The sequence below is a fragment of the Flammeovirga sp. SJP92 genome (genome assembly GCF_001583495.1).
Taxonomy (GTDB): domain Bacteria; phylum Bacteroidota; class Bacteroidia; order Cytophagales; family Flammeovirgaceae; genus Flammeovirga.
Map to the genome: position 1 here is coordinate 57672 of NZ_LQAQ01000098.1, position 115343 is coordinate 173014.

A 115343-nucleotide genomic window follows, 5' to 3' on the forward strand; every position below is an offset into this window, starting at 1 on the left:
AAACCTTATTTGGTCAAAAAAAAACGTATCTCTATTTTTTCCTTTGTTTTATTATTTCTCAATTCAGTTGGGGACAAAGTAAAACAGATGAGAAGTTAAACTTAGCCCAGGAATATTATAAAACGGAAGAGTTTGATAAAGCCCTTGAACTGTATAGGGACTTAATTAAAAACAAAGAACTGATAAGTCAGATCCACGAAAACTATCTTTCGGTTCTTTTAAAAAAAGAAGAACTCAAGGAAGCTGAGAAGTATTTAAAAAAGGTGGTGAAGAATAATCCTGATAATTCAATGTATAATGTGGATTATGCAAGGGTGAAGTTGATAGAGAAGGATACGCTTTCTGGTGACAAGATCATGGAGACGTATATTAAGCAAGTTGCAAACAATACTACAAAGCTGAGATATGCTGCTTTGTATTGTATTGATCTTGGGTTGTTCAATTATGCGGAACAATGCTACAGAACCGGAGAGAAGAATCAGGGAGAGACTTTCTTTTATGAACTGGCAGATCTTTATTCCAATTGGGGAAAGTATGAGCAGATGATTGATGAGTATATGAAATTGCTGTTCATAAAACCTGATCAGCTTGAATATGTGGAGATGGCTTTGCAGGATCGGTTGACAACTGAAGAGAAATTTGAGCTTATCGAACCACAGTTACTCACAATGGTGCAGAAGAACGCTGGTATGACGGTCTTCAATGAACTGATCGTTTGGTACTACTTACAGCAGAAGAAGTTCTACGCGGCATTTATACAGGCTAGAGCGTTGGATAAGCGTCTTAGGCTGGAAGGTTACAAGATTCTTGAGATAGGGCGTCTAGCGAAGAATAACAAGGACTATAAGAACGCCTCTAAGATATTCCAGTACTTGGTGGATAGGTACAAAGAGTATGCAGTGTATCCGATGTCTAGAAAGTTGTTGATAGAAACGAAGGAGGAGATTATCAAAAGTACCTACCCTATCGACAGAGATCAGATTAATTCGCTGGTAAAAGATTATCAACAGATCATTGATGAAATTGGTGTAAATGGACAGACAGGTGATGCTTTGAGGAATATGGCATTGCTTCAAGCTTTCTATTTAGATGAAAAAGATAAGGCAATTGTGGAATTAAAGGAACTTATCAACAATCGTTCAATTCCAAAGTCATTAGTTTCACAAGCTAAGCTGGATCTTGGGGATATCTATTTGCTTCAGGACAATCCTTGGGAAGCTTCACTACTTTATTCACAAGTAGCTAACAGTAATCGTGAAATGACGATTGGTCATATGGCAAAACTCAAGAATGCAAAGCTTTATTACTATACGGGTGATTTTCTGTTGGCACAATCACAATTAGATATCTTAAAGCTCGCTACATCTAGAACGATCAGTAACGATGCTATGGCTTTATCTTTGTTGATAAGTGATAATCTTAACCTTGATACCACTTCTTTAGCCATGGAACAGTATGCGGCTATTGATTTGTTGGTATTTCAAGGAAAATATGTGGAAGCGATAGAGAGTTACGAACAAATGTTAGTAAAATTCAAAGGACACCGTTTATCTGATGAAATTCTTTGGGAAAAAGCACATTTGTTGATAAAATTGGGGAATTATGAACAAGCCACTGAACCTTTGAAGGAAATTGTGGAGTTTTATGGTTATGATATTCTAGCTGACGATGCACATTATCTCTTGGGGACTATTTATCAAGATCATCTGAATGATAAAGAATCGGCTATGAATTACTTCAAGGATATTCTGATCAAGTTTAAAGGTTCAAGCTATGAAGTGGATGCCCGTAAGCGTTTCAGGGCACTTAGAGGCGATAATGTGAACAAGTCGTAGGTAAAAGTGTATAAGACTTCGATTTTTAATGAAATATTGTTTTTATAAAGCATTTATCAAGTTCTTATCCACAATGCGTTTATAATTTGTCCAAAACAGATAAAAAATCAGGAATTTATTCAGAAACTGTGAGTAATTGATTGAAAAAAGGTGTTTGTAACCCAGTTTTCACAATTCACAGCATAAAATATAGAGAATAAGCAGTTTATTCAGTAAAAAGAGAAAGTTATTCACAGTTATGTAGGCTAATTGTGAATAACTTTCTCTTTTTTGTGTATAAAATCAATAGAAAATCGTCTGAAATTAGAATCTTATCAACAAAAAAGGGATACTCCGTGAAGAATATCCCTTTTTTTATGTCTTGAAATCGTAAAATTGATGTGATTAACTTTTCTGAACCACGAAAATCATACGGTCTGATGTCTCTTTATCGAAAGAATTCAGCTTATAATCCCCAAAAATGTTGATAACTTTCAGATTTACCTGCTCAAATAGGTTTAAGAATGCTGTTTTTCTTAATGCTTCTACCCTTTCTGTGAATATATAATGCTTTCCTTTGTCTGTAAATTCAATTTGCTTCATTACATGACGGTTATTTAAAAACTTATGCACATTAAAAGAAAGTTCAGGACGCTCAATCACCGTTTTTTCAGGCAGACTGCTCAATACTTTATAGGTATTGAAATAATCTAACACTAAAACGCCATTTTCCTTTAAACTGTGGGCAATCATCTTTAAAGCGGCTAAATCTTCTTCTTCAGTCTCGAAATAACCGAAACTTGTGAATAAGTTGAGCACAAAATTGTATTCCTGCTCTTTATAAAGTTCACGCATGTCATGTACATTGAATTTCAATCTTTCATTTTCAAATTCACGGGCATGTTGAATACTTTCTGTAGAAAGGTCGATTCCCTCCACATCAAAGCCTTGTTTGTTTAAGAAAATAGAGTGTCTTCCTTTTCCGCAAGCTAGATCGAGTACTTTGTCGTTTTTTGAGATACCTAAATGATCAGAAAGTGCACACATAAACTGTTCTGCTTCATTAAAGTCTCTGTTCTGATATAGAATGTGATAATATGGCGTATTAAACCATTGATCAAACCATTCTTCTCCCTTTTGCATTTTATTCACTAGTTTATATTTTTCAGAGGTAGATCTTAAGAGCATGTTTTAAACATGCTCTAAGTCAAAATAAAAACTCATCTTTTTTCTCATTGTTTTATAAATACTCCCTTAAATGCATTCTTTAATGTCGTACTCACAAAAAATTAATAAGAACGAATGATAAACTTATTTTGGCTTAGTACTAAAACAACTATTACCTTTGTGCTGTTTTGAGAAAATTATACCCCGAAAGTATAATTTTCATTTTTAGGGATCAAACCAATTTTGATTACTGTTCATAAGTTTTTGAAAATTCCCCTTTTTTTATTGAAAATTCACGATTTTCGTTAAGTTATCAACAATTTGAAGCTCGGAGTGTGAATAACTTTGATTTCCAATGCTGAAATCATCTGTAAATCAGTATTAATAGGTGGTGAATAACAATTTCAAAATGTTTATCTTTGCAACGGCTTATCGTCAGTAAGAAATTGACCGCCTAGTCATCTTAAAAGCATAGAAATTTAAAGACAATCCATGTCAAAACATTACAATAGATATACCGTAACTGCGGCATTGCCGTATGCAAACGGACCTTTACACATTGGACATATCGCGGGTGCTTATTTACCTGCTGATATTTATGTAAGATCATTACGTCAGAAGGGAAAAGATGTAGCGTTTATTTGTGGTAGTGATGAGCACGGTGCAGCGATTACTATTCGTGCACAGAAAGAGGGAATTACGCCTCAAGACATCATTGAAAAATACAATAAACAAATTGGTGATACATTTAAGAAGTTTGGAATTGCTTTTGATTTGTTCCACAGAACTTCTGCTCCTGTTCACCATGAAACAGCTCAGGATTTCTTCAAGACCTTAAATGATAATGGTGAGTTTGAATTGAGAGAGTCTTCTCAGTATTATGATGAGGAAGCAAAACAATTCTTAGCTGACAGATATATTGTTGGTACTTGTCCTAAATGTGGTCATGATGCGGCTTATGGTGATCAGTGTGAAAAATGTGGATCTTCTTTAAGTCCAACAGATTTGATCGACCCTAAATCTCAGATTACGGGTAACACTCCTGTTCTTAAAACAACTCGTCACTGGTACTTGCCAATGAACAAGCACGAGGATTGGTTGCGTGAGTGGATCAATGAAGGTACTTTAGAAGGTAGAGAACATCATACGCCTTCGGAGTGGAAAAATTCTGTTTTGGGTCAATGTAGATCATGGTTGGACCAAGGTTTACAACCTAGAGCGATGACTAGGGATCTAGATTGGGGTGTAAAAGTGCCAGTGGAAGGTGCAGACGGAAAAGTTTTATATGTGTGGTTGGATGCTCCTATTGGATACATTTCAGCAACAAAAGATTGGGCGGCTTCTCAAGGTAAAAACTGGGAGGACTATTGGAAAAAAGCAGATACGAAATTAGTTCACTTTATTGGTAAGGATAACATCGTATTCCACTGTTTGATTTTCCCTATCTTATTGAAATCTCATGGTGAATTCATTTTACCGGACAACGTTCCTGCCAATGAATTCTTGAACCTTGAAGGTGCAAAGTTATCAACATCTCGTAACTGGGCTGTTTGGTTGCATGAATATTTAGAGGATCTTCCAAATCGTGAGGATGAATTACGTTATGTATTGACATCAATTGCTCCTGAAAATAAGGATTCTGAGTTTACTTGGAAAGATTATCAAGAGCGTGTGAATAACGAGCTAGTTGCTATTTTAGGTAACTTTATCAACAGAGCGGTTGTACTTACTCACAAATATTTCAAAGGAGAAGTGCCTGTAGCAGGTGAGTTCACTCCAATGGAAGAAGGTATTGTGGCAGAAATGAAAGCCATTCCTCTTCGTGTTGAAAAATTAATCGAGCAGTACAAATTCAAAGAGGCTTTAATTGAAGCAATGAAATTGGCTCGTTTAGGTAATAAATATTTAGCAGATACAGAACCTTGGAAATTGTTCAAGCAAGATCCAGAGTTGGTGAAGACTATTTTGAATATGTCTTTACAGATTGCTGCCAACTTGGCCATTACTATTGATCCTTTCTTACCGAATACGGCGAAGAAAATCCAAAACATGTTGGGTATGGAATCATTGGATTGGAACCAAGTAGGAAACCCTGAGTTGATTACTGCTTATGATCGTTTAGCTCCAGCTGAGTTATTGTTCAGTAAAGTGGAAGATAAAGTGATTGAGGCTCAAATTGAGAAATTAGAGAAAACTAAAATCTCTCAGGCTCCTGTGGAACCTCAAAAAGACGAAACTACTTTTGACGATTTCCAGAAAATGGATATTCGTGTAGGTACTATCGTTGAAGCAGAAAAAATGAAGAAGGCGAAAAAGCTTTTGAAATTAACTGTAGATACGGGTATTGACAAGAGAACAGTAGTAAGTGGTATTGCGGAGTTCTTTGCTCCAGAAGATATCATCGGAAAGCAGGTTTCTATTTTAGTGAATTTAGCTCCAAGAAAAATCAGAGGTATTGAATCTCAAGGAATGATCTTGATGGCTGAAGATAAAGACGGAACATTATCGTTTGTTTCTCCTACCTCGCAAATTGCGGAAGGAGGTATCATTCGTTAATTATAAATACACTGAAAGCCCACGATTTCACCTAGTCGTGGGCTTTTTACACAATTAACTACTAAACTTTATGAGCAAAGGATTCGGAAACATCGTCAATATCATTTTCGCTATTACATCAGTCTCTCTATTTATTCTTGCCTATTATGCCTATGATAGAGGTGAAGAATATATGGAAAACCTTCAATTGGCAGGTTTAACGACATTACTTTTAGTATTAAGAGTATTTATGTCAAAACAAGCCGCTAAAAGAGATCGTAATAGAAAAAACGGTAAATTCGGAAAATAAGCTTTATGTATTCAGTTCGTGAAATCTATACTTTAAGAGAAGAGGGAAAATATCAGGAGGCTTTTCTAACTGCTAGAGGTCTTTTGGAATTATCTCCTAATGATGAAGAGATTCATGCCGCTATGGCCTGGGTGCTTTATGATATGCTTAAAGTGGCTCATCAAGAGAAAGAACACGAACAGTTTTTAGAGCTTTATGCTACTTTTGTAGAATACATTCCAGAAGAAGCTGATCGATTACAATACTGTGCTTGCTTGTCATTTTATGATGAGTTAAGATTATTGTTAGAGCAGGAAAAATATGAATTGGCAGATCAGCTTTTACTTTTATTTGCTCCCCTCACCTTTCATCCACAGAAAGAAAAACCAAAACCTTTCTATCAGATATTGGAACTCGTAATGCATTTCAACCAATATCTTCCCAATTTTTTATCCTTTATCCGCAGTTGGAGACTGACCAACCTCCTCCCGCAGCACTATCAGACGAATGGACAGAATATGTCGATTGCTGAAAGAGTGCATTGGCTAGTAGGACAACATCTTTATGAAAGAAATAGATCTAACCATGATCTTATTCAAGCATATGTAAAGCAATTAGACTTGCTTTTAGATAGATGTCCACAATTCCATCACGTCAAAAAAATCAGAGAAAAACTTCTAGATCTATAAGTAACACTGTATGAAATGGTTACATAATATCTGTTAACTACTTAAATGGTAACACTGTTTCTTAAGTGTCGTATATTTGTATCATACAAACGGAAGGAAAATAAAGATAGTAGTAGTTGAGCAAACAAGTGATTACAATGATTCTTTACCCAATTTTTTTAATTAAGGCAAGTTTAAGAGCATGCTTCATACATGCTATAATACAGCACTTATTTATTTGAACGAATCAATTAGCAGTTTACAAGCTAAATAATCTTGCAAGCTATTGATCTATACGGCTCTCGCGAATAGAATATTTGTGAGAGCTTTTTATATATAAAGAAAAAAGTGGATTTTAAATAGATTAGATAATGTAAATCAATTAGTTAAGTTGTTCATAATCATCTAAAATACATTTGATAACTACTAATTTGAAACAAACTAATCTTATAAAACTAATGCTACTTTACTCCAGTAATTTTTTACAAGTCTATTACGAACAACAATATGAAAGGTGTGTTTTGCATTGGATCAAATCTCCAAATACAGTTGAACTCTTTAAAGAAGATATAAAAAGATACACCGAAATAGTCATAACCTTTAAAAGTAAACAAGCACTTTGGCTACAGCAGAACCTCAATATTTACATGGATAATGATCTTATTTTGTGGTTGGAAGAAAATATGAACAGACCCATCATAAGTAGTTTATTAGAAGATAATTTTTATCCATTAGATGATAATAATAACTATCCTGTAGCACTAGTTTTAGGCCGGAAAGAGTTCAATTTATTACAAATTTCAAAATTAACAGATGGTAGTTCTAATAGAACATCGGTTACTGAAAAAGTACCTAGATTTTTTTGTGAGGAAAAAGAGGCTAGAGCATGGCTGGACCAGTGGAAATCATCTCAAGAGTTAGATAAAGGAAATCCCCGTCCGAAAGTAAAACCTTCCCCATATCAGGGAATTCGAATGTTGACCAAAAGAGAAAGAGAAATAGTGGATTGTAAACTTCATGGAAAAACACCCAGAGAGATTGCAGAAACATTAAATATCTCTGTCAATACAGTGAGAACTCATTGGAAAAACATTAAGAAAAAAATCTCTGTAAGAGCAACTATTGATCTAACTCTTGATTGATATCTACCCAAAATTGGGTATTTCTTTTTTCTATTTATTCCTTCATTTTTATTTTTATAAACAATAAAAAGTAATGATGAAAGACTTTAAAATCCCCTATTTTCTTTACCTGCTTGTCATTTTATTTTTATTGGGATGTGAAGATGAAGAAGTAACTCCTAATGACCTGGAAAAATACAATGGTGAGTATTTTGGGCAAACTTACAATAGTTCAATGGCGCACATCGGCGATTGGTATATTAAAGTTGAAAATGGAAAAGTATTTGGAAAATTTCATGCATCACATGAGTATGAAGAATACGATGGAAGTGTGGATCAAAATGGAATTTTAACCGCTGTAGCTACTTTTGATGAATCTAGAATGCGACAATTAGAAATACTTGTTGTTACCATGAAAGGAACTATTTCATTAGAGGACAAAACATTATCAGGACATTGGATTAATCATAAAGAAGAAACAGGAACGTTTGAAGGTGAGAAAATAAAATAATTGAACGCTTTAAAAGGTGAATTGGAACTTTTAAAATATACCCGATTATTTCTTTTTAAAAATGGACATCTCTAATTACCGGAGATTGTCCATTTTTTATGAATTCTTTCTCTTAAAGAAGGTAACATAGTACAAATTGGTTACATAATATCTGTTAACTATTAAAGAGTAACAATGTTTTACGTGCTACGTTTATTTTTCTATATCTCATTTAATCTAACATTTAAAACCATACTAAAGATGAAAAATATATTATTCTCTATTGTACTTTTTACTTTATCTTTTATCTCATTTGCTGAAGAAAAAGAACCTAAAAATGTAAATTTAAATGATGGAAGAGTGGAAGCTTATTTGGATAAAATGGGCATTCTTTCAAAAATTGATCCTGACCTTTCTTTTAGTGATCAATATCAAAATAAAACAAGATATGTATTGGTACAGTATTGTGGAGCTGTAGCTGTATTTGATTTATACAATTCAGGATCTTTAAATATCATTCATAAGAATGATTGTATTTCAGCTGAAGAACAAGCTAAAATCTTCACTAAAGAAATGAATGATAAACCTAAAGAGACATTTGCAAGAACAAAATTCTTAAAATAGGATTTTATGGTGAAAATTAGCTTTTGATAAAAGAGTGAAAAATTAATGTTTATGTTATAGATGATAAAGGTTCAATACGACCTTTATCCTGTTAGCCACCCTAGCGTTTATTACAAATGCTAGGGTATTTTTTTATTGTAATAATCTACATCATCAACAATTTTTAGTGTATTTTTTACCTTTGAAGGAATAGCAATTTTACTATACTACTACAATTTTTATGGAAACTATAACAACCAACCGAGCCACCTCTACTTCAAGGATAGATGTGGTGGATGTGTTACGTGGGTATGCGGTGGCCGCCATTATGCTGATTCACAATATTGAGCATTTCAACTATTACCATTATCCTGACAAAGCATTAAATCCTGATTGGTTAAATACTTTGAACACAAATGTATTTGACCTCACTTTTTTTCTTTTTGGAGGAAAGACGTATTCCATCTTCGCCATTTTATTTGGGTTCACCTTCTTTTTAATGAATGACAAACAGAATAAAAAAGGAAAAGACTTTGGTCGTAGGTATATATGGCGTCTTATGACATTGTCTTTATTTGCACTGATTAATGCAGCCTTTTTCCCCGGAGAAGTATTAATGCTCTATGCAATTACAGGAGCTGTTTTGTTTTATGTAAGAAAATGGAATAATACAGCACTATTCTTAGGAGCTATCTTTTTCTTATTACAACCTACTGATTTATGGCATTATGTTTATGTTCTTTATAACCCAGAATACATTCCTGAAGCAAGAGCGTTTGTACTTCCCTGGAAAGCAACAATGGATATTATAAAAGAAGGAAACTTCTTGGCTACTTTAAAGGGAAATCTCACCTATGGACAACAGTTCTCTTTATTATGGGCCATTGAATGTGGCAGGGCGGTTCAGACTATGGGCTTGTTTATTTTTGGTTTCTGGTTGGGAAAAGTGGGTGCTTTCAAACCGGAATATTATAATAGATGGAAGAACGTATTGGTAGTATCATTTGCGGTGATGATTCCATTGTATTTCTTGAAAACACATTTTCTAGGTGCTGAACAAACAGAAGCAATTAAAAGATCTATTGGAACTGTTTTCGATATGTGGTGGAAATTCAGTTTTACATTGATATGGATTTCTTTGATTATTCTTCTCTATAAATTTGACAGAATGAAAAAACTCTGCCGTCCGTTACAGACCTATGGCAAGATGAGTATGACCAACTATATAGTGCAGTCAATCATTGGAGGTATTTTATATTTTGGATACGGTTTCCACTTGGCTGATACCTGTGGTGTGGCTTTTAGCCTATTGATTGGTTTTGTCTTTTTATTTGCTCAGATATGGATGTGCAAGCTTTGGCTGAAGTACAATAAACAAGGGCCATTTGAAATGATGTGGCATAAATTGACTTGGATCTTTTCGAAAGCATAAGGACTTTATATCAGGCGCTGCATTTTTTTAGATTATGTAGCGTTTTGATTTTCTAATTGAAAGAAAATATGGAATGGGTACAGATAATTTGTATTTAATTTTTTGATGATACTTTTTCTGTGATTTTCCACAGTGTACTTACTGATATTTAAAATAACGCTTATTTCATTGTTGGTTTTTCCCTCACAAATAAGCTCTAGAATATCACTTTCCCTTTTCGATAAAGCATTAAACTTCTTGATATTCTCTTCAATAAAATATTGGTCTTGTATTGTTTTAGATATGAATTTAGAGAAGGAATTATCAATCAATAAGCATTTGAATTGAATATATTCCTCTATTTTCAGTAGATGAAACAAGAATGTTTTTTTATCAGATTTATTGATTTCAATCTCAATAATATAAGAATAATGTTCTTTATCAGATGTTATAAAGTCGATGACTTTAGCTTCCGTGGAAGCAATTTGCAAACTGTTATTTTGATAATCTTCAATTATATCAGAAATGCATTGTTCTGTAATTTCTATTAACTTCTGAGAGTCTAAACGTTTGTTCCTATTCCATAAAAAAGTTGAAAATTTTGTTTGCATGATAATTCAGTCATTACGGTAAGCCATTGCTAAAAATCTTAAAAAAATATTTAACAAGTCACATGTATTTAATCCTTTTTTTGAAAAGCAAAAAAGTGAATATTGTTATTGATTTTTTTTAGTATTTATACACCTGTTTGTTTAAACAAAACTGACCATATTTCATTGTAATATCAATGACTACAACTAGTCATTTTTATGACTTAATCAATCAAGATATGTTTTTTCTTACTAGAAGTTGTACTGTTTTGATCGGTTATAAAAGGTATTATTCTTTTTTCCATTTACCGCCGGCTTCTTGACAATCCTTTTTGGCCATACTGATTTGTTTGTTATTGGCTGCGTTATCACAAATGGACTCTGCAGAAGTAGCTATTATTCTTGAGGTAGACGCTGTGTCAATTTCGCATTTGTAACAAGATGATTCACAGCTTGTAGCTATGATTATAATCATTGATGCAATAAGGGGTTGTATTATAGTTTTCATAGGTTTTGAGATATAGTGTGGTTTCTAGTAGTAGCTATACTGGTTGAGCTAAAATCATTTATATGAAATTACAATTTACAATAAAGTCACAATATTTTATATAAGAATTAAATGTTTTGAGATAAATAATTTGATTTAAATGGCTGATAAACAATTTTTTGTATAAAAAAAGCACCATCAATATTAAATAAGAATAGTGATGATGCAATTTGAAAAGGGCTACCATAATTGTATTATGATAGCTCACCTCTTAAAATGAAATTAGTTGCAATAAAGTAATTTCATAGCCTCTTCTCCTTGTAGGATCAAATCAATATCACTTTCAGAGAGTGCGCCATTTGAGCTTTCAATAACACAGCTTTTGTTTTCCTTCAAGAAAGAATAGTACTCTGTATACACTGTACAAAGATCCTCATCTTGAGCAAGTTTCTTTACAAATTCTGTGTAGTTGGTGAAGCAGTTTGCTTCTGGAGTCACATCGTCATCATCAGAACATCCTGTGAATGCAAAAAGTGATACAATCAGTAAGCTAATAGATAAAAGAAAATTTTTCATCGTTTAAAAAAAATATAAAATAATACAAAAAATTAGTTTGCGTTAAAGGACGTAATATTAAAAAATATTTTAAATATTAACAATATACAACTTTAAGTTAGATCTAGTCTAATTAAAAATATTTAACATTCAAAAAATCAGTATGGTAATAGCGATTGAAAAGCTGTTTTTATGTAACAAAGTACATTTTTTGAATATTCATTTTGGACTATTGAAAATGACTACAAGTGGTCATTTTCAGTATATTGTAAATCACCTAACTTTGCATTATATACATGTATTTTTTTATCTGACTAAAGTGAATTAGCTAATCACTATTAACTACAATTTTTTTATAATGAAGAAAATAATTTTTTTAGCGTTATCAATCTTTACCATTCATCAAGCTTCAGCTAAAATTTGGCGAGTAAACAACTTTGAAGAGTTGAAAGCTGACTTTACCGATGCTCAAGCCGCAATTGATGCCGCTTCGATAGGAGATACAATTCTTTTTGAGCAATCTCCTATCTCTTATGGGAGTATTACTATAGAGAAACAACTTGTATTGTTGGGGGCAGGATACTTTTTGAGTGATAATTACCCTAAAGGCAATTCTTTTACTGCTCAACTAGATTATATTAATGTGGGTAATATATATAAGCCAGCAACAGGTGGAGTGTCTACCGTTAGGAATGTATTTTATATGGTTAATTTCTGATGAAGGAGAATTGAGTATTCATAAGCTTCAAATTCAATAACCAATTCCTAATTGGTAAGAAAAATGAGTCATCCTGTTCTTATTGAAAAGGATGACTCATTTTTTAAAAATACTTTACAATAAAGTTGATTAATTTATTGGCCAAATTACCATATGGTGGGTAAATAGGTTTGATTCCTGTCATCCCCACTCTATTTTTTAGTACGGCACGCAGGTTAGAGAAACCATCAAAACCGTATTTTCCATGAGATTTTCCAATACCGCTGTTATTGACGCCTCCAAAAGGAAGTTCAGGGTTGTTGATATGTAAAATAGTATCATTAATACACGTGCCCCCTGCCGTTGTGTTATTCAACACCTTTTTGATCAGCTTTTTCTTCTTTCCAAAAATATAAAGAGCTAATGGTTTTTCTTTTTCTTCAATAACACTAAATGCTTCTTCTAAAGCATTATATTCCATCACGGGCAGAATTGGCCCGAAGATTTCCTCCTGCATAATTCTCATGTCATTGGTGACATTGGTGACAATGGTTGGAGGAATAAATTTAGTGTTTTCATCCATTTCACCATTCATAATAATAGTGGCTCCCTTATCAGCGGCATCTTCAATAATGCTCTTCAAACGGTTAAAATGATTGTGATTGATGATTCTACAAAAGTCTTCTGACACACTTACCACTTCTCCGTTGGGAGAGTAAAACTCATTGATGGTATTAGACATTTGTTCCACAAATTCATTTTTTCTTTTTTCTGGAACTAATATATAATCAGGGGCGATACATGTTTGTCCGGCATTGATAAATTTTCCCCAAGTAAGCTTATCTGTTGCATCTTTCAGGTCAGCATCTTCACAGATTACAGCAGGAGATTTACCTCCAAGTTCTAAAGTAACAGACGTAAGGTTTTCTACCGCTGCTCTCATTACTATTTTTCCTACTTGTGGACTTCCAGTAAAGAAAATATGATTGAATTTCAGTTTTAAAAGAGCCGTTGATACCTCTACACCACCTTGTACCACTTTTACCTCATTGGCAGGGAAAAGTTCTTCTATCATGGACTGGATAAATGCTGAAGTATTACTAGAAATCTCACTAGGTTTCATCGCTACTGTATTTCCAGCGGCAATAGCATAAATCAGTGGTCCCATAGCCAAGTAGAAAGGGTAATTCCAAGGAGCAATAATCAAACAGACACCTTTAGGTTCAGGAAGAACATAAGAAGAGGTGCCCAGCATACTCAATGGTGTTCCTACTTTACGAATTTTCATCCATTTCTTTAAGTTTCTCCTAGCATGACGCAACAAACCTAATGTACTCAATATCTCAGTGGTATCAGTCTCAGTAGGATTCTTTTTGAAATCAGCATAAATAGCTTTCTGAATTCCATCGCGGTGATTGAGGATATATTGCTCTAATTTTTCAAGCTTCTGGATACGTGGTTTAGCACTTGTATCCTTTATATTTTTAGTATTATTTTTAAGTTGAATGAATATATCTTCAATTTTCAATTCCGAAGGAGAAAGGTCTATTATAGTGTCCATGATAAGGTATGATAAGATTTTGATGAAAATTTAATAGCCAAACACTATTTTTAAATGTGAGAATTACGTTAATTACACTAATATCTTTATAACATGCAAATTAAATAAGTGTTTGAAGAAATTAAACTCAAATCATATTTGTCATGTACTAACCAAATAATAAACACAATAAACTATGGCTATTGATCATACTAATGATCCTTCGATAAAATCATGGGTAAATGTACCCAACAACTCTCAGTTTCCGATTCAAAACTTACCTTATGGCATTTTCAGTACTTCAACCAAAAGTAAAAGAGCTGGGATTGCAATAGGAGAACAGATTTTGGATTTGGTAGAAGTTGCCCAGTTAGGACACTTTGATGCTTTTATAGATGAAGCAGTCACACTTTTTTCAAATGCTATTTTGAATCCATTTATGAGTTTAGGAAAAGAGGTACATAAAAAAGTACGTTCTACTGTATTTGAATTACTGAAAGAAGGAAATACCTCTTTAGAAGGGAAAAATGTATTAGTGGCTCAAAATGAAGCTTCATTGCACTTGCCTGTTCAAATTGGTGATTACACCGACTTCTATTCTTCAGAAGAACATGCAGTGAATGTAGGAACAATGTTCCGTGGAAAAGACAATGCATTAATGCCAAATTGGAAACACCTTCCGGTAGGTTATCACGGACGTTCTTCTTCTATAGTAGTTTCTGGAACACCCATCATCAGACCTAATGGACAGAAAATGCCTCCGGGAGCTGAAGCTCCTGTTTTTGGAAAATCCAACCGAATGGACATTGAATTGGAGATGGGTTTTGTGGTAGGAAAATCAACTGCATTAGGAGAAAGTGTACCTGTAGACAAAGCAGAGGATTATATTTTTGGCTTAATGCTTTTCAATGATTGGTCAGCCCGTGACATTCAGAAATGGGAATATGTTCCATTAGGTCCTTTCTTGGGAAAAAACTTTGGGTCTACCGTTTCTCCATGGATTGTGACATTGGATGCTCTAGAGCCTTTCCGTACCAAAGGACCGGATCAGTTTCCTACGCCATTACCATATCTTCAATCGGACAAATCTTCTACTTTTGATATTCAATTGGAAGTACATCTGAAAACAGAGAACGGAAATGAAGCTAAAATTGCTACTTCCAATTTCAAGTATTTGTATTGGAGTATGGCACAACAACTGGCCCATCAGACGGTCAATGGTTGTAATTTGAATGTAGGTGATATGTGTGCTTCAGGTACCATCTCTGGTCCTACAAAAGATTCTTTCGGCTCATTATTGGAGCTTACTTGGAATGGAAAAGAACCCCTTCAAATTGGTGAAGAAACACGTACTTTCCTCGAAGACAATGATACCATTACCTTAAAAGGTTTTTGTGATAATGGTGAATTGAGAATAGGCTTCGGTGAAGCAGTAGGAAAAATCCTGAAATAATAATTGAAGTGATGGAGAGTCAAAATGAAGTTTTTGGCTCTTCATTATTTTATCAAATGCATTAGATATTGTACTTTGCGAAAAAGTCAAATTAGTCAAATATGCTAAACAAACTAACCTTACTTCTTCTTTTCACTTTCATCTCATCACTAAGTAGAGCCTCTTCTTCAGATACCTTACAAGTGAAAGAAAATACATCCCAGTTGAAAGAGGTAATTCAGAGATTAGACGCTGAAAGCTTACAAGATTCTATTCATTTAATACAACTAAACGATAAAAAATATACAATAATTGAAGGTGATACCTCTTTTCAGGTTTTTCGTTTTGAGATGTATGAAATACTGAGTGTAGTGATCATTGGAATTGCCTTAATTGGCACTTTTATTTATCTCCTTCTTTTTTGGAAAAAACAACAACAACAGCATCAATCTAAAATAGAACTTTTATCAGAAAGAGAACTCTTGGTTGCTCAATTGATTCAATCAGGAAAAATGAATAAAGAGATTGCTGATGAGCTCAATATTTCCATTAGTACAGTAAAAACACATATCAATAATCTGTATAAAAAATTAGAATTAACAGATCGGACTCAACTCAAAAAGCTTGATTTAGATATCCTCAGAGGGGTATGAGTCTAAAATCCACCCCATTCTCCACCCCTTTTCAACCTTACATTTCATAGAGAAACATTGTTTGTCTTCTACTTTTGATTTATCACATCAAAAACAAAAAAACAGATGAAGAATGTATTAAAACTCTTATGGATTTCTCTTTTATTAGAAAGTGTAACACTTCAAGTTTATGCTCAAGAACAGGAGAAATGCAAACTATTTTCGGAGCAGTTAGTGACCGCTATTAATCAAAAAAATGTAGAAAATTTGACAGAATGGTTGTCGGATGATTTTACTATTTTAAACCAAAAAGGAGTGATTGCCCAGAAAGTATTGGACATGTTGATTACGCAAAGTATCAATGATACCGTTTTGAATTATTCAGAAAAGGATGCTCAAAAAAATGGAAACACTTTGACCTTGAAATATGATTTTGAATACGAACAGAAAGGAAATCAAGAAATAACCATTGTGTTTGATGCATCAAATAAGGTGAGCAGTTTATCACTGATCAAGGCTGAAGTGAAAGTGATGATGGCCGAAGATAAAATGCAGGTGAAAAATAATTCATCAGAAAGTTATCAACAGATTCCTTTTGAGCTTAAGGGTAATCTGATCATAGTAAATGCTGTTGTGAATAATGAAAAGCAACAGTTTATTTTTGACAGTGGTTCTTCAAGGACAATATTAAACTCAGCCTATCAAAACAGTAAAGTCAATTCTGTTTCCAGTGCAAAAGGCATCAATTCTAATATCAACAATCAAGACATTATTGAGATACCTAAAATTGAATTTGGAAAATTGTTGGTTGAAAATGAAAGAGTGTTAGTTTCGGACCTTTCTCATTTGGAAAAAGAAACAAAAACTAAAATCTATGGTATTATAGGTACTGATTTCATCAATCAGTTGGATATAATGTATGATTATGCTCAAAAGCAATTGATGCTAATAACTCCAGACCAATTTGAGACTCTTCAAACTACTCACTTATCTGAAACGGAATTTCAAACTTTTCCTATGACCACTTTACTGGGACATTTACCAATTGTGACCTTATCCATCAATGGTCGAAAATATAATGTTGCCATAGACAGTGGTGCAGGTGCCAATGCGTTTTCGACTTCTCTCTTTGAAGAATTGAAACCAGTTCTGAGGGGTGTCAAAACAACAGAATTGCAAGGTCTATCAGGAAAGGTAAAAGAGGTGCAGAAGGGTAAAATGAAAAAGTGTATGCTTGGTGATGTCATGTATAAATCCACCCCCACTGTTTTTACAGATCTTGGACATTTAGATGCTTTTAAAGAAGTCAATATAAGCGGTATTATAGGTTATGAAATTTTATCTAAACAGAAGTTCATTATTTCTTACCAGCGAAAAGAGATTCTTATAGAACAGCAAAATCTATAGATGTTCTTTCTGCAACAAAATGTGACAGCAGTACTGAAGATATCATTATTTTCAGTGCTCATTTTTCATTCAAGAAATTTCCATTTAAATTGAGCAAATTAAATCAAAAGTTACTCTTTATTCATTTTTTATTGACACTATGTTATGATACGTAGTTTTTGGATATTTCTACTACAAACACTTCTTCTCTTCTCCCCTTTATATGCTTTTGAAGTGAAAGTAAGTCAATCAGAGTTTTGTATTGATAACAAACCTAACACCCTGATTTTTACTTTGACACATAGCAAGGAGGAGGAATTCCAAAATATAGATGGAATTGAGAACCTAGGTGTATTGACCAATACTATCGAATCTTCAGAAACTGAAACCATTTTAGTTGTAGCAATTGATAACAATGCTATCAGAGCAGATTTACATCAGGTGAAAATAGAGATGATAAATACTTCTACTACTTCAGTGACTTCTCAGACATTGGTTATTGATGTTTTTGATAAACTTCAACGTACTGTTAATTTCAACAGATTTTCGGATTTAGTATATCATTGTGATTATGTATCTATCAATTTTACTACAGAAGGAGATACGTTGACAGACGAATTAGTATTAGTGTATATCAATGATCGTTTTTACAAAGAACAGAAACTTACTGTTGATGGAAAAGTAGGAAAACTAGAAGACTTGAGAATTGAAAGACCTTTGGAAGACTCTTTGCAAATTGAGATTTTTTTGGAGTCATCAAGAGATAATCAATGCTTGAATAGGGTACAAATTCAAGAAGAAGGGTTGGAATTTATTGCTCCAGTATCACAAGGTATCATTAATGAAAACTACACTGTTTCTACTACTGATTACGGCGTGACCACCTTTGCATCTAATTCACTCAATAGCGATAGACAGCGATGGGAAGTATATGAAAATGGCAATTTGATTGGGGTTAATATGCTTTTTGATAATGAGGATTTTGTATATATTTTTCCTACTTCAAATTTTGAGAAGAATGCTCAAACACCTTTTAAGCAATATGATGTTATCATTATTGCCACTGATGCATCAGGAGCAGGAGGATGTCTTGAAGGTATCAATAGAGATACTTTAAAGAATGTTGAAATTCCTTATTTTCCAAGAGTAAAAGTACCCACGGCTGTTTCTAAAAGAAGTAGTTTTAATGAAGATGGAAGCTATCGATTATTGATCAGAAATCAAGTTGATATTCAATCTTTTGAGATTGAGATTTTTGATGCCTCCAATTATCTAGTATTTCAATCAGAGGATTATAACTTTGTTTTCGGTGATGATGAAACTTTCAATTCTTCCCTTTACAATGCTAAGATATTGATCCATTATTCCGATGGTTTAATTGAGCGTTTAAATACCTCCTTTATTGTTACTCCATAACTATCAAAAAAATGCTACGAAAAATATTCATTCTTTTCATCTCTCTTTTACCAATATATACTTTCGGTCAAGATATTATCACTGCTAATCCACTTTGGCTACCTTCCTCTCATAACCCAGCATTGGCAGGTTCAACCTTCAATAAAAACAATGTAGGATTGAGGTATGCTTCTCAAAAAGAAGGAATGGAATATGTAAGTGCAGGAGGTAGTTTGGGTATTTATAGAAAATCAAGAATGCGTAATGGTTTTGGAATTGGAGCACTATTTCAGCAGATACATACACCGATCAAAGACGGAGATACAGAAATCACAACTTTAAATGCTCAGACGTTCAGTATACCACTTTCTATGTCTTACAGAGATAGAGATAAGACGTTTAGTTTCGGAATTTCACTGGGATTTTTGATGTATTCCTTCGGTGAAAGCCCAGGTGTGTATTATAGTCAACTGGATCCCAATTCTGATTTTATAGGAGGTACTCCTTCCTATGCATTATCCAAACGTCAAGAAGGTTCTGTAGATATTGGTGGTGGAATAAGTTTTTATACGCATGAAAACTTATTTTTGAGCCTCTCAGCAAAGCACCTTCAAAGCTTTATGTCGTTCAATAATGATGAGGTAAGTTTATTCCAAGACTTATCACCACGCTTTGAGTTGATGGGAAGATATATTTTTTTCAACCCAATGAATTACACAGGTATTGAAACCACTTTCGGTTATTTCAACCAAGGTGATAACAACGAACTATATCTATCAGCAGAAGCAAGAATATCAGTCATCAAAATTGGTGGTGGATGGATTCCTTCGATCAATAATTTTTCCAATTCCTCCTTAGTATTTATTACTTCATCTGTAAAAATTCCTTTCGGAGAAAAAGCCAACTATTCTAAAATAGGACGAATTAATAAAGAAAGTGATCATATTGAACTAAGAGTTTCTTATTATCCTGAAATCTCAAGTACAGCTTTTTTACAGCCCTCTATTGAATTCACCTTATCGGCAGGGTTTTCTAGTGATAAATATAAAGAGCAGATGAAGCGTTTGAGTACATTGCCGGTGTTGTAAAAATCATTTAGGCGAAAGGAATGGAATTTAGCTTTTGACTTCAAAGCCTAGATTTTTCACTTCATTTTTCATCAATGGAAGAAAGCTGACCGTACGCTAGCTATTTACTTTTCATCAGCGACAAAAATTCCTCACTTCCCTGCATTTTTGCATGATCAATGGCAGACATTCCTCTAGCATCTTTTAAATGAGGATCCGCTTTCCATTGCATTAAAATTTGAATGGTTTCTTTGGTACCGAAAGTGGAAGCAAATGTAAGTGCAGTGGCTCCATTGTAATTTTGAAGATTCACATCAGCTCCCTTTTCTAAAAGTAATTCCATTAAAGGGATATATCTTTTGAAAGTAGCCCCTATTAAAGCAGTATTTCCAGAGTTGTCTTGAAGGTCAATTTCTGCACCTTTTTCAATTAAAAACATTACCGTTTCGGGTTGATTATTATATACAGCCAAGATCAATCCGGTGTAACCTTTATAGTCTTTTGAATTGAGTAATGATGGGTCAGACTTCAATAACTCTTGGATGATTTTGTTGTCACCATTTCTACATGCTTGAAAAAAGTGTTCTTGTGCAAAAGAGAATGTGGAGAAGAAGAATAGTAAGGTCGTGATAAGTATTTTCATTGTATTAAAAATTAAAAGAGTACAGACCTCTTTAAGATCTGTACTCAGTGAGAGATAATAATGGGAAAATTGATTAAAAAATAAAGTCGGTCATACCAAAGCCTAAAGCTTTTGCTACATCCATTCCGAATTGCTTATCGGCTCTATAAAAGTATTTGATCATGGTTTTTTGTGTTTCCTTGTCACGTACTTGACCAAGATCACCGACCAGATTAGAGACTAAATGTTCCTTGTCTTTTTTAGATAAAGATCTATAGAACTCTCCTGCTTGAGCATAGTCGTTGGTTTTTGAAATCTTCTGTTGAGTAGTGCTTACGCCATCTAATTTTGCTCTGGAATACGTGTACTTTGCATCATCTTTTACCGCTACTCTTGCACTTGGCTGATAGTTGACATCAGCATTTCCATAATCTGAATTTCTTGTGCTTGCGTAGCTATCAGAATTATAATTGACTACTTTATTTTTTGGCTGATTTACTTTTACCTGAAGATAATTTGGTCCCAAACGGTGTCTGTGTGTATCGAAATAAGAAAACAATCTTCCTTGTAACAAACGGTCTTCAGAAGGTTCAACACCAGGAATTAACGATCCCGGAGAGAAAGCTATAGATTCCACTTCTTCAAAGTAATTGACAGGGTTTCTATTCAATGTCATCGTACCAATTTTTATCTTTTCGATTTTATCTTCAGGCCAGTCTTTTGTAGCATCCAAAGGCCAAAAATCAAAAGAGTGCATATCTTCTACTTTGATCAATTGAACATATAAATCCCACTGTGGAAAATTTTTCTCTTCGATAGCATTTCGTAACGACACCGTAGCATGTTGCCAGTCCATACCTTGTTGTTTCATGGCTTCATCTACTGTTAAGTTCTTTTCCCCTTGTTTAGAAACCCAGCTGTATTTTACATAGATCACTTCTCCTTTGCTATTTACCCATTTGAAACCGTGTACAGAACTTCCATTCATATATTGATATCCTTTCGGAATACCCAAATCTGTATATAGACGAGTCAGCATATGTGTAGCTTCAGGCACATGAGAAAAGAAATCAAAGAAGCGGTTGGGATCTTGTTTGTTCGTTTCAGGAGATGGTTTTAAAGAATGAACCATATCAGGAAATTTGATAGCATCTCTGATAAAGAAAACCGGAAGGTTGTTGCCTACTATATCATAATTTCCTTGTTCAGTATAGAATTTTACAGCAAATCCCCTTGGATCTCTTGCCGTCTCAGGTGATCCTTTACCGTGAATTACTGTTGAAAAACGAACGGCAACTTCTGTTTTTTTGCCTACAGTTTGGAATGGTGCTACCATAGTAAATTCACTCATTTCTTTTGAGGCCTCAAAATAACCAAATGCCCCCTGCTCCTCTTGCATGTACTACTCTTTCAGGAATTCTTTCCCGATCAAACGCGGCAAGTTTTTCTATTAAGTGAATGTCCTCTAAAAGTACAGGACCGTATTCTCCTGCTGTTTTTGAATTTTGATTGTCTCCAATCGGTGCTCCAAAATTCGTAGTCATTTGCTGCCCGAAAATGATTCCACTGAATAGGAACTGTATAATAAAAAAGGTAAGTTTTTTCATCTTGTGATTTGTTTTGGTATGTCACAAAGATGAGTGGAATAGTCAGGGTAAATCAAATAGATAATATGGTGGAGTATATTCATAAAATCTATAAGTCCTTAATTATAGATTCAACTTATCGAAGCATAGAAATAATAGATTGTACAACGAAAACAATTTTCAATACTTTTGATGGAGAACTATCCTGAGAAATAGAATGACCATCCAACAATTAAATTACGTTGTCGCTCTAGACATTCATAGACATTTTGTGAAAGCAGCCGAAAGTTGTGCTGTTTCCCAACCTACATTAACCAACCAAGTCAAGAAATTAGAAGATCAAATTAACCTTACTCTTTTTGATCGAAAAACACAGCCTTTGAAACCTACTCCAATGGGTGAGGTATTCATTGCGAAAGCAAGGAAAATACTAAGAGAAATAGATCAGCTCAAAGCACTTGTCAATGAAGAACAGTCACAAGTGAAAGGAAAATTTAAACTCGGAATCATACCTTCTTTGTCACAATATATACTGCCGAAGTTTTTACACCATTTTTCAAAGGCATATCCTAATACTCATTTAGAGATAAAAGAATGGCGAAGTGAACAGATCATGAAAGGATTGGATAATGGGGATTTAAATGTAGGATTGATGGTAACACCTTTGTATGAAAATACGTTGAGGGAGATTCCTATTTTCTATGAGCCATTTCTGTTATATGCTCAAGAAGGTCATACCTTATTAAAGAAGGAACAGATTATTGCTGATGAATTGAAATCAAAAGACCTATGGTTGTTGGAAGAAGGGCACTGTTTTAGAAATCAGATTTTGAATTTTTGTCAGTTTAAAAAAGAAAAAGAGCAGGATAAAAATATTGTCTTTGAAAGTGCATCTATAGAAACTTTGAAACTGATGATACAGCAAACTGGAGGTTATACTTTGATTCCAGAATTAGCTTACAATCAATTTATAGATCAAGATAAAACGAAAAGATTTTCAACACCAGAACCTGTAAGAGAAGTGAGTTTGGTAGTGCATAAATCATTTACAAAAGAATTACTGCTAACTCACCTTCATGAAAGCATTCAAAAAAATATACCAATGTCATTTCGTAAAAAAGGAAGAAATATAATGGTGGATTGGAGATGATGATAAATATAAAAAACTGAATTTATCTTAAAATACTTTAATTTTATTTGGTTTATTAACTTAATGTAAATTTTATATTTCGTTTGTTGCGTTGTTTATGAAATAGTAATTTTAAATAAATTAAGATAAGTGTCAAAACTACTGTTAATCAATGCAAATTATATTCTATTCCTTGTTAAGTTGGTTAAATCGTTAATGTTCCCACATATATAATCGTACCTTAAAATTACCGAAGAGGCCTCTTCTTTAATCTATCTGTTCATAAGGCTATAGTGTAACAACTATGCCTGAGAGTAACTGTGATTGTCCGTTTTTAACGCTTAAAGCCAGACTTTTAGTGCTGAGACTGTATTGTCATGCCTGCTCTAAAAATTAGTATAACTATGATTGATATTTTAAAATTTATGGGTCCTGAAGGACTTTTCATCTCCTTTTTAGTCGTATTAGTAGCTATTGTCCAACTCTTCAGAGTTATTATCAGCAAACAAAGCAACCCTTCTCCATTAACACAAAGCAATCCTCTTGTCAAAAAGTATGATGATGTAAACCTAGACAAATACACTAATTTCTTTCGAATGCTGGGACTGAGCATTGGATTGACAATTGTCTTGGCGGCATTTGAATACCCGACTCCTGCGAATGTATTGATGACGCTCACCGATACTAATCTTTACATTGATGAGGAACTTGATTCAGCAGTTGTGTTACCTAAACCAAAATTGCCTCAGCCAAAGAAAGTTCCTGTGGTAAAAATCATCGAAGTCACTGAAGATAAAGATGTCACCAAAGACATTGAAATTGACATTCCAGAGTTTATTGATCCTGATGAGGTCATAGAAGAGTATATTCCTGATGATGAACCAGATGATGAGGTAATCGAAAATGAGGTCCATATTATTGTTGAAAAAACAGCCGCTTTTAAAGGTGGAATGGGTAAGTTTTATAGATGGCTGGGTAAAAAACTCAAATATCCTTCACATGCGAAACGCTTAGGTGTAGAGGGGAAAGTATTTGTAGAATTTGTCATTGAAAAAGATGGTTCACTAAGTAACTTGAAAGTAGTAAGAGGTATTGGTGCTGGATGTGATGAAGAAGCCATCAGAATTTTAAAAATGTGTCCAAAATGGTCCCCTGGAGAACAAAGAGGGAGGCCTGTCAGACAAAAAATGGTATTACCAATCTCTTTTCGTCTACAAAATTAATCTGATGTTTAATGCAGTAACGAAGCATCACTTAAAATGATCACCTTCGTCTGTCACAGAAAACTATCATAATCGTAATCAAGACCTACAATAGTAAAGCTATTTTACTGTTGTAGGTTTATCATTTTTAATCTTATACCATTTTATTCGAATAGTGATATCAGTGGCATTATCAGAAACAGTTAATTCTCCTTCATCTTTATTATCGGGATTATTGATTGTAAAAGAATAATTTTTTGAGTATTCATCTGATTCAATAATTTTTTCTGGCGTATAATTACAAGGGCAATTATCGCATATTTGCCATACACCATTAACAAATTCCCAGTTTCCACCTTGTAGGTTTTGTTGATTGATTGATACTGATGAGTTTATCTGTTGTAGGTTTGAATTGCTAGTTTGAATATATTTACTAGGTAAACTTCCAACATGCCTTATTCTTAAACAACTGCTTCCTTCTTTATGACTAAAACTGATAACTTTGATATAGTAATTTCCATTTTTCAGCGTATACTGAGCAAAGCTATTGTTTGATAAAAAAAATATGAAAATTGAAAAGAATAAATAAAATAGGTTCTTCATAAGGTACAGACTTAAGCATAGATTTAACCTTTCAAAGGTAACTTTTTTTGATTTTACATTCCAATTTTTACCATTATTCTCCTCTTTTTCACCTTTAGAACCTGTTAAAAAATAAAGTCCTTTGTAGTGTTAAAAATATAAACGCTATGAAAACATTATTCGATATTCTTGCTATTGCTTTCGGTCTTCTCATTGGTTTTGCAATACATAGTCACGCTCAAGTAAGAGCAATACAAGATCTCAGATACAATGACGACTTTACTTATCTGTTGTCCGATTCGGTTCAGAAGAAAGGAACGGATCATTTGAAATTTATGCCGATTGGTAAAAGTGGAAAATCAAATTTATCGCTCGGAGGAGAAATCAGACAATGGTACGAGTACCGTGAAAATTCGAACTTTGGCGACTTGCCTCCGGGAACCATCACAGATTATAATGGTAGTTTACAACACCGCCTGATGGTACATGCTGATCTACAAATCAATTCAAGAATAAGAGTTTTCGGACAACTGAATAATACATTGGAGTTTGGTAATCCAAACCCGTCCGTACCTGAAATAATCGTAGATGGACTTGGCATACATCAATTGTTTGTGGATTTGAATGTAGGCAAGAAAGGAAGTGAAAAAGCACAAATTATTCGATTAGGTCGTCAGGAATTTGATTTTGGAAATGGTCTATTGATTTCATCAAGAGAAGGTCCCAATAATAGACAAGCATTTGATGGTATTTCTTATATTACTAAAAATAAAAACTTCGACCTTCATACCCTTTTTGCTACTCCTGTAATTATCAATCCTGATGTATTTGATAACTCACACATCAATGAATATATATGGGGTGCGTATGCGAATTTCAGAAAATCTAAAGCACTTAAATTGGACCTCTACTATTTTGGGTTTCATACAGAGCGAAGACAGTTCAACTACGTTCCCGGTAAGCAAACAAGACATACCCTTGGTGGTAGATTATGGCAAAGAGGAAGAAGACTTTGGGTGGATATGGACATGATGTATCAAACGGGAAAATTCAATGATTTAACTGTCAATGCAGTGAACGCAACAGCAGAGGTACATTATTTCTTTCCTGATGTATTTCTAAAGCCCATGGTTGGAATGGGAGCTAGTTATGTTTCCGGTGATTATGATCCGAACGATAAGCAACTGAATACTTTTGACCCCTTGTATCCAAAACCTGTTTATGGATTGGCAATGGCACAAGGTCCAAGTAATATTGCTCATATCAAACCTACTTTTGGTTTACAGCCTTTGGAAAGACTATACATAAATTTCAGCTGGTATTATTTAGCAAGAGCGAGTAATAAAGATGGTTCTTATGCACCAAGTATGGTACAAGTACGTCCTTCTTCAGAAACAGAAAGCGAAAAATATGGTGTGGGTGTTCAATACGGCTTAGATATATTTTATATCATCAATCAGCATTTTACATTGATGTCTTTCAATTCTTATGTGACCCCGGGAGATTATGTCAAAGAAACTGGAGCAGGGAAAGCGATTACTTTTTCGGCGGTGGCATTGCAGTATAAGTTTTGATTTTTGTGTTATAAAAAATATTGAATGCTTAAATTGGTATTTTAAATTTTAAGTACTAAGTCAAAATTAGATAATTTTAAATTTGTACTTACTAAAGCTAACTTCAATTTAATCATGCAATACTTCAAAGTGAACGATATAACATCACTTGATAAAAGTGTAAGTATATTCTTAATAATCAAATCTATTTTTCTGTTCTCTTTGATCTCATTACTATATGGAATTGTTGACTATTTATTTATTCATTCATCAAGTGATATTGTATTATATTCTGAGATGTCTTATTGGGAAAAACTACTTCTAGGTTCTCTATGGGCTCCTATTGTTGAGGAATTTGCTTATAGGTACTTTTTAGATTTTAAGGTAAGATCTACAAAAATATCAATCAGTCTTCTGTTATCCTTTTTACTGATCCACACCGTAGGTTTCTTTTTCTCCTTCGGAAATTACAATTATCTATTATTTGTAGGTTATTTTTTATGTATATTTTTAATAGTTGATAAACTGATCAAACAGTCGTTTGTAGATAAGTGGAAAGATCTTTTCATTTATATTTCTGTTTTCGGATTTGGAATATCACATATCACAAACTTTAGTCTGGATCAACTATCTATTGATAAGATTCCCTATGTGACTTGTTATGTTTTGACTATTTCAATTATTGGTTATATCATGACTGTAATAAGACTAAAGTTTGGGATGAGGTATAATATTGCATTGCATTTTGTATTGAACTTTTTATTGTTTGTCTGATAGTTCTTTCTAGTTTCTTATCACGGTTTAATTTGTTGTTTATGAAATTTGACTCTCAAATTATTTATTTCTGTAGTAACTAACATCAACCAATGTCGAATTTCGTCAGCTCTTATTTTAGGCCTAAAAATCAGATTTTGAATATTCCATAATTACTTTTCACGTTACTGTTTTTGAGTGTGTATTATGTTAAATGAATATAGTAATGGTATTTAAAAATATTAACTAATCCAACTTTGATCAGAAACCTTGAAACAATCATATTGTACTGAAAATAAACTTAAAGCCTAACTGTATGCTCTAAAAAATGACTACAGTTAGATAAAACCAATGAAGGGTACTTTTCTGTACTCTCACTTTTTTAACTTTATTCATCTACAATTTTTTTAGTAATGAAAAAACTAATTGCAAGCATTTTTCTGGCAGGCACTATCATGGGGTGTTCTGACAAAGTAGAAAATGATTTAACTCCCGCAGACAATTCTGGCTTTTACCAATGGAGTACTTCTTTTAATACAAACTTGATTGAAGGAGAAGACACAACAGCAGTTTCAACTGGTACTATCCCAACTGCTGAATTAAATGTTTCAGCACAAGGCGATGTTGAGTTTAAAACATACAAATATGAATTGAAAGCTGATGCTGAAGGTGGCTTAGTGATCGTGGACGGTCAAGTTCAATATGATCTTTTCGTTGTTGAAACTAAAACTGGAACTATTGCTCAGTCTTTAGCAGGAGAATTCTCAATTAATTATTCTACGTCATGCTTAGAAGGTAAAGATATCGTTCAAACTCCTTCTATTAAGACCTATTTCATAAAGAACTATGCTCCAGCTAAGCAAGAAGAGGGAGGTTTCACAAAGGATGTTTGTTCTGAAGAAATCCCTTAAATACTTTTGTCTTAGTACTTAATAAGATATTTTATAACAAAAAGGTCAAACTGTCCTTTTTCTATAAGTAAGATTCTCCTTAAAACTCAATTGAAATGGATGAGCTTTGGAGAATCTTTTTCGTATTAGATTATTTCTCATATTTCATTCCTCTAATTATCATTAAAAAGGACGATTAGAATTTGTGAAATTTTCGGGGTGTATTTATCCAAGAATCTTACAAATTGCTATAATAAAAATATCTCCCTCAGAAACCGCCTATTTATTACCATAATGTGAGGGGGCATTTTGTTATCATGCGTTCATACTGAAATGAATTGAATGAACATGAAACGAAGAGAATTTTTAAACATAGGAAGTAAAGCCGCTTTAATGCTTTTAGCTTCTAATGAAATTTTAGCAAACTCAACTTTAGTCAAAAAACTAGACGGTGATTTCTTATTTATTGAAGCCGAACAATTTTCAGATTTAGGTGGATGGGAAGTGGATCAGCAATCCATGGATCAAATGGGATCTTCCTACCTATTAGCACACGGTTTGGGTATTCCTGTAAAAGATGCGAGTACGCAAGTGACATTTCCCAAAAAAGGAAAATACAGAGTTTGGGTAAGAACTAGAGATTGGGTGGCACCTTGGAAAGTGGATGGAGCACCAGGTAAATTTCAATTACTTATCAATGATGCACCAGTAAAGGAGACGTTCGGAACCAAAGGTGCTGAATGGCATTGGCACGATGGAGGAATGGTAGAAGTCTCTAAAAAGACAAAGCTGACTTTGCATGATTTAACGGGCTTTGAAGGAAGATGTGATGCTATTTTGTTCTGTAAAGACAAAGATTTTACCCCGACAGATGATGTAAAAGCACTGACAAAATTCAGAAGAAAGTTATTGGGTTTTCCAGAAAAACCTGAAAATGGAGGAAGTTATGATTTGGTAGTTGCTGGTGGTGGTTTTGCAGGAACCTGTGCGGCAATTTCTGCTGCGCGTAAAGGATTAAAAGTAGCTTTGATTCAAGATCGACCTGTTTTGGGAGGCAATGGAAGTTCAGAAGTACGGGTTTGGCCTGAAGGTCATACTTCACAGCTACCTTATCCTCATGTGGGTGGAATTGTCAATGAGATTTCTCCAGATGTGATTGATAGAGGAAGATATGGAACGAGAAATGCTCGATTGGGAACTTCTTATGATGATCAAAGAAAAACGGAAGTGGTCAGTAAAGAAGAGAATATTACACTGTTTTTAGAGGAAAGAGTAATTGGAGTAGAACATGAAAACCAATCAATTTCAGCCGTCATTTCACAGCATACTAAAACGGGCGTTCAGAAAAAGATAGAAGGAAAATTCTTTGCGGACTGTACAGGTGATGCCACTGTAGGTTACTTGGCTGGAGCTGATTATAAAATGTCTGAATCCACTTTTATGGGTTCTTCTAACATGTGGAGTGTATTAGATGCCGCCAATAAAGAGGAAGTACTAAAATGTGAGTGTAAAGATAAAGCGGCTTTAACCATCTCCTGTGATATTGGTGAGGTAGAACAGCCTTTCCCGAAGTGTTCTTGGGCATTGGATTTATCTGATAAACCATTCCCTGGAAGGGAAAACTATAAAGGGCAATGGGGAGCAAAAGATCCCTTGGGTAATCTTGGAGGGTGGTTCTGGGAAAGTGGCTTTGATAAGAATCCTATTACAGATGTGGAAAAAATTAGAGATCTCAACTTCAGAGCAATGTATGGCGCATGGGATGCTCTGAAGAATGTAGATAAACTTTACCCCAATCACCGTTTAGGTTGGTCTGCGTTTATTTCCGGAAAGAGGGAATCAAGACGTTTGGTAGGTGATATTAAATTGACGGCAGATCACTTTAGAGATAATGTAGAATTTGAAGATGGTGCTTACCCTTGTTCATGGGGAATCGATGTGCACAGTGCTCATCAGGAGTTTGATAAAGGATTAGAAGGAGAAGAATTTATCTCTTTTGCAACTACCGGAAAAGGCTATGATTATGAAGGTCCTTACTGGGCTCCGTATCGTACATTATACAGTAAAAACATTAAGAATTTATTTATGGCAGGGCGAAATATCAGTGTCAGCAGAGATGGACTAGGCCCAGTAAGAGTGATGAAAACCTGTGGTATGATGGGTGAAATTGTAGGATTAGCTGCATCAATTTGTATTAAAGAAAAAGTAACCCCTAGAGGTGTTTATCAGCAACATTTAGGACAGCTGAAAAAACTAATGCAACAACCTTCTACTCAACGTTCTTAATTATTCATCATTATGCAGAAGTTATCAAAACTGATATTGAAGTTAATTTTAGCCTCTTTATTCTTCATTATTTTTTTACAATTAAAACAAAAGAAAGATCCAGCAAATTATCACTTGAAACTAGGTGAAGCAGTCCCTCATTCTAAGTTTGAAGATAAAACGTGGAGTCATTGGGGAGGCTCTATTGTGAAGGACAAAGAAGGTATGTATCACTTGTTTTATTCCCGATGGAAGAAAGAATTAGGCTGGGCTTGGGTAACACATTCTGAAATTGCTCATGCGGTTGCAGATTCTCCTTACGGTCCTTTTGAGTTTAAAGATGTCACACTGGGCGTAAGAGGAGAAAACTATTGGGATGGATTATGTACACACAATCCCACTGTACATGAATTTGATGGAAAATATTACCTCTATTATATGGGCAATACAGGAGACGGAAAAGTGATGGGTACACCTGAAAAAATCGTCTTGAACCCTGTTCACCGTAACAATCAAAGAATAGGCGTTGCAGTAGCTGATCACCCCAACGGGCCTTGGAAACGTTTGGATACACCCTTAATAGATATTTCACCTGAGAAAGAAGCTTTAGATGCCTTGATGGTGAGCAATCCAAGTATCACCCAAAATGATAAAGGACAATTTCTGATGGTGTATAAAGCTGTAGGTAAAAAAAGAAAAGGAATTTGGGGTGGTCCGGTAGTGCATTGTGTAGCCACTTCAGATTCACCAACAGGTCCCTTTAAAAAACACCCTGATCCCATTTTTCAGGCAAAAGGATATGATTTCCCTGCCGAAGATCCTTTTATATGGTTTCAGGACGGACATTATTATGCGATTGTAAAAGATATGCATGGTGCTTTTACAGAACATGGTCGCTCATTGGTATTATTTCATTCTTATGATGGATTGGATTGGCAACTTTCAAAAAATCCTTTGGTGAGTAAATTAGAAATCAAATGGAAAAATGGATCAACTCAATCTGTTTCCCATTTAGAGCGTCCTCAGTTGTATTTAGAAGATGGTAAACCTGTAGTTTTAGCGTGTGCTGCAGATATTGAAGATGAAAACGGGGTACTTCATTCTTTTAATGTACAACTGCCAATTGTGTCTTTTGATGATTTATAAATCCTTTTGAATAACTTGTGCACATCTTCTGTCTTGAAAATTATGTTTTCGAATATTTATAGGATTTAGAAATCAGGAGATTTCTGCTGATTTGTAGGACACGAATGATGCTAACGCTTAACATTCGCGCCAGTGGACTTTCTACTTTTTTAGTTTGGTAGTGTTTCACCGGCCTTGAAGGGAAAAGCGTTAAGAATTTCATGGAGAGAGCCGTTAAAAATGATTTTGTTGTTTGAGCTTTAGCGAGTTTAAAATCATTTAGGCGAGAGGAATGGAATTTAGCTTTTGACTTCAAAGCCTTGACTTTTTTGCTTCGTTTTTGTGTTAAGACAAAAATGAAGAAGAAGGAAGCTTGAAAGCAACGCATAGAAAACGTGTAGAAATGTCAATTGAAAGTTGACGATAATTTAGTTTACAACGTAATGGATCACCAAAACATCTCTTATCATCAAAATAAAAAAATAGGAAAAGGGTTGCCTTTCGCAATAGTCCCTTCCTCTATCCTTTTGGAAGGAACAGATATTTTCTCTCCTTCCAAAAGGGATTTTCATGTATTGTTTTGGTTCAAAAAAGGTTCAGGCACCTACTATATCGATTTTCAGAAATATACTTTTCAACCCAATACCTTAATGCTCTTATCTAAAGATCAGATCAGTTATTTTGATGCTTTAGACCCCAAAGAAGTAGAAATTCAAAGCATTGTATTCACTCCAGAGTTTTTGTATCGCAATGATCATGACTTGCAACATATGTTTCAGTTTTCTTTAGCTTCTCATATTGAAGGAATGCAGTATTTATCCCTGTCGGAAAAAGAAAGCACCTTTTTTAAAATGCTCAGTGATCAAATGTTTGAGGTATATGATCATTGGGAATTGCCACAGCAAGAACATGCCTTTTACCATTGGCTGAGTTTGTTTTTAATTCAAGTGGAAAGAATACAGCAACAGCATCAATCCATAAAAAAAATATCCCCTTCAGATCAATTACACTTGAAGTTTCAACAGTTGCTAGAAGAAAATTTCAAGAAGGAATACAAAGTAGAATTCTATCTCAATACCTTGAACATAAATATCAAAGCATTGAGTAAAATACTAAAAGAAAAATATGACCTGTCTCCCAAAGCAGTCATTGACGAACGAAGAGTTTTAGAAATAAAGCGTCTACTGAAAGGAACATCAATCCCCATTAAAGAAATCGCTTATGAAATGGGATTTGATGAACCAACGAATATGGTGAAGTATTTTAAGAAGAGGACTTCTTTTACGCCCAATTCATTCCGAAAATATTAAAGAAATAGGATGAATTGATAAAACATGTTCTTCTTTCTTTCACATTTTAATCCCTCATCACCAATTCATACTTCTTCTTAATAAACTGACGTGATTGATGTGTGGCCACCTCGTTGTCCAATGCTTTCTGATAATACGTTGCAGCTTTTTTACTTTGATGTGCTTTGATGAAATAATCACCTATTATTTCATACACATTGTAGCCTTTAGGATTGAGTGCTATGAACTCATCAATAGCTTTCTGTGAAATTGGAGGCAGTTGATCATTCCAGTTTTTGAATTGAAAAGCCATTCCTTTGAACTGTTTATAATTGTGGTAATCATCCCAATGATCAGGACCCGCTTCTGAAATTTGTTTTGAACTTGAGGCTAAAGTAGCTGGTGGTGGGTAATTCTGAGAGTTTGAGAATACAGAATCCAGATTATAACAGATAAACTCTTCCATACCATGATGGCTTGTAGACAACCACATTTCTCTTGTTTCTGGTTTGAAAATTATAGAATGATGTAAATGGAGAGAGTTAATAGTTTTTGCATTGCCAAGACCGATAGGTTGATCTTCAAAACCATCCGTATCTCTTAAAACCGTGGCAATATCCTGCACCGTAAATTCATCATTTTGATTGATGAGTTCTTGTATTCTGATGGCTCTATAATAAGAAGCATAAGAAGGGTCATAGGCCATGGGTTTTCTAAGTTCATCGGTTTGTAGGTGCGAAGTACAAACCAATTCATTGTTTCTCATTTGAATGGAATCAATACCATGAGGTGTTTTTTCAATAATGATTGCTGTATTATCAAAAGCTGAAGAAACAAGAATGGATTCATTGACATAGGCTTCTTTGGTAAATGCAATATTGAAGGCCTCGTCAACAGTTTGTGCATATTGTAGAATCTCTCTTGAAATTAAAGACATTGGCATAGTGGCAGCCAATGGAATTTGTGATTCTGCAGTGTTTATGGTTACTGTTAAGCCTGTTTCGTTCATTCCAGAAACTGCACCAACAAACCCTGCCCAGCTTACGGAGGCAAACTTAAATCCTTCATAAGGTTTTACGAAATGTACAATTTTATCTGTACGGTGCTGGTCATGTAAAAAGAAGTCAAAATTTCTTCCCACTAATACATCGTGGTCCTTGGTTTTAGGTCCGTTGATTGCGAAAGCGGAATTGACCTTGACATCCATTTTTTCAAAAGAATGCTGTGTATCATAAATACCATGATAGTTAAGGATTCTTTGGTAAGCTGATCCCATATTATCAAACTTAGGATTCATGTGGAATGATACCCCATACATCTCTTCACAATATTCTGGAAGAATCCGGTTGTCCATATGCCTGTTGTAATAGGCACTCAGAAGTCGGGCTAGATCAGGGTATTTTCCTGGTGCATGTTCCACCATTCTGTAAGCAAAAATAGCTTCTTGTTCTTGTAAGAAACTTTTGCTTAAGGCACCTGTACTATAACCGATTTCAAAAGGTGTACCTTCTGTATAAAGCTCCCAAATTTTATCTTGTTTTTTGATGATAAAATTATTTTTGATCATGTAACGGTTATGGCCTAATGTATCAACTTTTTCATGGATAATTGAAGTGTTGTCAACTTTTGGAGTGGGGATAAATATCCAAGATTGTATCCATGTGATAGTGATCAGTAACAATAAAAAAAGAGCAAAACTGAGTTTTCTAGCTAAAGAATTCATAGTAAGTAATGAGACGGATAAAGCGTTAATGAGTAATTGAATACCTTTTTGACCTCAAATAATGAGGTGGGAAACATACTCATAAATTCTGTTTTCAATCCTAAAACAAAAATTTCACAAAATAAGTTACATAATTTTTTTTTGATCTTTTTTTTCAAATGTGAAGCGCTTCACACTTTGTGGAAAAAAACAGATGTAAAATTGTAGAAACAAATAACGAAAAGGATACTCTAAAAAGTTCTTTTCGGCTTCTAAACTAAATTTAGTCGCTCACTCAAAAAACTCTAGAATTTAACCTATCAACAAAATGAAAAACTCAATTTTAGCATTTACTTTTTTATCTGCGCTGGCATTTACAAGTTGTTCTGATGATGAAAACAATAATGATCCAGTAGTATTACCAGAAACTAGTTTTACAGTTACCATTGAAAACGCTTTCCAGCCTAAAGATTACTTTGCATATGGAGCCACTGAAGGTTTAATTACTCCAGGTAATTCACAAGATTTTAGCTTCAATGCAGGAAAAGGACATTATTTAAGTTTTGCAACAATGTTTGTGCAGTCCAATGACTTGTTCTATGCTCCAATGGAAGGAGGAATAGCACTGTATGATGATGAGGGAAATGCTCTGACAGGAGATATTACGTCTCAGTTTTACCTTTGGGATGCAGGTACAGAGGTAAATGAAGAACCGGGTGTAGGTGCCAACCAAGCTCCTCGCCAATCAGGTCCCAACACAGGAACTGCTGAAAACGGTGTGGTAAAATTAATCTCTGATGTAAATGATGGTTATACGTATCCTGCCACAAGTGATGTGATCAATGTGAGCATCAAACATGATGGAGGTACAATGTTTACAGTAACTGTAGCAAACGTATCAGAAAATGCTTCAGTACCAACTCCATTTGCTCCGGGTAATTGGGTGGTACATTCGAAAGGACAATATCCATTATTCCAAGAAGATAAAATAGCTTCAGAAGGATTAGAAGATTTAGCTGAAGATGGAGGAACAGATGTTTTATCTACTGCAATTGCATCAATGACAGGTTTAGTGTCCCCTTTTGCTCCTGGTGCATATTCAGTAGGTAATGCCAATACAATTTTTACACTTGGCGCAGCTCCAACATCAGAATTTGAATCTTTGACAGAAGACGGAGATCCTTCAGGTTTTGCTAATCACTTTAATACACCTCAAGGTGCTAGTGCTCCAGCTCCTATTTTCCCAGGTGAAAAATACTCATTTACATTTACTGCAATGGACGGTGATATGCTGTCAATGGCCACTATGTTGGTACAGTCAAATGATTGGGTATTAGGTTTTGATAATATCAAACTTTTCAACAACGGAACACCAATCAGCGGAGATATTTCAAGTCAGCTGATTTTAATAGACGGCGGATCTGAAGTAGATGAATACGCAGGAGCAGGTTCTTATCAAGCACCTCGTCAGCCAGGACCAAACTCTGGTATGGCAGAAGATGGAACAATTGAAGTAGAAGGCACTCCAAGTTCAAACCTATTGGCCAACTCGGAGATGTTGAAAGTTACAATTACTTCCTCTCAACAATAATAATAGTAGTAATAGATAATAATAATAGATTAACATTAGCCCACTATCACGGATAAACCAACAGTCTTTAAAACACTGTAGAAAAGCAAGATTCATTGCTAATTGATTGAATAGAGAATACAATAAGCCTTTCGCTTTTAGCGGAAGGCTTTTCTTTTAGGTAAAAGTTGAGATCCTTTCTTTAAAATTTTATGTTTGTGATACATTTTAAGCAGACTTCTGTTTTCTATCAGAAGATTTGAACCAGATTAAACGACACAAATAATATAAATGAATAAAAACATCATCTTCACTTGGCTCAAAAGAGTTTTCCTGATTATTTTTTTAGGTGTATTGTGCTTTCTAGGATATTATCATCAAGAAACTATTTATGGTATCAGGCAGGGCCTAGGACAGATGAATATTTTATTGAATACCCAGCCAGTAGAACAATGTTTAACTGATACTTCATTTACCGAAAAGCAAAAAGCAAAAATCAGATTGATTCAGGAGATACGTCAGTTTACAGTGGATTCATTGGGACTGGATGAATCTGGAAGTTATACCCAGCTTTTTGATCAGAAAGGGAAACCTATTTTATGGATCGTAACAGGAAGTGAGCCTTTTGACTTAAAAGCCAAGAAATGGACTTTCCCCATTGCAGGTGCTTTTTCGTATAAAGGATTTTTTGTGAAAGAACTAGTAGAAGAAGAGAAAGAGAAACTAGTACAAGAAGGATGGGACGCCTCTATTGGTGAAGTATCAGCATGGTCTACTTTAGGTTTTCTCAACGACCCTATACTTTCGAGCATGCTAGAAAGAAACGAAGGAAGTCTAGCACATCTTATTATTCATGAATTGACACACGGTACTATCTACCTAAAGAATAGTGTTTCTTATAATGAAAACTTAGCCGATTTTGTAGGTGATGAAGGAGCTAAACGTTTTTTGATTTATAAATACGGAAAGCACTCTTCAGAATACGTCAAGTATATGTCACGAAAGCAAGACCGTAAAACCTTTTCTGAATATCTGCTTCAAAGTGCTAAATCTCTGGATTCACTCTATAAATCTTTTCCTGAGGAAATGACTTTAGAAGAAAAAACACTTTTGAAGGCTCAAAAAATCAAAGAAATCACAGACGGTATACAGCATCTCTCCTTTGCCAACAGCGGTTATTGCCGTTATTTTGATGATTTCACTCCCAACAACACCTTCTTTATGGGATATATCCGCTACAGAGGCAAACAAAACGAGTTTAAAGCCGAGTTTGAAAACGATTTCAACAGTAATTTTCATGCTTACTTTTCATACTTAAAACAAAAAGAACAATCTTTATTACATATTATTAAAAAAATAATAAACTGATAATCAATGTTTTAATATTTCAAAGGATAAAAATTATTTATAATTTGTTTGAACAACTATTTCCTGTACATATATTTGTATCAACAAAAAAACAGAAAACAAGAGTTGTTTAAAAAACATACTCATAAAGCATTTAAACTCTTAATTTAAAATATTATGAAAAGCATTACTTTAACACTAGTAGCAGTTTTATTCTCATTAGTTTCATTCGGACAAAAAATCTCTGCTGACAACTCAAAAGTAGAGTGGACAGGTCACAAAGTAGTAGGTTCTACACACACAGGTACTGTAGCAGTAAAAGGTGGTGAGTTGAAAATCAAAAAAGGTGCTTTGAAAGGTGGTGAAATCGAAATCGACTTGACATCATTAAGCTCAACTGATTTAGAGGGTGAGTGGAAGCAAAAGCTTGATGGTCACTTAAAATCTGGAGATTTCTTTGATGTTGAAAAATATCCTACTGCAAAATTCGTTTTAAAATCAGCTACTAAAGATGGCGATAAGTTAAAACTAACTGGTGATATGACAATCAAAGGAGTATCTCAAGAAGTAGCTTTTGATGCGTCATTAAAAGAAGAAGGTAAAAAGTATGTTTTAGAAGGAGCAATCGAAATCGACAGAACTAAATTCGGTTTAAAATACGGTTCTGATTCTTTCTTTGACAACTTAGGTGACAAAGCGATTTCAAATAACTTTGATATCAACTTCAAAGTAACAACGCTTTAAGAAATTGATTTAGAAGAACTAAGATTGAGAAGCAAAACGGCATTAGTTTTTCTCTTAGTTGACTAAATATACAGGGAGTCGAGTATTGATACTTGACTCCCTTTTATTTGTAAAAGGCCCGTTCTGATTAACGTACACAATCTTATTAGAAATCAGGAGATTTCTAGTGATCATTAGGCACGGATGACGCTATCGCTTAACATCCGCACCAGTGGTTCTGATTCTGTCTACCTAGCGCTAATGTTAAGCGACAGCGTCATTTGTGCTTGAAAGATCGTAAGAAGTCTCCGACTTCTAGTTTATACACTAAATGTGTTAGTATCAGCTAAAGACTTGAACCAGTTGTAGAATATCTATAGTTTTTTAAATGGAATAAAAGCCTTCCTGTCTAAAGAGACATAATAAATTCTTTGTTTTCGATGTACCAAAAATGCTTTGGTCACCCCACCTTCATTTACCGTAACGCTGTCTTTATCCATTACCAGTTTTGCATTGACTTCACTGGTCAAATTAGAATAAAGAAAGGTTAGAAAAATAGAGTCTTCTTCGATTCTCACCTTGCCACTCGTATGTTCAGGAATGACATCTGTTTTGAGTATTTCAATAAATCTTACGGAATCTAGAATATAATTCCCTTGTAATTGCTCAAAGGTTTTTGGAGTTGAATTTTTTTTCTTTGTCTTCGTAGAAATTTCACATGAAAATAATAGTACAGCCATAATGATCATGTAAGCAATTTGTTTTTTCATCTGTATACCTTTTGGTTGGTGGTATAACAGTTAGATCTAATAGTTGTTTGCTACATCCTGTTTACTAATAATATTTTTAATAACCTTATGCTTTTTCATTGTTCCAAAATAAGCCTTTAAAATTTCCCCATACTTTGTTTCAAGGATCAATACATCGTCTGTTTTTTCATCAAAATAAAACATCAACCTCATTTCTTCTGTATGCATCATGTTGGAAGACATTTCAAACTTAGTGACATTTCTGAGTCTCGAAAGCTGAAATGTTTTGGAATCGTAATGCACCTTGTATAGTACTCTATAACCAATAGTTGTGTGATCGATTTCATTGATGATGAAAAGCTCATTTAACTCATCATTGGCTACAAAAAACATGATATTCTGGTTGCCATCATTACTTGTGATATTACGGTAACTGATACCGCTTTCCTCTTCGTACTGAACTGCTTTTAATACTTCAAAATTGGATGCATCGTAATCAAAAAAATCTCCTTCCTTCAATTGATATATAGATTGACTCAGTACATCCTGATTAAAATCTCTCATATGCAGGGGCAATTGAGAAAAATTGGGGAGAACTTCTTTTTGTTTAATAGTCACCTTAGGGGGCTTTATCTTCGGTTTTACCTTTTTGAGTTCAATTGAAATCTCAAGTTCTTTTTGGATTTCATAAAGTGCATTCTCAGAAAAACCAGTGCCCAGTGCTTCTGTATTGTTATAGGAACTGAGTAATGGAATGTGTTTGTGATAATGATCGATATACACTAAGTCATATAACATTTTTTCGGTTTCATATTTTTCTTCGATAATCAACTTACGTATGTTATTGATATCAATATTTTCATTACTATAAAATGAAGAAAACGGAGAGGTATGGATACTAATACTATTCCCCTTCACCTGAATGATCATTTCAGTATTGTTGGTGATATGAAGCGTGAAAAATAGCCAAACAATACCCCAGAATGCAAAACTGAAAATAAGTATAGAAAGGTTATAACTTTGAATAAGAAGAGTAAGGATTAACAATACAGTTATGATAACATTACCGAAATGATAAATGATTTTTTTTGCTTTATCATATTTAATATTGATGGATAAATCACTAGTACTGTGATGCTGAAATTGAGGTTCTTTCATTGTTATATAGCCATGAAGTTATTGAATGATGAAATGTTTTCTTTTTCAAGTAAAAAAGCCTGAACTACGTCGCTGTCAAAAACTTCTACTCTTAATAAATAATCATTGTCTTTGGATTGGAAATAAAACAACTGTACATCTTTCACAGGAGAAATGTTATTGTTCTCATAATGCTTTTTGACGGTCATTCGCTCCTTGTAGAAAAGTTCCTGGCCTTCTATTTCCACTGGTCTTTCTATATTATAAATAGCATTGATAGCCAAGTATAAATTAATTTCTTTGGCGATATATACTTCATCTTCAGCATTATTGTATACACAAACAATAAGGTTCTCATTGACCATAGACCTACAGTGTATTTGTTTGACAGCTGTAGATTTATTTTTCTGAAAAACGGCCAATCTTGTAATCAGGAAACTATGAGTTCCATAATTGAAAAAATTACCTGCATTCAATTCAAATAGAGAATTATTAATACTGTGTGTTTTATAGTTGCCCCCTTTATGATGGTCAACGTGAAAAGGCTTGTTTGTTGCTATCTTCTCATAGGATTTGAACTCATATTCTCCTGGTACTTTTTGATCAATAATACCCAGAAAATCCTCAATGACACTTTCCATTTGTTCCAGAATTTTATACGGAATGTTATGCCTTTTACTGACTAGAATTCGTTTTTTCAACTTCTCATCTATAAAGTAAAGCTGATATCTATTGCCCAACTTCTGTATGTATAACTGTTTAATACTAGATACGCTGATCGTATAATCATGCAAATTTATTTTAAAAGGAAAGTTGAAATATGAGTGGCATTTCATTTCATAATGATTGATGATAATATCTTTATGAGGAGCCTTTCGGACATAATTATACCACAAAATAGTAAGGATTATATTAGGTGGTATGAGTACAGCGTACAGGTTAAATTCACCTAGAACTACAGAAGATATAAAGATGAATAATATGATACCGCAAGCTTCCCAAAGAATGCCTAGGAAAAGTAATGCGAATGGATTGGAATAATCCGCTTTACAGGAATAGGCTATTTCATCTTTTTCTTCATAAAACTGAACTTGTGGATGGAGAGACAAGTATGGAATATCTTGTTTAGTCTTCATTATAATAATTGATGCTTTAAGTAAGAGCTTATGTTTAGTTTTGGAGCAAATTAACCACTCGAAGTTATAAATATATACGATATTATATAGAATAACAGTTTCTGTTTTTAGCTCTTTTTATGATTCTGAATAAAATGAAGAGGAGGTAATCTTGAAAGTAGTACCTAAAAAGGTAATAAAATATTTATCTATAATTGAACTAAAATAAAAAAGGGATGAGAAGTAATTCGAAAACTACTCCCCACCCTTAAGTAAAAAATCTAAACCAGTTGTCTTTTTAGATCATGTTTAAAACATGCTCTAAGAAAAGTAAATCCTATTGCTTCACTCGAATCACTTCCCTGCTTTTCTTATCAATACCCCAAAGGTTTCCTTCAGGATCAATAGCAATCCCTTGCCCTCTTACAGGTGAAGGAGTTGTTGTTTCCCAAATTAAAGTTGAACCCATTGTTGGGAATTTTAAGGTATACAATTCATTGAAGTGATGATGTGTACAAAGGATCGTATTATCTTCCAGAAGTACGCCTCCTGAAATGCTGTAAGGAGATACTTTTTCAATTAATGCTTTCGGCAGTACCCATGCTTCTTTTCTGTTCCAGTTCAAATCATATTTGATAAGCTGTGACCAAGAAACATCACGGTTTTTCTGCATTTTTCCTTCATTGGCATAATGTACAAACATCACGTACCAGTGGTTTTTCTGCTGCACAATCCATGTGCAAGATCCGATATCAATACCGAAACTGTGGTTCCCGATATGTTCCAATGTATTGATATCCCACATTTCAATAGAAGAATGCATCGGGATTTCAGGGTAATTGGAATGGGCACAGAAAAGTGTATCATTTTGGATATAAGCACTGTTCAAATGCTTCAGACGATCATCCTGCCACCTTTTCACCTCTTCTCCATCAGAAATATTTCTTTTGACAATGGTATTATTATCTACCACAAAGAAGAATTCCTCCGTAGCAGCCACTGCTTGACGGGCATGTGGTGCTTTATATCTTTTTACTTCTTCTTGTGCTTTGACACTCAAGTAGGCAATGCACAAGAAGAAAAATATATAATATCTTTTCATTATAGCTCAAACTTTAAACCTACTGTAACAGTCGGACCATATTGTTCTGTTTGATGCAACAAGTGATCATTGGCAGGGTTGCCGTAGGTTTCAATTTCCATTTGATTCGTTAAGTTGTTCATCTGCGTGAAAACGCTGAACTGATTGTTTACTTTATAACTTGCTGAAATGTCTAAATGGAACTGAGAAGTGAAGTAAACATCTCTATCTTGTCTGTCTGCCACATCAATTAATAATGGACCTCTGTAGTTACCCGCAACCGCAATCATAAGACCGTTTTTAGGGTTGTCGTAAGTCAAAATAAAGTTGGCCATATCTCTAGGGCTGTTACCCATTACTACTTTTCTACCGTCTTCTAATTCTTGCTCAGACAATGTATAAGTATAGTTGGCCATTAAGTTGATCCATTTCAACATAGGTACATTCAAGTCTCTTAAGTTTTTGCTGTACGCTACCTCGAAACCATATAAATGTGAGCTTTCACCGTTTTCAGGTCTTGTGATTTCCCAAATCTGACCGTTTTCTTCCACAAAGTTTTTAGAAGTATAAATCTGATTTTCTAAGAATTTTGCAAATACACCAAACGTAAAGTATCCCATATTGTCAGTGTATCTTTCAAAAATCAAATCAAAGTTGGTAGAGATGGCTGGCTGAAGATCAGGGTTTGATAAACGCTTTGTGAAGTTTTCATCATCAATCACTTCTCTTGGAATAAGTGCTGTAAAAGAAGGTCTACTTAAGCCTTGTGCTACCGCCGCTTTCAGCATGTTTTTCTCATTGAATCGATACACCGCATTGATGGATGGCAATACATTGATATAAGAAGAATTGTCAGAAAGTGTTCTTACATAATCACCCGTATTTTCGTCATATTCATGGAATTTATAACTGTTTCTTGTGGCTTCAATACGAGCTCCAATTAGTGTATTGAATTTCGAAGTCCATTGAATATCGCCCATCAAGTAACCAGAGTTGATAATCTCATCAGCTTGGTAGTTTTGATTTTTCACTTCATAATTTTCTTTAGGACTGCCAAGCGGTAAATCACCAAATTCAGCATCCGTAAAACGAAGATCTCTTCTGTAGAATTGCCCAGGAGCAAGATAGATCGGTTCAAGGTTGTCCATCGTCGCTCTTCTTGCATTATTGACTTTGTCTTTATGCCATAATTTGTAGCCTGCAGAAATGGTAGAAGTTTCTCCTAAGAAACGGAAAGGCTGTGAAGCATTGATTGTAAAAGAGTGATCCAATTCTGTGTTTTCTTTCGTATCAATACGCACTGGCTTATTCATTTCCAACATATTGTCAGGTTCCAGAGCCATTGTTCCATCTAAATCCCAAGGACTCATATTGTCAAAGTGATGCGTTCCTAATGTTCTACTGAAGTAATACTGCGTTCCGTCAGGCTCATCAATAACAGTTTTGATTCTAGTCGCTTTATAATCTAATTTCAAACCGCTTTTAAAACGGTGCTCACCACCTACACCAAACATATCTGTCATTGTTCTTTTGGCTCTAGTTTGTGTTTCTCTGTCTTCTGTAAAAGAAGCTACTGGAGCATCTGGAGTTTCTAGATCATATTTGTAGTTGAAGTTCGTTCTACCTCTTCTTCTGTCATCATTAAAGAAGTTGGAGTTGTAAGAAGCTCTGATAATGTTGTTGTCATCAAATTTATAATCCATACCCACGTTGTATCCATAACGTTCACGTCTCACATCATAATCATTCCATCTTTTTCTTGTCAGTTGATCATCGTCGTTCAGTGTGTATTCTTGTAAAACTGTACCTCTGTTGGTCAAGTAATAACTACCTGTAGCATACACACCAAGTTTGTCTTTGAAGAAACGGTTACCTACATATAAACTGTGGTTTTGCTGTCCTAATCCCCAACCATCATTAAATGGATCTGCATGGAAGTTTTTACCGCCTGAAGTAATTGCTCTTAATGTAAATTCAGAAGGAGCATCTTTCAAAGTAAAGTTGACTGCACCACCAATAGCACCGCCGTCCATATCTGGTGTTAATGTTTTCTTGATTTCAATAGATTCCATGATGTCAGCCGACATAAAATCAAGTGCAGCACCACGGCTATCTTCACCACCCGGCATTGGTGTGCCGTTCATTTGTACTTGGTTGTACTCAGAAGCCATACCACGGATTTGAATATTCTGACCTTCACCTCTGTTTCTTACAATGGAGATACCTGGAATACGCTGTAATGCTTCTGCACCATTTCTATCCGGCATTGTCGAGAACTGTTCTGAAGAAACGATATTTTTAATACTCACAGCATTCTTCTGCTCGTTCAACGATTTCGCTTGTCCTTTCGTAAATTCACCATAAACCGTCACACCATCCAACTCTGTCACATCAGCATTCATGGTGATATTTAATTTGAAAGGCTCATCTCCCTCAAGCGTTATATTGATTACATCAGCATTGTATCCAAGGTAAGTAGCACTGATTTCATATTTTCCTGAAGGAATATTATTGATATGGAAATTACCATCCATATCTGTAATGCTGGCAAAAGTGGTTTCCAATACGTTTACTTGAGCATAGGGAAGGGGATCGCCCGAAGGGCCTAAAATTTTTCCGTACAGGTCTGAAGTTTGACCCATACTATTTGATGAGAATAAGGAAATACATATCCCAGTTAAAATAAGGTAGAGATAATGTTTCATTCTGGTTTTAGTTATGATAATACTAATTGAAAGTTATGGGGGCAAAAGTAGGTTTTCGAATATTACTAGGCTGTGAATAATTAGGAGGACCTTATATTACAGAAATGTTACTTATTGGATATTTGAAACTAGTCTATTATTGGAGAATGAATGTCTATTCTTTTTTCATGCCCATAACAAAAAACCGAATGATTCACTTCGGTTGATTTTATATTTCCTAAACAAAGACATTCTATTACTACATTATGAAACCAATGTGAACGATCTTGTAACATCGTTTTTAGCAATTTGAAGAGTATACTTTGTTGTTTGTAATTGTTAAGAGTCTGCTTTTATATTTCTTGTGATCGATGTTAAGTGTAGATAAGTAATGAGAACAAAAGGGAAGGGATTTTTTAGAAAAAAGAGTGAAAAGATACCTCTAATACCTCTTCACTCTTCCATCATATGTCTTACTTCAAAAAGTTTATGAATCAGCTCTTTTATATGATTCCGAAGGTTTTAATAAACTTCTCCTAAATAAACAGTACTTGTCCCCTGCTCTTCATGAGCTCGAATACTATGTGCTGTTACATATCCAGAAACTGTAAAGTCTTCATCATAAACCATCACGGCACAATAAGCAGAGGTGATATTACTGCTTAAATATGAGAAACTACCATATCCGTCAATAGTCTTACTGTCAGCAGGTATATTCTCGATTATTATTTCATCATCATTCATTTTATCAGAAATAACCACAGCGTGATTGATAAAATTAGTCATATAATCTTTAGTCGTAGCATCACTAGGAAGGGTTGGAGTCTCTTCCACTATCACAGCAGCATATAGTTTTTTATTGGAATAATTTCCCTGTACAAAAAGTTTTAATGACCCAACTTGATCTTGTGGAGACAGCGTAACAGCAATATTTTTTTGTTCATTGATTTCAATAATATTAATATCACCGTACTTAGTGCCTTCAATATCAACTATTACTGATATCTGATAGGTACCATTCTCAGGAAGGTCGATCACTCCATCCTCCTTAAGCCAATTGCTTTCAGCTTCTAAAAAGAAGTGTCGATCATTGTCGACTTTTATAAAATTTAAATTTAGAATCTCACCTTCTTCAACAGTAAGATTCAATGTGGGGTGTTCTTCTATTTCTTCAGTATTATTACATGAAAAAAATAAGAAAAGAGACGTCAATATTAGACAAAGAGAAGTTTTCATAAGTTCAGCTCAAGTTTGCTTTCTGTTTATAATTCACTTATCAAAATTATGGAAAAAGAGATAAAAAAGAAAGAGTGAAAAGACACTTTTCAGTACCTCTTCACTCTTCCATCAAACCTCTTACATCAGAAAGTTTTATCCCTTTCCTTTATCAGTAGCAGTTTGCTGTCTCAAGTGATTCAAGACATCAATCTTTGTGATCAGACCTACAAACTTGCCTTCATTGACTAAGATCGCCACCATGCCATCTCTGAAGATTTCCATTAATCTGTCAATGCTGTCAGAAGACTCAATCACCACAAGATTACTTGTCATGTATTCAGCTACGAAACGCTCAAAAGCAGATTCATCATCATAAACACTAAATAATATATCTGACTCGTCAATGATACCCAATATCTCGTCTCCGTCCATGATTGGAAGCTGAGAGATATCGTACATTTTCATCTTTTTATAAGCATCTAATAAAGTATCTTCAATGCTTGCAGTGACTACCTCACCTTTCTCATAATAATTAGAGATCAAGTCACGAAGGTCACCGAAGGTTTCTTTTTCAATAAATCCTTTCTCTTTCATCCAATTATCATTGAATAACTTAGAGAAGTATTTGTTACCGCTGTCGCAAACGAATGTCACTACACGTTTAGGTTCCGTTTGCTCACGGCAGTATTCCAAAGCAGCCGCAATCAATGTACCTGATGAAGAACCTGCCAAAATACCTTCTTTCAGTAATACCTCACGAGCCGTATTGAAGCTGTCTTTATCAGAAATAGAATAGGCCTTCTTTGTTAAAGAGAAGTCAGCAATTTCAGGAATAAAATCCTCTCCGATTCCTTCTACATACCAAGAACCCGCTTCACCGTATTCACCTTTATCAATGTAATCCTTCAAGATAGACCCTTCAGGATCGGCTAATACTAGCTCTGTAGATGGATTCGCTTTTTTGAAGTAAGCCGCCATACCAGAAATTGTCCCCGAAGAACCAACACCTGCTACTACAGCGTCTACATCGCCGTTCATTTGTGATAAAATCTCAGGACCAGTTGTCAGCTCATGGGCCAACGAGTTGTCAGGATTTGAGAATTGATCTATATAATAGTATCCCTTTTCTTCTGATAGGCGTTTTGCCATATCTTGGTAGTATTCAGGATGACCTTTACCAACATCTGATCTAGTTTGAAGTACCTCTACTCCCATTGCCTTCAAATGAGCTACTTTTTCTTTACTCATTTTGTCAGGCATCACCAATATCAATTTATATCCTTTAAGAATAGCGATCAAAGCTAAACCTAAACCTGTATTTCCAGCTGTTGCTTCAATTAAGGTATCACCCGGCTTGATTTTTCCTGCTTTTTCAGCATTCTCAATCATACTCAAAGCAATTCTGTCTTTGATTGATCCACCAGGATTTTGGTTTTCTAATTTTAAATAAAGCTCACAGTTGCCTGTATCTATATTTCTAACCTTTACGAGAGGCGTATTTCCAATAAGAGAAATAAGGTCATTTTGTGTCTTACTCATGTGTGTATCTGCCTTTTTAAGTACTAGGATTAAAAAGAAAAGGTAAAAACTCCGATTGCATTTACCTTGGTACTTGTGCTGTACAATGCTACAAATTTCTTCAAAGTTACATAAGTGCCTGTTTGAAACAATTATTTATTCCACAAATCCGCTGATTTAGAACGTGATTTTTTAAAATTTATCATTATGGTCAATCTTTCTTCATTGCAAACAAATTCTACGTCTGTTTTTATGTTCCCTGTTTCCTTTTATAAATGAAAAATAGTAGGGCAAAAAGTACTTATTAGATTAATTCTTAATCATTACCACTTATATTTTGCTAATATTTAAATCATTGATTAATTAAATGTCAATTTATTGGTAATATATTGATCTTTAATAGTTTTTATAAAATCTAAATTTTATATTTGTTTAAATATTTATCTATAATAGTTTCAAAAATAAAACATTTGATGAATATTGAAGAAAATGTTGAAAAAAACTGACATTTTTTAGAAGTACGTATTTATGTTACGTTCTTACCCCCTAGATTTGTAGTATCAATAAGGAGAAAAGGTTTCTACTGTTGATCATTGAAAAGAACTTACACACTTAAATTATAATCATCATGGCTGCGGATAAAGGTCAAAACACAGAAAAATTAAAAGCACTAGAAACTACTATTGCTAAGTTGGAAAAGCAGTTCGGTAAAGGAGCTGTAATGAAAATGACAGATGACAATGTTGTAGATGTACCGGTTATCTCTACAGGTTCATTAGGTCTTGACTTGGCATTGGGTGTAGGTGGTGTACCAAAAGGTCGTATCATTGAGATTTATGGTCCTGAATCTTCTGGTAAAACAACACTTACATTACACATCATTGCAGAAGCTCAAAAGCAAGGTGGTATGGCGGCCTTTATCGATGCGGAACATGCTTTCGATAAAATCTATGCTGAGAAATTAGGCATTGACATGGAGCGTCTTCTTGTAGCACAGCCTGACCATGGTGAACAAGCATTAGAAATTGCAGAACAATTAGTACGTTCAGGTGCTATTGATGTAATGGTAGTCGATTCAGTTGCAGCCTTAGTACCAAAAGCGGAATTAGAAGGTGATATGGGTGACAGTAAAATGGGTCTTCACGCTCGTTTGATGTCTCAAGCACTTCGTAAAATCACTGGTGCTATCAGTAAAACAAACTGTTCGGCCATCTTCATTAACCAATTGCGTGAAAAAATTGGTGTAATGTTCGGTAACCCTGAAACAACTACAGGTGGTAACGCCTTGAAATATTATGCTTCTGTACGTTTGGATATCCGTCGTATCGGTGCGATCAAAGAATCTGCTGACAACGTAACAGGTAACCGTACAAGAGTGAAAGTACAAAAGAACAAAGTAGCGCCTCCTTTCAAACAAACTGAGTTTGATATCCTTTATGGTGAAGGTATCTCTCGTGCAGGTGAGGTATTAGATATGGCTGTTGAGTTTGAAATCGTGAACAAAGCAGGTTCTTGGTTCTCATACAGCGGTTCTAAATTAGGTCAAGGTAGAGAAACTGTAAAAGAGTTGATCAAAAATAATCCTGAACTAATGGAAGAATTAGAAGAGAAGATCAAAGTACAAGTATTTGGTCAAGCTCCTGCAGAAGAAGAGGCAGCTCCAGCTCCTGCGGCAGAAGAGAAAAAATAGTGCTTTTAAAGAGATAGAAAATTTCTCTTTTCTAACCTAACTTTTTGATATATACCCTATGTAAATCAGTTACATAGGGTATTTTTTTTATAAAAAATATGATTAGAAAATGAAAAATTAATTTAGATAGATCCCTTTTAAGAAAAATTAAAGAATACGCTCTTTTTTTTGTTACTTCACAAGGAAGTAATCTAAAAACTCAAATACTTTATTTCTTATGAGAAAAAATCTAATCTATTTTTTAGCCCTACTATTCTTAGGGTTTATGACCTCATGTTCAGATGATGAAGATCCGGCTGCAAGTACACCAACTATTGATGTATCTGGGGTTCCTACAGGCGATATCGTAATTGGCCAATTTACAGACTCATTGATTATGAATGTAAATGCAGAGGAAAAAATTGAGTCACTGTTATTAACTCTACCATGGGATGATGGTCAGTTGACAACAGACTTGGCAATGGATCCTGAAGAGCAAGGTAAGCCAGATAATACTCAGGATCATATTGATGTTCATCAGTTTATCTTTGCTAGTTCTGATGCAGATGATTACAAAGACGTAGAAAATGAGAAGCAAGTGAGATTGATCTTAACTCCAGCAATCTTAAACTTGATTGATGAAGCAGGCGTATTGACAATTACTTTAAAAGTGACAGACAAGAAAGAGATGTCAACTACGGGTTCAGCAACTATTACAATCATTGAGCAGGCAGTAACAGTAGGATTTTCTTTAGGTAATGGTATAATCACTGAAGATACACTTACTACAGATTATGGTACTGTACTGACAATTAACCCTACTTCAAATGCAGGAACTGCAATTGAAACAGTTACTGTCAATGGTACAGAAGTGACAGCTACAGATGGTAATTATAATTACACTCTTGTCAATTCTGATACATTAAAAGTTGTGGCTACTGATGCTAACGGCGTTGCAAGTGAAGAAACGATGCTTGCTGTAAGCTTGAACTTAAAAGCTGCTGAAGCATTTACTTGGCAAAGAGTAGGAAGTGCTGATGGAACAGGTTTGGATAAATATGGTCTGACTTGGACAAGCAACTCAGCTACTAATGCAATTGTAAAATCTGCATCAACGACCAAGCTAGTTCAGTTGGCAGAAGCTGATTGGACAGGTATTACTACTCAATCTCAATTAGCTGCGGCAGTAATGGCTGCTACAGAAATTGATCAGTACGAAGGTGTATCTGTAACTGCATCTGGAACATACAACGATGTGCTTGCTACTGAAGTAACTGCAGACGGTGGTGCAAAAACATATTACTTGATTAATGTTACAAATGGTACTGTTACTACAAGTGAGCAAACAGGAACTACAGTAACAATTATGGGTGAATCAAGAGATGACCTTTACGCTACAATATCTGAAGAAGCAAAATAATCTGTAAATCAGAGTTATAATTTTAGGGCTGACCTTTATTAAAATAAGTCAGCCCTATTTTTATGTTCAATTTGTTTTGTGTTATGAGCATTAGAATAAAATTATAATCATTTTGCTCTTTAAAAATTCACCCAAAATAAGGGTGAGTTTTATTGATAATCGACCTCTAAAGTATTAGATTCAATTTTTAATAATTTCAATTTTTAACTCGAGAATAAGTATTTTATTCTCATTTTTTATACTTAGTTAATTATGAAAAAAGTCTTAGTATACTTATTAGCACTTCTATTGGTTGGCTCTTTCTCTTCATGTTCTTCATCAGATGAAGTAGAAGATCTATTATCAGATATAGGTTTAGATAATCCGCCATCGATTGCTGTATCAGGTGTTGCAGATGGTGTATTGACAGCTTCTACTGTTTCAATTAATGTAACGGCTCTTAAGAAAATTAAAAGCTTCAAAGTAACAATTCCTGAACTTGGTGAAATGGATTTTGCACAAGCTCCAACAGCCGAACAACTTCCTGTATATCTTGCATTGGGTATAGATTATGAAGAAGTTTATGGAGCTGAAAGTTATGCAGTAAGAATAGGTTCTGCTCTTTTAGATAATTTATCGGCAGGTGAACATTCTATTCCTATTATGGTAACAGATATGTTGGATCAGAGTATTGATACGACTGTAACATTTACAAAAGAGTAATCTTTGATGTAAGCAAACTACCTTTAAGGTAAATCAGAAAGTGTTGCCCTATTGATCAAATAAGGCAACACTTTTTTCTTGTCTAAGAATACAATTACAGATCCCTTAAAATCTCAGATGGGTTTGTATTCACAACCTTCCAGCAGATAGACGTAATTGTAATTACAGAAATCAAACAAACTCCTACACCAAGTAGTAACCAATCGATAAATTGAATCTGTATTCTATTCGGGAAACTGGAAAGCCATTCAACGCTATAATAATGAGCCAAAGGCATAGCGATAAAGAAGGAGATAAATATCCATAGCAAGTAATCTTTATTGAATAAGAATAATACTTGTTGCACAGATGCTCCATTCACTCTGCGGATACTGATCTCTTTCGTTCTTTGTAAAACGGAATAACGTGTGATTCCCCAGAGTCCACTCACCGCGATAAATAAAGTGATTGCACCAAAGAATAAACTAGCTTGATTTTGCCCTTCCGTTTCTTTATAAACACGATGAATACTTTGATCATAGAACATTGCATCCGTCAGAAAATAATCAGGGTTATCTTCTAACCATCTGTTCCTTACTTTTTGAGCTAATTCCAATGGGTTTGAGGTAGAGTATTTCACATAGATATAAGAGAACTCCAACATTCTTGTTGTAATGATCATTAAAGGTTCATTGGGCTGAGTTAATCCTCTGATGGCAAGGTTGTCTATAATACCTATTACCTTATAATTCGTGTCATTATATTTTACAATTGACCCTACTTGCGTCTCATTGTTTTTCTTAACGAACTCTTTATTCACAATACATTCAGTACTACGGAGTTTTTGATTAGCATCAAAGTCTTTTCCTTCAGTTAAGTGAATATCGAAGAAAGACATATAATTATCAGCAACATGTAAAGTAGAAACCATATGCCATTTATCGGAACCTTCCAATTGAACACTTTCAATACTAATATTACTACCAATACCTATAAACTCACGAGAAGAAGTCACTTCCTTTACTCCCACCATTTTTTTAATTTCTTCCTTATAGGTATCTCTTTTTTCAAAACTAGAATAGATAGGGAGAATGAAAATATTTTCATAGCTGAATCCATGATCTGCTTTGAGTAGATGTTGGTATTGCTGATGAACAATGAACCCGACTGAGAGCAAGATAAACACGGTAGAGAATTGTAATACCAAAAGTATTTTGTCTCCGTATCGATAAGACGAAAATAATTGTGTTTGCCCACTTAAACTTTCTGCAAGAGAAAAGGATTTTACACCTCTCAATGATAGATAACTTAATACTAATATGAGTATTGATCCTATGCTTAGGTAAAAGAATAGTACTTCTAAAGGATAGTCTTTTAGATAAACTACTGAGTTTAATTTTTCATTGATAAAAGAAAGTACAAAGTGAAAAGGCAATAATGAAAAACCAATAGAAATTAAAATCAAAAGCCCTATTTCAATACAGGTCGAAATAAGAATTTCTTTGTGATGTGCCCCATAGATTTTCATTAAAGATAGCGTTTGAATTTCCTCATCTTTCTGAGCGGTATAAAGTACCACAAAGTTGACTAGAGATAATATTAAGATGATGACACCAGTAGAAATAATAACCAAGAAGCTTTCATAAGATCTTAGTTTAGGCATATCATAAAGAAGGTGATGCGAATGGAAATGTATATCTTTTATAGGTTGTAAAGTAACGGACATTCCAACCCCAAAAGGAGCATACTCTTTTTCAAAAAGGCTATTTATTTTCTCTAGATTATTAGGGATTTCGTCCTTGTTTTTTACGGTGAGATAAAGAAAGAATGGATTTGAGCCTAACCACTTGTAAAGGTTTTGGTCATTGGCTTTATAGCGTTCCATCGAACATAAAATATCATACTGCAGGCTACTATTACTGGGAAGATTTTTAAATACGCCCTTAATTTTTCGAGTAGAACCAGGAATCTCAATTTCTTTATTCAAAGGGCTTTCATCTTTAAAGAATGTGTTGGCGAACGATTCAGAAATTAAGACATCATCTTGATCATTAAGTGCTGTTTCTTTATCCCCAAGAATCAGTTCTACATCAAAAAAGTCAAGGAAGTGATTTTCAACAGCACTGATACTATACTCTCCTACTGATTGTTTATTGATCAATATGTCATTTCGATAAGGGACTTCGATAAAAGTATAATCATCCACATTATCAATCTTCTCTTTTATAGTTTGTCCATGAATATAGAATGCTCTTGCCATATTTAGGTCTCCATTTGGCGTTGACAACTTGTAGTTTGTTCTATAAATGTCCTTATCATAGAAGTTGTCATAACCGCTTTCCGAAAGAAAAAATAGAAAAATAAATAAAGCACTGCTTAGACCCAAAGTGAGTCCAAGCAGGTTGATTGTAGTATTTTGATAGTTTTTCAGTAAGTTCTGAAAAGCTAATTTGAAATAGATTTTATACATACTTATAAGTCTCTTAAAATCTTAGATGGATTGATGTTAATTACTTTCCAACAAATCATAGTAATAGTGGAAATGGACATCAATAGAATTCCAAATGCAAGTGTGCCCCATATCCCAAAATTAATTTCAATTCTATTTGGGAAATTCATTAACCAAAGGGAGCAGAAATGATGCGATATGGGTAGTGAAATAATAAAAGCAAGAAGGATCCATTGTAAATAATCTTTATTGAATAGCATCAGGATATCTAGTCTTGAAGCACCATTTACTTTCCTGATACTCATCTCCTGTTTTCTTTGAAGAACAGAAAAACGAGTAATTCCCCAAAGCCCACTAATGGCAATGAGTAGGGAAATTATTCCGAAAAAACTACCTGCTTTTTGTTGTCCTTGTACGGCAGTATAGTTTCGTTGAAGTTCAAGATCATAAAACAAAATTTCAGAGTGTGTTTCAGGAAAAGATTGATCCCATATGTTTTTCACTTTGTCAATTATTTCAATTGGATTTTGAGAATTGTACTTGATATTCAAAAAGTTTCTATCCCAACCATTTTCAGCATTAGTAGCTAATAAAATAGGTCCTGTTTCTTCAATCAAACCATTAATAGATAATGATTGAATAATACCCACTACTTCAAGTTTTTCATCACCTAGTTCTACTATACTACCAATTCCTTCCCATCCATCAAACCTTTTAAAATCATCGTTGACAATACATTGCTTTTTTGCTTTGTGATTATTTTCGTCAAAAGTATTACCCTCTTTGAGTTTGATATCCAAGAAGTCCAAATAGTTGTCATCAGCATGTAAAATATAGGCTAATTCATCTTTCTCTGACTCACCCACTTTTACCATAATTAAACTCGAACCATTTTTCCCTTTTCCTTTCCCAATCATTTCATTAGAAAGCATGATATCTTCTACTCCAGTGATCTTATTGATATCCTCTTTCAGTAGTTCTAACTTTTGATGAGGTATCTGTTTCTTAGTATTCAGTTTTAAAACCAATGTATTATTATAATCAAATCCATAATCTGATATCAATAGATACTGATATTGTTGGTAGATGGTAACACCAATTGAAACAATAGAAAAAACTATTAAAAACTGGATAAGAAGTAACCCTTTCTCAGTTTTATTTTTAGATGAAAAAAGTTGTGTTTGACCGCTTAAACTCTTGGCGAGTGAAACAGTGTTTACCCTTCTCAATGAAAGAAAGCTAAGTAGTATACTCAATGTGGCTCCTATGATTAAATAAAAGAAAACAATTGAATAAATATAGTCACCAATGTGAACCACTGCATTTAATTGTTCATTGAGAAAAGGGAGTATGAAATAAAGAAAAATGAAAGAAACACCTGTAGCTACCATGATCATCAAACTTACTTCCAAGCAAGTAGATTTTATGATATCATTTTGATGAGCACCAAAAATTTTCATTAAAGTTAAAGAGGTAATTTCATTGTCTTTCTGAACACTGTAAAGGACTATAAAATTAAAAAGTGCTAGCGAAAGAATAATGATACCTACTGTAATAACAATCAGGAAACTCTCATAAGAACGGGTATTGACAAAATCATGACTCAAGTCTTTTGAATTAAAATGAATAGCACTGATATGTTGCAGTGATGCTTCATTTGTAATTCTAAAAGGGGAGAATTTCTCCACTAATAAATCGTTGATTTTTTCTAATGTAGAAGGAATTTCATGATCATGTTTGAACTTCAAATAGAGGTTGAAAATATTGGCTCCTTCCCATAAGTCAAAAGTATTATATCTTGGTCGAAGATATTCGACAGAATAAATAATATCATATTGTATATGACTGTTGGAAGGCAAATCTTTAAAAACTCCATTGATGATAAATGTATCATTTTTAAACTCTACCCTTTTCCCTATTGGATTCTCTTTTTGAAAATACTTTTTCGAAAATGATTCAGAAATGAGAATATCATCTTTATTCTTCAATACCTTTTTTTTGTCTCCTTTTACTAATGGAATATCAAAAAAATGGAGATAATTATTTTCAGCTGCAATTGCCTTTACACCTTCAATACTTTCTTTCTGAAGAGAAAGGTATGGAATTAAATGTTGATGGTAGACCGTTGCATGGTCCACAACATTATCAATACGCTCTTGATAAGCAGTTCCATGAGGAAATGAACAGAGTGGCATTGAAAGTGCATTTCCTCCAGATACAGACATTTTATAATTCATTCTATAGATGTCATCCTTGTAGAAACTATCAAAGCTGCTTTCTGATAAATAAAAAAGAAAAACAAACAATGTACTCGCCAGCCCAAGACTCAATCCCAAAAGATTGATCATCGTATTCTGATAATTTTTGATCAGATTTCTAATCGCTAGAGAAAGGTATATTTTATACATCGCTACAGATCTCTTAATATTTCAGATGGATTCATATTCACAATCTTCCAGCAGATCATTGTAATAGTGATGATGGATATGATAGCTACGACTACGCCCATCATTACCCATGAAATATATTCAATACCGATGCGATCTGGGAATGCAGACAGCCAATCATTGCCAAAATAATTGGCTATAGGCATTGCAAGAAGGAACGATAGTGATATCCATTGTAAATAATCTCTATTGAATAATTTTAGAATATCTAACCTTGAGGCTCCATTGACTCTTCGGATACTCATTTCTTTGGTACGTTTTAATACCGAAAATCTAGTGATTCCCCATAGTCCAGAAATAGCAATCAATATGGCTATACATCCAAAGAAGAAACTCGCTTGTTGCTGACTTTTGATGTAATTGTAGTTGTATGCGATTTCATCATTATAGAAGGTGATAAATGCACGAACATCAGGATAGTCTTTTTGGAATTCATCCAAGACTTCATTCGCTAATTGATAAGGGTTTTTAGAAGAAGTTTTAATGTTGATATAATCAAAATTCCATCCATCAATCCTCGCTGAGGTACCAATAATCAATGGGCCACTTTGGTAAGCCAATGAATTAAAACTGATAGATGGTATTACGCCTACGACTTCATAATCTCTATCACCTCGATGTACTATTGTACCCAAACCGTTCCATCCCTCTAACTTTTTAAAGGCTTCATTGACCAATATTTGACGGTCACTAATAGTTTTATTGGTGTGAAGATTCTCCCCTTCTAACAGAGGAATATCAAAGCATTCTAAAAAGTCATTACTGACATATAAAGCATTAATGATTTCTGATCTTTCACTTTCACCAATTGAATATCCATTTTTGGTCAACCCAACACCGATCATTTGAGAAGACATACTGACCGTTTCGATGCCAGGTTTCTTAAGAATCTTTTCTTTGAAACTCTGTTGTGCTTCTAAAGGCATTACTGTAGAAAGGTCAAGCGTAAATACATTTTGATGTTGGAAACCAAGATCTTTATGAATAAGATGATAATGTTGTTGGTAAACCGTGATTCCAACACATGATAAAACAAAGACGGTAGAAAATTGAAAAACCAATAACGCTTTTTCACTCCATCCTTTTGAAGCATAAATACTCGTCTGTCCATTCAAGCTTTTTGATAAAGAAGACCTCTTGATACCTCTCAAAGAAAGACTGCTTAAGACCATGGTCAATACAACTCCGATGATGGCATAAAACCCTAAAATATATGGAATATAATTGCTTAAAAATACCCTTGTGACTAACTGATCATTTAAGAAAGGTAATGCTATATTTAATGTGAAAATCGAAATAAGAGTTGCTATACCTACCATCAGAAAGACCTCCATGCAAGTTGAAATCCATAAATCACGATGATGGGCACCGTAGATTTTCATAAGCGTAAGCGAGTGGATTTCTTCATCTTTTTGGGCAGTATACAATACCACGAAATTCAATAATGCTAACGATAGAATAATACATCCGGCGGCAATGATAATCCATAAACTTTCATTACTTCTTGGGTTGCCGGTATCGTAACTGAGACCTTTATTAAGGTGAATGGATTCTATAGTCTGAAGTGATGCCTCAACAGAAAAATCATCATTGGGATATACTTCATCCAATATCTTATTCATAGCAGTAATAGTTGCCTCTTTTTGGTCTTCATGAAGTAATTTGATGTAGACATTAAAGTTCCAACCTCCATTCCATCCCAGATAAGCACCATTTTGTTCAGAGACCCATTTCTCAGGGAATAAAACATCAAATTGTAAATGAGAATTGACGGGTCTATCGGGAATAATACCTTCTATAAACAACTTCGTTCCATACAATTCTATTTCCTGACCAATAGGGTCAGCCTTGCCAAATATTTTCTCTGCCATCGATGCTGTAATTACTGCACTGTTGTTGGCTTGAAGTACTTTTTCTGCATCACCTCTTAGGAGTTCAATTCCGAAGAAAGAAAAATAATTAGCACTACCTACCGACATTCTTATATCAGCATAACGTTGATTATGAATATAAATAGGCGATGGATTAGGGTTGCTGATCAAGAACATCTCATTGATGTTTTCAATTTTTTCCAAAAAGGTACCACCCTCCGGATAAAACGCTTGTGCGGTATGATCAACATCTCCGTAAATAAACCTTTTATGTGTAATTCTGTAAATGTCGTCTTTATAGAAATTATCAAAATTCGTTTCCAGATGAAAGAACAAAAAGATAAACAGAGCACTTGCCAACCCAAGACTCAATCCCAGCAGATTAATAAGGGTATTTTGGTAGTTCTTGATCAGGTTTCTAACCGCTAAATTAAAATAAATCTTATACATGGTTATTTAGCTTTAGTTAGAACAACTCAATATCATTTTCTACCTCCGTAACGATTTCACCATCCAACAATGAAATCACTCTATGTGCATAATTTGCGTCTCTTTGGGAGTGCGTTACCATTACAATTGTCGCTCCTTGTTTGTTGAGTTCCGTGAGTAATTCCATCACTTCTTTACCGTTTTTAGAATCCAAATTACCTGTTGGTTCATCGGCTAAAATCAGTTTAGGATTGGAAACTACCGCTCTGCAGATACCCACACGTTGTTGTTGACCACCCGAAAGCTGTTGCGGATAATGCCCTCTTCTATGGCTGATTTTCAAACGGTCCAATACTTCCTCAATTCTCTTTTTTCGCTCGCTTTTACTCATCTCCAAATACGCTAATGGCAGGGCAATATTTTCAGCAACGGTAAGCTGATTGATCAAGTGGAAGTTTTGAAATACGAACCCAATATTTCCTTTTCGAAGGTTGGTTCTTTGTGACTCTTTGAAGTTGGCTACTTCTTCTCCATCCAGCTTATAATTACCAGAAGACGGACTTTCCAATAAGCCAATAACATTTAGAAGAGTAGATTTACCGCATCCCGAAGGACCCATGATAGCAATAAATTCTCCTTCTTGAACTTCAAGATTGATATTATTTAAAGCTTGAGTTTGTACCTCTTCCGTTTCGAAGTACTTGTTGATATTTTCTAATTTGATCATTGTATAAGATTTATAATTTGAATTTATATTTTTTTACTCAAAAACTATCTGATCATAATCACCTAGTAAGTTATACTGAGAGATGACCACTTTTTCGCCAGCTTTCAGACCGTCGAGTATTTCGTATTTTTGAATGTTTTGATCGCCGATTTTGATCTTTCTTTTTTGTGCGGTTTTACCATCTTCACTCAATACATACACCCATTGACCGGCAGTTTCAGAATAGAAATTGCCTTTATTGAGAAGGAGTGATTTCTTAGGATTCCCAAGACTTAATCGAGCATTAGTCGTTTGTCCAGAATGAAGGTTTTCGGGTTTTTCCTTTTCAAAAATCAATTCTACTTTGAATAGACTTTCCTTTACTTCAGGGTAAATTCTTTGGAGTACCAAATCATAATTTTGATTTTGAAATTGATACGAAGCCTTCAATCCTTTTTTGACCTTAGTGATATAGCGTTCATCTATTTCAGCGATCACTTTCACTTCTGATAAGTCATAAAGCACTCCCAGATGTTGTCCTTGTTGGATGGATTGTCCGATTTCTGCTTCAATATTTCCTAAGTAAGCCGATGATGGAGCCTTGATTTCAAGATGTTCCAATCTACTCTGCACCAATTCCAAAGTTGCTCTCATTTTCACAAGATCTTCTTCTAAAGTCTGCATAGTTGTTTCCTGTAAAAGCTTGTCATTTTCAGCTTTCATTTTATTGATCTTGAGCATTTCCTTTTGAAAAAGATAGTCCTCTTTGGCTTTGATATATTCTTCTTCAGCCACTAATCCTTTTTCCAGAAGACGTTCTTGTTGCTTATAGTTTCTTTCCGTTCGCTTCAGTTGATATTCACTTTCCACTAGATTTTTCTGCGATTGAATCAGGTCGTTTCTAAAATTGATTTTCGTATTTCTGAGGTAATTTTCCTTTTCAGCCAATGCTACCTCACTATTCAAAATCTGTTGGTAAAGTTCATTATTTTCTAACGCAATAATGATATCTCCCTCATTGATAAAACTTCCCTCTTGAGCTACAATTTCCTTTACTCTCCCTCTTTCTACAGCATCCAAATAAATGGTTTGATGCGGTTGAATTTTCCCTTTGATATTGATATAATCATGAAATAATCCATTCGTTACTTCAGCGATTTGAAGCTTATTTTTTGAAATACTGATTTCAGAAGGAGCATTAAATGCACTGATTCCATAAAGGATAATAGTAAGGATAAAAATACCTGTTGAAATGTATCCTATGTATTTATGAAAGGTCGATTTCTTCTTTTTTATAATAGTGTCCATGTGTGCCTTTTTAATGTTTAGATACTGGTTCAAGTCTTAAGCGATAGCGAGACTTGGACCTATTTTTTGTAAAAAGTCTGTAGACTTTTAAGTGATATTGGTATGGATCTATAAGTCTTCAGACTTACCTAGCGCAAGAGTTAAGCGATAGCGTCTCTTGTGCTTTGAAGATCTTTAGAAGTCTCTGACTTCTAGTAAAACTGTCTTTAAATCCAGAATTGATTGCCTTGATAAAACATCAATAGCTTTTCTTTCAATAAATAGTTTAATTCAGAAAGCAGAAGATCGACTTCAGCCTGCCCCAATTTTTGTTTTACAGTAAGTAAAGTGACAATGTCGATCAGGCCTTCTTCATATTTTTGAAGTGCTATTTCATACGCCATATCATTGGCTTCGATCACTTTCTTTCCTTGCTCTATTTCCTTTTGAAATGCCTTCCATTCTCTGTAATCATTCCCAACAGTTCTTCTCAATTCTTGCTGTTGTTGTTTTAATAAAGCATCTGATTCAGCGACTTGAATTTTCGCTCTTTGTACCGCTAAACGTTGTGTATTTTGATGAAAAATGGGAATGTATAAACGTACACCTACGGTCTGATTCATGTTGTTTTGCCATTGACTTCTAAAAGGAATCACTTTACCACTTTCATCGATATTGGTTTCAAAATATCCGGTATTAATAGAAGCATATAAACCAAGTTCGGGAAGGTAACTTGCTTTCTCACTTTTAAGGTTTTGATGACTACTTTGAAGCGTAAGAAAATGTGTTTTTAGTAATGCTGAATGATTAAAGAAAGTGGTGTAGATGGATTCCTCCGTTCCAAAATCTTTAGTGAAAATAGAAGGCTGTTCGAATTGAAGTGACAAAGTATTTAATGGAGCATTGTAGTTCATGATATTGACCAATCTAGCTTTTGCCTCCATCATTTTATTCTGAGCTTGTAAAGACAATAATCTTTCTTTTTCCAATTGAGCTCTCATTTCAGCCACATCAGCAGAAGCTTTTAAACCCAATTCTTGTTGAGAAACCGCTCTGTCCACAATTTTCTCAGATAGTTCAATTTGAGCTTTTGTGATTTCTAATAATTCATGGTTATACTCTACATCATAAAAAGCTTGAACTACTTCAAACACCAATTGCTCCTTTGTATTCTGCATTTGGTATTGAGACGCCTGATGCTGGTATTCTTCAAACTTCAATTGATACTTCTTTTTGAATCCTTGAAACAATGTCCAGTTCAAACTCAAGTCAGAAGTATTATTAAAAAACTGATGATCGATATAAGCATTCGTGCGAGGATCAATTGATCGACCTGCATTGAAAGTACCATTAATACTACCACCAATCGAAGGAGCATATTGCCATTTCGCTTGCTTTACACCTAATGAAGCTTGATTGACTTTTAAGACTTCTTGATAGATCGACAAGTTATTTTCAATAGCGTATTGAATACATTCTTTGAGCGTCAATGAATCATTTGCCTTTACAGATAAAGGGATAATTAGGAGGAGATATATGTAGATCAATTTTTTCATGCTAATTGTCTTTTGTTGTATGCCAATTAGTATCGAAAAAACAGACTAAAGTGGTTAAGTTATTGATAATTAGTGTTTTGTGTTTATTTTTGATAGTTGGAGTGTAAAATTTTTATACAGGGTGAGGTAAAATAATTTGACAGCTTAATTTAATTTATTGTGGTTCGTTTGGACGTTTTACTAAAATGTTCCTACATCTCCATGTTTCAAGTGTTAAGCGCTAGCGTCACTTGGAACTGTTTATTGGCGAAGTCTCCTGACTTCGAGATGAATAAGAGATGTTTTGTGTATCGAAGTCGGGAGACTTCGCCAAAGTTTAATCACAAGTGACGGCTTTCGCCTTAACACTTGCGATATTGTCGAAATTCCTCAAAGAAATGATACGGCTTTGTAGAGCCACAATGCCTTGTGGCTCACGAACCATCACAAACCACCATTTTTCCATAACAAAAAAAACAGGTCCAAGCCCTTTCAGACTTGAACCTATTAGTATACTTAAAAATTGTAGGAAGGATTTTACATTCCGCCAGATGAATGAAGTTTTCTATTTTTTCTACCCTTGAACTGACCACCGAACATATAAGAGAAAGAAGCTCTATAGATTGGTGTTTCTTGTAAGTAGAAAGAGTTTTCAACGAAGTCTTTATTGTAGTTTGTGCTAGAATAGCCACTGTTGATGATATTGTCCACTTTCAATGTTATTCTTCCTTTGTTTTTCAATACTGATTTTCTCACTGCCATATTCAAACCATAATTTGGATCTACAATTTGTTGAGCATCGTATCTCTGTCCAGCATAACGAGCATTGATGGACATTGCGATACCGTGAGGTAACATTAAGTTGGAGTTTAATTTTGCAGAAACGTTGATTGGATTAGCTTCTTCAGGAATGGTGTGATTCTCATCTTCATCCGAGATTTCCAAGTAATACATATTGACATTCATATCCACAGACCACCAATCAGTGATGGCGTAGTTGGCAGAAACTGAAGCACCACCAGTAAACGAAGATCCTAAGTTGACTGTTTTAGCGATATTCAAATCTCTTTCTTCATCATAATTCAATACCGATCTCATGATGTTTGTACTATGTCTTACATACACACTTGTATTCAAACCGAACTTATTTTTATTGTAGTTGTGATCCAAGCTGAATGAGTTCGTATATGAAGGTTGAAGATCAGGGTTACCGACTTCTACATAAGTAGAGTTGTATCTGTTTTCAACTGGAATCATTGATAAAATATTCGGACGGTTAATTCTTCTACTGTAACTCAATCCCAAACGGTTATTGTCATTGATTTGGTAAACCAAGTGTACTGAAGGGAACAAACTCGTGTAGTCTATATTGAATTTCTCACGTTCTTGATCTTGAAGTAAAGTACCATCAATTGTTGCACTTTCACCTCTTAAACCCGCTTTTAATGTAAATTTCTTTCCTAAAGATCTTTGATAAGAAGCGTAAATAGACTGAACATTCATTAAGTAGTGGTAATTGTAATTGATATCACTCTCTTGGCTTGCATTTCTTTGTTCCGTATCCAAGTCGAATAATTCTCCTTTATACCCAACTTCGAATGAAGATTTATCGTCGATTTGATGATTGTAATCCAATTTTAGAATTCCAAAATGACCATATAATCTCGATACGTTTTCAGAAACCATTTCATCTCCCATATTAAAAGTAGCATTCATATCCACCTCTGCATTACCATAGAAAAGATCTGTTTCCAAAGCACCTTTTTTGAAGTCTTTACGGTGATTTAAGCTAAATGCATTTTGAGTGGAAAGTGCATCTTTTAAACCATTTTCAGAAATATTGTTGACTTCTTCTTCACCAAGGAAATATCTATTACTGTAATTGAAGTTTTCTTTATGTTGATAGCTTGAACCTTCATAATAGAAAGTAATCGTATTGGTAGAATCTAAGAAGTAATCAAACCCAACTTTATAGTTACCAAAGAATGTATTTTTGATAAGGTTTCCGCTTTGTGAAAGAGAGGGTGTTTCAGGGTTTTTGTAAGCCAAATCACGAGTAGTTTCTTCTTCCATTCTATTGTCGTAATAAGTACCCTGAGCAAAGAAGTTAAACTTTTTATGACGGTAGTTTAACCCTAAATACCCATCATACTTCTCTCTAGATCCAGCATTCAAACTAAGATTACCATTAAGCCCTTGCATTCTTTCTTTCTTTGTAATCACATTGATGATACCCGAAAGTCCATCAGGATCATACTTAGCAGAAGGGTTTGTGATCACTTCAATTTTTTCAATAGAACTTGCAGGAAGTGCTTGTAATACTTGTTCAGCACTCATTTGTGAAGGCTTTCCATCGATAAGGATTCTTACATTTGATTCACCTCTTAAGCTAATTTCGCCATTTGTACCCACACTAATTTCAGGAACAGTATTCAACACTTCGGACACCGAATTACCATCGGCAATCATACCATCCGTGACATTGATAACGTTTTTATCGATGCCTCTTTCAATGTTTAGTCTTTGACCTTGAACCACTACTTCTTCTAATTCCTCAGCACTTGTCAGCATATAGAATGAAGGCAAGTCCATTGACCTTTTATTGACGTTGATCGATTGATGGATTTTCTCATATCCGATAGATTGAACCTCGATAGTATACGTTCCGAAGTTGATGTTTTTGATTTTGAATTTTCCATTCTCATCAGAAATACCACCACCCACAATTTTGTTTTCAGTGTTGAGTAATGCTACAGTTACATAAGCGATAGCCTGATTAGTTTGCTGATCTAATACTTCGCCAGAGATAGAAGATGTTGCAGTGTTTGCATTTGCAACAGTTGACACTAGTAGACCGATTACGGTAATAAGTTTTACAATTAAATTTTTCATCTGTTTTTATGTTTTTAAGTATGCCAAACAGAATAGAAAAAGTGATCTATTTTAGTTAAGTTGTTGATATTGAGTCTTTTGTTTTTGTGCCAGTTTTTCAAACTGTCAATTTTTTTTACAGTGTTTTGTAAAAGGTTTTTACAGATTGACACTAGATCACTCAAATCCCTATTCAATTTCTTTTCAAAAAAATTTGGAGATTCTAAAAAATTACCACACCTTTACAGTGCACTATATAGGTAGTGCACTTAAAAAACAACTATAAATAATATGGTGTCAATTAATAATCTTCAATTTAGTTATTCAAAAAAAGCAACTATCATTGATCAACTGGACTTGGAATTAGATCCTGGGAAAATTGTTGGTGTATTAGGAAAAAATGGTGCAGGTAAAAGTACTTTTTTTAAACTAATGAGTGGTTTAGTACAACCGAAAGGAGGAACGATTAATGTCTTGGATGAGACTCCTTTTCAAAGGCAACCTTCTTACCTATCGAAATTATTTTTAGTACCAGAAGAATTTGAACTTCCACCTGTTACTATCAATGCATTTGTACAAAGTACTTCTCCATTTTATCCTCGATTCGATCATAGAATGATGGTAGAGTTGTTAGATAAGTTTGAATTAAAAACAGACCTCAATTTGAAAGGATTGTCTTATGGTCAAAAGAAGAAAGTCATTATTGCTTTTGCATTGGCAACAAAAGCAGAGTTGATCCTCATGGATGAACCTACCAATGGTTTGGATATTCCATCGAAAGCGATTTTCAGAAAAATCATGGCAGGGAATTTTGAAGACGATCAACTGATCATGATTTCCACGCATCAAGTCAAAGACATCGATACGATTATCGACCATTTGATTGTATTGGATAACGGTGGTGTGATTTACAATGAATCTATTTTCGATTTAACTCAAAAGTATGATTTCTTGAAAGTTCAACAGCTCAAAGTGGCTGAAACGCTGTATGCTGAACCGATTTTGGGTGGTTACAAAACGATTGCTCCAAAACAAGATCAGGAAGATACTCAAGTAGACCTTGAACTTTTCTTCAATGCTTTAATCAATGACTACAAAAAATTTATCTAATATGAATAATCTATTTAATGCACAGCGTTTTAGACAATATTTAGCGTTGGAGTTCACCAATCAAAAACAACTTTTATATTATGGTGTAGGGGCCGTTGTTTCTTTCCTTATAGTGGTTTTGTATCTCATAAGAGCAACAAATAATACTCCTATTACTAATGATGATTTATTAGGTTTGTTCTTTTTTACCTATGCCGTAATTGCTACCGCTGTCGTAAACCGTTCATTTCTTTCTTTTAGATCTCAAAAGAAACTCATTACGTTTTTGACTTTTCCAGTTTCACAATTCGAAAAGTTTTTATTTGAATACCTGTCTACAGTTTTAGTGGGGGTTTTCATTGTACCAGCATTGATTCTTTTTGCTTATATGCTGGAAGGAGAAGTACATCAATTATTAGATAAGAATATTGGTTATACAGGACTTACATTTATTACAGATGTGATCAATGATACATTGTCAAGTGGTCCAGAGAATAAACTTTACGTTAAAAAAGTAGGTATGGTGATCGTATTTCTTATGCCATGGAGCATGATGAATGTATTATTTACAGGTACTTCTGTTTTTAGTAAATGGCCACTGATTAAATCAGCTCTTTTTGTGGCAGTCTTCTTTATTTATCATGGTCTTTTAGTTTACCTGATTTTCAATAAAATGGGAGTTAGTGACTATTTATCCAATGAGTATCCATTGTTTTTCTTTTCATCTGGAAATGCAGCAATCAATTTTGTACTATTTTCGATGATTGTGGCTAATGCAGTGTTTATATATAGTGCGTATTTGAAGTTGACAGAAAAAGAGTTGTAAGATGGAATTTAAAAATACAAAAAGCATTTTCACTCAGATCGGTGATGATGTAAAAGATAAAATTATGGAAGGAGAATACACTGAAGAAGGAAAAATTCCTTCCACGCGTGAGTTGGCAGGTATTGTGGGTGTGAATCCGAATACAACCATCAAAGCCTATGCGGTTTTACAACAGGAAGGGATCATTTATACTCAAAGAGGTAAAGGATATTTTGTAAGCCAAGGTGCCAAAGAAACAATTATCAAAGACAGAAAAGAAGAATTTCTAAATGAAGTTTTGCCCGAAACAGTGGAACAGGCCAACAAATTGGAAATCTCATTTGATGAACTTCAAAACTATCTAAAAGACTTATACCATGAAGAAAAGTAATATATATTTAATCTCTCTTTTAAGTAGCGTAACGCTTTTTATCATTACTGGAGCTGTTGTTTCTGTGGCAAGAGGAAAACCAGAAAAAAATGAAAATAGTTTTACGCAGAAGGTGCCAGCTTATTCTTATATCTCTCTTCAGAATACCAATTACTATGTATCAATTGCTACTGCTGATAGCTATGAGTTTAAAGTGTATTTGGAAAAAGATGTGGAACAGATAGAAATTCCTTATACAATAAAAGGAGATACATTGGTGTTGTCAGAATTACCAAAAGAGAGGGCAGAAGGAATGGAAAGTTTGCAGTTGAGTTTACCACTGGAGACTCTTAATATAATAGCAAAGTCATCTAATATTGGGTTTAATGAATTCAAGGGATCTTCTTTGAAGTTAGAGCTTGACGGAAGTGAAGGTTATATGCGTAACAGAGAAGGAAAAGGATTATCTAATCTTGAAATTTCAGGAACAAATAACTCCAATTTTGACTCTCATTTAGCTTGTGATTCCATCAGGTTAAATCTAGATAAATCTAATTTTAATAATTGGGGAGATACGCAGTTTATTGAAGGGAAATTGATAAATAAAGCTTCTGTAACTCAAAATAATCCTGGAGAAACTAACCTTTCAAAGGATGCTACTTCACAAATTCATTATTATTATAATGATTAAAAATACAATATTATAGATGAATAGAAGGTGAATTCAATAATTGAGTTCACCTTTTTTATTTGAGCAAATAGTTAAAAAAAGAGAGACAAGTAATCTACTTGTCCCTCTTCCATTTTAGTATATGAATGTAAATCTTTAGCTTAAAAATGAATTACCAATAGCATTCAATATTTTGAATTGTGATTGGTTGATGGTATTTAGGTTCCCAAAAATTGGCCAGTTATTCTAAGTGTTTTATTTAAAGGGAATTGTATTTTTAAAAGATTTAAAACTGTAAAAATATTATACACTAAAGTGTCAACGAATTGAACAGTTTGTTTAAGATCAGGCAGAGTTAAATGAGAAAGAGTAATCAGAAAAGAAGTTGGATTAAAGAAAAACGGTGTAAAATTTTTTGACACTTGCATCAATTCTCCCAAAAACTATCGCGAAATTTAGTGTATTAAGAAAAACAACAAAAACAAACACCACATGGGAAACCTTTTAATTATCGACGACAACCCTTCCATTCATGCAACACTTGAGATAGTGTTGGAACCTTATTTTGATACGATTAAAAGCTTGGAAGATCCATTACAGATCATGAGAACTTTGGCAGTAGAAGATTTTCATGTGGTTTTGCTGGATATGAATTTTTCTCCAGGGCTAAATACCGGAGCAGAAGGAGTACGTTGGTTGAAAAAAATTAAAGAGACTTATCCCAATATTTCGGTGGTGATGATGACGGCTTATGGTCATGTTGAATTGGCAGTGGAAACACTCAAAATTGGAGCATCAGATTTTATTTTAAAACCTTGGGACAACCGAAAATTGTTGGCAACAGTACAGTCGGCATTACAGTTGAGTGAATCAAAAGGGGAAATTCAACAACTAAAAACCAAAGCAAAAGCCTTAAGAAAAGAAGAGAATTCATTCCCAGAAATTATAGGTGAATCGGCTGTAGTGAAAAACATGCTTTCCTTGATCGCCAAAGTAGGAAAGACTGACACCAACATTTTGATCACTGGTGAAAACGGAACCGGAAAAGAATTAGTAGCCAAAGCACTGCATCATTATTCTAAAAGAAACCAAGAGCAATTGGTAGAAGTGGATATGGGTGCCGTTTCGGAAACGCTTTTCGAAAGTGAATTGTTCGGTCATGTAAAAGGAGCTTTTACCGATGCACATCAAGATCGAATAGGTAAGTTTGAGTTGGCCAATAAAGGGTCTTTGTTTTTGGATGAAATCGGAAACTTATCTTTTTCCCTTCAAGCAAAATTACTAGCGGCTTTGCAAAATCGTCAAATCACAAAAGTAGGTGGTAATAAAGTAATCCCGATTGATATCCGATTAATTTCAGCCACCAACAAAAACCTTTTTAAAATGGTGGAAGATGAAGAATTCCGTCAGGATTTACTGTACAGATTAAATACCATTCAGATAGAAGTTCCCGCCCTAAGAGACAGAGGAGATGATGTGATTTTACTTGCCAATCATTTTAAAGATCTATTGGCCCAGAAATACGATAAAGGAACATTAGAATTTACTGCTTCGGCAAAAGAGAAATTGATGAGCTATCATTGGCCGGGTAATATTCGTGAATTACAACATACGATAGAAAGAGCAGTGATTTTAGTAGATGGAAATGAAATCACACCGGACCTGATTGTTACTTCTGCCTCTGAAAACACAAATGTGAAAACATTGAACTTAGCACAGACGGAAGAAGTGTTAATCAAAAAAGCCTTGAAGAAGCATCCTCAGAATATTAGTGCAGCCGCTGAGGAATTAGGTGTGACACGTCAGACACTTTATAATAAGTTGAAAAAATTGGGGTTGTCATGAAAAAGATTTTCTATATAAAAATCATCATTACTTTATTACTGTTGATAATTCTAGGAGGATTGATTGTGCATTATCAACAACAGCCATATATGTTGATAACTTTTGTTTTGATGGTTACTGGGTTGATAACTTATCAACTTATTATCTTAAAAAATGCATTGAATCAAAGTATTCTGATTGTAGAAGCGATCGGTAATGAGGACTTAAGTTTTTTGAATGCGAAGAATTACCAACAGTTCGACAGCACCTATCAATATAGGCTTGAAAAGATTCAACACTCTTTTTCAAGAATTAAGAAAGACAGTATTCGACAGGAAAAGTACTTGGATTGGATCATAGAAAATCAAGATGTTGGTATCTGTACTTATGATGAAAACGGCCACGTATTTCATGTCAATTCTTCTTTTAAAGAAAAAGTAAATCTCAGCGTTCTTACACATTTAAAACAACTCACTTCAAAAACGGCAATTACATCTGATTTAATTCAAAAAGCATTTAATCAAAATGCCTTAGAGCTAGAAAATTCTAATTTAGTACTGAAAGCGAGACAGTTATCACGTGAAGATCAGACAATTTTTCTATTGACTTTACAGGACATTTCAAATGAGTTAGAAGAGAAAGAACACCTCTCCTACAGTAAACTAATCCGTGTTTTGACCCATGAGATTATGAATGGGATGACTCCGATTATTTCACTTTCTGACAGTATGTTGATGATGATGACGGATGAGGAAAATGCTCCTTTACCTTTAGAAAACTTCAATCAGAAAATTATCAACACTAATGTGAAGAGCATTAAAGTGATCAATAGTCAGGCAGAAGGATTGATGAACTTTATCAACATCTACCGTTCGATTTCAAAGTTACCAACACCCAAAATGAAAGAGATAAATGTTGATAACTTTATTCAAGAAGAACTGAATAGCTTTGAAGAAGTTATTCACAATCAAGATATCAACATAGATGTGATTAATGTGAATAAAGTTGAAGTCATACACGCTTTTGATCCCACATTAATTCACCAATGCTTGCATAACATTATCAAAAATGCCATTGAGGCAATGTCTGATGTAAATAACTCTAAGTTGACTATTGAATTTGAAAAGAAGGAACAATTAGTTATTCACATTACCAACAACGGTCCTATGATTCCTGAAGAGGAATTGAAACATATTTTTGTACCTTTCTTTACGACAAAAAACACTGGGAATGGAATTGGACTAGCATTGTGTAAGCAGATTGCAAGAGTGCATAAGGGGAGTTTAAGTGTGACTTCAGTGGAAGAAAAAACAGAATTTATAATAAAAATTTAAATAGCGATTGATAGCTATATTTTATAACTTTAGTAATTGAAATTAAGCAAACATATCTATAAAAAACTGTCATGGGACTTTTTGATTTTCTGGGAAAGAAAAATAATTCAATTGAAGAAATTAAACGAATTTCTAATAAGATAGAAACTTATATCACAAGGTTGGAAAAAGCTGAAGATGCTTTTAAGAAAGACCAAGAAGAACTGTCTAAACCTTTACCGAATCATATTTTAGCAATTGTAGAAAGAAAGTTAGAATTTGATACTCAAGTTTCTAAAAAACTTAGAGAAATAGAAACGCTCAAAAGTATTGATTCCTCGGATCCAGACTTTCAATTTCAACTGGAATGTGCCATTAAGAATTTTGGAGCTCTAAATGCTGTAGCGGAAATGGAATTAAAAAATGCTAACGATACCATGAAGGCATCAAATGAATTTGAGTCATCTTATTTATCAAGTTCTGATATGACTGATGTTCATAAAGAAATATCCTCATTAAGAAAAGAAAACCTTATTCTTCAAGAGACGATTAAAGAATTGATGAAAGCGATTGATTTGGATACGATTCAATAAGAATAAGCAGGCCTAAAATTAATTTCTTCCTATTCATCAGTTACAGATAAACTTCTAATCCTATTTGTAGAACATTGTTAGGAAATTTCCCTGTATCTGTCGTTGATTTTAGGCCAAAATTATATCTTAAATCTATTGAAGTTCCATGTATAAAGTTGTAGCCGATACCAAATGCAAAAGCATAATCTACTTTTTCAATTTGATCGAAAACATCGAGGCCATTACCTTTTCCAGAAATATTTGCAGAAATAATTGTTCCTAATTGTGGACCTATTTGGAAGTGAAACCCTTTAGTATAAGGGAATATCTTAAGAATAACAGGAAAATTGATATAATCGTACTTGGCATAAATATTATCTCCCAATTTTGTTCCTTGCATAGAGTATACTGCTTCATTTTGAATATAAAATATATTACTCATTTTAACCTTAATGAATACACCCATATATATACCTGCTTTTGAATTGACTCCTTCAGCATCACCGCCGATCTTTGAATAGTTAAACCCTCCTTTAAATCCACAATTAAAATAATTGTTGGATTGTGCAAGTAAATTAGATTGAACACAATGTAAAATGATGATACACAATAATAACTTGAAAGCTTTCATGTTCTAAAAATAGATTATTACAAAATGAAAAAATTATAGTTTGCTTATGTAATTAGCTCATCCATTGGAATAATTGTAATTACACTTTAAAAGTATCAAAAATATAAACTTGATTCAAAGAGTAAGATGGGAAAAAAGTGAAATATATTTTAAACTAAAATTAAGAATAGAAGCAGAACATCTTTACTAAAACGTAATTTTAATTGTTGAGGAAAATTTACTTCAACTCCTCCATCACTTCTTCAATCCCTAATTTCCTCAAACATTCACAAGGCTTCTCCCCTACACATTTTATACAAGAAGCATCTGGAGTAATAATCGAACACATTTCCTTATTGATATAGAAGGATTCTGCGGAAGAAGAAATACAAATGACCTTCGCTCCCATTGCATGAGCAAGGTGGGCGATGTCATTATTATAAGTGACCAAAACATCACTTTTTGCGATTAAAGCTAAAGTCTCTTCAAGATCTTCTAAGTCGGTAGAGTTTTTTACACTTGGTACTCTAAACAATTCTGGAGCGGTCATTTCTAACGCTTTTCCTTCCATTTCATTTCCAGCAATGATATAATTATTCTCATATTTTGGAAGTTGGTCTATTAGTTCAAAATAACGTACAGATGGCCAAACTCTATGTGTATCCAATCGGTAAGGGTAAAATACAATATTTTTAAGATCCTTTTTAATGATTCCTCTAAATGTACCAACAGGGGCAGTCAATGAAGGTTCGTTATTTGATTTTTCAGTGATTCCTAAGGGAGTAAGTAAAGCAATGTAGCATTCCTCCAAAGTTAGCAGATCATCTATGGCAACTGCATCTGTAAATCGGCGATTGCTTCTCCAACCGCTTTTTGCACCAATTCTAATTTCAATCTTAAGATCTCGGCATTTTTTAGAAAAATCTTTTTCCTCAGAAAGGAAGATAACCGCTTGATTTTGTGTTAATATTTCATCCTCAACTTCTTCTTTTACAAGAAACTGATCCAAACCATTGACATATTCAGCTAGTACTTTTTGCTCTTCGTACCCTATCCAAGTGACCTTTATTTGGGAGTTATGTGATTTTAAGGTGTTGATAATTGATAAAGAAATAGCAAATTCCTTCATAGAAGGGCTCCCAATTATAACAATATTATCTATTCCTTGGATTCTCATAACATTATACACTCATTGAAGTTGATAAATAGCTCCTTTTCTTTAATTCCTTGGTATATTGTGATTAGCTAAGAAAAACAGGATTACTTATAGCACTGTTTAAACCTTAATTTATTATCACATTTTTAAAAGGAAATACCCTCAAAGGTAGCTCTTTCTACTCTTAATTACATCATGAATAACGACGCTAAAAAGAAAAAATCCCCGAATACAACTGCACAACGATTAATAATTTTTGATCGTGAATTTGCTCCCCACACCGATTCCATGTATAGTTTTGCATTCCGTTTGACCGGTAATGATGAAGATGCTAAAGACTTAGTACAAGATGCACATATGAAAGCTTATCGATTTATTGATAGTTTTGAAATAGGAACCAATGCTAAAGCATGGCTTTTCAGAATTCTGAAAAATAGTTTCATCAACGAATATCGCAAGAAAAGTAAGGAGCCTTCGAAGATCGATTACAATGAGGTAGAAACAGTGTACAGCGGTGAAAGAGATGACCCAAGTTTAGTGGCTGGATTGAAACAAGAGAACTCTAAATATAAAATTGGAGACGAGGTAACCGGTGCGTTGAATGCGTTAGCTGTTGATTTCAGAATCGTAATTATCCTTTGTGACATTGAAGGATTTACTTACGAAGAAATGTCCAAGATTTTGGATATCCCAATAGGAACTGTGCGTAGTCGACTGCATCGTGCACGTAATCTACTGAAGGAAAAGCTAGAAGATTATGCAAAAAAGATGGGATATTATCAAAAGAAAGCGAACTAAGTGCGATTAAATTGTTTAAGTCATTATCTTTGCATTCTTAAACAAAAATTTATTTTGCACATATAAAGCATGAAATCAGGCAAAGTATTTATCTTTTCTGCACCGTCAGGATCAGGTAAAACCACCGTTGTGAGACATCTTCTAAGTGTATTTCCAGAATTGACCTTTTCAATCTCTGCTACCACACGTGCTCCGAGAGGAGAAGAACAAAACGCGAAAGATTACTATTTTATCTCTTTGGATAAATTTAAAGAGAAAATCGCGAACGATGAATTTGTAGAATATGAAGAGGTATATCAAAACCTTTTCTACGGAACTTTAAAAAGCGAAGTAGAAAGAATTTGGGAAGAAGGAAAGCATGTTGTCTTGGATGTAGATGTTCAAGGCGGAATCAGCCTGAAAGAATACTTTAAAGAGAAAGCACTTTCTGTATTTGTATGCCCTCCAGATGTAGCTTGCCTAGAAGACCGACTAAGAGCAAGAGCCACAGATTCTGAGGAAGCAATCAAAGAAAGAGTAGCTAAAGCAGCAGAAGAAATGCCATTCGGAGATCAGTTTGATGTTCGTTTGATCAATAAAGACCTTCCTGTATGTTTAGCGAATGCTGAGAAATTAGTCACAGAGAAATTATCAGAATAACCACCTGATAAAAAAATACGAAGAGAGCATAGTCGTGAGATTATGCTCTTTTTTTATATCAAAATATGAATCAAGAGTTGATTAAATTCTAAAGTCATAAATTTTCGAATAAAGTCTTGTAGCCACGTAGCCTGTTACGTGTGTAGGGTATTGGTTTATTTGAATAAATAGAGCAGAGATTTAAAATATCTATTATTTTTTTCATCTCTCCATAGGGGATTTCTGAATTGCCACGCATATGTAAGTGAAAGAGCTTCAAAAGCTCAACTATCTTCAATAATTTAATAGATAAAGAAATGTGTAATTCAAAGAACAACAAAGCCACTTACAATGCAGATGTAGACCCTGTAAAATCTTACCAAGATAAATGTAAAGTCAATTATGATTTTTACAATAAGGTCATTGCTACTAAAGAGAATAATACTAGAACAACAGTTTATGAGGATACAATTGAACCGCATACTGGAAATGCATTTCCATTAAAAGCAGGTCAAACGATTCGTTTTGAACAACGTCCAAGTTTACATAATGGCAGAACACAAATTCTGGATGTTCAATTCATTACCCCTGATTTAAAACAATGGAGCGATCATTTGAATAATGGTCCAATAGAAGGTTTGAACCTGAAATTATATTCAGGAGTTTGGACACAAAGCCAATATATGGAGAAAATTGCTACAGTAGTTGCAGACGAATTTCCCTATGAATTGTTAGACAATAAGGATACATCACATATGTTTTTTGCAGCGCATTGCTGTCCGGAATGGATAGAAATGACGCATGGAGAAGAAGCTAATGTGAACAGTTGTCAGGAGAATTTTATTCATGGTTTTAATAGAATTCCAGCCATACAAGCCATTGAAGACCCTATGGAAAGAAGAAAAATGGTTCAGTTTTTTGCGGATAAAAATGATATCAACATCTTTCAAGGGAATCAGTTTAAGCAAGATGAAAACGGTATTACCCGTTGTTATTTATCACCATCACCTTCAGTACCTGATGGAACAGGTGTAGAATTTTATGCTGAGAAAGACTGTTACGTGGTGGTCAGTAATTGTCCTTATGCTGATCAGGCAATTCCTTACCCAGAGGCAAAACCAAATCCAGTGTATATTAAAGTAGAAGATACAGGCATCCAACCTTATTCAGACAATCATCTTAGTATCAATCATGGCTGGGAAGACCGAATTTATGAACGTATTTTTTCAAAAGATGTATCCCCAAAACCCATGAACTTTTAATTCCTCTCTATCAGTGCTTGTTGTTGTAAAACAATAAGCACTTTTTTGATTCTATTCAGGAAAATAAAATGAAAAAATGGAGACTTTAACCTGTTGTTTATCAGTTTTCTGTAGGTGCAAACTTGTTACTTCCATCATTTAATAGCATCTTATAATAACAATATACTACTATTACTATGAAAGAAAATTTAACTCAATTATTAAATAACAGAACCCTAGACGAAAGAAGTGATAAGATTTATCCTTTGGTGTATGAAAACTTGCACTTAATTTCTGAAAAACTATTTCAAAGAGAATCCAATAAAAACACCCTTCAACCTACTTTATTGGTCAATGAAGCCTATTTGAATTTAATTGACCAGGATAACATTGAATGGCAGGGAAAAACACACTTTTATGCTTTAGGTGCAAGAGCCATCAGAAGGATATTAGTGGACCACGCTCGAAGTAAAAATACCATCAAAAGAGGTGGAGATTGGAATAAAGTTGATTTTGAAAATGCCATTATTTTTAATCCAGAGAAGAGTGATATGACGCTTGCATTGGATGAAGCCATTGAACATTTGAAACAGAAGCATGAACGCCAAGCTGATGTGGTGGAGATGAAGTTTTTTGGAGGAATGAAAATGCAGGAAATTGCAGATGAATTGGGCGTTTCTATCAAAACAGTAGAGGTAGATTGGACAGTAGCGAAACAGTGGATTAGAATGTTTTTAACCAAAGAGGTATAAATGAGTGATAATTTACATGAAAGAGCAACCGCATTATTTGGACAAGTGATTGATCTTTCAGAATCTCAAGGCAAAGCATTTATAGAGCAACAAACCCAAGAAGATAGCGAGCTTAGAGAATATACATTGAAATTGTACCTTTCTTTTTTGAAAGAGCAGGAAAACTTCGGAGACCAGAAAACAGAAAAAGAAGAGGTGACCAAAAAAGAGATTGCACCTTTTTTTAATCCTGATATACAGGAAAGTCTTGATCTAGTTGGGAAAATCAAAAATGCTCCAAAGAAGAAAAATATTTTGATCATCAGTTTTCTGGTGCTTTTTATTGTTTCAGCTTTTTTCTATGGAACATATATTAGAGAAGAGCTCAAAGCGATGGAAGTGAATGAACATATAGCTATCCTTAATGCAAACAAAACAATTCTGAAGCAGTGGGTTGAAAATCAAAAGATGAAAGTACATGATATCGCTTCTCTACCCGTTGTTCAAAATGCCACTTTACAACTCAACCTTCTCTATGATCAAAATGGCAATGAATTCTTCAAAAAGGCAACTTCTCCCCTCCTTTCAATCACCAAAGATTTAAGCCGTTTAAGTAAAAATGAAAATATATTGGGAATTGGAATTTTGCATCATTCAAGCCCAATCACTTTGGTTAGTACAGCAGAGTTGGATAGAACGTCTCATTTATCATTATTCAATGGAAAATTGCTTGCAGAAGGTGCCTATCCCTATTATGTAAAAGTGATTGAAGGTCATACGGTTTTTACTCCTCCTATTGAATTAGAAAAACAAATCTATCACGATACCTCAAAAGTCAGGAATTATACCTCAGAGTGTCATTTTTCTACCCCAATTATTATTGATGGAAAATTAGAGGGTGTCTTTAATATGAGTTTGACTTCAAAGAAAACATTTGGTCAGCTTTTCAGGAGTACCATTCATGGAAGTTCTTCAGAAGTATATGCTTTCAATGAAAGAGGACAAATGCTAAGCACAAGCCGTTTTCTGAAAGATTTGCAACATTCTAAGATGCTCGACTTTGATACAACCAAATCCAGTATTCTAAATATTACTTTAAAAGACCCAAACCTTAATGAAAGCACGGCATTATTTGAAGTCATCCAAGATGATTTAGCCTCCAACTCTCCACAATATAGTGGAACGCTGACGCAACCTTATATTAATTACTTGGGCCACGAAGTCATTGGTGCATGGATTTGGTTTCCAGAATACCAAATTGGTTTAATTCACGAACAAAATTATAGTGAATTCAACCGCTCCATGTATCTCTTCGATATTACCTTTTTACTGGTGGTGTTGATTGCTGTCATTCTTGGAGTAATAGCCATTCGAAGTAATTTTAAGTTAGATCTCTTGAGAAAAAAATACACGGAACTGCAGGAACTAGGACAGTATCAATTGATTGAAAAGATTGGTGAAGGCGGTTTCGGAAAAGTATATAAAGGAGAACATCGTTTATTGAAAAAGCCTGTTGCCATTAAGCTATTGAAAAAAGAATTGAATGGAACAGACGCTTTAGATCGTTTCAAAAAAGAAGTAATGGTAATGGCCTCGTTGGATCATCCAAACACCGTAAAAGTTTACGATTATGGAACAAGTGATGATGGACAATTCTATTATGTGATGGAATATTTGAATGGTATTTCTGTTGAAAACTTACTGACCAAAAAGGATGCTGTCACTGTCAATAGAGGTATTTATATTTTACTCAAGGTATGTAAAAGTTTGGAAGAAGCTCACCGAAAAGGATTACTACATAGGGACATCAAACCTGCAAATATCATGGTTTGCAATCAAGGAGGTGCTTATGATGTTATAAAATTACTGGATTTTGGTTTGGTCAAAGAGATGAATACAGACGTTAGTCAACAGACTAAAATCAACCGAATTGGAGGAACACCAATGTTTATGGCACCTGAACGGCTACATGATCCTTTCAACGCTGATGCAAGACAGGATATCTATGCCATTGGAGCGGTAGGTTTATATATGTTTAGTGGAAAATACATTGTAGAATTGATTTCTCAGAAAATGCTGATGGGTCAGGATTCTATTGATAGTTTATTGACAGAAGATATTTTTAAAGACATTACCCTTCCTGAAGAACTGATACAGTTGCTTTTCAGTTGTATCAGTTTTAATGTAAAAGAACGACCGAATGATATCAGACAGCTGATTTCTGCTTTAGAAAATCTTAATCGTGTTTATCCATGGTCGGAACAAAATGCAAAAGAATGGTGGATGGAGTTTGATGAGTATTCTTATTCATCATAAAAAGAGCCAATAAACAGGTATTTATTGGCTCTAACTATAAAAGAAATATGTAGTATTTAATAGATATATGAGGTAATTCAGTTTCTTACAGTTTTAGTTTAGCTGGATTAATGATGGCATTTTTTCAAGTTCATCAAGTGACTTCCTATCAGTACAAATGACATTGTATAAGATAATATACTTAGCCAAAGAGGTTCAAAACCAAAATATTTAGAAAGCATACAAACGCTGTAAACAATATAACTTACCCACATCACAATGCTTCTAGCTTCAGAAGAAGAGCATTTTTTTGTAGAAAAATAAACAGCTATACCGCTAATAACGATCATAGATAAATCAATTATTCCCCAGATATCTAATTGATGAATATGATCATGATGGTGATGGTGTGAAGAATGAGAAATAATGGAACTACCAATCATTACACCTGATGTGATAATACAATGAATCAAACAGATAAATGAACCTGTTATTCCTATCTGATCAGTATATTTTATAAACTCTCTCTTTAAAGTATACATAGCAATTTGTGTTTTAACTGTATAACAGCTTATGATGAATAGTAGAGTGGATCACTCCTTACATTATCATATGCGTCAGTTTTACTCAAACCCCTATTTAGAGGTCTCTTTTAGTGAAAATTTTCCAAACATGCTTTTAAGAAGAGATTTTTGTGATGGTGTTTTTAATGAGACTAGAATAATAGAAGTGATTGAGAGATATACCTTATTGATATGAATGTATAATTTTCCTTTAGTGTTAAAAAGAGTTAAACGAATAGAGGTTTTATTTAGGGCTTTCGCCTATGTAAGTGAAAACAAAAAAACATAGGAAACTAAATAATGAATGCTATGACAACGAAAAATGAAAGCTACAACGCAGATATCGATCCAGTAGAACAATTTGCAAGAGGTGTAAAACCGAATACAGAATTCTATGATAAAGTGATCGCCACAAAAACGAACAATACTCGAAAACTTGTTTACGAAGACGTATTAGAAAAGCATACAGGCAATTCTTTTTATGCCAAAGCAGGACAAGTTATTAGAATAGAACAACGTCCTCACCAACATAATGGTAGAACACAAATTGCTGATATTTTATTCTTCACTCCTGATTTAGAACAGTGGTCAGACCATTTAAGTACAACAGCTGTAGCAGGTTTTTCTCCGTCTATTTATGGTTCACTTTGGACTCAAAGCAAGTACATGGAGAAAATTGTAACGCTAGTTGCAGATGAGTACCCTTATGAATTACTAGAAGATCCTGATAATGGAATGAAAGTACAGCACATGTTTTTTGCCGCGCACTGTAGCAAAGAATACAATATGTGTGCATACGGAAATGAAGCTGTACACATGAACAGTTGCCATGAAAATTTTATTCAAGCATTAAATAGAATTCCAGCGATTGCTTCTATTGAAGATGAGGAGGAAAGAATGAAAAAAGTACAATTTTTAGCAGATAGAAATGACTTGAATATCTTCCAACCCAATCAAATTATTCCAGATGAGGAAGGAGTAACAAGAGGTAAGATGTTTTTAAGCCCATCTGTTCCTGACGGTACAGGTTTGGAGTTTTATTGTGAAAAAGATTTGTATTTGGTGGCGAGTAATTGCCCTTATGCGGACCAGAATTTACCATTTCATGAAGCTGATCCTAACCCAATTTACATTCAAGTATTTGATACAGGAATTCAACCTCATAGTGAAGATCATCTTGGTATGGTAAAAGGTGATCAATGGGAAAAATTAATCTATGATAAATTCAAAAATGGAGAAAAGGACATTTCTGTAAGAACTCCAGAAAGTTTCAATAACCTTTAAATAACTCAATGGGGGGAGTAAATAAAATACTCTCCCTCTTTTCATCTCACTTCAAAATCCATAATCATGAAAACATCATTAAAAAGTAAAATAGGTTTGGGCACTATTGTGCTTGGTATTATTTCTCCTGTATTTTCTTTGATCGTTCCTTTTTTAGGTTTGAGTAAAGGAATGACTGCCACTATCATTACACTTTTTGTAGTAGGTGTCCCCGAAGTATGTTTACTAATAGGAGGACTTTTAGCAGGTAAGGAAGGGATTCAGTTGGTAAAAGGAAAAATCAAAAAAATGATGGGATTACCTCCCGGAAAATATCCAGCAACGCCTTTTCAATATAAAATAGGAATAGTTTGTATTCTTGTTTGGTTTGCAGTGACGGTAGTTTCAGGTTACATCCCTAATATTTTTGAAGTTCCTTTTATCAAAGAGAATCTGCTCTATTTTTCCATAGGAACTGATATAATATTACTTCTTGGGATTGTAGCTTTTGGAGGAAATCAAATGATGAAAAAACTAGGTGATGTATTTCGTTGGCAACCTTGGGTTTTACCCGAAAATAAGAAATAATAAAAGCCATTGAACTTTCTTCATTAAAAGGAAATGTTCAATGGCTTTTTTCAAACTATGGTTTGATATTTATTTCGAATAATTATTCTGACTTCTAATACGCTGTCCAAGTGTTTTTAAAATTCCTTGCATCAAGCTTCTTCTGTAGCCCATTAAGGCCAAGAAATCATCTTGTTCTATAGTCATCAAAACAGAATCTTTTGTAGTGGTGGCAGAAAGTGATCTTGGTGAAGAATCTAATAAACTCAGATCTCCAAAAAGATCTCGATTCATCAATGTATTAAAAGTAAAACCGCCATCATGAAGTTTTACCTCTCCTTCATAGATAATATACATTTCTCTACTCTCCTCTCCTTTTCTAAAGATAGAAGTGTCTCTAGGAACTCTAACTTCATGCATAATACTGGCAATGTCTACTAAAATGTGTTCAGGGATTTCCCTAAATAGAGTTGTAGAACGTAATAAAATTACTTTTTCCAGCTCCAGTAATGGTTTTGTTCCTTCGTTTAATATGCCCATAAGCCAATCTTTTCTTTCAGGTGAAACCAATTCATCCAATGATTTCGACACTGGTAAATCTTGATAATCTTCTATTCTTTTTAAGCTGATCAAAGCGGGTTCAATCAGTTTTATGTCGTCTTTATTTAATATCTGACCGATGTATTTCATTAAGCTTGGAGACATTGCATCACGTATACTGATTAATGCTGTGATTTTCGTCCAAGTATTGAACAAAGGCCTGTTAAAACTGAAGGGTCTGATAATTCCCAGAGTAATACTCAGCGGATCCACAAGGTTAGCAGAATAATAATCTCCCAACTTTTGCATTTTCATTTCCAGACTGTAATACCCCAAAACTATGATCAGTTTTTGATAAATAGAAGAAGGCAGGGTTTTCCAGAGGTTCTTTTCAATTTCTGCATTCTGTAATATCATTTCTTGATCAGTATATTCAAAAAGGCGCTTGCTGAAAGAAGTAACTTTAAAAAGCTGATCTCCTTTACCTGCAATCATAAACTCTTGAATGGTTCTGATTCCTTCCTCAATCAATTCTAATTCATCTTCCAATGCCTTTGAAAGCATAGCACGGAATGGTTTTTCATGTTTCAAAACTACAATGGCATTACAAAGCCAATAGTAATTCTGGAAAAAGCGTTCCAGATGTTTATTTAAAACCTGAAAGTCAGTATCCGTTTTTGGTCTGTATTTTAATCTTTTGAGTGCATTGTAGGCGGCCATTCTCATAAATGGCCAAGGATAATCCACCAATTGCCATAAAATCTCATAGGATTTAGGCGTATCAATCTTACCCATTATTTTACATAATGTGATCAGATAAACATCTTCTCTCCTTTTGTTAACAAATAATTCGTTTTCAATAATATCCAGACAATCTTCACCATATTGAATTAGTGTTCTCAGTACGGTATCATTGAACTTATTTTCTTTCAGAAGATTAATTAATAATGGAATATGCGTTGGACTTTTTACAATTCCTGCAATTTTAATCCCTTCTTTGATCAGTAAATCATCACCATCAATAATAGCATCAAAGATATAAGGCTCACTTTCCTTGGGTGAGACTTTTGCTAGAATTTTTAGAGCAAAGATTTTTTGTTTAGGGTTTTCAGATTTTAAAGTGTTCTTAATATAATTCAGAGCTATGGTTCTTTGTTCTTCAGATTCTGAAGAGAGGAGACCATAAAGTGCTCCTTTCCTTATTTCTTTGTTATCATCATCAATCCAATCAATCACTTCTTTAATAAAAGTAGGATCGCTTTTGCAAGTACTGATGATTGCTTTTTTTCTTACCCTTGGATCAGGATCTTTTAAAGCGAGTTTCTTTATAGCCTCTTCAATCTTTGGCGTTTTGATTTCCTCATTGAAAGTGATAGAAAAATACCTTACCACTTCCTCAGGGTGGCGAAGCATATGTAATAGAACCGTTTCATTCTTTTTGGGGTTGATCATGGTATTTGCCTCCAAAGCATAAAGCACATCTTCGGGGCGGTGAGAAATCAACTTATTTACTAAAAGGCGGTTTACTTCCTGGTCATGAGTGGCAATTTCATAACTTTCTATATCTCTCAATAAGAAGGCACGGCGGATAATTACTCTATAATCTCTAGAAACAATCTTTGCACAAAGCCACCATGCCAGTAAGAAACTGATGGATAACCAGACAATCATTGTTCCTTCTCTAGAGGAAACATCAGCATTGACTATCCAGAGAAAAAAGCCAGAAAGTATTAATCCAAGTGACCCAAAAAAGCCTCTTAATATTCCAAATGTAAAACCTCTATGTTTTTTCTGAATTGGCCTTAACAGCGAAGGCGTAACTGTCGTTAAAATGATATTTCTAGTCATAATAAAGACAATAGCGACCAAGGTTAGCATTACAGGCAGTTGAGGAGGGCTAAATCTTAATACTAAATAAGTTAGCACTACAATACATAGTAAAATTAGGGGCGGAATAGTAAGTAATTTTTTAATGCCTATATCCTGCAATTTCCTTGATGAAAAGAAAGGAGTGATTGTCGCCACAATGGCGTAAGAAACAATCAATAATAATGAGAGTGCAATCAGTCCTTTTTGAGGTGTAAAAAGCGATACCCTCAAATCTACCATAAAGAAAAACTCTACAATACCCCAAACACAGGCCATGCATACCGTTAGTAATCCTAGTTTTAATACATAAGGATTAGAGATGCCAAATGCCCAGAAACTATCTGGAGTGAATTTTCTAGATGGTCGGGTGACTTTATCGTGATATTCTTCGAGTTGATCATCAATATTACTATTCTTCAGTGATTGCCAAAGCCCCCATCCAGAAATTACATACAGAGGAATAGCCCAGAAAGCCATGGCCGACAAGCTGAATAAATTGGAACCTACCAATACAATTAAAAAACCGGTAAGCTTTGCCAATACCTTAAATGACTTGGCTTGTTCTAGCACCTTCCTTCGGTCAGCGGTAGTAGAGTAATTTTCAATGATGGTCCAATACGTACAGTCTTCAAAGAAAATCAAGAGTTTAATGCTGATGATGAGCCCTTGTATGACAAGATAATCGCTTTCACTTAAACACAAATACCATACAAAGACGCAAATCAATACTTTGATCAAACTGTAGGTGGCATTCAAATGCTCCACGCGGAAACGGCGTTCTAGATAAGCTAAAAGCCTGGCTAACAAAAGAATAATAATGCCACTAAACATGAACGCATAAGGCAAGTTATCAACAGCTCTTTCTTGGAATAAAGTGGTATAAGCAATTGAAAATACTATAGCCAGACCCGCACCTTCAGCGATGAAAAAGAGATTAACCCAGTTCGGGTTTTCCTTTCTCAACAATTGATAGAGTTTGCTAAAAATATTGTCTTTTGGGAGGTAATAATAAAGCTTAGAAGCAATTGAATTCATTTCTTATAATTCAGTTATTACTTTTGAAAAAATACCTGCATAAGAAAACATCTAATCATGTTTAATTTGAAGTGTTTCGCTTTCAAAAGATAGCAGAAAAAAAAAGCCGAAGCAATTAAAAAATTACTTCGGCTTTTTTGTGCTGTATAAATGATCTTACTTATTCATTGAGATCAAGAATTCTTCGTTTGTTCTTGTGCCTCTCATATTGCTTTGTAAGAATTCCATTGCTTCTGTTGACTTCATGTCAGACATCATTCTACGCATAATCCATACACGCTGCAATGTGTCTTTGTCCATCAATAGATCTTCCCTACGAGTACCCGACATAGGAATATCAATTGCAGGGTAAATACGCTTGTTGGCAAGCTTTCTATCCAGCTGAAGTTCCATATTACCTGTACCTTTGAATTCTTCAAAGATTACTTCATCCATCTTCGATCCTGTATCAATCAATGCCGTAGAGATGATGGTTAATGAACCACCGTTTTCAACATTTCTTGCCGCACCAAAGAATTTCTTAGGCTTATGTAATGCGTTGGCGTCTACACCACCAGAAAGGATCTTTCCAGATGATGGCGTAACGGTGTTATACGCACGTGCTAAACGAGTAATTGAATCTAGTAGAATGACTACATCATGTGAACATTCCACCATTCTTTTCGCTTTCTCTAATACCAATGAAGAAACTTTTACATGCTTATCAGCTGTTTCATCAAAAGTAGAAGCAATTACTTCAGCGTTTACGCTACGTTGCATATCTGTCACCTCTTCCGGACGTTCATCAATCAGTAAGATGATCAAATAACATTCAGGGTGATTTTGGGCAATAGCGTTGGCCACTTCCTTCAATAACACTGTCTTACCTGTTTTAGGTTGTGCTACGATCATACCACGTTGACCTTTACCAATTGGTGCAAATAAATCTAATACTCGAGTAGAATAAATCTGCGGTTTAGTAGAAAGGTGTAATTGATCTTGAGGGAAGAGCGGCGTTAAATATTCAAAAGGAATACGATCACGAATTTCTTCAGTCGTTTTTCCGTTTACTGTATCAACTCTTAGTAAGGCAAAATACTTTTCTCCGTCCTTTGGAGGTCTAACATTACCTCTTACTGTATCACCTGTTTTTAGACCAAAAAGTTTGATTTGTGAAGGTGAAACATAAACATCATCAGGGCTGGCTAAGTAGTTATAATCAGAAGATCTTAAGAATCCGAAACCATCAGACATGATTTCCAATACGCCTTCACTGCTGATTACGCCATCAAAATCTTTCACAGACACTTTCTGAACAGGTTTAGCTGGTTCAGTAGCTTTTTGCTCAATGGCTTTATTTCTTTCCTGTTGAAGTGTAGGATTTTTTTCATCCGTTTCATCGTCCAAGAACATATCGAAATCAGGCATGTCGTCTAAAGGATCAATACCTAAGTCAATTTCTTCCCAAGACATAATATCGTCATGAGTAATAGGCTTTGGAGCACTTGGTTGAGCTGGATTATTTTTTTGCCCCCTTGCTTTCTTCTGATCTTGATTCTTTCCTCGCTGATTTGGATTCCCTTTTTTCACATTTTCTCTCTTCACTCTTTCTCTTGGTGAAGCTGAACGTCTGTTTAATCGGGCTTTATCAGGTCTGCTTTCAGGCTTTTTGTTTTGACTAACGGGCTTATCGCTCTCTGGTTGAGGAGCATTTTCGTTATTGTTATCGTTAGAGGCGGCTGGCGTAACTTTCGGAGTTTGCTCTACTTCTTCTGGTGCTTCAGACACAGGCTGTGCACTCTCATTTTTTTCTTGAGCTTTGATTTGATTTTCAATTCTCTCAATGAGTTCTTTCTTACGAAGGTTACTGAAATTTTTCATGCCAAGACTTTCTGCAATATCTTTCAATTCAGATAGCAGTTTAGCCTCTAGTAGCTTTCTTGTATACATAAAAATAATGATGACAGTGTTTCAGACTGTCGCTATAATGAAATACTTTATGAAGAAACTTAATTTTATTATTAAGAGTGTGTGAGATAGAAGCTATCTACATCGTAGTCACCTTACCGGAAGGAAATAGGTTTTGTCGTGACTTTCTATATTATAAGCAAATCTAAGTTATCCGATTTAATTTAACAAGCTGAAATGATAAGATTACTTTAATTTCTAATCAATTTTTCGATAACATCTCCAAAATAGGCCCCATATTCAGGTCCAACCCAGTTCATTTCTCTAATTTCATAACTATGTAAGGAGTCATAATAAGCGTCACAAGTAATGTAGCCTACATAGTTTCCATTAAAACTCGAAAGCATGAAATTTTTGTTATGTTCTTTTGCTAACGAATCAAATTTATAATCCAATGCGATTTCTCCCGAAAAGTCTGAAGGAGTTCCAAACCAATCAATATCACCTAGTTTGAAGTAGGTAATATCCCCTTGAAGTCCTCCTGAAGCCATTTTGAATACCCAGTCACGGACTTTCAAGTTCTTCTCTATTCTCACTTGTGAAGGTCTGAAATCAACTTCCACTTTGTGAATACTGGCATCTATAACGTAATTGACAGGAGTCTGCTCCCACTTTACGAATATAGAATCAGATAATGCCTGTCCCATGTGTTTGATCATTTCAAAATCTTTTTCCCCATGCGGACTGTTAGGGCCGTGGCTTGCCACCATTCCAGCACAGTACATTGCAAAATCAACTGAAGGTTTATTTTCTAGGTGATCAATAAACTCTCCAGGATAATCTCTAGAATAAATCCAGAAATCCATATTCAAACAAGTGGCGTGTGCATTATAAGTTGTAATAACAGCCTGTTTACCATCTGTACGACTGATTTTAATAGCCCGGATAGAATTTTCTTTTCTTCCCCCATCTACAATTCTATTTCTCACCCAATCAGGTGATTCAGTTTGCAGAAAACCAACTCCGCCTTTTGATTTTGTATTACGAGCTTCTTTTATAGCATTAAACGAAGCTTCAGTAATTTTTTGAGTGGCTTCTTCTGAATATTTTCCCATAGAAACACTTCCCAAGAAAGAAGGGTCAAAGCCTCCCATGCCGTTGTGAGTATGGATTGCCGAAAATAGTACCTGATCAGCGGTAAGACCAATTGTAGGCAGCAACTTCTCTAAGCGTTTTCTTACTTCAATAGGAAAAATCATTAGGTCTAAAGTCAATACAAATGACTCGCGAATACCGTCGTCGAATGCAAAAGCTCTAGCATAAAGTGAATCTCTTATGATCGTGTAGGATGTTCTAAATCCATAGCCTGCTACAGGTAGTGAAACACCTTTTGGAACAATGGATTTGGCAGACCAGCCAATGAGAAGTGTATCTTGTGTTGAAACTTCTTTGTGTATTGCAGATATAATATTATCTGTATTAAGAATGGTATTTTTATATTCTTCTGTTGAATGCAGAGGTGTTCTATCGATTCTGCCTATTAATACAAAAGCTAATATCAAAAGCCCTGCAACAAAATAACTGATTTTCTTTACCAAGAATAGGGGAATTTTATGTCCGTAAATAGAATGGCATAAAAATACAGAATCCGTTTTTACTATTACTAATTTTTGACTTTAAAAGTTTTACTATTGTATTAACAAAGTACAATCGCTCTATTTGTATGTTATTTTTAGTGATTTTAAGAAAAAAGTCTTTTATCTTTGGAAGTGTTAACATATTTAATAACTCATTTTTTTTTCATGAAAACACTTTTTCTTAAAGCATTCACTCTTATTGGTCTAATAGGGTTATTGCAAAGCTGTTATCCAGGAGGAGCTGAGTATACAAGCGACTTGGATATTGCTATCTCTCAATATGAATCCGTTGAGGATTTAAGATCTTACAAAACGTATTATTTAGTTACTGACTCTATGTCTGTGGTAGGTATTGGAACAGATAATGTTTTAAGCGAAGCAGAGCAGCAGGAAGTAATTAACTATACAAATCAGCAACTTCAATCTGTATTAGGGCTGACACAAGTAACAAACCCTACTTCAGAAAATGATGCAGATTTATTTATACAGCTGTCGCAAATAGCAGTACAGCAGCAAGGTGTTGTTTGGCAACCACCTTTTTGGCCAGGTTATCCAGGTTGGCCAGGATGGGGTTACCCAGGTTACCCAGGCTATCCATGGTATGGTGGAGGGTATTCATATTATTCATACAGCAACGGAACAATTTTGATTGATTTTGTGGATGTTTCTAAAACAGTTGAAGAGAACAATCCACCAGAAGAAGAAAATAGATATGTGCTTATTTTAGGCTGGGAAGGAGCATTAAATGGTGTTTTATCCCGTGCTAACAATGTCAGCCTTATTAAGAGTGGTATAGATGTATTATTTGATCAATACAACACTGCAAAAGCCGGAACAGATAACTAAAAACTATTACACAATCTATTCAAAAGAAATTAATCATGAGAAAATATATTGTCACTCTATTGTTGTCTTTGATGGGCTTTTATGCTTCAGCACAAGAATCTGATTTTATTTTATCATATCAAATGTCCCTTCCGTTAGGAAATACAAGCGATTATATCGGTGCTTTCAGTGGCCGAGGTGTAGGTTTGGAATGGAAGCGACACTTGTTGACAACTCCAGTTTCCTATGGCTTTTCTGTCAATTGGAATATTCTTTATGAAAAAGTAGATGAGCGTTACCACAATCCTAGTGAAGGGATTGTAGCAGATGGTAGACAATACAGATATATGAATATTGTACCTATATTATTGCATGCCAATTATTACTTCAATAAAGATGGTATTATCAACCCTTATGTGGGTGTGGGAGTAGGTACTTATTTTATCAACCAGAGAACATCTTTTGGTCAATGGGCATTTATTGATAAAAACTGGCATTTTGGAGTTGCTCCAGAAGTGGGGGTGGTAGCTGATGTAAGCTCTTCATTCAATATGCTGTTCACAATCCGTTATAATCAGGCCTTTAAAGCAGGCAATGCATCAGATCATTCCTATTTGGGATTCAATGTGGGATTTGTATTCTAAGGGAAAGTATTCATAAATTATATACTACCTAGCTGAAATAAAGATCATTTTATTCTGGCTAGGTATTTTAATAAAAAAATAAATTTCTTCTTTAAGAATCTGAAAATGAGTTAATAATCAAAATTAATAAGGAAACAGTGTAACCTTATTCCATTCTTTGAGTATTAATTAGAAAATAAAAATTAAGCACAATCTACAACAATGAAAAAATTTCTATTCATAGTATCTCTTCTTTTGGGAACATCCATGATGATAAGCGCTCAAACAATAGATGCAGAGACCATTAAATCAGTAATCAAAACTGAAAAAAGAATCTTCTTCATGGAAAATATGGATTTATCTTTAGAAGAAGCCACAAAGTTTTGGGAATTGTATGACAAGTTCGAATTGGATAACTCTGATTTGTCAAGAGAAAAAACAAAGTTATTTGAAGAATTGATCAGTGAAACTGATGGTATTACTGACGAAGAAGCATTAAATATGGTCAACGAACTAATGGCGATTCAGCAGAAAAATCTGAAGTTGAAAAAGAAGCATATGAAAATTATGCAGAAGGAATTATCTCCTAAAACAGTCGCTCGTTTTTATCAATTAAATGAATTGGTGAATAGCTTCTTGAAAACTCAAATCTTAAGTGAATTGCCAGTTGTGCAAAGTAAAAAGTAATTGCTTTGGTCAGGACATTCATTCAATTATAAAGTACAGCCTCAGTATCTTTGAAAATACTGAGGCTTTTTATTTTAAAAAATAGTGAGGTGTATTTCCTTATAACTTTCTGTAAGTAAAACGGTAGGAAAACGACGAAATACTGATTCATTTTAGAATGAGAAAATGCAAAACCATAATAAGCAGATAGAAAACTTAGGTTGAATATGAATATTTCAAAACAATCCATCATTAAAGAACTGAAATCATGGGGTTTCTTCGTCATTCTTTTAGGAGGGCTTTATATTACAGGAGCCTTGCCGGAAGTGTCTGCATTGATGCAAAGAGGTTTATTAATGACAGGGCTTATGAATGCCTCTTCTTCTGAAGGTTATGTAGGAAAAACAGATTATAACTGGAAACTGGAAAAGTTTGAAACAGGTGAAGCTGTAGATTTTAAAGCATTCAAAGGCAAGAAAGTTTTTCTTAATGTATGGGCTTCTTGGTGTCCGCCCTGTATTGCAGAAATGCCAAGTATTGAAAAGCTCTATCAACATTTCAAAGACGATGAAAATGTTGTGTTTATGATGTTGAATGTAGATGAAGATAAAATAAAGGCAGAAAAGTTTTTAAAGAGGAAAGGTTATAGTTTTCCAAATTACAGAAGAGTTACTTCTACCCCATCCGTTTTTCAGAGTAATAGTATCCCGTCCACTTATGTCATTAATGAAAAAGGAGAAGTCATCTTCAAACATCAGGGATTAGCAAACTATTATTCAGATAGTTTTATAAATATGCTAACAATACAATGACATTTCTTAAGTTATTTAGTATTGTTGATAAAACTTATGCCAATAAGAGTATGACTTTAGTAACTTTTGTCTATATTTGCAAGTTGCATGTGAAATATATTATTTGCATCAGGCAAAATAGTCTATTTACTTGCAATAATTTACATTTTGGCGCCTCTGTTTAGGATGGTACGAGTTACCATATAAGCAGATAGTTTTTGAAACTTAAAAAAGAATACCACCTTGGCAACATTCAAGAACGGTAGAAAGAATTTTGCATCAGCAAAAAGAGTACTGGGTTACCCAGACTTCTTAGATGTACAGTTTAAGTCTTTCCACAATTTCTTCCAAATCGACACTCCACCGGAATTACGTGAAGATGAAGGTCTTTACAAAGTATTCATGGAGAATTTCCCAATTACAGATTCTCGTGAGAACTTTAATTTGGAATTTATTGATTATACAATTGATCCTCCAAAATACACTGTTGATGAGTGTGTAGAAAGAGGTTTGACTTTTAGTGTACCGTTAAAAGCGAAGTTAAAGCTTTCTTGTAGCGACGAAGATAACGAGGATTTTGAAACCATCGAACAAGATGTGTTCTTAGGAAACATTCCTTACATGACTCCTCGTGGATCGTTTGTAGTTAATGGTGCAGAACGTGTAATCGTTTCTCAGTTACACAGATCTCCAGGTGTGTTCTTTGCTCAATCAAAACACACTAACGGTACTAAACTTTACTCTGCAAGAGTAATTCCTTTCAAAGGATCATGGATCGAATTTGCAACTGACGTTAACAACGTGATGTATGCTTATATCGACCGTAAAAAGAAATTCCCAGTGACGATGCTTCTTCGTTCGATCGGTTATGGATCAGACAAAGACATTTTAGATCTATTCGAACTTTCTGAGGAAATCGAGGTAACGAAAGCAAACCTTGCTCAGTTAGAGAATAGAACATTGGCTGCTCGTGTACTTAAAACATGGACAGAAGACTTCGTAGATGAGGATACAGGTGAGGTAGTTTCTATCGACCGTAACGATGTTATCTTAGAGCGTGATCATATCATCTCTGAGGAGGATCTTGAATTGATCGAAGATGCAGGTGTTAACTCTGTGATCGTTCATAGAAAAGATATCAACATCAACGATTTCCGTATCATCTTCGATACATTAGCAAAAGATAATTCAAACTCAGAGAAGGAAGCGGTACACCAAATCTACCGTCAACTTCGTAACACTGAGGCTCCTGATGATCAGACTGCACGTGATATTATCAACAACTTGTTCTTCTCGGACAAACGTTACGATTTAGGTGAAGTAGGTCGTTACAAACTTAACCGTAAGTTACAGTCGGAGACAGGCATGGAAGTGCGCGTACTGACTAAAGAAGATATTGTCAAAATCATCAAGCACTTGATCCACTTGATCAACTCTAAAACAGTAGTTGATGATATTGACCACTTGTCAAACCGTCGTATCCGTACGGTGGGTGAGCAACTTTACTCTCAATTCGGAGTAGGTTTAGCTCGTATGGCACGTACTATTAAAGAGCGTATGAACGTTCGTGATAACGAAGACTTTAAGCCAGTTGACTTGGTAAATGCTCGTACGTTATCATCAGTGATTAACTCGTTCTTCGGTACCAACCAGCTATCTCAGTTCATGGACCAAACTAACCCTCTTGCAGAGGTAACGCACAAGCGTCGTATCTCAGCATTAGGACCAGGTGGTTTATCAAGAGAGCGTGCAGGCTTCGAGGTTCGTGACGTTCACTACACTCACTACGGTCGTCTTTGTACTATTGAGACACCAGAAGGTCCAAACATTGGTCTGATTTCATCTCTTACGGTATATGCTAAAGTAAATAGCATGGGATTCATTGAGACTCCTTACCGTAAAGTAACAGACGGTGTTGTTGACATTGAAGACAATAACGTTACTTATATTTCTGCTGAAGAGGAAGATGAGAAATTCATCGCTCAAGCTAAGACTGACTTAGATGAGAACAACCGCTTCACTGAAGAGTTTGTAAAAGTACGTTACGAGGGTGACTTCCCGCTTAAAGCGCCAGAAGACATCCAATATATGGACGTTGCTCCAAACCAAATTGTATCGATTGCCGCATCATTGATTCCTTTCTTAGAGCATGATGATGCCAACCGTGCATTGATGGGATCCAACATGCAGCGTCAAGCCGTGCCATTATTGAAGCCTGAAGCTCCAATCGTAGGTACTGGTTTGGAAAGAAACGTAGCAATTGACTCTCGTACTGTTGTTCTTGCTGAGAAAGACGGTGTAGTAGATACAGTTGATGCGAATGGTATTCATATGAGATATGATCTTACAGAGGACGAAAAGTTAGCTACTTTCGAAGACGATGTAAAATCACACAACTTGGTGAAGTTCCGCAGAACAAACCAGGATACTTGTATGAACATGCGTCCTATCGTGAAGAAAGGACAAAGAGTAAAACAAGGTGACGTTCTTTCTGAAGGTTATTCTACTGAAAATGGCGAATTGGCAATTGGTAAAAACTTACTAGTAGCCTTCATGCCTTGGCAGGGATATAACTTTGAGGATGCGATTGTAATCTCAGAGCGTGTAGTACGTAATGATGTTTATACATCACTTCACATTGTTGAACATGAATTAGAAGTGCGTGACACTAAGCGTGGTGAGGAAGAATTAACTTCTGAAATCCCTAACGTTGGTGAAGACGCAGTGAAAAACCTTGACGAAAACGGTATTATCCGTGTTGGTTCACGTGTTCGTCCTGGTGATATCTTAATTGGTAAGATTACTCCTAAAGGAGAATCAGATCCAACTCCAGAAGAAAAATTATTACGTGCTATCTTCGGTGATAAAGCAGGTGATGTAAAAGACGCTTCATTAAAAGCTTCTCCATCTTTAATTGGTACAGTAATCGACACTCGTCTATTTGCTCGTCCTAAGAAAGACAAAGAGATGCGTGCTAAAGCTAAGAAAGAAGTTGAGTTGTTGAAAAAGCAATACTCACGCGACTTGAAAGGCTTAGAGAATAAGATGATGTCTAAATTGATTGAGTTATTGGACGGTATGACTTGTGAAGGCGTATTCCATAAATTCGGTCAAGAAGTGATGAGCAAAGGAGTTACTTTCTCTGATGCAAACATCGCTGAAAACATCTTCTCTGGAGAGAACCCATTCCGTGATGATTCTAGTTATGCAGTTCCTGAGGAAGTGAACCTAATCGGTGACCTTATCTTAGACAACTGGACGTCTGATACTCGTATCAACGAATTGGTACGTTCTACTGTGAAGAACTACGTGAATGCTCGTAACGAAGTAACTGGTTACTTCAAGCGTGATAGATTTACACTAGAAGTAGGTGACGAATTACCAACAGGTATCGTGAAGCTTGCTAAAGTTTACATCGCTAAGCGTCGTAAATTGAAAGTAGGTGATAAGATGGCCGGTCGTCACGGTAACAAGGGTGTTGTTGCGAAGATCGTTCCTGAAGAGGATATGCCATTCTTAGAGGACGGTACTCCAATGGATATCTGTTTGAACCCTCTAGGTGTACCTTCACGTATGAACATCGGTCAGATCTATGAAACTGTTCTAGGTTGGGCTGGTTTGAAAATGGGTAGAAAATATGCGACTCCAATCTTTGATGGTGCTTCTGAAGAAGAAGTAGTAGCAGAATTGAAAGAAGCAGGTTTACCTGACTTTGGTCGTGCTCAATTATATGATGGTTTAACAGGTGATCCATTCCACCAAAGAGTTTCTGTTGGTGTGATGTACATGCTGAAACTAGGTCACTTAGTTGATGATAAGATGCACGCCCGTTCTATTGGACCTTACTCGTTGATTACTCAACAGCCATTAGGTGGTAAGGCACAGTTTGGTGGTCAGCGTTTCGGTGAGATGGAAGTTTGGGCATTAGAGGCATTCGGTGCAGCTAATGTACTTCGTGAAATCTTAACTGTGAAGTCTGATGACGTTCAAGGACGTGCGAAAGCATATGAGGCAATTGTTAAAGGTGACAACATGCCGAATCCAAACGTTCCAGAATCATTCAACGTATTGGTGCACGAACTTCGCGGTTTAGCACTAGAGATTACGCTACAGTAATTCTGGTCTCAACAAGACTAAAAAGCCAAAATGTATATATAAAAACCTGTGGAGTTCTCTCCATGGGTTTTTTCACATTTTAAGAGGATATGATTTTTGGTGGTTTTGTTGAAAAATTCTTCTTTTAATTCATCAATTACTGCTTAAGTAGACAATACTAGCTATTTCTTAATAATTAATGACAGCCAATTATTGAGAAATCATGAGATGATTTATTAAATTGCGTAGCATTTTTGATAAGAAAAATCGGTAAGACATGAACTCTATTGTTGCACAAAGTGTAGAGTACATGGATATAATGATATAAAATAATTAAATATGAATTTAAAAGATATTGCTTCAGTTGCTGGTAAACCTGGCTTATTTAAGATTGTAAAACCATCTCGTACAGGTGTGATTGTTGAATCTTTAGAGGTAAAGCCTAAGAAAACCATTGTGAATGCAAGTCAAAGAATCTCTATCTTGAAAGAGATTTCTATGTATGTGACGGGTGAGGCTGAAGAGTCGGTAGCATTAGAGGAAGTTTTCCAATCTATCAAATCTAAATTTGGTGTTGGTATCTTGACTGATGTAGATACAAAAAGTGAGGATGACTTAGAAGATTTTATCACTTCAGTGCTTCCTAACTGGGATCAGGATCGTATCTATACATCTGACATCAAAAAATTAGTGACATGGTACAACAAGCTTTCAGAGTTCTACCCTGAAGCTTTAGAAGATACAGAAGAAGAAAAAGACGAAGAGGCATCTGCTGAATAGTTAACAGTACTTCTTGACAAAGGGGCTTGAAAATTTATATTTTCAAGCCTTTTTAATATGGAAAGAATTCTTCTAATACATTTTGAAAACCATCTTTAGTCAGCGGCTTAGTCATGAACTTTTTCACTGCCGGATGCTTTTCTCCTCTGCTTTTATCGTCAGGATTGAGACTTGTAGTCAACATCACAACAATAGTGTTGTCAACAAGCTCTGAAGGCATGCTTTCAAACTCATCCAAAAATTCCCATCCGTTCATTCTAGGCATATTGATATCAAGAAAAATTAATAAAGGCTCATCTTCATCCACGCTTTGGCTTTTCAAAAACTCAAGACCTTGTTGAGCTAACATTTTAATTTCGATTCTAGCATCAGTAAGTTTTGACGATTTGATGATCATCTCATGAAGAAAATTAACGGGCTCATCATCGTCAATTAATAATATTTGGTTCAATTTTTCTCGATTCATTATTTCTTAGTGTTAATTGTAAAATAAAAAGTACTCCCGATTCCAACTTCAGATTCTACCCAAATCTGACCATGATGCAGGTTAATAATCTTCTGACAATGGGCTAGTCCAATACCTGTTCCTTCACCATCTTTTTTAGATGATGATAACCTTTGAAAGATGATAAAAATTTTCTGACGGAACTTATCATCTATCCCTATACCATTGTCTTGGATTCCAAACATCCATTCTCCATCTATGCGAGCAGATGAAATTTTAATAAAAGGAGCTTCTGTTGGTTTTCTAAATTTAATAGCATTACTAATTAGATTTTGGAATAATAGTCTTAACTCAAGTGGATAACCATAAATAATTGGTAAATCAACATATTCAATGATGGTATTAGTTTCATTAATGACCACTTGCAAATCATCTTGAACATCATGAAGAATGTCATTGATGTTTACTTTTTTCAATTCTCTATTTTTACCAAGCCTTGAATACTCAAGTAATCCATGAATAAGCATTGACATTCTCTTGGATGCTTGACCAATATAATAAATAAACTTCTTAGATTCTTTATCTAATTGTGTTAGATCTTGCTCTTGTAGTAAATCTGAGAAACTTGAAATAGTTCTAAGTGGCTCTTGTAGATCATGTGATGTGATGAAAGCAAACTGTTCAAGTTCCTTATTTTTTCCTTTCAATATTTTTTGAGCTTTCTCCATCTCTTCCATTCTGATATGATCTAGTTGATACATATACATATAATCCATGATGATACCCACAAAAGGAATAACATAGGAGATCGATTTCAAGAAGTGTGCAATGTTAAAATGTCCATCAAAAAGCCTATCTGAACCAAAAGCCATATGAATTTGAGTAGCAATAGCAGGAAGCATACTCCATAATAGTGCTTCCACAAAAACACCAGGATCATTTCTTTTCAACGTTGGAATAAGGACCAGAAATAAAAGAAGATATAAAACTAGTGGTATTATATCAAAAGGTCTGCTTATCCAGAAGTTGGGAAAGTAGGTTTTAGGTAATGAAGGAGCAACAGCACAATAATGAACGATTCCGTATGTAATAATAAATACGATTAGACAAATAACCCACATGATATGATTCTTTCTGTATTTAAGAATTACATCATTATAGTTGATCACTAAAGCAATCCCAAGCAACAAAATAGATGCATTGAAAATCCTTGAGAGTGTCCAAGTGAAAGGTATAAAATTATCATTGAAGGCAATGGATTCAATGATATTGGCTGCAGCCAAAGTGTGAAAAGCATCCATACACCCAGCAAAAAAGAGAACAATACCGATAATAGGTGCAGTGGTATTGCCTGTCATTTTATATTGGATAAAACTCAGCGCTGCAGTTGAAAGAGCTATAGTAACACCGCTCCATTCTAAAATTAAATGAACGAAAAAGCCTATATACTCTTCAAATATAAGAGCTCTGACACTAACATTGTCCAATATGGAATCTTCTATATGGTGAATAGAAGGGTTTCCAAAGTTGAAGAATGTAAGTTGCAGAATTAGGGGTGCTATACTTACAAAAATAGTAGCCCCGATAATTTCTCTAGGTAATTTAGCAATGTATTTGCCGGTTTCTTCTGTTTTTAACATGTAACTAAAGGGCCTCTAAAATCAGTTTAAAAATATACTAATTTTTGAAGTGGAGCCCTACTATCTACTTTCAATTTCTAGGGAATGTAAAATCAATTATTAATAAAGTACTTTTTATGAACAAAACCTTTGAAATATTACATGCAAAAAAGCCTAAGCAAACTTTAATTTACTTAGGCATTTAGGGCTACTTTATCATCAATTTATTTTTTTCTTGATTTGAAATACTCTTCTATTTCCTCTCTGCTCAATGCATTAAAAGTCATCTCTTTGGTTAAGCCTCCTTTCTGCCCGACCAATAAACCGTAATGCATATCAGCATATCCTTCTACAGCATGGGCATCAGGATTCAAGGATAATTTTACACCTTTTTCCAAAGCATAATGTACCCATCTCCAATCGAGATCCAAACGCCATGGACTAGAATTGATTTCAATAATTACACCGTGTTTCGCACAAGCGTCAATGACTGCCTTATGATCGATAGGATAACCTTCTCTTCTTAATAAAAGCCTTCCTGTTGGGTGACCAAGAATAGTAGTAGCAGGGTGTTGAATGGCTTTAATTAAACGTTCTGTTGCCTTTTCCTTTGTCATTGTCAAAGGTGAATGAATAGAGGAAACAACAAAATCAAAAGTCGCCAATACATCGTCATCATAATCTAAGCTACCATCAGAAAGGATATCAGATTCAATACCTTTGAAAATCTTGAAAGGAGCTAATTCCTTATTCAATTCATCGATTTCCTGATGCTGTTTTTCAATTCTTTCTACTGAAAGACCATTAGCATAAAAAGCAGTTTTGGAGTGATCCGAAATTCCCAAATACTCATACCCCTGCTCTTTCAAATAAACAGCCATTTCTCTCAATGTATTCTGCCCATCAGAGTAATCAGAGTGATTATGCAAAGATCCTTTAAGGTCGCTGTCCTGTACTAGTTCTGGAATGCCATTTTTTACAAAATCTTCATCAAAAAGACCTTCTCTCAAAGGTGTAGGGAAAAATGGAAGTCCCGCCTTTTCATAAATCTCTTCCACAGAAGCTACCTCTTCTTTTCTCAACACTTCTGCCAATGACATGTTCCCTTCCTTTTGTAATTGAAGGTGCTGAACAGTAGCACTTTTTTGGAAAGACAGCTTAATAAATTCTTCAGAAGAGGAAACAAAAATTTCTAATGGACTTTCGTTCTCTCCAATTGTACCTCTTAAAGTTAAAGGAATGCACTTTTCAGGATCAATCGAAATTCCTTCATACTCTTTAAGAACATCAAGCAGTGAATCAGTACTATCAGTAGCAATTGTAAACTGAAAAACTTCTACAACTTCTCTATACAATGACAGTGCACCTGCAGTTGCTACTTTAAGCTCTTTCTTTTGAAGAAAATCGATAAAATCATTTGCTACTACTTCTGCTTTTGCATAATGCATTCGCTTACGATTTTCCTGCAAGAATAAAACTTGCTGAAGAATTTTAGCTTCTGTTTTAGCCGCAAAACCTTTTAATGCCTGTACTTTATTCTCCTCACAAGCCACTTTCAGTTTTTCCAAAGAATCGATATCCAATTCTTTCCAAAGTGTAGCAATTTTCTTAGGACCAACACCACTCAATCCCATCATTTCAATGACTCCTTCCGGTGTTTTTTCTTCCAATTCTTCTAACTCCTTGAAAGTTCCTGTTTCAAAAAGTGTCAGTAGTTTTTCAGCCATTGTTTTAGATAAACCCACTCCTACTAGACCTTCTTGATCTAAGGCAATAAGAGGAGTACCCGCATTTTCCATGCTTTGAATCGCCGAACTGTAAGCTCTTGTTTTAAAAGGATTAGCACCGTGCAGTTCCATTAATGAGGTAGTTAAACGGAACTTTTTGATTATATCTTTATTTGTCATTGTCTGTATTGAAATTGAGGTTTAAAGTTAAGAAAAAGAGTGATTAATGAAGAATGATAAGCCGATTTATAATAAACTTTAATTCGTCGATAAAAACCTCCAATTGGTAGATTGTACTTCTTTAAGAGAGATCTCAAAATTACTTTTGGATAACATTAATCTTAAAGATCAATCATCATGAATAAATCTATTTTTAGACTAAGCATACTAACAGGACTTTTGGCTTTTATGACTTTTAGTTTTACTTCTTGTACTCAGGAAGATGAAATCATTGAAGATACGGAGGAAAACCCAGAAGCTCCAGGAAATAATTTGCCTGATATATCAGGATACCCGGTTGTGGGAACCAATCAAACTACCTTTTTTAATAATTCACAACCAACCACAACACAAGTAGAAGGAAATGATTTTTATGGTCAAAATGCGAACTACCTAGGTAACGAACCTTCCTATACAGATAATAACGATGGAACGGTAACTGATAATGTGACAGGTCTGATGTGGCAACAGAGTTTTGATCATGACGGAGACGGAACAATTGATGTCAATGATAAACTGACTTACAGTGAAATCCTTGCTTTAGTAGAAAACGGTTTCACTTATGCAGGCTATTCTGATTGGAGGGTACCGACGATCAAAGAAATGTATTCATTGATTTTATATAGCGGAAAAGATATTGCTCCAGAAAGTACTTCAGGTACAGATTTAACGCCATTTATTGATGACAATACCTTTGAGTTTGCTTATGGAGATGTAAGTGCAGGTGAAAGGTTGATTGATATGCAATGTGCAACGACGAATGTTTATGTGAGTAAAGAAGTAGAAACATTAGTTTTTGGAGTCAACTTCGCTGATGGACGTATTAAGGGTTACGGTACTAGAAACCCACACGGAAGTGGGGATAAGGCTTTCAATTATTTATTGGTAAGAGGAAATGCTACTTATGGTCAGAATGACTACACTGATAATGGAGATGGAACGGTAACGGATAAAGCAACAGGTTTGATGTGGTCTACGGCTGATAATGCTGAGGCTATTTTATGGCAAGATGCTTTGAAATATGCTGAAAACAGTGAGTTGGCAGGTCATACAGATTGGAGATTGCCGGATGCAAAAGAGTTGCAGAGTATTGTTGATTACGACCGTTCGCCAGCTACACATAATTCAGCTTCCATTGATCCTGTTTTTGAATGTACAAAGATTATTAATGAAAGAGAGGAGGAAGATTTTCCATGGTATTGGTCGAGTACTACACATGAGTCGATGGCAAATAAAGGTGGAGGAAATGCTGTTTATGTAGCCTTTGGAAGAAGTTTAGGAAATATGAACGGATGGATCGATATTCATGGAGCAGGTTCTCAAAGAAGTGATCCTAAAACAGGTGATCCGGCAGATTATGAAGAGGGTTTTGGTCCTCAGGGTGATGCAATCAGAATTTATAATTTTGTTCGATTAGTAAGAACAGTGAAATAGAGTGTTTTTGAGATAAGAGGTAAGAGGTTAGAAAATAATTTCTTCTTCTTACCTATTTCTCCTTTCTCTATGAAATAGATATTTAAAGAAAATGCAGAAGCAGGTCAATCAAGTTCCATTTATTCTGACCACATTAGTTTGGTTACTTTTATTCTCCATGCCCTTATTGTTTGGGGATTATGAGAACGGAATTAAATGGAATCACATTCATAAAATTTGGGCAGAGTATGCAGTATTGTTGATGGTTTATCTTGTCAATCACTTTTACTTTATGCCTAAATTCTTTTTCAAGGATAAAAAGGTCAAGTACTTTATTCTTGTAGGAATAAGTATTATCGCTTTATCAGTATTAGTGTATTATCTGCATACTTATTTTGAAAATCAACGTCTGCCAAGGATGAGACCTAGAGAGCATTTTCCACCTATGCATCCGCCTCATCAAATGATTAGACAAAAGGAATTTGTGCCTCCTTATGCCAATTTTATCATTCTGAGTATTCTGCTGATTGGATTTGACTCTAGTCTTTTATTTTTCAGTAAATGGACGAAATCGGAGCAAAATAAATTGAAGGCGGAGAAGGAAAATATCGCCAACAAAATGGCTTTTCTGAAAACACAGATCAGTCCGCATTTCTTTATGAATACCTTAAATAATATTCATGCATTAATAGATTTTGAAAAAGAAAAAGCACAGGAAGCGATCATTAGTTTATCACAGATGATGGATTATATGCTCTATGATTCTCAATCGTCTAAAGGTTCTCTTTCTGAGGAAATTAATTTCATAAAAGGTTATATCGATTTGATGAAATTACGATTGATGGATGATTTCGATCTAAAAGTGGAAATTCCTGATGAATTGCCTCAAGTAGAAGTTCCTCCTTTGTTGACGATTTCATTAATAGAAAATGCATTCAAGTACGGTGTAAGCTATAATGAACCTGCTTTTATTCATTTAAAATATACTATTGAAAATAATCAATTGCATTTCTTTATTTCCAACAGAATTCATCAGCATCAGAAGAAAAATAAAGGATCAGGAATTGGCTTAGAGAACACAGAAAAAAGACTGGATCTATTGTTTGGTGATGATTATTCTTTAGATATTAATCAGGAAAACGACATCTTTACTGTAAACCTAAAAATCCCGTTATGATTAGATGTATTGCCATAGATGATGAACCTTTGGCGTTAAAGCAAATCCAAAGTTATGTGGAGAAGATTCCTTCTTTTCAGTTGATAAAAACATTTACGAGTGCCATCAAAGCTATTCAATTTTTGAATGAAGAAGAGGTAGACTTGATGTTTGTAGATATTAATATGCCGGATCTTTCAGGGATGGAATTTGTGAAATCACTAACGAATCCTCCTAAGGTGATTTTCACTACAGCTTATAGAGAATATGCGGTAGAAGGTTTCCAGGTTGATGCGGCAGATTATTTGGTGAAGCCAATCTCCTTTCCTGTATTTTCAAAGTCGTTGGAAAAAACGAAATCAAGGTATTTTTCTGAATCAAAACCTATTGAAGAAATAGAATCTACCGTAAAAAAAGAGAGTGATTTTCTGTTTATCAAAACCGATTATAAGATTGTCAGAATAAAGTTTGAGGAGATAAAATACATTGAAGGAATGAAGGATTATATCCGAATCCATCTTGTGGAAGGAAAGCCTTTGATGATTTTATTTAGCTTGACAAAAGTGATGGATTTTCTTCCTTCCGAGAACTTTTTGAGGGTACATCGCTCTTATATTGTCAATTTGAATGAGATTGTAAGTATCAGCAGAAATAGAATTTATTTTGATGGGGATGTGGTATTGCCTGTGAGTGATCAGTGTAAAGAGAGCTTTCAGGAGTTTATAAATAAGCACTTTTTGAAATAATAATTGCGGGTAGACACGTAGGTCTACCCCTACAACCCCTACGACGAGCTGACTAATTTTTCGAATATCTTTGGTAGAAAACGCTTGATTAAAACGGCTATTTTTTCTCTTGGTCTGCCGATTACAACTTCACTTTTTCCGTTTGTGACTGCTTTTACAATGTCTAGTGCGGCTTTTTCAACTGTAATTCCTCCTTTTCCTTCATCCAAGTGACCCTGTGTTGAGCCATCACCTAAAAGAGCATTTTTAGCAAGGTCCGTTTTTACATACCCCGGTAAAATATTGGTAATTTGAAGATTAGGGATGACGTTTTCTGCTCTTAAAGAATCAAAGAAACCTAAGAGGGCGTGTTTGGAAGAAGAGTAAGCGGTTCTTTCTGGAACACCGAACTTTCCTTGAACACTATTAATGGAAACTATAATGGGGTTTGATACTTCTCTGAGATAAGGTAATGAGGCTTTGGTGAGATACAGTGGCCCCCAGAAATTGACTTTAAAGATTTGTTCAAAAGTGTCGTATGAAGTTTCTTCAAAACCGGCTCTTTGACTGATTCCACCTATATGAAAAATGCAATCAATCATCTCATAAATAGAATAAGCCTCTTTCGCTTTTTGATGTAAAACCTCTTTATCATCCGCAAGGTCTAAAGGCAAAATGCTTACTTCTACTTTTGGATCAATACTTTTTTTTACTTTCTCTAATTTATCTTGATTTCTAGCGGAGAGTATCAACTTTGGATTTTGCTGACTTAATAATAAAGTAACTGCTTTTCCAATGCCAGAAGATGCTCCTGTAATCCAGCAAACCTTGTTTTCAAACCTCATTTTTTTATCCATGCCCGAAAATACAACCTATATTTTTATTTAAATGAGATACGTAATTAAAAGTTATAGTTTTAAGAGATCTGCGGTTTATTTTGAACTATTGACAAAAAGTAAGACAAAGATCATCCGTTAGAGGGGTTTAGTGGATCTTTATCACTGTTATGAATCAAGAGATACTTCGTATATTTGCAAATCAATTTGAAATAGATAAAAGTATCCCATCAAAATTAGTTTTTACTATTTATTGTTGTGATCAACAACTAGTAAAGATGTTATTATTGAAGGAATACGAAGAGGAATTCATATTAACATAAAAATCAAATGTCAGTCCATAAATCAGATATAAAAAAGGTTACTACACATCAATTAGCAGCAATGAAAGAAAGAGGTGAGAAAATATCTATGCTTACCGCTTACGATTATTCAATGGCTAAGATTATTGATGGTGCAGGTATTGATGTTATTTTAGTAGGTGATTCGGCATCCAATGTGATGGCAGGTAACGAAACTACTTTACCAATCACTTTAGATCATATGATTTATCACGCTACTTCTGTAGTCAACGCTGTTGATCGTGCGTTAGTAGTGGTGGACATTCCTTTCGGTAGCTACCAAGGTAGTTCAACTGAAGCATTGCGCTCTGCGATCCGTATCATGAAAGAGTCAGGCGGACATGCTGTAAAAGTTGAAGGCGGAAAGGAAATTGAGGATTCTGTAAAAAGAATTTTATCAGCTGGAATTCCAGTAATGGGACATTTGGGATTAACACCTCAATCTATTTATAAGTTTGGTACGTATACAGTAAGAGCAAAAGAAGAAGCTGAAGCTCAGAAGTTAATTGATGATGCCAAGCTGTTAGAAGAATTAGGATGTTTTGCCTTAGTATTAGAAAAAATCCCTTCAGCATTAGCAGAAAGAGTTGCAAAAGAGTTGACTATACCGGTGATTGGTATTGGTGCTGGTTCTGGAGTGGATGGACAAGTATTAGTTGTTCATGATATGCTAGGTATTACACAAGACTTTAAACCACGTTTCTTAAGGAGATATGCCAACATTGGCGGTATGATGACTGAAGCAGTTCAGCATTATATTCAAGATGTAAAAGCGGTAGATTTCCCGAACGAAAAAGAACAATACTAATTCATTTTTGAGTTAGTCTAAAATTTCGAAACTATGAAAATCGATCAATCACAAGTCATCTATGAAGACAATCATTTAGTGGTTGTGAATAAAGCTCCAGGTATTCTTGTACAAGGGGATGAAACAGGTGATGAAACTCTTTTGGATATTGTAAAAGAGTATATCAAAGAAAAATACAATAAGCCTGGTGCTGTATTTTTAGCACCTGTTCACCGTTTGGATAGACCTGTAAGTGGTGTTGTTGTTTTTGCCCGTACTTCAAAAGCGGCAGAAAGAATGGCGAAGATCTTTCAAGACCATAAGATTACAAAAAAATATATCGCTTTAGTTGGTAAGAAGCCTCAGTACGATGAGGATACAATGATCAACTGGATGAAGAAAGATCCGAAGAAGAACCGTTCTCATGTTTATCAGTCTGAGAAAAAAGGTGGTAAATATGTAGAGACGTATTATCAAATGCTAGGAAGAGTAGGTGATAACTACTGTTTGGAAGTAATTCCAAAGACAGGTCGTTCTCATCAAATTCGTGCACAACTGGGTAACATTGCATCTCCGATTGTTGGTGATATGAAATACGGTGCTCCAAAAAGAATCATGAAAGGTAAATTAATTTTCCTTCATGCAAGAGAATTGGAATTCGAACATCCTGTGAAAAAAACGCCTGTACGTTTTACAGCGAAACTTCCTGATCATGATGTGTGGAGGAACTTCACAGAAATGGCGGCAAGTATCTAAGAGCTTGTTTGAAACATCTATTTTAGTAAAAATCCACCCTTTCAGAACGTGAGTTTATTAATTTCATCAACTATAGAACCGCTATTTTTTCTGAAATTAATTTCCTCACAACCTAAAATGGAAAATTTTTACTTTTAAAATATATATTCCAAACATGCTCTAGTAAAAGCAGTTACTTATTCACATAATGATAAAAACCTCTGTATTTTCAGGATTGGAAATGCAGAGGTTTTTTGGGTTGTCAACAAATATGTTGGTAACTTTTATGAGAATCACCCATTGTGAATAACTTAACTTATCCACATCAATATATTATTGAAATATTTTAAAAGATAGTGTTGATAGTGTGAATAACTAAATTCACATGTTTGTATAACGTTTTCAAATAGCTATTAATCAGTGGATTATAATGTTAGTAAAGTTTGAATAATAAGAAATGCAAAAGTTACCAACATAAGGAGTGAATAAAAGAACAGCCAACATTTTTGATAAACTGATTTGTGAAAATAAATTTTATTCACTTACTTTGAATTACAAAGTACTTTTTATGAAAGAACAAGATTACATCAACGACTTAAAAGAAATCAAGGATATTATGAACCGTTCATCTCGGTTTATCTCCTTGAGTGGCCTCTCTGGAATCAGTGCTGGGATTTGTGCATTAATAGGAGCATACTTCGCTTATGATATTCTATATAATATCGGTTATGAAAGAAATATTATTAGTGGAAAAAAGATTGATGCCCTTATTATTACAGGTGCAGTAACATTATTGGCGGCGATTGGTTCTGCTTTATATTTTACATTTTCTGAAGCAAAGAAAAACGGTCAGAAGCTATGGGACCTTCAAGCGAAAAGGTTATTGATCAATTTGATGATACCACTGGCAACGGGCGGTTTACTGACATTGGCTTTAGTAGCAAAAGGATTTATTGGTTTAGCAGCTCCCCTGACTTTGATTTTTTATGGGCTTGCACTCGTGAATGCTAGTAAATATACCATCTCAGAACTACGTGGTCTTGGGATAATTGAAATAATTTTAGGACTTTTGGCGACGCAATTTATTGGATACGGTTTATGGTTCTGGACAATAGGCTTTGGATTCTTGCATATTGCATATGGTCTATACATGTATTTTAATCCTCAAAAGTGAAAGACTTATTAAACAATTTAAATAAAGCATTTGAAAATAAAGTTCGATTGGGAATTATGGCGGCACTTGTTGTAAATGAGTACCTGGATTTTAATTCCCTCAAAGAACTGCTCGGTGTCACAGATGGCAACTTGGCGAGTCACTTGAAATATTTGGAGAAGAATGAGTTTGTTTCGGTAAGAAAAGAGTTTTTGAACCGTAAACCCAATACCAAATATTCTGCTACCAATGAGGGGAAAGTGGCTTTCCAAAAACATATCAAAGCCATTGAAGATTTACTAAAATAAAAAATTTTAAACTATTACTTTGTATTTCAAAGTACTTTTAAACTATACAATTATGTACAAAAACTTATTTCGAAGAGAAGAAAAAATACTCAGAAGAAGGTTAAATAAAGTGGTACTTCAATTGATGCTGAGGCATTGGCTCTCATTTTAATATAAAAATTTTATTCATTCACTTTGTAATTCAAAGTACTTTTAGAAAACTATGAAAGTAAAAATGATATTGCCGGCATTGGCAGAAGCTGAAAGCCCTTTTTGGAGACCAATCAAATACTCTTTATTTCCACCATTAGGTTTAGCTACTTTAGCTTCTTATCTCTCTTCAGAAGATGAAATTGATCTTCAAGATCAGCATGTAGAAACATTGAATTTGGATGATGAGCCCGACCTTGTAGTCATTCAAGTTTATATCACCAATGCGTATCGCTCCTATAAAATTGCCGATCACTACAGAACAAAAGGAGCCTATGTGGTACTTGGTGGTTTGCATGTGACTTCTCTTCCTGATGAAGCGGCACCACATGCCGATTCTCTTTTTTTAGGACCAGGCGAAGAAACTTTTCCTCAATTTCTTAAAGACTTCAAAAACAAAAGACCTCAAAAGAGGTATTTCTCATCCGTTAGAACACTTGTTGGAGCTCCGCCGATTAGACGGGATTTAATTAAAAGAGAACGTTACCTCGTTCCTAATTCAATTGTAGTGACCAGAGGTTGTCCTCATCATTGCGATTTCTGTTATAAAGACGCCTTTTTTGAAGGTGGAAAAGGCTTTTATACACAACAAGTGGATGATGCATTAGCAGAAATTGATCGTTTGCCAGGTAAGCATTTGTACTTTTTAGATGATCACCTTTTAGGTAATGCAAAGTTTGCCACTGAATTATTTGATGGAATGAAAGGAATGAACAGAGTATTCCAAGGAGCGGCCACAATTGATTCCATTTTAAGAGGAAACCTAATAGAAAAAGCAGCAGAAGCTGGCTTAAGAAGCTTATTTGTAGGATTCGAGACCTTTTCCCCAGAAAACTTAAAGCAAAGCAACAAAAAACAAAACCTACAAAAAGACTATAAGAAAGCGGTTCAAAGACTACATTCTCTAGGAATTATGATCAATGGCAGTTTTGTTTTCGGGCTGGATGATGATGACAAAGATGTGTTTAAAAGAACGGTAGATTGGGGCGTAGAAAATGGAATTACTACTTCTACTTATCATGTTTTGACGCCTTATCCCGGCACTAAACTCTTTAAAGATATGGAAAGCAGTGGCCGTATCATTACTAGAAATTGGGATATGTATGATACCAGAAATGTCGTTTACCAAACCAAAAAACTAACGGCTCAGGAATTAAAGGAAGGCTATGATTGGGCATACAAAGAGTTTTATGCTTGGTCCAATATTCTAAAGGGAAGCCTCAGTCATGATGCGCATAAGCACAAACTAAAACATTTGCTGTACAGTGGTGGATGGAAAAAATTTGAACCGCTTTGGAACTTCATCATTAAATCTAGAAATCTCAATAACATGCTTCCACTTCTAGAGTCAATTTTATCAAAAGTGAACTATAAAGAAAACAGTGCAATGGAGCTGATCACACCAAAGCAAAGAAGTATTTCAAGTCGTCCAAAAGTGATAATTAAGGCTTTGAACAAGCAAACAACAGTCTTATAGACTAAAGCATAACACTTTTAAAAACGAGTTAAAAAATTACTCATTAAACAAATTATTATATAAAACTTTTAATCTAATTATTATGGAACAACAACAAAATCAAAAGCCTCAAAGAAGTTGGGCAAAGAACACAGTAATGGTCAAAGTTGGTATTATTACTATTTTAATGCTGTTATTATTAATACCACTTTCTATGATTGAATCCATTATTTATGAAAGGGAAAATATGAATAGAAAAGCCATTAAAGAGGTGTCTTCAAAATGGTCAAATGAACAGGTGGTGAAAGGGCCAATTCTAACAGTTCCCATGTTGATGGAAAGAGTAAATCAAGAGGGTGAAGTGATAGAATATACAAAGTACTGGTACTTGTTGCCTAAAGAATTAAAGATTGATGGTGACGTAGATCCAAGATCATTAAATAGGGGTATTTACGATATTATAGTGTACTCTTCTAATTTAGATGTGAAAGGACAATTTGATTTAAAGTCAATTCCAAAACCTAGCGATTTGAAAGAAATACAATTGGATAAAGCATTTCTCACAGTTGGAATTAATGATCTCAGAGGAATTAAGAATCAAATTAAAGTCAAATGGAATGATACTACCTTGGATATTGAACCAGGAAGTAGAATACCGAAATTAGTAGAAAGTGGTGTTACAATTCCCGTTACACTTTCAGAAGAGGGTCAATCAAAATATGATTTCAGTTTTAATTTGGTACTACAAGGAAGTCAAAACCTCTCTTTTATTCCACTTGGAGCAACCACTCAGGTAAGCATGCATTCAAAATGGGACTCACCAAGTTTCGTCGGTAATTTTCTCCCTGATACAAGAGAAGTGACAGAAGAAGGGTTTACGGCAAAATGGACTGTACTGCAGTTGAACAGAAACTTTCCTTTACAATGGATATCAGGTGAATTCAAACAATACAGCAACTTTGATCAATCAGCTTTTGGGGTAGACTTACTGATCCCTGTCAATGACTATCAAACTTCCATGCGTTCTGCCAAATATGGAGCCATGACCATTGCATTAACCTTTTTGATTTTCTTTTTGGTGGAAGTGATCAATAAAACAAGAATTCATCCTTTACAATATGCCATGGTGGGGATTGCCCTCTGCTTGTTTTACACATTATTGGTATCGATCTCAGAACACAGTTCTTTCAACCTTGCTTTTGGAATTGCTTCTGTAGCTATTGTAAGTATGATTTCATTATACTCCTTGAGTTTATTTAAAAACAAAAAACTGCCTTTAATGTTGATGCTGATCTTATTCGGAATTTATACCTTCTTATTTATCACATTACAAATGGTAGATTATGCATTGCTGATGGGTAGTATTGGGTTGACAATGATCTTGGGGGCAACAATGTTCTACACAAGAAAAATCAATTGGTATCAATTAAATCTTACACCTACAACAAGTGTGAGTTAGAAATATAAAAAGATCAGGCTAATAATATCAGCCTGATCTTTGATCATGTTGAACGATTTGATAAGTATTTGAGCTGTTGAAAGTACAGACTCAACCACTTAATTTAATTGATTGGTTACTTTTTGAGGTATGTTAAGAACGTCTACCAGAATAAATCCATCTAGGCAATTGTTGAATTTAGGATCAGTATTAAAACCGATGATTTTGCCATTCAACTTGATATACTGACGGATCAAAACCGGTACTTTGTATTTTTTAGAATCAATTTCCATTAATAATTTGTCCAGTTCATTGATGTTGAAATATTCTTTGTTCGTCAATTCATCAATGAATTCTTGGACATTGGAAGTGATTTTATATTTCTTTCTAGGTTTGATCAGATGTGAAAGTTCGTGATCGTATAAGAACTTGTGTGAGTAATAAATGATCGCATCTTTTGATGCATCAGAATAGTCGTTGCTTATACTTACAGAACCGAACATGTATCTGTAATGAGGATTTCTTTTCAAGTAAATATTGATGCCTTTCCAAAGGAAGAATAATGGGAAGGCATCTTTTTGCTTTTCTTTAATCACAAAAGATCTACCTAATTCAATTCCTTGTCGTAAGATAGGTTTAAAACCATCTTTATACTTGAATAGTGTATTGGTATAGAAACCTTTTTTACCGACATGTTCCATGATTTCATCACCTTTACCAATTCTGTAAGACCCGATCACACGGCTTTCTTCCTTATCCCAAATAAATAAATGCTGGTAATATTCATCAAAACGGTCCAAATCAATAGAGTGGTTTGTCCCCTCTCCTACATCTCTAAATGTTTTCTCTCTCAGTCTGCCGATTTCAAGAAGGATATAAGGAATTTCTTCAGATGGGCAGATATATACATCATATTGTTTTTGGCTGAAAAGTAGAGATGAGGAAGATAAATCTTTAATTTCTCCCACCAGAACATCCTTAGGAATAGGCTGGAATAAAGGTTCAGCTTCAGTCTTTACTTTTTTATTAGGCTTCAGGAATTTTTGCGACTTCAATCCTTCTCCTAGCAAATAGGTTTTATTTCTTAAGAAAGAACTGATTTCCTCAACAGTTTCGTGTTTTTGATATTCTTTAGGTTGTATGGGCTGGCCAATTCTGATTTTAATTTTGTTCCCTTTCTTATTTAAGAATTCTTTAGGGATTTGCATAGTTCTTAATGAAGGATGCACTTTGCCCAATAAATGGAACATCCAACTGTTGACTCCATGAAAATAAACAGGAACCACAGGTGCATTTGCACTTTTGATTAAGCGAATAGACGATTTTGTCCAAGGTCCATCTTCTATTCTTTTATTACTATTATAATAGGTTGATACTTCACCAGCTGGGAAAAGACCAATTGAGTTACCTTCATCTAAGGTTTTCAGTACTTTAGAAAAGGCATTTAGTTTCTTTTTACGAAAAGGGTCAACACTAATAAACAAGTCTTGAAAGGGTTTCATGACCTCCAAAAAATGGTTGGCAGTGACTTTAAAATCAGGTCGGACTTTGTTCATCATCTGCAGTAATAATACACCATCAAGTAATCCATATGGGTGATTGGAAATACTTATAAACGCACCTTCTTTAGGAATTTTAGCTAGATCTTCATCACTGACTTCAAAAGAGATATTGAGCATGTCCAATGCCTTTTCAATCAATTCAATCCCTTCATAACGAGATAGTTTAGTGTACATCTCGTTCATAGCCGAAAGTCCTAAAGTTTTCATGATAAGCTCAGTAATCATTTTATTTGTACCAAGCTCTTTCATCATCTTATCAGTTGGTATTATCTCAGTCTGCATAACTTTGTGATTTATTTCTGAAAGTTAGAAATCACGTTTTATCTGAAAGTTATTTAAAGCTTAATTCTATTTTGTTTTTAGGTGAATTACACGTTACAAAGTCATTTTTAGGTAATAAAACCAATTTAGTTTGATGTTAATCAAATAGTCGTTTTTTTCTTTCCATTTAGATTCCTCTTTATTAACTACAAATCAGTGAATTACGAAAAAAATAACTTCCAATATTTAAAATTGAAATTTTAAATTTGAGTAGGTTGAAAGTGAAATACTATTCTTTGTTATATTTGGTTATGCAAATAAATAATTCTTTATAAATTAGAATCTTAAAATTTGTAATCAATTTTACAGGTTAGCGAAGATTGAATTTTTAATTGTTACATTAACTACTTAAAAATGAGTACTGAGTATTCCTTATTCTTGTTTTTTATACATTTGTTTTAGCAAATAATAGTGTATTTGAAATTACAAATATATAAAGTGTGTAAATATAAAGTTAACTATTGATTTAGCTTTAAAAGCTCAAAAAAATGAAATTTTACTTTGAGAAATAGAGGATTACTGATACTTTCAAGTTATCATATTAAACACCAATAAACACATGAAAACTTTTACTCCTTCAGACGTAACTACAGCACAGATGCATGGTTACCTTTTAAATGCTATTGCCCCTCGTCCAATTGCTTTTGTAAGTACAATTGATGATGAAGGCAATGTTAACTTAAGTCCTTATAGCTGTTTTAATTTTTTTGGAGCCAACCCACCAATTTTGCTATTTTCACCCACAAGAAGAGTGAGAGGTAATACCGTTAAGCATACTTTGGAAAACATTTTACAGACCAAAGAGTGTGTAGTTAACATTGTACCATACACTATTGTAGAACAAATGTCACTTTCCAGTACCGAGTACGATAAAGGCATTAATGAATTTATTAAATCTGGTTTGACAGAACTTCCATCTCTAGATGTAAAAGCACCAAGAGTGAAAGAGTCGCCCGTACAGTTTGAATGTAAGCTTCAGCAAGTTATTGAAATGGGACAAGAAGGAGGTGCAGGTAATTTGGTTATATGTGAAGTGATCAGAATACATGCCGATGAGAACATATTAGATGATAATGGCATGATAGAAGGTGCCAAATTAGACTTGATGGGAAGAATGGGAGGAAACTATTATGTAAGAGCTTCAGGCGATGCCTTGATGAGTATTGAGAAGCCAATCAGGAAAAAAGGAATTGGTATAGATCAATTACCCTTACATATCGTTGAAAGTGAAATATTGACAGGGAATCAATTAGCAAAACTTGCAAACATAGAAGCAATTCCATCCATTGAATCATTAGAACATATAGAGGTTCCTATGATGGAGTCAAGAGAAAACAATCACATTTTAGCAGGAAAGCTATTAGATAAAGGAATGGTGGAGGAAGCTTGGAAGGTTTTGTTGAGTTAGTAAATAAAATATAAATGTTAAAAGATACATGTAATACTGTATATATATATATAATATCTTAATTTGGTATCAATAAGCAATTATTGTATTCATTACTTAAAGTGTATAAAATGATGCTAAATTATTTAGCGTAATATCAATTTTTGAGTCCATACAAAAAGACTATATATTTTATCAAATCTTCAATTTTTACAAATGAACTTTAGAAAACTACTGTTATTGGGAGTTTTTGTCCCTGCATTTACATATGCTCAGGACAAAAAATTACCTGAACAAACACCGATTAGTGTTAATGTTTTAGAGCAAACAAAACAAAAAAAAGAGCAAGAGAAAGAATTGCTTGAAGCTGAATTAGAGAAGAAGTACAAAGCTGACTCTACAAGAAAAGAAGCTAAAAAGAAGGAAGCATTATCTTCAATTCAATTGACAGCGTCTCAGAAATCAGCATTCTCTACTTTTCAAGAGCTTAAAGGCTTAGAAAAAACACTACTAAAGAAAAGAGCTGAGGAAAAAGTTACATTCAAAGGGAGTAATGAAGAAAAAGAACTTCCTTTCACCTTGACAGAATCTTTTATCAGTCACTTACCTGAAAAGCGACAAAAGACTTTTAACCTTCAAAGATCACAATGGGTTAAGAAAGAAGCATTGGTGGGCACTGACAATAAAGAGAATGAAAAAGAATTTGATTCAAATATTAATACAAAAATAAGTGAAGAGCAGTTGCTTGTTCAAAGCAGAAAAGAATTGAAAGACTTGCTTTCAAATGGAAGAGTGATGTCTGAAGATCCTACTTTATCATTGCGTAATGACTCAACACTAATTTATGAGTATGATTTGAATGGTGATTCTGTATTAGTTGGTAGAAAGCTTCGTTCTTATGATCAAAATGATTTCATCGAAACTTATACAACTCAAGATCTCACTTCTTCTAATACTTGGGAAACTGTTGAATTTGTTGAGATTGAAAGAAGTGAAAATAATTATATTACTAATCAAAAAACGTATGATTTTCCTAATGGAGAAAAGACATTATTGTTAGAAAGGTCTTATACTTGGGACTCAGACTTTAGCTATACATTAGTCTATGAAGAAAGAGATAATAATACAGGGGAAATGATGCCTATCTCTAAGGTAGAAATAGAGTTTGATGAAGAATGGAGAGATCTTTCTTACAAGAGTATAAATTAT

94 protein-coding genes (2 of these 94 cut by a window edge) are annotated in these 115343 nt (G+C 34.5%); 59 read left to right on the forward strand and 35 right to left on the reverse strand.

Annotation, left to right across the window (positions count from 1 at the left end):
• Nucleotides 1–1835, forward strand: partial view of a tetratricopeptide repeat protein gene (locus AVL50_RS24470; RefSeq protein ID WP_062619384.1) — the 3' portion only. Its footprint begins 7 nt before the window's first position; only the last 1835 of its 1842 coding nucleotides appear in the window; its start codon lies beyond the left edge, outside the window; its stop codon occupies nucleotides 1833–1835.
• Nucleotides 1836–2219: 384 nt separating this feature from the next.
• Here the strand turns inward: AVL50_RS24470 and AVL50_RS24475 are convergent, their stop codons facing one another.
• Complete coding sequence (locus tag AVL50_RS24475) at nucleotides 2220–3002, reverse strand: cyclopropane-fatty-acyl-phospholipid synthase family protein (protein WP_063850899.1); 783 nt, start codon at nucleotides 3000–3002, stop codon at nucleotides 2220–2222.
• A 471-nt stretch (nucleotides 3003–3473) separates the two neighbouring features.
• Between AVL50_RS24475 and metG the strand changes: the two genes are divergently transcribed.
• The 7 genes from metG (at nucleotide 3474) to AVL50_RS24510 (ending at nucleotide 10119) form a co-directional block, all read left to right on the forward strand.
• Nucleotides 3474–5537 carry a methionine--tRNA ligase gene (gene metG, locus AVL50_RS24480; protein ID WP_062619385.1) on the forward strand — a complete coding sequence of 688 codons (2064 nt, stop codon included), beginning with the start codon at nucleotides 3474–3476 and terminating at the stop codon, nucleotides 5535–5537.
• 70 nt (nucleotides 5538–5607) lie between these two features.
• A complete protein-coding gene (locus AVL50_RS24485) occupies nucleotides 5608–5826 on the forward strand; it encodes a hypothetical protein (protein WP_062619387.1) in 219 nt (72 codons plus the stop codon).
• A gap of 5 nt (nucleotides 5827–5831) precedes the next feature.
• Nucleotides 5832–6494 carry a hypothetical protein gene (locus AVL50_RS24490; RefSeq protein WP_062619389.1) on the forward strand — a complete coding sequence of 221 codons (663 nt, stop codon included), beginning with the start codon at nucleotides 5832–5834 and terminating at the stop codon, nucleotides 6492–6494.
• A gap of 437 nt (nucleotides 6495–6931) precedes the next feature.
• Complete coding sequence (locus AVL50_RS24495) at nucleotides 6932–7615, forward strand: response regulator transcription factor (RefSeq protein WP_082795994.1); 684 nt, start codon at nucleotides 6932–6934, stop codon at nucleotides 7613–7615.
• Between the two features lie 73 nt (nucleotides 7616–7688).
• Nucleotides 7689–8105: a hypothetical protein gene (locus AVL50_RS24500; RefSeq protein ID WP_157491523.1), complete on the forward strand. Its 417-nt coding sequence runs from the start codon at nucleotides 7689–7691 to the stop codon at nucleotides 8103–8105.
• 240 nt (nucleotides 8106–8345) lie between these two features.
• Nucleotides 8346–8708, forward strand: a complete 363-nt coding sequence (locus AVL50_RS24505) for a hypothetical protein (protein WP_062619394.1) — start codon at nucleotides 8346–8348, stop codon at nucleotides 8706–8708.
• Between the two features lie 220 nt (nucleotides 8709–8928).
• Nucleotides 8929–10119 (forward strand): DUF418 domain-containing protein, encoded by a 1191-nt coding sequence (locus AVL50_RS24510; protein WP_062619397.1) that lies wholly within the window; start codon nucleotides 8929–8931, stop codon nucleotides 10117–10119.
• Between the two features lie 32 nt (nucleotides 10120–10151).
• Here the strand turns inward: AVL50_RS24510 and AVL50_RS24515 are convergent, their stop codons facing one another.
• The 3 genes from AVL50_RS24515 to AVL50_RS24525 all read right to left on the reverse strand — a co-directional run bounded on the left by AVL50_RS24515 (nucleotide 10152) and on the right by AVL50_RS24525 (nucleotide 11751).
• Nucleotides 10152–10709 carry a response regulator transcription factor gene (locus AVL50_RS24515; RefSeq protein WP_062619398.1) on the reverse strand — a complete coding sequence of 186 codons (558 nt, stop codon included), beginning with the start codon at nucleotides 10707–10709 and terminating at the stop codon, nucleotides 10152–10154.
• Between the two features lie 268 nt (nucleotides 10710–10977).
• Nucleotides 10978–11196, reverse strand: a complete 219-nt coding sequence (locus AVL50_RS24520) for a hypothetical protein (RefSeq protein WP_062619400.1) — start codon at nucleotides 11194–11196, stop codon at nucleotides 10978–10980.
• 261 nt (nucleotides 11197–11457) lie between these two features.
• On the reverse strand, nucleotides 11458–11751 hold the full coding sequence (locus tag AVL50_RS24525) for a hypothetical protein (RefSeq protein WP_062619402.1): 294 nt from the start codon (nucleotides 11749–11751) through the stop codon (nucleotides 11458–11460).
• A gap of 337 nt (nucleotides 11752–12088) precedes the next feature.
• Here AVL50_RS24525 and AVL50_RS24530 point away from each other — a divergent pair, with 337 nt between their 5' ends.
• On the forward strand, nucleotides 12089–12448 hold the full coding sequence (locus AVL50_RS24530; protein ID WP_062619404.1) for a hypothetical protein: 360 nt from the start codon (nucleotides 12089–12091) through the stop codon (nucleotides 12446–12448).
• A 103-nt stretch (nucleotides 12449–12551) separates the two neighbouring features.
• Here AVL50_RS24530 and AVL50_RS24535 read toward each other — a convergent pair whose 3' ends face one another.
• The gene (locus tag AVL50_RS24535) at nucleotides 12552–13988 is read right to left on the reverse strand and encodes an aldehyde dehydrogenase family protein (protein WP_062619406.1); all 1437 of its coding nucleotides are present in this window, start codon (nucleotides 13986–13988) and stop codon (nucleotides 12552–12554) included.
• A gap of 175 nt (nucleotides 13989–14163) precedes the next feature.
• Between AVL50_RS24535 and fahA the strand changes: the two genes are divergently transcribed.
• The 5 genes from fahA (at nucleotide 14164) to AVL50_RS24560 (ending at nucleotide 19900) form a co-directional block, all read left to right on the forward strand.
• Complete coding sequence (gene fahA, locus AVL50_RS24540; RefSeq protein WP_062619407.1) at nucleotides 14164–15420, forward strand: fumarylacetoacetase; 1257 nt, start codon at nucleotides 14164–14166, stop codon at nucleotides 15418–15420.
• A gap of 101 nt (nucleotides 15421–15521) precedes the next feature.
• The gene (locus tag AVL50_RS33790) at nucleotides 15522–16052 is read left to right on the forward strand and encodes a helix-turn-helix transcriptional regulator (protein ID WP_062619409.1); all 531 of its coding nucleotides are present in this window, start codon (nucleotides 15522–15524) and stop codon (nucleotides 16050–16052) included.
• A 105-nt stretch (nucleotides 16053–16157) separates the two neighbouring features.
• Entirely contained in the window at nucleotides 16158–17438 is a 1281-nt protein-coding gene (locus AVL50_RS24550; protein ID WP_062619411.1) for a retroviral-like aspartic protease family protein, read from the forward strand.
• A 144-nt stretch (nucleotides 17439–17582) separates the two neighbouring features.
• Nucleotides 17583–18833 (forward strand): hypothetical protein, encoded by a 1251-nt coding sequence (locus AVL50_RS24555; protein ID WP_062619413.1) that lies wholly within the window; start codon nucleotides 17583–17585, stop codon nucleotides 18831–18833.
• An 11-nt stretch (nucleotides 18834–18844) separates the two neighbouring features.
• Nucleotides 18845–19900, forward strand: coding sequence for a hypothetical protein (locus AVL50_RS24560; protein WP_062619415.1), 1056 nt, complete (start codon nucleotides 18845–18847; stop codon nucleotides 19898–19900).
• 100 nt (nucleotides 19901–20000) lie between these two features.
• Here AVL50_RS24560 and AVL50_RS24565 read toward each other — a convergent pair whose 3' ends face one another.
• The 3 genes from AVL50_RS24565 to AVL50_RS33685 all read right to left on the reverse strand — a co-directional run bounded on the left by AVL50_RS24565 (nucleotide 20001) and on the right by AVL50_RS33685 (nucleotide 22108).
• Nucleotides 20001–20522 (reverse strand): ankyrin repeat domain-containing protein, encoded by a 522-nt coding sequence (locus AVL50_RS24565; protein WP_062619417.1) that lies wholly within the window; start codon nucleotides 20520–20522, stop codon nucleotides 20001–20003.
• Nucleotides 20523–20595: 73 nt separating this feature from the next.
• Nucleotides 20596–21900, reverse strand: a complete 1305-nt coding sequence (locus AVL50_RS24570; protein WP_253764319.1) for a catalase — start codon at nucleotides 21898–21900, stop codon at nucleotides 20596–20598.
• Entirely contained in the window at nucleotides 21866–22108 is a 243-nt protein-coding gene (locus AVL50_RS33685; RefSeq protein ID WP_253764320.1) for a catalase, read from the reverse strand. The genes AVL50_RS24570 and AVL50_RS33685 overlap by 35 nt, the downstream gene beginning before the upstream one ends.
• Before the next feature lie 196 nt (nucleotides 22109–22304).
• On the opposite strand from AVL50_RS33685, the gene AVL50_RS24575 reads away from it, so the two are divergent.
• Both AVL50_RS24575 and AVL50_RS24580 read left to right on the forward strand, forming a co-directional pair.
• Nucleotides 22305–23237 carry a hydrogen peroxide-inducible genes activator gene (locus tag AVL50_RS24575; RefSeq protein ID WP_062619419.1) on the forward strand — a complete coding sequence of 311 codons (933 nt, stop codon included), beginning with the start codon at nucleotides 22305–22307 and terminating at the stop codon, nucleotides 23235–23237.
• Nucleotides 23238–23620: 383 nt separating this feature from the next.
• Complete coding sequence (locus tag AVL50_RS24580) at nucleotides 23621–24439, forward strand: energy transducer TonB (protein ID WP_063850908.1); 819 nt, start codon at nucleotides 23621–23623, stop codon at nucleotides 24437–24439.
• A 99-nt stretch (nucleotides 24440–24538) separates the two neighbouring features.
• Here the strand turns inward: AVL50_RS24580 and AVL50_RS24585 are convergent, their stop codons facing one another.
• Nucleotides 24539–25021 carry a hypothetical protein gene (locus AVL50_RS24585; protein ID WP_062619422.1) on the reverse strand — a complete coding sequence of 161 codons (483 nt, stop codon included), beginning with the start codon at nucleotides 25019–25021 and terminating at the stop codon, nucleotides 24539–24541.
• A gap of 146 nt (nucleotides 25022–25167) precedes the next feature.
• Here AVL50_RS24585 and AVL50_RS24590 point away from each other — a divergent pair, with 146 nt between their 5' ends.
• The 6 genes from AVL50_RS24590 to AVL50_RS24615 all read left to right on the forward strand — a co-directional run bounded on the left by AVL50_RS24590 (nucleotide 25168) and on the right by AVL50_RS24615 (nucleotide 32896).
• A complete protein-coding gene (locus AVL50_RS24590; protein ID WP_062619424.1) occupies nucleotides 25168–26574 on the forward strand; it encodes an alginate export family protein in 1407 nt (468 codons plus the stop codon).
• A gap of 114 nt (nucleotides 26575–26688) precedes the next feature.
• On the forward strand, nucleotides 26689–27327 hold the full coding sequence (locus AVL50_RS24595; RefSeq protein WP_062619426.1) for a type II CAAX prenyl endopeptidase Rce1 family protein: 639 nt from the start codon (nucleotides 26689–26691) through the stop codon (nucleotides 27325–27327).
• Nucleotides 27328–27719: 392 nt separating this feature from the next.
• Nucleotides 27720–28217, forward strand: a complete 498-nt coding sequence (locus AVL50_RS24600; RefSeq protein WP_062619428.1) for a hypothetical protein — start codon at nucleotides 27720–27722, stop codon at nucleotides 28215–28217.
• A gap of 327 nt (nucleotides 28218–28544) precedes the next feature.
• The gene (locus AVL50_RS24605; RefSeq protein WP_253764321.1) at nucleotides 28545–30482 is read left to right on the forward strand and encodes an FAD-dependent oxidoreductase; all 1938 of its coding nucleotides are present in this window, start codon (nucleotides 28545–28547) and stop codon (nucleotides 30480–30482) included.
• Nucleotides 30483–30494: 12 nt separating this feature from the next.
• Nucleotides 30495–31607 (forward strand): glycoside hydrolase family protein, encoded by a 1113-nt coding sequence (locus AVL50_RS24610; protein ID WP_062619432.1) that lies wholly within the window; start codon nucleotides 30495–30497, stop codon nucleotides 31605–31607.
• A 422-nt stretch (nucleotides 31608–32029) separates the two neighbouring features.
• Nucleotides 32030–32896, forward strand: a complete 867-nt coding sequence (locus AVL50_RS24615) for an AraC family transcriptional regulator (protein WP_062619434.1) — start codon at nucleotides 32030–32032, stop codon at nucleotides 32894–32896.
• 46 nt (nucleotides 32897–32942) lie between these two features.
• Here the strand turns inward: AVL50_RS24615 and AVL50_RS24620 are convergent, their stop codons facing one another.
• Entirely contained in the window at nucleotides 32943–34598 is a 1656-nt protein-coding gene (locus tag AVL50_RS24620; RefSeq protein WP_062619436.1) for a C45 family peptidase, read from the reverse strand.
• A 307-nt stretch (nucleotides 34599–34905) separates the two neighbouring features.
• On the opposite strand from AVL50_RS24620, the gene AVL50_RS24625 reads away from it, so the two are divergent.
• From AVL50_RS24625 to AVL50_RS24635, 3 genes are all read left to right on the forward strand, one after another.
• Nucleotides 34906–36168, forward strand: coding sequence for a spondin domain-containing protein (locus AVL50_RS24625; RefSeq protein WP_062619438.1), 1263 nt, complete (start codon nucleotides 34906–34908; stop codon nucleotides 36166–36168).
• Between the two features lie 270 nt (nucleotides 36169–36438).
• Nucleotides 36439–37515, forward strand: a complete 1077-nt coding sequence (locus AVL50_RS24630; RefSeq protein ID WP_062619440.1) for an aminopeptidase — start codon at nucleotides 36439–36441, stop codon at nucleotides 37513–37515.
• A 156-nt stretch (nucleotides 37516–37671) separates the two neighbouring features.
• The gene (locus tag AVL50_RS24635; RefSeq protein WP_062619442.1) at nucleotides 37672–38238 is read left to right on the forward strand and encodes a YceI family protein; all 567 of its coding nucleotides are present in this window, start codon (nucleotides 37672–37674) and stop codon (nucleotides 38236–38238) included.
• A 353-nt stretch (nucleotides 38239–38591) separates the two neighbouring features.
• Here AVL50_RS24635 and AVL50_RS24640 read toward each other — a convergent pair whose 3' ends face one another.
• The 7 genes from AVL50_RS24640 to AVL50_RS24670 all read right to left on the reverse strand — a co-directional run bounded on the left by AVL50_RS24640 (nucleotide 38592) and on the right by AVL50_RS24670 (nucleotide 47740).
• Nucleotides 38592–38987 carry a hypothetical protein gene (locus AVL50_RS24640; RefSeq protein ID WP_062619443.1) on the reverse strand — a complete coding sequence of 132 codons (396 nt, stop codon included), beginning with the start codon at nucleotides 38985–38987 and terminating at the stop codon, nucleotides 38592–38594.
• 36 nt (nucleotides 38988–39023) lie between these two features.
• Nucleotides 39024–40124 (reverse strand): hypothetical protein, encoded by a 1101-nt coding sequence (locus tag AVL50_RS24645; RefSeq protein ID WP_062619445.1) that lies wholly within the window; start codon nucleotides 40122–40124, stop codon nucleotides 39024–39026.
• Nucleotides 40125–40126: 2 nt separating this feature from the next.
• The gene (locus AVL50_RS24650) at nucleotides 40127–41239 is read right to left on the reverse strand and encodes a hypothetical protein (protein ID WP_062619447.1); all 1113 of its coding nucleotides are present in this window, start codon (nucleotides 41237–41239) and stop codon (nucleotides 40127–40129) included.
• Nucleotides 41240–41555: 316 nt separating this feature from the next.
• Entirely contained in the window at nucleotides 41556–42320 is a 765-nt protein-coding gene (locus AVL50_RS24655; RefSeq protein ID WP_062619449.1) for a hypothetical protein, read from the reverse strand.
• Nucleotides 42320–45004 carry a TonB-dependent receptor gene (locus tag AVL50_RS24660; protein ID WP_082795995.1) on the reverse strand — a complete coding sequence of 895 codons (2685 nt, stop codon included), beginning with the start codon at nucleotides 45002–45004 and terminating at the stop codon, nucleotides 42320–42322. The genes AVL50_RS24655 and AVL50_RS24660 overlap by 1 nt, the downstream gene beginning before the upstream one ends.
• A 501-nt stretch (nucleotides 45005–45505) precedes the next feature.
• Nucleotides 45506–46219: a hypothetical protein gene (locus AVL50_RS24665; protein WP_157491524.1), complete on the reverse strand. Its 714-nt coding sequence runs from the start codon at nucleotides 46217–46219 to the stop codon at nucleotides 45506–45508.
• Between the two features lie 135 nt (nucleotides 46220–46354).
• Nucleotides 46355–47740 carry a pyridoxal-phosphate dependent enzyme gene (locus tag AVL50_RS24670; protein ID WP_062619455.1) on the reverse strand — a complete coding sequence of 462 codons (1386 nt, stop codon included), beginning with the start codon at nucleotides 47738–47740 and terminating at the stop codon, nucleotides 46355–46357.
• A 607-nt stretch (nucleotides 47741–48347) separates the two neighbouring features.
• On the opposite strand from AVL50_RS24670, the gene recA reads away from it, so the two are divergent.
• The 3 genes from recA to AVL50_RS24685 all read left to right on the forward strand — a co-directional run bounded on the left by recA (nucleotide 48348) and on the right by AVL50_RS24685 (nucleotide 51510).
• Complete coding sequence (gene recA, locus AVL50_RS24675; protein ID WP_062619457.1) at nucleotides 48348–49409, forward strand: recombinase RecA; 1062 nt, start codon at nucleotides 48348–48350, stop codon at nucleotides 49407–49409.
• Nucleotides 49410–49626: 217 nt separating this feature from the next.
• On the forward strand, nucleotides 49627–50808 hold the full coding sequence (locus AVL50_RS24680) for a hypothetical protein (RefSeq protein WP_157491525.1): 1182 nt from the start codon (nucleotides 49627–49629) through the stop codon (nucleotides 50806–50808).
• Nucleotides 50809–51060: 252 nt separating this feature from the next.
• Nucleotides 51061–51510 carry a hypothetical protein gene (locus tag AVL50_RS24685; protein ID WP_062619461.1) on the forward strand — a complete coding sequence of 150 codons (450 nt, stop codon included), beginning with the start codon at nucleotides 51061–51063 and terminating at the stop codon, nucleotides 51508–51510.
• A gap of 94 nt (nucleotides 51511–51604) precedes the next feature.
• Here the strand turns inward: AVL50_RS24685 and AVL50_RS24690 are convergent, their stop codons facing one another.
• The 7 genes from AVL50_RS24690 to AVL50_RS24720 form a co-directional block, all read right to left on the reverse strand.
• Nucleotides 51605–53959, reverse strand: a complete 2355-nt coding sequence (locus AVL50_RS24690) for an ABC transporter permease (protein ID WP_062619463.1) — start codon at nucleotides 53957–53959, stop codon at nucleotides 51605–51607.
• A 2-nt stretch (nucleotides 53960–53961) separates the two neighbouring features.
• Nucleotides 53962–56346, reverse strand: coding sequence for an ABC transporter permease (locus tag AVL50_RS24695; protein WP_062619465.1), 2385 nt, complete (start codon nucleotides 56344–56346; stop codon nucleotides 53962–53964).
• Between the two features lie 2 nt (nucleotides 56347–56348).
• Complete coding sequence (locus tag AVL50_RS24700; protein WP_062619467.1) at nucleotides 56349–58706, reverse strand: ABC transporter permease; 2358 nt, start codon at nucleotides 58704–58706, stop codon at nucleotides 56349–56351.
• A gap of 16 nt (nucleotides 58707–58722) precedes the next feature.
• Nucleotides 58723–59412, reverse strand: coding sequence for an ABC transporter ATP-binding protein (locus AVL50_RS24705; protein ID WP_062619469.1), 690 nt, complete (start codon nucleotides 59410–59412; stop codon nucleotides 58723–58725).
• Between the two features lie 33 nt (nucleotides 59413–59445).
• Nucleotides 59446–60699 (reverse strand): efflux RND transporter periplasmic adaptor subunit, encoded by a 1254-nt coding sequence (locus AVL50_RS24710; RefSeq protein ID WP_062619471.1) that lies wholly within the window; start codon nucleotides 60697–60699, stop codon nucleotides 59446–59448.
• A 206-nt stretch (nucleotides 60700–60905) separates the two neighbouring features.
• The gene (locus AVL50_RS24715) at nucleotides 60906–62234 is read right to left on the reverse strand and encodes a TolC family protein (RefSeq protein ID WP_062619473.1); all 1329 of its coding nucleotides are present in this window, start codon (nucleotides 62232–62234) and stop codon (nucleotides 60906–60908) included.
• A gap of 516 nt (nucleotides 62235–62750) precedes the next feature.
• The gene (locus tag AVL50_RS24720) at nucleotides 62751–65105 is read right to left on the reverse strand and encodes a TonB-dependent receptor domain-containing protein (protein WP_062619475.1); all 2355 of its coding nucleotides are present in this window, start codon (nucleotides 65103–65105) and stop codon (nucleotides 62751–62753) included.
• 270 nt (nucleotides 65106–65375) lie between these two features.
• Between AVL50_RS24720 and AVL50_RS24725 the strand changes: the two genes are divergently transcribed.
• The 7 genes from AVL50_RS24725 to AVL50_RS24760 all read left to right on the forward strand — a co-directional run bounded on the left by AVL50_RS24725 (nucleotide 65376) and on the right by AVL50_RS24760 (nucleotide 71748).
• Entirely contained in the window at nucleotides 65376–66194 is an 819-nt protein-coding gene (locus AVL50_RS24725; RefSeq protein WP_062619477.1) for an ATP-binding cassette domain-containing protein, read from the forward strand.
• A 1-nt stretch (nucleotide 66195) separates the two neighbouring features.
• Nucleotides 66196–66999, forward strand: coding sequence for a hypothetical protein (locus tag AVL50_RS24730; RefSeq protein WP_157491526.1), 804 nt, complete (start codon nucleotides 66196–66198; stop codon nucleotides 66997–66999).
• 1 nt (nucleotide 67000) lies between these two features.
• The gene (locus AVL50_RS24735; RefSeq protein ID WP_062619481.1) at nucleotides 67001–67369 is read left to right on the forward strand and encodes a GntR family transcriptional regulator; all 369 of its coding nucleotides are present in this window, start codon (nucleotides 67001–67003) and stop codon (nucleotides 67367–67369) included.
• Nucleotides 67356–68039 carry a hypothetical protein gene (locus tag AVL50_RS24740; RefSeq protein ID WP_062619483.1) on the forward strand — a complete coding sequence of 228 codons (684 nt, stop codon included), beginning with the start codon at nucleotides 67356–67358 and terminating at the stop codon, nucleotides 68037–68039. Before AVL50_RS24735 ends, AVL50_RS24740 begins: the two co-directional genes overlap by 14 nt.
• A 471-nt stretch (nucleotides 68040–68510) precedes the next feature.
• Nucleotides 68511–69863, forward strand: coding sequence for a sigma-54 dependent transcriptional regulator (locus AVL50_RS24750; protein WP_062619489.1), 1353 nt, complete (start codon nucleotides 68511–68513; stop codon nucleotides 69861–69863).
• Nucleotides 69860–71176 carry a PAS domain-containing sensor histidine kinase gene (locus AVL50_RS24755; protein ID WP_062619490.1) on the forward strand — a complete coding sequence of 439 codons (1317 nt, stop codon included), beginning with the start codon at nucleotides 69860–69862 and terminating at the stop codon, nucleotides 71174–71176. The genes AVL50_RS24750 and AVL50_RS24755 overlap by 4 nt, the downstream gene beginning before the upstream one ends.
• 71 nt (nucleotides 71177–71247) lie before the next feature.
• Nucleotides 71248–71748 carry a hypothetical protein gene (locus AVL50_RS24760; RefSeq protein ID WP_062619492.1) on the forward strand — a complete coding sequence of 167 codons (501 nt, stop codon included), beginning with the start codon at nucleotides 71248–71250 and terminating at the stop codon, nucleotides 71746–71748.
• A 40-nt stretch (nucleotides 71749–71788) separates the two neighbouring features.
• On the opposite strand, the gene AVL50_RS24765 is transcribed toward AVL50_RS24760, so the two are convergent.
• Both AVL50_RS24765 and AVL50_RS24770 read right to left on the reverse strand, forming a co-directional pair.
• Nucleotides 71789–72358: a porin family protein gene (locus AVL50_RS24765; protein WP_062619494.1), complete on the reverse strand. Its 570-nt coding sequence runs from the start codon at nucleotides 72356–72358 to the stop codon at nucleotides 71789–71791.
• Between the two features lie 217 nt (nucleotides 72359–72575).
• On the reverse strand, nucleotides 72576–73514 hold the full coding sequence (locus AVL50_RS24770; protein WP_062619495.1) for a glycosyltransferase family 9 protein: 939 nt from the start codon (nucleotides 73512–73514) through the stop codon (nucleotides 72576–72578).
• A gap of 174 nt (nucleotides 73515–73688) precedes the next feature.
• On the opposite strand from AVL50_RS24770, the gene AVL50_RS24775 reads away from it, so the two are divergent.
• From AVL50_RS24775 to AVL50_RS24795, 5 genes are all read left to right on the forward strand, one after another.
• The gene (locus AVL50_RS24775) at nucleotides 73689–74291 is read left to right on the forward strand and encodes a sigma-70 family RNA polymerase sigma factor (RefSeq protein ID WP_062619497.1); all 603 of its coding nucleotides are present in this window, start codon (nucleotides 73689–73691) and stop codon (nucleotides 74289–74291) included.
• 69 nt (nucleotides 74292–74360) lie between these two features.
• Nucleotides 74361–74930, forward strand: coding sequence for a guanylate kinase (gmk, locus tag AVL50_RS24780; RefSeq protein ID WP_062619499.1), 570 nt, complete (start codon nucleotides 74361–74363; stop codon nucleotides 74928–74930).
• 296 nt (nucleotides 74931–75226) lie between these two features.
• Nucleotides 75227–76171, forward strand: a complete 945-nt coding sequence (locus AVL50_RS24785) for a DUF1989 domain-containing protein (protein WP_062619501.1) — start codon at nucleotides 75227–75229, stop codon at nucleotides 76169–76171.
• A gap of 176 nt (nucleotides 76172–76347) precedes the next feature.
• Entirely contained in the window at nucleotides 76348–76902 is a 555-nt protein-coding gene (locus AVL50_RS24790; RefSeq protein WP_062619502.1) for an ECF-type sigma factor, read from the forward strand.
• On the forward strand, nucleotides 76903–79197 hold the full coding sequence (locus tag AVL50_RS24795) for a serine/threonine-protein kinase (protein ID WP_062619504.1): 2295 nt from the start codon (nucleotides 76903–76905) through the stop codon (nucleotides 79195–79197).
• 107 nt (nucleotides 79198–79304) lie between these two features.
• Here AVL50_RS24795 and AVL50_RS24800 read toward each other — a convergent pair whose 3' ends face one another.
• Nucleotides 79305–79718 carry a MerC domain-containing protein gene (locus AVL50_RS24800; RefSeq protein WP_062619506.1) on the reverse strand — a complete coding sequence of 138 codons (414 nt, stop codon included), beginning with the start codon at nucleotides 79716–79718 and terminating at the stop codon, nucleotides 79305–79307.
• Nucleotides 79719–80048: 330 nt separating this feature from the next.
• On the opposite strand from AVL50_RS24800, the gene AVL50_RS24805 reads away from it, so the two are divergent.
• Both AVL50_RS24805 and AVL50_RS24810 read left to right on the forward strand, forming a co-directional pair.
• Nucleotides 80049–81023 carry a DUF1989 domain-containing protein gene (locus AVL50_RS24805; protein WP_082796006.1) on the forward strand — a complete coding sequence of 325 codons (975 nt, stop codon included), beginning with the start codon at nucleotides 80049–80051 and terminating at the stop codon, nucleotides 81021–81023.
• Between the two features lie 66 nt (nucleotides 81024–81089).
• Nucleotides 81090–81590 carry a transporter suffix domain-containing protein gene (locus tag AVL50_RS24810; protein ID WP_062619511.1) on the forward strand — a complete coding sequence of 167 codons (501 nt, stop codon included), beginning with the start codon at nucleotides 81090–81092 and terminating at the stop codon, nucleotides 81588–81590.
• A 69-nt stretch (nucleotides 81591–81659) separates the two neighbouring features.
• Here AVL50_RS24810 and AVL50_RS24815 read toward each other — a convergent pair whose 3' ends face one another.
• The 3 genes from AVL50_RS24815 to AVL50_RS24825 form a co-directional block, all read right to left on the reverse strand.
• Entirely contained in the window at nucleotides 81660–85013 is a 3354-nt protein-coding gene (locus AVL50_RS24815; protein ID WP_062619512.1) for a cyclic nucleotide-binding domain-containing protein, read from the reverse strand.
• A gap of 156 nt (nucleotides 85014–85169) precedes the next feature.
• A complete protein-coding gene (gene rho, locus AVL50_RS24820; RefSeq protein WP_062619514.1) occupies nucleotides 85170–86942 on the reverse strand; it encodes a transcription termination factor Rho in 1773 nt (590 codons plus the stop codon).
• A gap of 209 nt (nucleotides 86943–87151) precedes the next feature.
• The gene (locus AVL50_RS24825) at nucleotides 87152–88498 is read right to left on the reverse strand and encodes a neutral/alkaline non-lysosomal ceramidase N-terminal domain-containing protein (protein WP_062619516.1); all 1347 of its coding nucleotides are present in this window, start codon (nucleotides 88496–88498) and stop codon (nucleotides 87152–87154) included.
• A gap of 204 nt (nucleotides 88499–88702) precedes the next feature.
• Between AVL50_RS24825 and AVL50_RS24830 the strand changes: the two genes are divergently transcribed.
• From AVL50_RS24830 to AVL50_RS24855, 6 genes are all read left to right on the forward strand, one after another.
• Complete coding sequence (locus tag AVL50_RS24830) at nucleotides 88703–89383, forward strand: DUF4136 domain-containing protein (RefSeq protein ID WP_062619518.1); 681 nt, start codon at nucleotides 88703–88705, stop codon at nucleotides 89381–89383.
• Between the two features lie 35 nt (nucleotides 89384–89418).
• Nucleotides 89419–90006, forward strand: coding sequence for an outer membrane beta-barrel protein (locus AVL50_RS24835; protein WP_157491528.1), 588 nt, complete (start codon nucleotides 89419–89421; stop codon nucleotides 90004–90006).
• Nucleotides 90007–90207: 201 nt separating this feature from the next.
• A complete protein-coding gene (locus AVL50_RS24840; RefSeq protein WP_157491530.1) occupies nucleotides 90208–90672 on the forward strand; it encodes a hypothetical protein in 465 nt (154 codons plus the stop codon).
• A gap of 206 nt (nucleotides 90673–90878) precedes the next feature.
• Entirely contained in the window at nucleotides 90879–91463 is a 585-nt protein-coding gene (locus tag AVL50_RS24845) for a TlpA disulfide reductase family protein (protein WP_062619523.1), read from the forward strand.
• 222 nt (nucleotides 91464–91685) lie between these two features.
• Nucleotides 91686–95558 carry a DNA-directed RNA polymerase subunit beta gene (rpoB, locus tag AVL50_RS24850; protein WP_062619525.1) on the forward strand — a complete coding sequence of 1291 codons (3873 nt, stop codon included), beginning with the start codon at nucleotides 91686–91688 and terminating at the stop codon, nucleotides 95556–95558.
• A 318-nt stretch (nucleotides 95559–95876) separates the two neighbouring features.
• Entirely contained in the window at nucleotides 95877–96317 is a 441-nt protein-coding gene (locus AVL50_RS24855; protein ID WP_062619527.1) for a DUF5606 domain-containing protein, read from the forward strand.
• A 52-nt stretch (nucleotides 96318–96369) separates the two neighbouring features.
• Here the strand turns inward: AVL50_RS24855 and AVL50_RS24860 are convergent, their stop codons facing one another.
• From AVL50_RS24860 to AVL50_RS24870, 3 genes are all read right to left on the reverse strand, one after another.
• Complete coding sequence (locus AVL50_RS24860) at nucleotides 96370–96783, reverse strand: two-component system response regulator (protein WP_062619528.1); 414 nt, start codon at nucleotides 96781–96783, stop codon at nucleotides 96370–96372.
• Nucleotides 96783–98402, reverse strand: a complete 1620-nt coding sequence (locus tag AVL50_RS24865) for an ATP-binding protein (protein WP_062619530.1) — start codon at nucleotides 98400–98402, stop codon at nucleotides 96783–96785. Before AVL50_RS24865 ends, AVL50_RS24860 begins: the two co-directional genes overlap by 1 nt.
• A 203-nt stretch (nucleotides 98403–98605) precedes the next feature.
• A complete protein-coding gene (locus AVL50_RS24870; protein WP_062619532.1) occupies nucleotides 98606–100288 on the reverse strand; it encodes a DNA polymerase/3'-5' exonuclease PolX in 1683 nt (560 codons plus the stop codon).
• Nucleotides 100289–100465: 177 nt separating this feature from the next.
• On the opposite strand from AVL50_RS24870, the gene AVL50_RS24875 reads away from it, so the two are divergent.
• The 3 genes from AVL50_RS24875 to AVL50_RS24885 all read left to right on the forward strand — a co-directional run bounded on the left by AVL50_RS24875 (nucleotide 100466) and on the right by AVL50_RS24885 (nucleotide 103642).
• The gene (locus tag AVL50_RS24875) at nucleotides 100466–101761 is read left to right on the forward strand and encodes a DUF1566 domain-containing protein (RefSeq protein WP_216639086.1); all 1296 of its coding nucleotides are present in this window, start codon (nucleotides 100466–100468) and stop codon (nucleotides 101759–101761) included.
• A gap of 91 nt (nucleotides 101762–101852) precedes the next feature.
• Nucleotides 101853–102917 (forward strand): sensor histidine kinase, encoded by a 1065-nt coding sequence (locus AVL50_RS24880; RefSeq protein ID WP_062619538.1) that lies wholly within the window; start codon nucleotides 101853–101855, stop codon nucleotides 102915–102917.
• Entirely contained in the window at nucleotides 102914–103642 is a 729-nt protein-coding gene (locus AVL50_RS24885; protein ID WP_063850901.1) for a LytTR family DNA-binding domain-containing protein, read from the forward strand. Before AVL50_RS24880 ends, AVL50_RS24885 begins: the two co-directional genes overlap by 4 nt.
• Before the next feature lie 38 nt (nucleotides 103643–103680).
• Here AVL50_RS24885 and AVL50_RS24890 read toward each other — a convergent pair whose 3' ends face one another.
• On the reverse strand, nucleotides 103681–104466 hold the full coding sequence (locus tag AVL50_RS24890; protein WP_063850910.1) for an SDR family NAD(P)-dependent oxidoreductase: 786 nt from the start codon (nucleotides 104464–104466) through the stop codon (nucleotides 103681–103683).
• A gap of 321 nt (nucleotides 104467–104787) precedes the next feature.
• Here AVL50_RS24890 and panB point away from each other — a divergent pair, with 321 nt between their 5' ends.
• The 6 genes from panB (at nucleotide 104788) to creD (ending at nucleotide 110885) form a co-directional block, all read left to right on the forward strand.
• On the forward strand, nucleotides 104788–105606 hold the full coding sequence (gene panB / locus AVL50_RS24895) for a 3-methyl-2-oxobutanoate hydroxymethyltransferase (protein ID WP_062619542.1): 819 nt from the start codon (nucleotides 104788–104790) through the stop codon (nucleotides 105604–105606).
• A 33-nt stretch (nucleotides 105607–105639) separates the two neighbouring features.
• Complete coding sequence (locus AVL50_RS24900; protein ID WP_062619544.1) at nucleotides 105640–106341, forward strand: RluA family pseudouridine synthase; 702 nt, start codon at nucleotides 105640–105642, stop codon at nucleotides 106339–106341.
• A 460-nt stretch (nucleotides 106342–106801) separates the two neighbouring features.
• Complete coding sequence (locus tag AVL50_RS24905) at nucleotides 106802–107494, forward strand: hypothetical protein (RefSeq protein ID WP_253764322.1); 693 nt, start codon at nucleotides 106802–106804, stop codon at nucleotides 107492–107494.
• Nucleotides 107491–107781 carry a transcriptional regulator gene (locus AVL50_RS24910; RefSeq protein ID WP_044211174.1) on the forward strand — a complete coding sequence of 97 codons (291 nt, stop codon included), beginning with the start codon at nucleotides 107491–107493 and terminating at the stop codon, nucleotides 107779–107781. The genes AVL50_RS24905 and AVL50_RS24910 overlap by 4 nt, the downstream gene beginning before the upstream one ends.
• A 202-nt stretch (nucleotides 107782–107983) precedes the next feature.
• Nucleotides 107984–109447 (forward strand): B12-binding domain-containing radical SAM protein, encoded by a 1464-nt coding sequence (locus AVL50_RS24915; protein ID WP_082795998.1) that lies wholly within the window; start codon nucleotides 107984–107986, stop codon nucleotides 109445–109447.
• Nucleotides 109448–109529: 82 nt separating this feature from the next.
• Nucleotides 109530–110885, forward strand: a complete 1356-nt coding sequence (creD, locus tag AVL50_RS24920) for a cell envelope integrity protein CreD (RefSeq protein ID WP_062619553.1) — start codon at nucleotides 109530–109532, stop codon at nucleotides 110883–110885.
• 98 nt (nucleotides 110886–110983) lie between these two features.
• Here creD and AVL50_RS24925 read toward each other — a convergent pair whose 3' ends face one another.
• Nucleotides 110984–112708 carry a lysophospholipid acyltransferase family protein gene (locus AVL50_RS24925; RefSeq protein ID WP_063850903.1) on the reverse strand — a complete coding sequence of 575 codons (1725 nt, stop codon included), beginning with the start codon at nucleotides 112706–112708 and terminating at the stop codon, nucleotides 110984–110986.
• A gap of 598 nt (nucleotides 112709–113306) precedes the next feature.
• Between AVL50_RS24925 and AVL50_RS24930 the strand changes: the two genes are divergently transcribed.
• Complete coding sequence (locus AVL50_RS24930; RefSeq protein ID WP_062619556.1) at nucleotides 113307–114155, forward strand: flavin reductase family protein; 849 nt, start codon at nucleotides 113307–113309, stop codon at nucleotides 114153–114155.
• Nucleotides 114156–114350: 195 nt separating this feature from the next.
• Nucleotides 114351–115343, forward strand: the start of a protein-coding gene (locus AVL50_RS24935; protein ID WP_062619558.1) for a T9SS type A sorting domain-containing protein. 3873 nt of this gene lie beyond the right edge of the window; only the first 993 of its 4866 coding nucleotides appear in the window; its start codon is at nucleotides 114351–114353; its stop codon lies off the right edge, out of view.

Coding starts and splice junctions, on each gene's coding strand:
- AVL50_RS24475 (WP_063850899.1), bottom strand. CDS start 3,002: ATGCTCTTAAGATCTACCTCTGAAAAATATAAACTAGTGAATAAAATG.
- metG (WP_062619385.1), top strand. CDS start 3,474: ATGTCAAAACATTACAATAGATATACCGTAACTGCGGCATTGCCGTAT.
- AVL50_RS24485 (WP_062619387.1), top strand. CDS start 5,608: ATGAGCAAAGGATTCGGAAACATCGTCAATATCATTTTCGCTATTACA.
- AVL50_RS24490 (WP_062619389.1), top strand. CDS start 5,832: ATGTATTCAGTTCGTGAAATCTATACTTTAAGAGAAGAGGGAAAATAT.
- AVL50_RS24495 (WP_082795994.1), top strand. CDS start 6,932: ATGCTACTTTACTCCAGTAATTTTTTACAAGTCTATTACGAACAACAA.
- AVL50_RS24500 (WP_157491523.1), top strand. CDS start 7,689: ATGATGAAAGACTTTAAAATCCCCTATTTTCTTTACCTGCTTGTCATT.
- AVL50_RS24505 (WP_062619394.1), top strand. CDS start 8,346: ATGAAAAATATATTATTCTCTATTGTACTTTTTACTTTATCTTTTATC.
- AVL50_RS24510 (WP_062619397.1), top strand. CDS start 8,929: ATGGAAACTATAACAACCAACCGAGCCACCTCTACTTCAAGGATAGAT.
- AVL50_RS24515 (WP_062619398.1), bottom strand. CDS start 10,709: ATGCAAACAAAATTTTCAACTTTTTTATGGAATAGGAACAAACGTTTA.
- AVL50_RS24520 (WP_062619400.1), bottom strand. CDS start 11,196: ATGAAAACTATAATACAACCCCTTATTGCATCAATGATTATAATCATA.
- AVL50_RS24525 (WP_062619402.1), bottom strand. CDS start 11,751: ATGAAAAATTTTCTTTTATCTATTAGCTTACTGATTGTATCACTTTTT.
- AVL50_RS24530 (WP_062619404.1), top strand. CDS start 12,089: ATGAAGAAAATAATTTTTTTAGCGTTATCAATCTTTACCATTCATCAA.
- AVL50_RS24535 (WP_062619406.1), bottom strand. CDS start 13,988: ATGGACACTATAATAGACCTTTCTCCTTCGGAATTGAAAATTGAAGAT.
- fahA (WP_062619407.1), top strand. CDS start 14,164: ATGGCTATTGATCATACTAATGATCCTTCGATAAAATCATGGGTAAAT.
- AVL50_RS33790 (WP_062619409.1), top strand. CDS start 15,522: ATGCTAAACAAACTAACCTTACTTCTTCTTTTCACTTTCATCTCATCA.
- AVL50_RS24550 (WP_062619411.1), top strand. CDS start 16,158: ATGAAGAATGTATTAAAACTCTTATGGATTTCTCTTTTATTAGAAAGT.
- AVL50_RS24555 (WP_062619413.1), top strand. CDS start 17,583: ATGATACGTAGTTTTTGGATATTTCTACTACAAACACTTCTTCTCTTC.
- AVL50_RS24560 (WP_062619415.1), top strand. CDS start 18,845: ATGCTACGAAAAATATTCATTCTTTTCATCTCTCTTTTACCAATATAT.
- AVL50_RS24565 (WP_062619417.1), bottom strand. CDS start 20,522: ATGAAAATACTTATCACGACCTTACTATTCTTCTTCTCCACATTCTCT.
- AVL50_RS24570 (WP_253764319.1), bottom strand. CDS start 21,900: ATGCAAGAGGAGCAGGGGGCATTTGGTTATTTTGAGGCCTCAAAAGAA.
- AVL50_RS33685 (WP_253764320.1), bottom strand. CDS start 22,108: ATGAAAAAACTTACCTTTTTTATTATACAGTTCCTATTCAGTGGAATC.
- AVL50_RS24575 (WP_062619419.1), top strand. CDS start 22,305: ATGACCATCCAACAATTAAATTACGTTGTCGCTCTAGACATTCATAGA.
- AVL50_RS24580 (WP_063850908.1), top strand. CDS start 23,621: ATGATTGATATTTTAAAATTTATGGGTCCTGAAGGACTTTTCATCTCC.
- AVL50_RS24585 (WP_062619422.1), bottom strand. CDS start 25,021: ATGAAGAACCTATTTTATTTATTCTTTTCAATTTTCATATTTTTTTTA.
- AVL50_RS24590 (WP_062619424.1), top strand. CDS start 25,168: ATGAAAACATTATTCGATATTCTTGCTATTGCTTTCGGTCTTCTCATT.
- AVL50_RS24595 (WP_062619426.1), top strand. CDS start 26,689: ATGCAATACTTCAAAGTGAACGATATAACATCACTTGATAAAAGTGTA.
- AVL50_RS24600 (WP_062619428.1), top strand. CDS start 27,720: ATGAAAAAACTAATTGCAAGCATTTTTCTGGCAGGCACTATCATGGGG.
- AVL50_RS24605 (WP_253764321.1), top strand. CDS start 28,545: ATGAAACGAAGAGAATTTTTAAACATAGGAAGTAAAGCCGCTTTAATG.
- AVL50_RS24610 (WP_062619432.1), top strand. CDS start 30,495: ATGCAGAAGTTATCAAAACTGATATTGAAGTTAATTTTAGCCTCTTTA.
- AVL50_RS24615 (WP_062619434.1), top strand. CDS start 32,030: ATGGATCACCAAAACATCTCTTATCATCAAAATAAAAAAATAGGAAAA.
- AVL50_RS24620 (WP_062619436.1), bottom strand. CDS start 34,598: ATGAATTCTTTAGCTAGAAAACTCAGTTTTGCTCTTTTTTTATTGTTA.
- AVL50_RS24625 (WP_062619438.1), top strand. CDS start 34,906: ATGAAAAACTCAATTTTAGCATTTACTTTTTTATCTGCGCTGGCATTT.
- AVL50_RS24630 (WP_062619440.1), top strand. CDS start 36,439: ATGAATAAAAACATCATCTTCACTTGGCTCAAAAGAGTTTTCCTGATT.
- AVL50_RS24635 (WP_062619442.1), top strand. CDS start 37,672: ATGAAAAGCATTACTTTAACACTAGTAGCAGTTTTATTCTCATTAGTT.
- AVL50_RS24640 (WP_062619443.1), bottom strand. CDS start 38,987: ATGAAAAAACAAATTGCTTACATGATCATTATGGCTGTACTATTATTT.
- AVL50_RS24645 (WP_062619445.1), bottom strand. CDS start 40,124: ATGAAAGAACCTCAATTTCAGCATCACAGTACTAGTGATTTATCCATC.
- AVL50_RS24650 (WP_062619447.1), bottom strand. CDS start 41,239: ATGAAGACTAAACAAGATATTCCATACTTGTCTCTCCATCCACAAGTT.
- AVL50_RS24655 (WP_062619449.1), bottom strand. CDS start 42,320: ATGAAAAGATATTATATATTTTTCTTCTTGTGCATTGCCTACTTGAGT.
- AVL50_RS24660 (WP_082795995.1), bottom strand. CDS start 45,004: ATGAAACATTATCTCTACCTTATTTTAACTGGGATATGTATTTCCTTA.
- AVL50_RS24665 (WP_157491524.1), bottom strand. CDS start 46,219: ATGAAAACTTCTCTTTGTCTAATATTGACGTCTCTTTTCTTATTTTTT.
- AVL50_RS24670 (WP_062619455.1), bottom strand. CDS start 47,740: ATGAGTAAGACACAAAATGACCTTATTTCTCTTATTGGAAATACGCCT.
- recA (WP_062619457.1), top strand. CDS start 48,348: ATGGCTGCGGATAAAGGTCAAAACACAGAAAAATTAAAAGCACTAGAA.
- AVL50_RS24680 (WP_157491525.1), top strand. CDS start 49,627: ATGAGAAAAAATCTAATCTATTTTTTAGCCCTACTATTCTTAGGGTTT.
- AVL50_RS24685 (WP_062619461.1), top strand. CDS start 51,061: ATGAAAAAAGTCTTAGTATACTTATTAGCACTTCTATTGGTTGGCTCT.
- AVL50_RS24690 (WP_062619463.1), bottom strand. CDS start 53,959: ATGTATAAAATCTATTTCAAATTAGCTTTTCAGAACTTACTGAAAAAC.
- AVL50_RS24695 (WP_062619465.1), bottom strand. CDS start 56,346: ATGTATAAAATATACCTTTCTCTAGCGATTAGAAATCTGATCAAAAAT.
- AVL50_RS24700 (WP_062619467.1), bottom strand. CDS start 58,706: ATGTATAAGATTTATTTTAATTTAGCGGTTAGAAACCTGATCAAGAAC.
- AVL50_RS24705 (WP_062619469.1), bottom strand. CDS start 59,412: ATGATCAAATTAGAAAATATCAACAAGTACTTCGAAACGGAAGAGGTA.
- AVL50_RS24710 (WP_062619471.1), bottom strand. CDS start 60,699: ATGGACACTATTATAAAAAAGAAGAAATCGACCTTTCATAAATACATA.
- AVL50_RS24715 (WP_062619473.1), bottom strand. CDS start 62,234: ATGAAAAAATTGATCTACATATATCTCCTCCTAATTATCCCTTTATCT.
- AVL50_RS24720 (WP_062619475.1), bottom strand. CDS start 65,105: ATGAAAAATTTAATTGTAAAACTTATTACCGTAATCGGTCTACTAGTG.
- AVL50_RS24725 (WP_062619477.1), top strand. CDS start 65,376: ATGGTGTCAATTAATAATCTTCAATTTAGTTATTCAAAAAAAGCAACT.
- AVL50_RS24730 (WP_157491526.1), top strand. CDS start 66,196: ATGAATAATCTATTTAATGCACAGCGTTTTAGACAATATTTAGCGTTG.
- AVL50_RS24735 (WP_062619481.1), top strand. CDS start 67,001: ATGGAATTTAAAAATACAAAAAGCATTTTCACTCAGATCGGTGATGAT.
- AVL50_RS24740 (WP_062619483.1), top strand. CDS start 67,356: ATGAAGAAAAGTAATATATATTTAATCTCTCTTTTAAGTAGCGTAACG.
- AVL50_RS24750 (WP_062619489.1), top strand. CDS start 68,511: ATGGGAAACCTTTTAATTATCGACGACAACCCTTCCATTCATGCAACA.
- AVL50_RS24755 (WP_062619490.1), top strand. CDS start 69,860: ATGAAAAAGATTTTCTATATAAAAATCATCATTACTTTATTACTGTTG.
- AVL50_RS24760 (WP_062619492.1), top strand. CDS start 71,248: ATGGGACTTTTTGATTTTCTGGGAAAGAAAAATAATTCAATTGAAGAA.
- AVL50_RS24765 (WP_062619494.1), bottom strand. CDS start 72,358: ATGAAAGCTTTCAAGTTATTATTGTGTATCATCATTTTACATTGTGTT.
- AVL50_RS24770 (WP_062619495.1), bottom strand. CDS start 73,514: ATGAGAATCCAAGGAATAGATAATATTGTTATAATTGGGAGCCCTTCT.
- AVL50_RS24775 (WP_062619497.1), top strand. CDS start 73,689: ATGAATAACGACGCTAAAAAGAAAAAATCCCCGAATACAACTGCACAA.
- gmk (WP_062619499.1), top strand. CDS start 74,361: ATGAAATCAGGCAAAGTATTTATCTTTTCTGCACCGTCAGGATCAGGT.
- AVL50_RS24785 (WP_062619501.1), top strand. CDS start 75,227: ATGTGTAATTCAAAGAACAACAAAGCCACTTACAATGCAGATGTAGAC.
- AVL50_RS24790 (WP_062619502.1), top strand. CDS start 76,348: ATGAAAGAAAATTTAACTCAATTATTAAATAACAGAACCCTAGACGAA.
- AVL50_RS24795 (WP_062619504.1), top strand. CDS start 76,903: ATGAGTGATAATTTACATGAAAGAGCAACCGCATTATTTGGACAAGTG.
- AVL50_RS24800 (WP_062619506.1), bottom strand. CDS start 79,718: ATGTATACTTTAAAGAGAGAGTTTATAAAATATACTGATCAGATAGGA.
- AVL50_RS24805 (WP_082796006.1), top strand. CDS start 80,049: ATGACAACGAAAAATGAAAGCTACAACGCAGATATCGATCCAGTAGAA.
- AVL50_RS24810 (WP_062619511.1), top strand. CDS start 81,090: ATGAAAACATCATTAAAAAGTAAAATAGGTTTGGGCACTATTGTGCTT.
- AVL50_RS24815 (WP_062619512.1), bottom strand. CDS start 85,013: ATGAATTCAATTGCTTCTAAGCTTTATTATTACCTCCCAAAAGACAAT.
- rho (WP_062619514.1), bottom strand. CDS start 86,942: ATGTATACAAGAAAGCTACTAGAGGCTAAACTGCTATCTGAATTGAAA.
- AVL50_RS24830 (WP_062619518.1), top strand. CDS start 88,703: ATGAAAACACTTTTTCTTAAAGCATTCACTCTTATTGGTCTAATAGGG.
- AVL50_RS24835 (WP_157491528.1), top strand. CDS start 89,419: ATGAGAAAATATATTGTCACTCTATTGTTGTCTTTGATGGGCTTTTAT.
- AVL50_RS24840 (WP_157491530.1), top strand. CDS start 90,208: ATGAAAAAATTTCTATTCATAGTATCTCTTCTTTTGGGAACATCCATG.
- AVL50_RS24845 (WP_062619523.1), top strand. CDS start 90,879: ATGAATATTTCAAAACAATCCATCATTAAAGAACTGAAATCATGGGGT.
- AVL50_RS24855 (WP_062619527.1), top strand. CDS start 95,877: ATGAATTTAAAAGATATTGCTTCAGTTGCTGGTAAACCTGGCTTATTT.
- AVL50_RS24860 (WP_062619528.1), bottom strand. CDS start 96,783: ATGAATCGAGAAAAATTGAACCAAATATTATTAATTGACGATGATGAG.
- AVL50_RS24865 (WP_062619530.1), bottom strand. CDS start 98,402: ATGTTAAAAACAGAAGAAACCGGCAAATACATTGCTAAATTACCTAGA.
- AVL50_RS24870 (WP_062619532.1), bottom strand. CDS start 100,288: ATGACAAATAAAGATATAATCAAAAAGTTCCGTTTAACTACCTCATTA.
- AVL50_RS24875 (WP_216639086.1), top strand. CDS start 100,466: ATGAATAAATCTATTTTTAGACTAAGCATACTAACAGGACTTTTGGCT.
- AVL50_RS24880 (WP_062619538.1), top strand. CDS start 101,853: ATGCAGAAGCAGGTCAATCAAGTTCCATTTATTCTGACCACATTAGTT.
- AVL50_RS24885 (WP_063850901.1), top strand. CDS start 102,914: ATGATTAGATGTATTGCCATAGATGATGAACCTTTGGCGTTAAAGCAA.
- AVL50_RS24890 (WP_063850910.1), bottom strand. CDS start 104,466: ATGAGGTTTGAAAACAAGGTTTGCTGGATTACAGGAGCATCTTCTGGC.
- panB (WP_062619542.1), top strand. CDS start 104,788: ATGTCAGTCCATAAATCAGATATAAAAAAGGTTACTACACATCAATTA.
- AVL50_RS24900 (WP_062619544.1), top strand. CDS start 105,640: ATGAAAATCGATCAATCACAAGTCATCTATGAAGACAATCATTTAGTG.
- AVL50_RS24915 (WP_082795998.1), top strand. CDS start 107,984: ATGAAAGTAAAAATGATATTGCCGGCATTGGCAGAAGCTGAAAGCCCT.
- creD (WP_062619553.1), top strand. CDS start 109,530: ATGGAACAACAACAAAATCAAAAGCCTCAAAGAAGTTGGGCAAAGAAC.
- AVL50_RS24925 (WP_063850903.1), bottom strand. CDS start 112,708: ATGCAGACTGAGATAATACCAACTGATAAGATGATGAAAGAGCTTGGT.
- AVL50_RS24930 (WP_062619556.1), top strand. CDS start 113,307: ATGAAAACTTTTACTCCTTCAGACGTAACTACAGCACAGATGCATGGT.